Below are 83,492 nucleotides of genomic sequence, written 5' to 3'. Positions count from 1 at the left end.
AAGCCAGCTCCCACATTTGTTTGTGCGCTGTTCCCAAGACCGCGCACCAATTTGTTACCGAACGCCCCAGCGTGACGCAAAGCCACGCTGTCGTGACAAATCCTCTTTGCTGTAAAACGCCTCCGTAAGAAATTTCATCAAACCTCCAAGCCTTGATTATCAAGGCTTGCGCGCGCCTTCGGAAAAAATCTGCGAGGCTCATTTCAAAAGTTGGCCGCTCGATTGCATATGCTTGTACATACAAGTAAAGATGTGTGCGTAAGACTTCGCACCATCCATGTTCGCGCATCGATCGCCGAGGAGTCCTAGCTGTGACCAAGCCTACAAAATACCGTGACGTCGAAATCCGCGCCGCCCGCGGTAACAAGCTCACCGCCAAAAGCTGGCTGACCGAAGCGCCGCTGCGCATGCTGATGAACAACCTCGACCCACAAGTGGCCGAGAACCCCAAAGAACTGGTGGTGTACGGCGGTATCGGCCGTGCGGCGCGCAACTGGGAGTGCTACGACCAGATCGTCGAGAGCCTCACCAATCTGAACGACGACGAAACCCTGCTGGTGCAATCCGGTAAGCCGGTCGGCGTGTTCAAGACCCACAGCAACGCCCCGCGCGTGCTGATTGCCAACTCCAACCTGGTACCGCACTGGGCCAGTTGGGAGCATTTCAACGAACTGGATGCCAAGGGCCTGGCCATGTACGGCCAGATGACCGCCGGCAGCTGGATCTACATCGGCAGCCAGGGCATCGTTCAAGGCACCTACGAAACCTTCGTGGAAGCCGGCCGCCAGCATTACAACAGCGACCTGACCGGCCGTTGGGTGCTCACCGCCGGCCTCGGCGGCATGGGCGGCGCGCAGCCACTGGCCGCGACCCTGGCCGGCGCCTGCTCGCTGAACATCGAGTGCCAGCAAGTCAGCATCGACTTCCGCCTGAACAGCCGCTACGTCGACGAGCAGGCCACCGACCTCGACGACGCCCTGGCCCGTATCGCCAAGTACACCAAGGAAGGCAAGGCCATCTCCATCGCCCTGCTGGGCAACGCCGCAGAGATCCTGCCGGAACTGGTCAAGCGCGGCGTGCGCCCGGACATGGTCACCGACCAGACCAGCGCCCACGACCCACTCAACGGCTACCTGCCGGCCGGCTGGACCTGGGACGAATACCGCGCTCGCGCCAAGACCGAGCCGGCCGCCGTGATCAAGGCCGCCAAGCAGTCGATGGCCGTCCACGTCAAAGCCATGCTGGAATTCCAGAAGCAAGGCATCCCGACCTTCGACTACGGCAACAACATCCGCCAGATGGCCCAGGAAGAGGGCGTGGAAAACGCGTTCGACTTCCCAGGTTTCGTACCGGCTTACATCCGCCCACTGTTCTGCCGTGGCATCGGCCCGTTCCGTTGGGCGGCGCTGTCCGGCGACCCGCAAGACATCTACAAGACCGACGCCAAAGTCAAAGAACTGATCCCGGACGATGCCCACCTGCACAACTGGCTGGACATGGCCCGCGAGCGCATCAGCTTCCAGGGCCTGCCGGCACGTATCTGCTGGGTCGGCCTGGGCCAGCGTGCCAAGTTGGGCCTGGCGTTCAACGAAATGGTGCGCAGCGGCGAGCTGTCCGCGCCGGTCGTGATCGGCCGTGATCACCTGGACTCCGGCTCGGTCGCCAGCCCGAACCGCGAAACCGAAGCCATGCAGGACGGCTCCGACGCTGTGTCCGACTGGCCATTGCTCAACGCTTTGCTCAACACCGCGAGCGGCGCCACCTGGGTCTCGCTGCACCACGGTGGCGGCGTGGGCATGGGCTTCTCCCAGCACTCGGGGATGGTGATTGTTTGCGACGGTACTGACGAAGCGGCCGAGCGGATTGCCCGCGTGCTGCACAACGACCCGGCGACCGGGGTGATGCGTCATGCGGATGCGGGTTACCAGATCGCTGTCGACTGCGCCAAGGAACAAGGCCTGAACCTGCCGATGATCAAGTAACTCAATGTGGGGTGGGCTTGTGTGGCGAGCAAGCTTGCTTGCGCTGGGGTGCGAAGCAGCCCCAAAAAGCCGGCTCCAGCTTCGCTGTCGAACGGGAGCAAGCTCCCTCGCCACAGCAAGCCAGCTCCCACAGAAGAGCAAGATGCATACAAAACAATCCATCAGAGGTTGAACAACATGGCTGCAAACGACACCACCCCGTTGATCGAGAAACGTTCGATCGACTACATCCCGGAAGCGGAAAGACATGGTCGTCTATTCAGTCAATTCACCCTGTGGATGGGGGCCAACCTGCAGATCACTGCGATTGTCACCGGGGCGTTGGCCGTGGTGCTGGGCGGTGATGTGTTCTGGTCGTTGATCGGCTTGCTCATCGGTCAACTGATCGGCGGTGGCGTCATGGCGCTGCATGCGGCGCAAGGGCCCAAGCTTGGCCTGCCGCAGATGATCTCCAGCCGGGTGCAGTTCGGCGTGTATGGGGCGGCCATTCCGATTGTGCTGGTGTGCTTGATGTACCTGGGTTTCACCGCCACCGGTACCGTGCTGTCGGGCCAGGCGCTGGGCCAGTTGTTCGGGGTCAGCGACAGCGTCGGCATCCTGATCTTCGCCAGTGTCATCGTGCTGGTCACGGTGCTGGGTTACCGAGTGATCCACTTCATCGGCCGGGTTGCCAGCCTGATTGGCGTGGTTGCCTTTGTGTACCTGTTCAGCCGCCTGATGAGCCAGACCGACGTTGGCGCGCTCCTGCAGATCCGCCACTTCAGCTGGAGCAGTTTTCTGCTGGCCGTGTCGCTGGCGGCCTCCTGGCAGATTGCGTTCGGCCCTTACGTGGCGGATTACTCGCGTTACCTGCCGATCCACACGTCATCGGTTAAAACCTTTCTCGCTGCTGGCGCAGGTTCGGTCATCGGGGCCCAAGTGGCGATGGTCCTCGGCGTGTTTGCCGCGGCCATGTCCAACGGGCAGTTTGCCGGTCACGAGGTGGCGTACATCGTTGGCTTGAGCGGCACGGGGGCCACCGCTGCGTTGCTGTATTTCAGCATCGCGTTCGGCAAGGTCACCATCTCGACGCTCAATTCCTACGGCAGCTTCATGTGCATCGCCACTATCATCAGCGGCTTTCGTGGGCGTCTGGAGGTCACGCGTCTGCAGCGTCTGGTATTCGTGTTGATGATCGTCGGCACGGCCACGCTGATCGCGTTGCTCGGCCAGCATTCGTTCCTCGGTGCATTCAAGTCGTTCATCCTGTTCCTGTTGGCGTTCTTTACGCCTTGGAGCGCGATCAACCTGGTGGATTACTACTGCATCACCCGCGAGCGTTATGACGTGCCGGCGCTGGCCGATCCGAACGGTCGCTACGGCCGCTGGAACCTGCTGGGCATCAGCGTCTATGTGTTCGGCGTACTGGTGCAGTTGCCGTTCATCTCCACCAAGTTCTACACCGGCCCCCTGGTGGCCGCGCTGGGTGATGTGGATATCTCCTGGATCATCGGCCTGGTACTGCCGGCGGCCCTGTATTACGTGTGTGCGAAAAAATGGCACGGCACGGTACCCGATCACCTGATCCTGCCAAAAGAGCAGGGCGCTTCACCCATAACAAACGAGCTGGCTGCACAAGCCTGATGGGACGTGGACAGGGCAGGACGCCTACTGACTGCCGTAATCCATTTCAAGATTGGGAGCGTCACAACAATGACTATGAATAAGACCTTGCTGGCTACTTTGTTCGCGGCTGGCGTGCTGGCAAGTGCCGGCGCCCAGGCGGCCGGTTGGTGCGAGTCGGGTAAACCGGTGAAATTCGCCGGCCTGAATTGGGAAAGCGGCATGTTGCTCACCGACATCCTGCAAACCGTGCTGGAAAAAGGCTACGACTGCAAAACCGACAGCTTGCCGGGCAATTCCATCACCATGGAAAACGCCCTGGGCAGCAACGACATCCAAGTGTTCGCCGAGGAGTGGGTAGGCCGCAGCGAGGTCTGGAACAAAGCCGAGAAGGCCGGCAAAGTCGTGGGCGTCGGGGCTCCGGTAGTCGGCGCGGTCGAAGGTTGGTACGTGCCGCGCTATGTGATCGAAGGCGACGCCAAGCGCAAGCTGGAAGCCAAGGCCCCGGACCTGAAAAGCATCGCCGACCTGGCCAAATACGCCTCGGTGTTCAAGGACCAGGAAGAGCCGTCCAAAGGCCGCTTCTACAACTGCCCGGCCGGCTGGACCTGCGAGCTGGACAACAGCGAAATGCTCAAGAGCTACGGCCTGGAAAGCACCTACACCAACTTCCGCCCGGGCACCGGCCCGGCGCTGGATGCGGCGGTGCTGTCGAGCTACAAGCGCGGCGAGCCGATCCTGTTCTACTACTGGTCACCGACACCGCTGATGGGCCAGGTCGACCTGGTCAAGTTGGAAGAGAAGCCCGGCGTGGACAAAACCGTGAGCATCAAGGTCGGCCTCTCCAAGACTTTCCACGAACAAGCCCCGGAGCTGGTGGCCGTGCTGGAAAAGGTCAACCTGCCCATCGACCTGCTGAACCAGAACCTGGGCCGCATGGCCAAGGAGCGGATCGAGTCGCCGAAACTGGCGAAAATATTCCTCAAGGAACATCCTGAAGTCTGGCACGCCTGGGTGAGCGAAGACGCAGCCAAGAAAATCGACGCGGCCTTGTAGGTCAAGTGTGCACGGCTACCCTCAAGGGTGGCCGGGCGGCTGGCCACAACCCACTGGATCGAGAGCACGATATGTTTCCTGAGAGCTTTACCTTTTCCATCGCCGACTGGGTCAACGGTTGGGTGGACGCACTGGTCACCAACTACGGCGATGTGTTCCGGCACATCTCCGATACGCTGCTGTGGGCCATCGTCAACCTGGAAAGCCTGCTGCGCGCAGCGCCCTGGTGGCTGATGCTGGCCATCGTCGGGGGCATCGGCTGGCACGCCACACGCAAGGTGGTGACCACGGCGGTGATCGTCGGTTTGCTGTTCCTGGTGGGCGCCGTTGGCCTGTGGGACAAGCTGATGCAAACCCTGGCATTGATGATGGTGGCCACGGTGATTTCGGTGTTGATCGGCATCCCCCTGGGTATCTTGTCGGCGCGCAGTAATCGCCTGCGTTCGGTGCTGATGCCGCTGCTGGACATCATGCAAACCATGCCCAGCTTCGTGTACCTGATCCCGGTGCTGATGCTGTTCGGCCTGGGCAAGGTCCCGGCGATTTTCGCTACGGTGATCTACGCCGCGCCGCCGCTGATTCGCCTGACAGACCTGGGTATTCGCCAGGTCGATGGCGAGGTCATGGAAGCCATCAACGCCTTCGGCGCCAACCGCTGGCAGCAACTGTTCGGCGTGCAATTGCCGCTGGCGCTGCCAAGCATCATGGCCGGGATCAACCAGACCACCATGATGGCGCTGTCGATGGTGGTGATCGCCTCGATGATCGGTGCCCGTGGCTTGGGTGAAGACGTACTCGTCGGCATCCAGACCCTCAACGTCGGCCGCGGCCTTGAAGCCGGGCTGGCGATCGTGATTCTCGCAGTGGTCATCGACCGCATTACCCAGGCTTATGGCCGCCCACGGCATGAGGCGAGCAAATGACGACTGTCAGCAAAATCGAAGTCAAAAACGTCTTCAAGATTTTCGGCGCACGCGCCAAGGATGCGCTGGCCATGGTCGGCCAGGGCAAGACCAAGGACCAGGTACTGGCCGAGACCGGTTGCGTGGTCGGCGTCAATGACTTGTCCCTGAGCATCGGCACCGGTGAGATCTTTGTGATCATGGGCTTGTCGGGTTCGGGCAAATCCACCCTGGTGCGCCACTTCAACCGCCTGATCGACCCCACCAGCGGCGCGATCCTGGTGGACGGCGAAGACATCCTGCAACTGGACATGGAAGCCCTGCGCCAATTCCGTCGGCACAAGATCAGCATGGTGTTCCAGAGCTTCGGCCTGCTGCCGCACAAGAGCGTGCTCGACAACGTTGCCTACGGCCTCAAAGTGCGCGGCGAAACCAAGCAGGTGTGCGCCGAACGTGCGTTGCACTGGATCGAAACCGTGGGCCTCAAAGGCTACGAAAACAAATACCCGCACCAGCTGTCCGGTGGCATGCGCCAGCGCGTGGGCCTGGCCCGCGCCTTGGCGGCCGACACCGACATCATCCTGATGGACGAAGCCTTCAGCGCCCTCGACCCGTTGATCCGCGCCGAGATGCAGGATCAGTTGCTCGAGCTGCAAAAGACCCTGCACAAGACCATCGTGTTCATCACCCACGATCTCGACGAGGCCGTGCGCATCGGCAACCGCATTGCGATCCTCAAGGACGGCAAGCTGATCCAGGTCGGCACGCCGCGAGAGATTCTGCACTCGCCGGCGGATGAGTATGTGGACCGCTTTGTTCAGCGGCGGGCGGCGGTGGTCTGATCCGGGCTTGATCGTTCTCACGCTCCGCGTGGGAACGCATTTCGTGACGCTCCGCGTCACTTGGGGGGACGCAGAGCGTCCCAGGCGGCGTACCCACGCAGAGCGTGGGAACGATCAATGCTGCCTAAGAATTGAAGAAGGTATGAAGATGTCCCAGGCAACCAAAATCATCATCGCCGACACCCCCATGCGCTGGCAGAACGTCACCGCCGTCGCCCGCCACGGCGCCATGCTCGAACTGTCGGGCCACGCCTGGGCGCGTATCGACAATGCCCAGGCCATCGTGCAGCGCATCGTCACCAGCGGCGAGCGTGCCTATGGTGTCAACACCGGCCTGGGCGCGTTGTGCAACGTCTCGCTCAAGACCGAGCAACTGAGCCAACTGTCGCGCAATACGCTGTTGAGCCACGCCTGCGGCGTCGGCCCGGTGCTCAGCGATGAGCAAACCCGCGCGATTATCTGCGCAGCGATCATCAACTACAGCCACGGCAAATCCGGCCTGCATCCGCAGGTGGTACACGCGCTGCTGGCGCTGCTCAACCACGGCATCACCCCGCAAGTACCGTCCCAAGGCTCGGTGGGGTATCTGACCCACATGGCCCATATCGGCGTGGCCCTGCTGGGCGTTGGCAATGTGAGTTATCGCGGCCAGATCGTCACGGCGCAACACGCGTTGCAGGCTGAAGGCTTGCAGCCGGTGGTGCTCGGCGCCAAAGACGGCCTGTGCCTGGTCAATGGCACGCCGTGCATGACCGGCCTGAGCTGCCTGGCCCTGGCCGACGCGCATCACTTGCTGCAGTGGGCCGACGTGATCGGTGCCATGAGCTTCGAAGCCCAGCGCGGCCAGATTGACGCCTTTGACGAAGCCATCATCGCCCTCAAGCCGCACCCGGGCATGCAGCACGTAGGTATCAACCTGCGTGCCCTGCTCGACGGCAGTGAGGTGATTGCCAGCAGCAAAGGTATTCGCACCCAGGACGCCTTGAGCATTCGCTCGATTCCGCAGATTCACGGCGCGGCCCGCGACCAGGTAGAACACGCCACGCGCCAGATCGAGACCGAACTCAACAGCGCCACCGACAACCCGCTGGTGCTGGGCACGCCGGATAATTACCGCGTGGTGTCCCAGGCCAACCCTCACGGGCAGTCCGTCGCGTTGGCGGCCGACATGCTCGCCATCGCCATGGCCGAGATCGGTTCGGTGGCCGAGCGTCGCCTGGATCGCCTGGTCAACCCGCATGTCAGCGGCCTGCCAGCCTTCCTGGTGAGCAACCCGGGCGTCAACTCCGGAATGATGATCGTGCAGTACGTCGCCGCGTCCTTGTGCGGGCAGAACCGCCAGTTGGCGCAACCGGCGGTGCTCGACAATTTCGTCACCTCAGGCCTGCAGGAAGACCACTTGAGCATGGGCACCAACGCCGCGCTCAAGTTGCACCAGGTGCTGGCCAACGTCACCCAGATTCTTGCTATCGAGTACCTGCTGGCGGCCCAGGCTTTCGAGTTTCTCAAGGACCAGCGCTTCGGCGCCGGTACCGACCGCGCCTGGCGTTTGCTGCGCGAAGTGGTCCCTGCTTATGAACAGGACCGCTGGCTGGCGCCGGATATTGCCGCCGCTGCCCAATTGCTTAAAGACACTGCTTTACCGAATTTGCACTGAACACCTAAGAACAATTCACAAGGAGTATGAATGTGACTGCGCTAAACCTGATTCCAGGCCAACTGAGCCTCGCCCAACTGCGTGCCATCTACCAGCAGCCAGTAACCCTCAGCCTGGATGACAGCGCCTCGGCCCAGATCGAAGCCAGCGTTGCCTGCGTGGAGCAGATTCTCGCCGAGAACCGCACCGCCTATGGCATCAACACCGGTTTTGGCCTGTTGGCCTCGACCCGCATCGCCAGCGAAGACCTGGAAAACCTCCAGCGTTCCCTGGTCCTGTCCCACGCCGCCGGCGTCGGTGAGCCGATCAGCGATGCACTGGTGCGACTGGTCATGGTGCTCAAGGTCAACAGCCTGAGCCGTGGCTTCTCCGGGATTCGTCGCCAGGTGATCGACGCGCTGATCGCGCTGATCAACGCCGAGGTGTACCCGCACATTCCGCTCAAGGGGTCAGTGGGTGCTTCCGGTGACCTGGCGCCGCTGGCGCACATGTCCCTGGTACTGCTTGGCGAAGGCAAGGCGCGTTACAAGGGCGAATGGCTGGAAGCCACCGAGGCACTGAAAATCGCCGGCCTCACGCCGCTGACCCTGGCCGCCAAAGAAGGCCTGGCGCTGCTCAACGGCACCCAGGTGTCCACGGCCTATGCCCTGCGTGGCCTGTTCGAAGGCGAAGACCTGTTCGCCGCTGCCCTCGCTTGCGGCGGCCTCACTGTGGAAGCGGTACTGGGTTCGCGTTCGCCGTTCGATGCGCGTATTCATGCGGCGCGTGGCCAGCGTGGCCAGATCGACTCGGCAGCGGCCTATCGTGACCTGCTCGGTGAGAGCAGCCAGGTGTCCCAATCGCACCAGAACTGCGACAAGGTGCAAGACCCGTATTCCCTGCGTTGCCAGCCGCAGGTCATGGGTGCATGCCTGACTCAATTGCGCCAGGCCGCCGAGGTGCTGGTGGTAGAAGCCAACGCAGTGTCGGATAACCCGTTGGTCTTTGCCGCCGAAGGCGATGTGATTTCCGGTGGCAACTTCCACGCCGAACCCGTGGCCATGGCCGCCGATAACATGGCGCTGGCCATTGCCGAAATCGGCTCCCTGAGCGAGCGTCGGATCTCGTTGATGATGGACAAGCACATGTCGCAACTGCCGCCGTTTCTGGTGGGCAATGGCGGGGTGAACTCCGGCTTCATGATCGCCCAGGTGACCGCTGCCGCGCTCGCCAGCGAGAACAAGGCGCTGGCCCATCCCCATAGCGTCGACAGCTTGCCGACTTCGGCCAACCAGGAAGACCACGTGTCCATGGCACCGGCTGCGGGCAAGCGTTTGTGGGAAATGGCCGAAAACACCCGGGGCATCCTCGCGGTGGAATGGCTCGCGGCGTGCCAGGGCCTGGACCTGCGCGACGGCCTGAAGACCTCGCCCAAGCTGGAAAAAGCCCGTGGCATCCTGCGCGACAAGGTGGCGTTCTATGACAAGGACCGCTTCTTCGCCCCGGACATCAACGCCGCCAGCGAACTGCTCGCCAGCCGCTGCCTGAATGAGCTGGTGCCGGCCAAGTTGCTGCCAAGCCTCTGACCGCGACTCGGTCTGTGCCTGATCATTCCCACGCTCCGCGTGGGAATGCATCCTGTGACGCTCTGCGTCACCGCTCTAAAAGCGGACGCGGAGCGTCCAGGTCGGAGTTCCCACGCCGAGCGTGGGAACGATCTTCTCCTCATAAGAATAATTAGGGACGAGAAATGCACCAGCCAGAAAAAGGTTTGAAACGCGGGCTCAACGCCCGACATATTCGCTTCATGGCCCTCGGTTCCGCGATCGGCACCGGGCTGTTCTATGGCTCTGCCTCCGCCATCCAAATGGCCGGTCCTGCCGTGCTGCTGGCCTACCTGATCGGCGGCGCTGCTGTATTCATGGTGATGCGCGCCCTCGGTGAGATGGCCGTGCACAACCCGGTGTCTGGCTCATTCGGCCACTACGCCAGCACCTACCTGGGGCCCATGGCCGGGTTTATCCTCGGCTGGACCTACGCCTTTGAAATGATCATCGTCTGCCTCGCCGACGTCACCGCGTTCGGCATCTACATGGGCTTCTGGTTTCCCGAAGTGGCCCGTTGGGTCTGGGTGCTGGGCATCGTATTCCTGATCGGCGGCCTGAACCTGTGCAACGTCAAAGTCTTTGGCGAGATGGAGTTCTGGCTGTCGTTGCTCAAGGTCGGTGCCATTGTGGCGATGATCCTCGGCGGTTTTGGCATCATGCTGTTTGGTATTCACTCGGCAGGCGAAACCCAGGCCAGTGGCTTGAGCAATCTGTGGGCCCACGGCGGCTTCATGCCCAACGGCATCGGTGGGCTGATCGCCTCGTTTGCGGTGGTGATGTTTGCCTTTGGTGGCATCGAAATCATCGGCATCACCGCCGGTGAAGCCAAGGACCCACAGCGGGTGATCCCCAAGGCGATCAACGCTGTGCCGCTGCGTATCCTGCTGTTCTACGTGCTCACCCTATTCGTGTTGATGGCCATCTACCCGTGGCCGCAGATCGGCAGCCAGGGCAGCCCGTTCGTGCAGATCTTCAGCAACCTGGGGATTGGCTCGGCGGCGACCATCCTCAACATCGTGGTGATCTCGGCGGCGGTGTCGGCGATCAACAGCGACATTTTCGGCGCCGGGCGCATGATGTACGGCCTGGCTCAACAAGGGCAGGCGCCCAAGGGCTTCGCGCAATTGTCCAAACAAGGCGTGCCATGGATGACCGTGGTGGTCATGGGCGCCGCCTTGCTCGGCGGTGTGGTACTCAACTACCTGATCCCGGAAAACGTGTTCTTGCTGATCGCCTCGATTGCCACCTTCGCCACCGTGTGGGTATGGCTGATGATCCTGTTTACCCAGGTCGCCATGCGCCGCTCGATGACCAAGGCGCAGATCGCCGAACTGAAATTCCCGGTACCGTTCTGGCCTTATGCGCCGGCGGCGGCCATTGTGTTCATGCTGTTTGTGTTTGGTGTACTCGGTTACTTCCCGGATACCCAGGCGGCGTTGATGGTAGGCGCCGTGTGGATCGTGCTGCTGATCATCGCCTACTGGCTGTGGGTCAAGCCTGCCGCCGGGCAAACGGCCAAGGTCGATTACGACCCGGTTTTGTCTCATCGATAACTTAGGGAGGCGTTGATGAAAACGCTTTGGCAACACTGCCACGTCGCAACCATGGCCAACGGCAAATACTCGATCATCGAGGATGCCGCCATGGTGACTGCCGGCTCGCTCATCGAGTGGGTCGGCCCCCGCAGCCAGGCGCCAACCGCGGATTACGCCCAGGTGCATGACCTGCAAGGCGCGTGGGTCACTCCCGGGCTGATCGATTGCCACACCCATACGGTGTTCGGTGGCAATCGCAGCGGCGAATTCGAGCAGCGCCTCGAAGGTGTCAGCTACGCCGAGATCGCGGCCAAGGGCGGCGGCATTGCCAGCACTGTGCGCGCAACCCGTGCGGCGAGCGAAGATGAGCTGTTCTTGTGCGCTGAAAAGCGCCTGCGCAGTTTGCTGCGTGACGGCGTGACCACGGTGGAAATCAAGTCCGGCTACGGCCTGGACCTGGCCAACGAACGCAAGATGTTGCGCGTGGTCCGGCGCCTGGGTGAAGCGCTGCCGGTCAGCGTGCGCGCCACCTGCCTGGCCGCCCACGCGTTACCGCCGGAGTACAAGGACCGTGCCGACGATTACATCGAGCACATCTGCAGCCAGATGCTGCCGGCCCTGGCCGCCGAGGGGTTGGTGGATGCGGTCGATGCCTTCTGTGAATACCTGGCATTTTCCCCCGAGCAGGTTGAGCGGGTATTCAAGGTCGCCCAGCAACTTGGCTTGCCGGTGAAGCTGCACGCCGAGCAACTCTCGTCGTTGCATGGCTCAAGCCTGGCGGCGCGCTACCACGCGTTGTCGGCCGACCACCTGGAATTCATGACTGAAGAAGACGCCATCGCCATGGCTGCGGCCGGTACCGTCGCCGTGCTATTGCCGGGCGCGTTCTACTTCCTGCGTGAAACCCAGTTGCCGCCCATGGACGCCCTGCGCAAACACGGCGTGAAGATCGCCATCGCCAGCGACCTCAACCCCGGCACTTCACCGGCGCTGTCGGTGCGGCTGATGCTGAACATGGCCTGCACCCTGTTCCGCATGACCCCGGAAGAAGCCCTGGCCGGCGCCACGCAACACGCGGCCACCGCGTTGGGCCTGGGCGATACCCATGGTTCCCTGGAAGTGGGCAAGGTCGCGGATTTTGTCGCCTGGCAGATCGATCGCCCCGCCGACCTGGCCTACTGGCTGGGTGGCGAACTGGATAAACGCGTCGTGCGCCACGGCGTCGACGTCACTGTTTGAGAGGATGCAGTTGTGGATAAGGTTCTGACATTCAAACAAGGCCGCGTGCCGCTGCTGATCAGCATGCCCCACGCCGGCCTGCGGCTCACCCCTGCGGTGGAGGCCGGGTTGATAACCGAGGCGCAAAGCCTGCCGGATACCGATTGGCATATTCCGCTGTTGTATGACTTTGCCGAAGAACTGGGCGCCAGCACCCTGGCGGCGGAGTACTCGCGGTTTGTCATCGACCTCAACCGGCCCTCCGACAACACGCCGCTGTATGCCGGTGCTACTACCGGCCTGTACCCAGAGACGCTGTTCGATGGCGTGCCGTTGTTCCGTGAAGGGCAAACGCCCTCCGAGGAGGAGCGGGCCAGTTACCTGCAAAAAATCTGGGGTCCGTACCACCGTCAACTGCAGGAAGAACTGGCACGCCTCAAGGCCGAGTTCGGCTACGCGCTGCTGTTCGACGCGCACTCGATCCGCTCGGTGATCCCGCACCTGTTTGACGGCAAATTGCCGGACTTCAATTTGGGTACCTTCAACGGCGCTGCGTGCGACCCGCAGCTGGCCAGCCAGCTGGAAGCCATCTGCGCTCAGCATCCGCAATATACCCATGTGCTGAACGGGCGCTTCAAGGGCGGCCATATCACCCGTCACTACGGCAACCCGGCGCAGGATATTCATGCGGTGCAGCTGGAGTTGTGCCAGAGCACCTATATGGAGGAGTTCGAGCCGTTCCGTTATCGCCATGATTTGGCCGAGCCGACGCAGGTGGTGTTGAGGCAGTTACTGGAAGGGCTGTTGGCTTGGGGGCAGAAGCACTACCGGTAATTGTTGGTGCTGCTGCAATAGCTTTCGCGAGCAAGCCCGCTTGACCGCGCTCTATCATGAGAATGCGCTCGAAATGTGGGAGCTGGCTTGCCTGCGACAACGGGGGTTCAGCAACACTTTTATCAACTGACACACCGCCATCCCGGCAAAGGGCTGGCCCACGGTTGTTTGCGGGCACGCGGCCAGGTGCCGGAGGTGGATCGGCTGTATGACTATCTGCTTGGTTACCTGAGGCGCGAACTGCTGACACAGGTCTAATTGCTCAAGGACATGCTCATTGCACAATTCGGGTTTATGATGCCAGACGGCAAAATAATAGACGTCCCCCCAGGGATGAACCCGACACCCTACGGAGCACGCAATGCAGACTTGGTACCCGCAGATCAAACCCTACGCCCGGCACGATCTGGCTGTCGATGACACCCACACCCTGTACGTCGATGAAAGTGGCTCCCCCGAAGGCTTGCCTGTCGTGTTCATCCATGGAGGCCCCGGCTCCGGTTGCGACGCCCAGAGCCGCTGCTATTTCGACCCGAACCTCTACCATATTGTCACCTTCGACCAGCGTGGCTGCGGCCGCTCTACGCCAAGGGCCAGTCTCGAGAACAACACCACCTGGTATCTGGTCGCCGACCTTGAGCGCATCCGCGAGCACCTGGGCATCGACAAATGGGTGCTGTTCGGCGGTTCCTGGGGTTCGACCCTGGCCCTGGCCTACGCGCAAACCCACCCCGAGCGCGTGCATGGCCTGATCGTGCGCGGCATCTTCCTCGCCCGCCCGCAGGATATTCGCTGGTTCTACCAGGAGGGCGCGAGCCGCCTGTTCCCGGACTACTGGCAGGACTATGTGGCACCCATCCCGGTGGAAGAGCGCCACGATATGATTGCCGCTTACCACAAGCGCCTGACCGGCAACGACCAGATCGCCCAGATGCATGCGGCCAAAGCCTGGTCGGGCTGGGAAGGCCGTATGTTGGGCCTGTGCCCGAGCCCGCAGCATGTGGAACGGTTTTCCGAGCCGCAGCGCGCCTTGTCCATCGCACGTATCGAATGCCATTACTTCACCAACAACTCCTTCCTGGAACCCAACCAGCTGATTCGCGATATGCACAAGATCGCCCATCTGCCTGGCGTCATCATCCATGGCCGCTACGATATGATCTGCACGCTGGATAACGCTTGGGAGCTGCATCAGGCCTGGCCCAACAGCGAGTTGCAGGTGATCCGCGAAGCAGGGCACGCGGCGTCCGAGCCGGGCATCACCGACGCACTGGTGCGTGCGACCGGCGAAATGGCCCGGCGCCTGCTCGACCTGCCGCCTGAAGAAGCATGAAGGGCTTGTTGCAGCGGGTGCGTGGCGCCCGGGTTGAGGTCGCAGGGGAGGTGATAGGCTCGATTGACCAGGGTTTGCTGGTGCTGGTGGCCGTCGAGCCTTCAGATACGCCCGAAAGCGCCGACAAACTGCTGCACAAGCTGCTTAACTATCGGGTGTTCAGTGACGAGGAGGGCAAGATGAACCTGTCCCTCAAGGACATCGGCGGCGGTTTGCTGCTGGTGTCGCAGTTCACCCTGGCGGCGGATACCAAAAGCGGGCTACGGCCCAGCTTCTCCACAGCGGCTCCTCCGGCCCTGGGAGCGGCGCTTTTTGAGCACTTGTTGTTACAAGCGCAACAATTGCATGGCAAGGTGGCGTCGGGGCGTTTTGGCGCGGATATGCAGGTGCACTTGGTCAATGATGGCCCTGTGACCTTCCTCTTACAGACATGAATGTATGAAAAACGACGTTAATGCCTAAAAACGCAGGGTTTCGCTACAAATACTTCACTGTCCCTGATGCGTTGTCTCGCGGGCTACTAGATAATCGCGCGCTACGGGGATCAGCGTTGTTTGGTCCATTTTTGACTTAGGTAGAGCCTTGTCCGACAACCGCATGGGGAATCATTTCGCCCCAGAGGAGTCGGAACATTGCTCGCCAACCTGGCATATAGATAGCTGGCCGTTGGTTTTTTGATCTGTTTTCGGCGAGGGTTGCTCGTGATTGTTAGTCCCTGTAATGCACCAAAATTGTCTGCCAAACGGTTACGAAACGCACTGGTGACGGGCTCTGCCCTGTTTTGCCTGTTCGGCGCGGGTCAACTGTGGGCGTTCAGTCTGGATGATGTGTCGGCCAAGGCAAAAGAGCTGGCTGGGCAGAAATACGAAGCTCCGCGCAGCAATTTGCCGAACGAATTCCGCGAAATGAAATTCGCTGACTACCAGAAGATTCGTTTCCGCAATGAAAAAGCCGAGTGGGCCGATCAGAACACCCCGTTCAAGCTGTCCTTCTATCACCAGGGGATGCATTTCGACACCCCGGTGAAAATCAACGAAGTCACCGCCGACAGCGTGCATGAAATCAAGTACGACCCGACGCGTTTCGATTTCGGCGACGTGAAATTTGATCCTAAAGCCACCGAACAGCTGGGTTACGCCGGTTTCCGTGTGCTTTTCCCGATCAACAAGGCCGACAAGCAAGACGAAATCATGACCATGCTCGGCGCCAGCTATTTCCGCGTCGTGGGCAAGGATCAGGTGTACGGCTTGTCTGCCCGTGGCATGGCGATCGACACCGCGTTGCCGTCTGGCGAAGAATTCCCGCGTTTCACCGAGTTCTGGATCGAGCGTCCAAAGCCGGGTGACAAGCACCTGGTGATTTTCGCGCTGCTGGATTCGCCACGCGCCACTGGCGCTTATCGCCTGATCCTGCGTCCTGGCACCGACACCGTAGTGGACGTCAAATCCCAGATGTTCCTGCGTGACAAGGTCAGCAAGCTGGGCGTTGCGCCGTTGACCTCGATGTTCCTGTTCGGCGCCAACCAGCCGTCCAAGGTCCTCAACTACCGCCGCGAGCTCCACGATTCCAGCGGCCTGTCGATTCACGCCGGCAATGGCGAGTGGATCTGGCGTCCGCTGAACAACCCTAAACACCTGTCGGTCAGCAACTTCAGCGTCGAGAACCCGCGTGGGTTCGGCCTGCTGCAACGTGGCCGCAACTTCAGCCACTACGAAGACCTGGACGACAACTACGACAAGCGCCCAAGCGCCTGGATCGAGCCTGAAGGTGACTGGGGCAAAGGCTCTGTCGACCTGGTCGAGATCCCGACCGCCGATGAAACCAACGACAACATCGTGGCGTTCTGGAGCCCGGCCGAACTGCCGGAAGTCGGCAAGCCGCTGGACGTGGCCTACCGCCTGCACTGGACACTGGACGACGCGGCCTTCCATTCGCCGGACAGTGCCTGGGTCAAGCAGACCCTGCGCTCCACGGGTGATGTGAAGCAATCGAACCTGATCCGTCAGCCGGATGGCAGCGTGGCCTACCTGGTGGACTTCGAGGGCCCGTCCCTGAAGAAACTGCTGCCGGACGCCCCGGTGCGTAGCCAGGTGAGTGTGGGTGATAACGCTGAACTGGTTGAAAACAGCGTGCGCTACAACGAACACACCAAAGGCTGGCGCCTGACCCTGCGTATGAAGATCAAGGACGCAAGCAAGCCGACCGAAATGCGCGCGGCACTGGTGCAGGATATCGTGCAGCCTGAGGCTGAGTCGGTTTCCAACCATGTGCTCAAGGCCGATAAAGTCTTGGCCAAGCAGCATGAGAAACAGGCCAAGAAAGACGCCAAGGACAAGGAAGCCAAACAGCCTGAGGCTGCCCCAGCCACGCCGGAGCCGATCAAGACCGAGCAAGTCCTGACCGAAACCTGGAGCTATCAGTTGCCTGCCGATGAGTAATTCTCAAGTCAAGCCAGAGACTCTGTCCGAGTATCTGGCGCATCTACCCATGACGGCTGAGCAGCGCGCCGAGCTGGCGGGCTGCAAGTCCTTCAGCGAGCTGCACGAACGTCTGTCGTCCAAGACCTTCGACGCACCGACCGACGCTGCCCAAGCGTCGGTTGGCCGCCGCTTGACCCTCAACAGCGCCGAAGAGCTGCAAGACGCCGAGATGCTGGCGCTCGATGCCAGCGGTCGTGTGTGCCTAAAGGCCACGCCGCCGATCCGTCGGACCAAAGTGGTGCCCGAGCCTTGGCGCACCAACATCCTGGTGCGCGGTTGGCGCCGGATGACCGGGCGCACCAACCCGCCCAAGCCACCGAAAGACGAGCGGGTGCTGCCGGCTGCGCGCTGGCGTACCGTGGGCTCGATCCGTCGTTACATCCTGTTGGTGCTAATGCTGGGCCAGACCATCGTGGCCGGCTGGTACATGAAAGGCATCATGCCGTACCAGGGCTGGTCGCTGGTCGACTTCGACGAAATTCGCAACCAGACCCTGCTGCAAACCGCTACCCAGGTACTGCCTTACGCGCTGCAAACCAGCATCCTGATCATGTTCGGGATTCTGTTCTGCTGGGTGTCGGCCGGTTTCTGGACTGCGCTCATGGGCTTCCTGGAGCTGCTGACCGGTCACGATAAATACCGCATTTCCGGTAAAAGTGCCGGTGACGAGCCGATTCCGAAAGATGCGCGCACCGCCCTGGTGATGCCGATCTGTAACGAAGACGTGCCGCGTGTATTCGCCGGCTTGCGTGCAACGTTCGAATCGGTGGCCGCGACCGGTGACCTGGATCGCTTCGATTTCTTCGTGCTCAGCGACAGTAACGACGCCGACATCTGCATCGCCGAACAGCAAGCCTGGCTCGACGTATGCCGCGAAGCCGGTGGTTTCGGCAAGATCTTCTATCGCCGTCGTCGCCGTCGCGTAAAGCGCAAGAGCGGCAACCTCGACGACTTTTGCCGTCGTTGGGGCGGTGACTACAAGTACATGGTCGTTCTTGACGCTGACTCTGTGATGAGCGGCGAGTGCCTGACCAGCCTGGTGCGCCTGATGGAAGCCACGCCGGATGCCGGGATTATCCAGACCGCGCCGCGTGCGTCGGGCATGGACACCCTGTATGCGCGCATGCAGCAGTTCGCCACTCGCGTGTACGGCCCGCTGTTTACCGCCGGCCTGCACTTCTGGCAGTTGGGTGAATCCCACTACTGGGGCCACAACGCCATTATCCGTATGAAGCCGTTTATCGAGCACTGCGCCCTGGCGCCGCTGCCCGGTAAAGGCGCGTTTGCCGGTGCGATCCTCTCCCACGACTTCGTTGAAGCCGCGCTGATGCGCCGTGCCGGCTGGGGCGTGTGGATTGCCTACGACCTGCCGGGCAGCTACGAAGAACTGCCGCCGAACCTGCTGGACGAACTCAAGCGTGACCGTCGCTGGTGCCACGGTAACCTGATGAACTTCCGCCTGTTCCTGGTCAAAGGCATGCACCCGGTGCACCGTGCGGTGTTCCTGACCGGCGTGATGTCTTATCTGTCGGCGCCGTTGTGGTTCTTCTTCCTGGTGCTGTCCACGGCCTTGCTGGCGGTGAACACGCTGATGGAGCCGCAGTACTTCATGGCCCCGCGCCAGTTGTACCCGCTATGGCCACAATGGCACCCGGACAAGGCGGTGGCGCTGTTCTCCACCACCATCGTGCTGCTGTTCCTGCCTAAACTGCTCAGCATCATCTTGATCTGGGCCAAGGGCGCCAAAGAGTTCGGTGGCAAGTTCAAGGTAACCCTGTCGATGCTGCTGGAGATGTTGTTCTCCATGCTGCTGGCGCCGGTGCGGATGATTTTCCACACCCGTTTCGTCCTCGCCGCGTTCCTCGGTTGGGCCGCTACCTGGAACTCGCCGCAACGTGACGACGACTCCACGCCCTGGAGCGAAGCGGTCAAGCGCCACGGTCCGCAAACCGTGCTGGGCTTCCTGTGGGCGCTGCTGGTGGTGTGGCTGAACCCGAGCTTCCTGTGGTGGCTGGTGCCGATTGTCGGCTCGCTGATGCTGTCGATCCCGGTGTCGGTGATTTCCAGCCGGGTCAAGTTGGGCCTCAAGTCCCGCGACGAGAGCCTGTTCCTGATCCCTGAGGAATACAACCCGCCGCAGGCCCTGCTGTCGACCGAGAAGTACACCCACGAAAACCGTTGGCACGTCCTCAACGACGGCTTTGTGCGTTCGGTGGTAGACCCGCAGCAGAACGCTCTGGCCTGCGCCTTGGCGACCTCGCGGCACCGTGAGGCCGAGCCCATCGAGTACCTGCGCATGGAGCGTGTTCGCCACGCGTTGAAAGTCGGCCCGGCTGGCCTCAACAACAGCGAACGCCTGGCCCTGCTCAGTGACCCGGTGGCCCTGGCTCGCCTGCATGAGCAGGTGTGGAGCGAAGGTCATGCCGAGTGGCTCGGTGCCTGGCGTGCTTCGATCAAGGCTGATCCGCACGCGCCGTTGCTGCCTCTGCAACCACAGTCGCCCCAGGCCCAACCGGCCTGATTCAGGCACCCCCGAAGGCTCACTTCGGGGGTGTTTCAAACGTTGGTCCTACAGCGTTTTTCGCTTCTTCCTTTTTATCGCTAACTCCTTGTTATTTCGAAACAAAAGACCTTTGTTCGAAGCGTATTGCCGTGCCCGCGGCTGGGTTAGGATCGCCCCCCAAATTGGACTCGCCACGGGGCATTCATGATCAAAAGGTATTGTTTGGCATTGCTGATGGGCTTTTTCCTGGGGGGGCACGCAGGTTTGCTTTACGCGGGCGCGCTGGACAACGCTGTGCGCCGTGGCGTGCTTAAGGTCGGCACAACCCCCAATAACGTCCCTTTCGAAATGCTCGATAAGCAGGGGCGCATCGTCGGCTTTGAAATTGACTTGCTCCACACCATGAGCCGCGCACTTGGCGTAGAGCTTGAATTGGTGGCAGTGCCTTACACGGATCTGCTGCCGGGGCTGATGACGAACAAGTTTGATCTGATTGGCAGCGGCATGACGGTCACTCAAGAGCGCAACCTCAAACTCAACTTCAGTGACTCGTTTGTCGTGGTGGGCCAGACGGTGCTGCTGCACCCACGCATGGCCGGGAAGGTCTCCAGTATTGAAGAACTGGACGACGCCAGTTACCGCGTGGTTACCACCCAAGGCACCACCGGTGAAGCCGCAGCACAGCGCTTTCTTGTATCTGCGCGGCTCAGCAGTGTGCCCAACCCGGAAGAAGGCGTACGGCAGGTCGTTGAAGGCAAGGCCGATGCTTTTATCCATGATGCGCCCTACAACCTGATCGCGATGAGTCGGCCACAGAACAGTACATTGTTGGCACTTGAGCAACCCTTCACCTTTGAGCCCTTGGCGTTCGGCCTGAAAAAAGGCGATTACGACAGCCTCAATTGGATCAACCATTTTCTCAACCAGATCGCCCAGGACGGCACCTACGATCGCCTGCATGACAAGTGGTTCAGGGATACGGCCTGGATAGCCGAGATCGACTGATCGTCATAACTGCTTACACATCAATCCCTGATCGAGAGGCCGCGCTGAAGCGTCTGCGCCTGTGTTTGGCCGGGTCGCTGTCAGGGTTTTCCGACACACGCCGATAACATTTACCGGTGAAACCTTTGTGGCGGACAACGAGTGGGTTAGGATCGCACCCCGAAATGGCGCAGCCCTCTTGTGCGCCAACCTTATAAGAATCGTTCAGGGGTCTTGATGATGAAAAAGTATCTTTCGATGCTGATGCTCGGCGTCACCGCGCTGGTCGCTGCCACTGCGGCCCAGGCCGGCGCCATTGATGAGGCGGTCAAGCGCGGCACGTTGAAAGTTGGCATGGACCCCACCTACATGCCGTTCGAAATGACCGACAAGCGCGGTGAAATCATCGGTTTCGAAGTCGACATCCTCAAGGCTATGGCCAAGTCCATGGGCGTCAAGCTGGAGCTGGTGTCCACCGGTTACGACGGCATCATCCCGGCCTTCCTGACCGGCAAGTTCGATATGATCGGCAGCGGCATGACCCTGACCCAGGAACGCAACCTGCGCCTGAATTTCAGCGAACCCTTCATCGTGGTCGGCCAGACGTTGCTGATCCGCAAGGAGCTGGAAGGCACCATCAAGTCCTACAAAGACCTGAACGACGAGAAATACCGCCTGACCTCCAAGCTCGGCACCACCGGTGAGATGGTCGCCAAGAAGCTGATCTCCAAGGCCAAGTACCACGGCTACGACAACGAGCAGGAAGGCGTGCTCGACGTGGTCAACGGCAAGGCTGACGCGTTCGTCTACGACGCACCGTACAACGTGGTGGCCGAGAAGAAAGTCGGTAACGGCAAACTGGTGTTTCTGGAAGAACCCTTCACCTTTGAGCCCCTGGCGTTCGGTTTGAAGAAAGGCGATTACGACAGCATCAACTTCATCAACAACTTCCTGCACCAGATCCGTAACGACGGCACCTACGATCGCATCCATGACAAGTGGTTCAAGAGCTCCGAGTGGCTCAAGGACATGGAATAAGGCCCGACACCGAGTTGCCTGTATCGCAGGCAAGCCAGCTCCCACATTTGACTGTATTCACACATCAACCTGTGGGGGCGGGCTTGCCCGGGATGGCGGCCTATCAGGCGACACCTATGCGGAAAGTGAAATGAAACAGAAAAAAGCCCAATGGCCCTGGCACCTGCTGACGGTGGTCGTGCTGGTCGGCCTGGCGGGTGCCTTGTACTACGCTACGTCGTTGATGTCTTACGAATGGCGCTGGAATCGCGTCCCCCAATACTTCGCCTATCAAGCCGAGACCTCCCAGCGCGCCGCGGATATTTCCACCGTGGTCGAGTTGGTGCGCAAAGGCGATACGGCCGAAGTCACCCTGCGCAACGACGCCGGAGTCGAGCAAAAGCTCACAGTCGCCGATAACAGCCTGCAAGTGGCGCGCGGCGACGATGTGGCTGAAGGCGATGTGGTCGGCGTGACCCGGCAATGGGCATTGGGACCATTGATGTGGGGCTTGTGGACCACGCTGTGGCTGTCGGTGGTGTCCGGCATCCTGGGTTTGGCGATTGGCTTGGCGACCGGGCTGTGCAGGCTGTCGAAAAATCCCACCTTGCGCGATCTGTCGACAATCTATGTCGAGCTGGTGCGGGGCACGCCGCTGCTGGTGCAGATCTTCATTTTCTATTTCTTTATCGGCACGGTGCTCAACCTGTCCCGGGAGTTTGCCGGGATTGCCGCACTGTCGTTGTTCACGGGTGCCTACGTGGCAGAAATCGTGCGCGCCGGCGTGCAGTCCATCACCCGTGGCCAGGATGAAGCGGCGCGTTCCCTGGGCTTGAGCGCCAGCCAGTCGATGCGCCACGTGGTACTGCCGCAGGCCTTCAAGCGTGTGCTGCCGCCCCTGGCCGGGCAATTTATCAGCCTGGTCAAGGATACGTCTCTGGTGTCGGTGATCGCGATTACCGAGTTGCTCAAGAGCGGCCGCGAAGTGATCACCACCTCGTTCTCGCCGTTTGAAATCCTGTTTTGTGTGGCGGGCTTGTACCTGCTGATCAACCTGCCGCTGTCGAAGATGGCCAGCCGGCTTGAGCGGAGGCTTGCCCAAAGTGATTGAAGTACGCGATCTGGTAAAAGTCTTCGATACCCGTGGGCAACTGGTGCGCGCGGTGGATCACGTCACCACCCAAGTGGCCAAGGGCGAGGTGCTGGTGGTGATCGGACCTTCGGGTTCCGGCAAGTCCACCTTCTTGCGCTGCCTGAATGGGTTGGAGGCGTTCGATTCGGGTTCGGTGAGCATCGACGGCCTGCAACTGGCCGACCCTAAGACCGACGTGAATGCCTACCGCCGTGAAGTCGGCATGGTGTTCCAGCACTTCAACCTGTTCCCCCACATGACCGTGCTGGAAAACCTGTGCCTGGCGCAAAAGGTCGTGCGCAAGCGCGGCAAGCAAGAGCGCGAGGCCAAGGCCCTGGCGCTGTTGGAAAAGGTCGGTATTGCGCAGAAGGCCCACGAGTTTCCATCGCGCCTGTCTGGCGGCCAGCAGCAGCGAGTCGCCATTGCCCGAGCCCTGGCCATGGAGCCCAAGGTGATGCTGTTTGACGAGCCCACCTCGGCCCTCGACCCGGAAATGGTCGGTGAAGTGCTCGACGTGATGAAGACCCTGGCCCTGGAAGGCATGACCATGGTGTGCGTCACCCACGAGATGGGCTTTGCCCGGGAAGTGGCAGACCGGGTGTTGTTTTTCGATCACGGAAAACTGCTGGAAGACGCCGCCCCGGCCGAGTTCTTCAATGCGCCAAAAGACCCGCGTGCCCAGGCCTTCCTGCGCCAAGTCCTGTAGAAATATTTGCCTCTGTGGCGAGCGAGCTTGCTCGCGCTGGAGTGCGAAGCGCTCCCAAGATTTTGGGGCCGCTGTGCAGCCCAGCGGGAGCAAGCTCCCTCGCCACAGGTCAAAGCTTGAATTTGTCGACCAGCGTCTGCAAGTCCAGGCTCAACCTTGTCAACTGAACACTCGCGGCCGCCGTTTCCTCGCTGGCGGCGGCGGTTTGTTCCGACACGTCCCGCACCTTCAACACACTGCGGTTGATCTCCTCGGCCACAGCGCTTTGCTGTTCCGCTGCGGCGGCGATCTGCGGGTTCATTTCCTGGATGATCGACACCGTGCGGGCAATGGCGCTCAGGGCGTCGCCGGCGTCGCGGGTCAGGGCGACGCTGTTGTCGGTCAGGTTGCGGCTGCTGTCCATGATGTCTGCCACCTGCTGAGTGCCATTGTGCAGGCCGAGGATCAGCCCTTCGATCTCCTCGGCCGATTCCTGAGTGCGTTGGGCCAGGCTGCGCACTTCGTCGGCGACCACCGCAAAGCCTTGGCCGGCAGTGCCCGCACGTGCCGCTTCAATGGCGGCGTTCAGGGCCAGCAGGTTGGTCTGCTGAGAAACAGACTTGATCACGTCCAGCACACTGGCGATCTTCTGGCTCTCCTGTTGCAGCGCGAGCATCGCACGGCCTGACAGCGCCATTTCACTGGCCAGGTTGCCAATCTGCTCCACGGCCTGGGTGACCACCTGCTCACCGGCGCCGGCCTGATGGTCGGCTTCTTGGGCCGCCACCGAGGCGCGTTCGGCGTGGCGCGCCACTTCCTGGGCAGTGGCGAGCATTTCATTCATTGCCGTCGCCACCTGGTCGGTTTCATCTTTCTGCTCGTTGAGCCCGCTGCGGGTCTGCTCGGTGACGGTGGATAACTGCGTGGCCGCTCCGGCGATCTGCCGGGCGCTGTCACCGATACTGCTGATCAGGCTACGCAGGCTGCGGGTCATTTGCCCGATGCTTTGCTGCAACTGGCCGAGTTCGTCGCGACGGTCGACCGCCATGTCATGGCTGAGGTCGCCCTCGGCAACACGGTGGGCGGCGCCGAGAATTTCTCGCAGTGGCGCCGCAATCTGCCGGGCGATCCACCAGGCGGCCAGCGTGCCCAGTGCCAGGGCGGCCACTGTCACGCTGATCAGCAACGCACGGGTTTGGTCCGCCTCGTTGTTGCGCCTGGCATTCTGGCTCTGGCTCAGCAGATTGCTCTTGTCCCGCAGCTCGTTGAGTTGCTGTTCGAGGCTGTTTTGCACGGTTTCGGTATCGAGTTGGGCTTGCTCGAGCTTTAGCAGTTGTTCACGGTAGTTGGCCAAATCGGTCTTGAGCAGCGTCGAGTCCACCGGGAGCGCGGTGACGGAAGCCAGCGCGGCCTGCAGTTCATCAAGCGACTGGTCGAACGCATTGGCGTAGGCCTTTAAGGTAACGGCCGCCCAGGCGGGGCTCTGCGCCCGATCTTCGGCTTGCTCCATGGCCTGGCGCAGGTTCTCGATGGCGTCGAGGGCCTTCTCGTCATTTTGATCGGGCAAGTCACTGGCCAGTTGAGCGAGGGTGTCACTGGCCTGCAGGGCGGACTTCTTGAGCGCCGGACGGATCTGCTCGCGCGCGGCCAGCAACGGTGGCAACTGTACGAGCGCGGCTTTCGAGCCCGACACCAACAGAGCCGCTTCTTCCAGCCATTGTCGGTCGGTGGCGGCTCGCAAGCGGCTCGAAAGGCCGGTCAGATACTGGTCGATCTGTTCAATCCTTTGGTTCATCTTGTCCAGGCTGTTGCTGTCCATCAGCGTGCGGTACACGATGCGGTCGGCGCGCATGGCCTCGGCTTCGACAGCCAGATGGCCCAGGACCGTCAGGCTGTCGGATCGGTAAAGCACGGCGCTCAAGGCTTGCCAGCCCGTGGCTGCGATCAGGAAACTGAGGATCAGCACTTGGCCAAAACCCAGGGCTAGCTTGAGGCGGACGCTGGCATTGACCAGCACGCGGGTCAGCCGAAGAAACATGGTGAACCTCCGAATCAGAGAAAGCGTTTCGCGACACATGAAACGCTAATTCGATTCGGGACCGTGGAGGGCTGATAACTGTGTAGGAGATTTCACAAGTTGCGGCGGCTTTGGTAAGCCGCCGTGTAGGGTAATTCAGACTCGGAAGCGCCCGACGAGGGTCTGCAGGTAGATCCCCAGGCGCGCCAGTTCGGCACTGGAGGACGCAGTTTCTTCGCTGGCCGACGAGGTTTGCTCGGAGATGTCGCGCACATTCAGCACGCTGCGGTTGATCTCTTCAGCCACGGCGCTTTGCTGCTCGGCGGCGGTGGCGATCTGTGAGTTCATGGCCTGGATGGTCGAGACGGTACGGGTGATATTGCCCAGCGCGTGGCCGGCCCGGCGCGTCAGCTCAACACTGCTCTCGGTCAGCCCGCGGCTGTTGTCCATGATGGTTGCCACCTGCTGGGTACCACTTTGCAGGCCGACGATCAGCTCTTCGATCTCTTCAGTGGACTTCTGCGTGCGCTGGGCCAGGCTGCGCACCTCGTCGGCCACCACGGCAAAGCCGCGCCCGGCCTCACCGGCACGCGCCGCCTCAATGGCGGCGTTAAGGGCCAGCAGGTTGGTTTGCTGGGCCACGGATTTGATCACGTCGAGCACACTGCCGATCTTGTCGCTTTCGCGCTTGAGTTCACCCATGGCCACCGTGGAATTACCCACTTCGGTGGCCAAGCGCTCGATCTGGGCGATGGCTTCACCCACCACCTGGTCGCCTTCACGGGCTTGCTGGTCGGCAGCCACGGCGGCTTCCGAGGCCTCTTCGGCGTTGCGCGCCACTTCCTGCACGGTGGCCGCCATCTCGTTCATGGCGGTGGCCACCTGGTCGGTCTCGACCTTCTGGCTGTTGACCCCGGCGCTGGTTTGTTCGGTCACGGCTGACAACTGCTCAGCGGCGCTGGCGATCTGGGTGACCCCGTCGCTGATCCCGCCGATCAACTCGCGCAGGCCCACGGTCATGCTTTGCATGGCACGCTGCAATTGGCCCAGTTCGTCCTGGCGGCCCGATTCCAGGTTGTGGCTCAGATCGCCGGAGGCCACACGCTCGGCGACTTCGAGGGTCTGGTTCAGGGGGATGACGATCTGGCGGGTGATGGCCCAGGCCGCGAAGACGCCGACGATCAGCGCCAGTACGGTGGCAAGCAGCAACAGGTATTTGGCCTGCGCGGCATCTGCGTCACGCACGGCGGTCTGGGAGACGGTGAGTTTTTCACTGTGGCCCAGCAGGATGTCGCCCTGGGCGATCATGGTTTTCAGCGCTGCTGCGCTGGCGACCTGGGAATCGCGATACTGGCTGACGGCGGCGCGGTAGGCTTGCAGTGAAGCCCCGGCTTCTTGCAGGTTGGCCTGGTATTGCGCAGGCAACTGGCCTTGCAGTTCGGTGATTTTTTTCAGGGCGTTGTCGATGGCATCCAGGGCCGGTTGCTCGGCTTCGACCTTGCCGCTGTAGGTGTAGCCGCGTACCTGGAAGCGCGATTGCTGGATCAGCTTGCTCTGCTCGACCACGCTGTTGAACTGGGCGACGCTGTCACCTTGCAGCAGGGCTTTTTCGATTTCGTTGATCTTGGCGACGGCATTGTCGGCGGTGTCTCCGAGCTTGCTGCGGGCGCCCTCACGTTTGAGGCCCGCCTGGACCATGGCGGCGAAGGCCTTTTTGTATTGGTTCAAGGCTTCCTGCTGTTGCTCGACCAGGGCTTTGTCGTCAGGTTGCTCGATCAGCTCGGCGGCGGTCTTCAGGCCGCTGTCGAGGTGGGCGAGCAGGCCGTCGACCTTGTCCGTGCCTTGCTCGCCACGGCGCATATCGAAGTCCAGGCGCGCCAGGCGCAGGTCTTTGGTCAGGCCATTGAGGCTGGAAATGAAGCCCAGCTTGTCGCCGCGACTGATCACATCGCCCAGTCCGGTCCAGCCGGTAAAGGTGATCAACAGCGTCAGGAGCAACACCAGGCCAAAGCCCACGCTCAGCTTGCGGTTGACGCTTACATTCCCCAACTTCTCGGCTAACCAACGATACATGCTGCGAACTCCCCTGGAACAAGGCTTGGACTTATTCAAAGGCTATCGGCAACGCACGGGGATACTTGATCGTTCCCACGCTCTGGCGATCATTCCCACGCTCTGGTGATCGTTCCCACGCTCTGCGTGGGAATGAATGGCGTGACGCTCTGCGTCACAAGGGCGGACGCAGAGCGTCCTGAGCGGCATTCCCACGCAGAGCATGGGAACGATCAGTCGGGGGTTAGAACAGACGGGCGAGCAGGGCCGTTACGGCGGTTTCGACGCGTAAAATACGTGCACCCAGTTGCACCGGCTGTAAACCAGCCTTGGCCAGCAGGTCCACTTCATAGGGAATCCAGCCGCCTTCCGGGCCGATCGCGAGGGTCACCGGTTCCTCGAGGGCTCGGGGGCAGGCCGGGTAATCGCCCGGATGGCCGATCAGGCCCAAGGTGCCAGCCGCCATGGCCGGCAGACGATCTTCCACAAACGGCTTGAAGCGTTTCTCGATAATGATCTCGGGCAGCACCGTGTCCCGCGCTTGTTCCAGGCCGAGAATCAGTTGCTCGCGCACCGCTTCCGGCTCCAGGAACGGGGTTTGCCAGAAGCTTTTTTCCACGCGGTAGCTGTTGACCAGTACCACCTTGGGCACGCCCATGGCCGCCACGGTTTGCAGCACCCGGCGCAGCATCTTCGGGCGGGGCAGGGCCAGCAGCAAGGTCAGGGGTAGTTTGCTCGGTGGCGGTTGGTCGAAGCTCACTTGCAGTTCGGCTTCAGTGGCTTCCAGGCGCAGCAGTTGGGCATTGCCCATCAGCCCGCCAATGCGGCCCACACGCAGGGTGTCACCGACGGCGGCGCGGTGAACCTCCTGCATATGCACCAGGCGACGATCACGCAGCACTACGCGGTCGGCCGCGATAAAGTCGGCCTCTTCGAGCAGCAGCAGGTTCACGGCTGGGTCGCTGGCGGTTGGTCGTCGTCGGCAGGCGCGTCATCCGGGTGTTCGCCACGCTTGCTGATCAGGCCGCTGAACAGGATGCCCACCTCGAACAGCATCCACATCGGCACGGCCAGCAAGGTCTGGGAGAAGATGTCCGGTGGCGTGAGGATCATGCCGACCACGAAGCAGCCGATGATCACGTACGGGCGGATCTTTTTCAGGTACTTGACGTCGACCACGCCGATCCACACCAGCAACACTACCGCTACCGGAATTTCGAATGCCACGCCAAAGGCGAAGAACAGCGTCATCACGAAATCGAGGTAGCTGGTGATATCGGTCATCATCTCCACGCCGGCCGGGGTGGCGGCGGCGAAGAACTTGAAGATCAGCGGGAACACCAGGAAGTAGGCGAAGGCCATGCCGGTGTAGAAGAGCAGGATGCTCGACACCAACAATGGCACAGCGATGCGCTTCTCGTGCTTGTACAGGCCCGGCGCGATAAAGCCCCAGATCTGATGCAGGATCACCGGGATCGCCAGGAACAGCGAGACCATCATGGTCAGCTTCAAGGGGGTCAGGAACGGCGACGACACATCGGTGGCGATCATCGTCGCGCCGGCCGGCAGGTACTGGCGCAGGGGCGTCGAGACGAAGGTGTAGATCTGCTGGGTAAAGGCGAACAGCCCGGCAAAGATGATGAAGATCGCCGCCACGCAACGCAGCAGGCGGGTTCGCAACTCGGTGAGGTGCGAGACCAGCGGCATGTGCTGGTCGTTTTCCGGTTTATCAGCGCTCATGGGGCTCGCGGCGGCAATGTAGGGTCATGGGGCGCGGGCGACGCGACGGGCGTCGGCGCAGGCGTCGGTGGGGCGGGCGCTGCCGGTGTGGCGTCGGCCACAGGGGCTGGCGCGATGCTGTGCTCGGCCACCGGCGTTACCGGCTTGGCCGGCTCTTGCACCGGGGAAAGAATCTTGCGGGCTTCCTGCTCCAACGAGAGGATGTGCTCGTTGTGCAATTGCCGACGGATTTCGTCGGCACCGATTTCCCGTTCAACTTCCTGTTTGATCGCGTTGAAACTGCGCTTGAGGCGCCCGATCCACAAGCCGGCGGTGCGTGCGGCACCGGGCAGGCGTTCCGGCCCCAGTACCAGCAGGGCCACCAGGCCGACGAGCAGCAGTTCAGAGAAGCTGATACCAAACATTAGTCAGTGCTCACGAGTCTTTGCGGGTCGGCTCTTGGACCTTTTCAGCCTGCACGTCGAAGGTACGGCGCTCAGTGATCGGCTGGGTGGCCTGCGGGTGAACAGGCTGGGCCGGTGGCACCGGATTGGCGCTTGGCTCGGCCGGCTTTTCATCATCGTTCATGGCTTTGCGAAAGCCCTTGATCGACTCGCCCACATCGGTGCCCAGGTTCTTGAGCTTCTTGGTGCCGAACACCAATACCACTACCACCAGAATGACGATCCAGTGTTTCCAGTCAAAAATGCCCATGCTTCAAATCCTCAAGTCTCAGTTATTCAGGCGGACGGGCGCGAGGCCTTCTCGGCGTGCCCGGACAAGCCGAAGCGACGGTCCAGTTCATCCAGCACGGCCTGTGGGTGCTGCCCCAGTTGGGCGAGCATCACCAGGCTATGGAACCACAAGTCTGCGGTCTCATAGATTACATCGCTGTAATCACCGCTGATTTGCGCGTCCTTGGCCGCAATGATGGTCTCGACGGATTCTTCGCCGAGTTTTTCCAGAATCTTGTTCAGGCCCTTGTGGTACAGGCTGGCGACGTAGGAGCTGTCGGCATCCGCGCCTTTGCGGTCTTCCAGCACCTGGGCCACACGGTTCAGGGTATCGCTCATGTTCAGTGTCCTGCTGGGTAGATGGCGTGCGGGTCTTTGAGCACCGGCTCCACAACCTTCCATTCGCCATTCTCGAACACGCGATAGAAGCAACTGTGGCGGCCAGTGTGGCAGGCAATGCCGCCGATCTGCTCGACCTTGAGGATTACCACGTCGGCATCGCAGTCCAGGCGCAGCTCGTGCAGGGTCTGCACGTGCCCGGATTCTTCGCCCTTGCGCCACAGTTTGCCACGCGAACGTGACCAGTAGATGGCGCGCTGCTCGGCGGCGGTGAGGCTCAGGGCCTCGCGGTTCATCCAGGCCATCATCAGCACGCGCCCGGTCTTGTAGTCCTGGGCAATGGCCGGCACCAGGCCGTCACTGTCCCATTTGATCTCATCCAGCCAGTCTTTCATGTTCGGCTCCGGCAATTTGCGACAGTGTATAACCGGATGGGCTATCGACGCACGATCAGATAAACGCCCACGGCGACCATGATGCCCGCTGGCCAGTGGCCTAGTTGGTTCAATGGCCCACCAATCGCCAGCATCACGCCGCCCACCAGGTGCGCGGCGCCGAGCAGGCGCAGGAACCAGTCGTCCTTGCGCTTGCGCCACGGTGGCTCAGGGTCCTTGGCATGGGGCTGGGACATGCGCTCCAGCAGGTCGCGGGTCATGTTGGCCAGGTGCGGCAGTTGCTCGAACTGGCTGTGCAGGTTGCCCAGCATGGTTTTCGGGCTCATGCGCTCGCGCATCCAGCGTTCCAGGAAGGGTTGCGCAGTGTTCCACAAGTCGAGGTCCGGGTAGAGCTGGCGGCCCAGGCCTTCGATGTTCAGCAGGGTCTTCTGCAACAGCACCAGTTGCGGCTGCACTTCCATATTGAAGCGCCGCGCGGTCTGGAACAGGCGCATCAGCACTTGGCCGAACGAAATATCCTTTAACGGTTTTTCGAAGATCGGCTCGCACACGGTGCGGATCGCCGCTTCGAATTCGTTGAGTTTGGTTTCCGCTGGCACCCAACCCGAATCAATGTGCAACTGCGCCACACGGCGATAGTCGCGCTTGAAGAAGGCAAACAGGTTGCGCGCCAGGTAATCCTGGTCTTCCGGGGTGAGGCTGCCGACGATACCGCAGTCGATGGCGATGTACTGCGGGCTCCACGGGTTGACGGTGCTGACGAAGATGTTGCCCGGGTGCATGTCGGCGTGGAAGAAACTGTCGCGGAACACTTGGGTGAAGAAAATCTCCACACCGCGTTCTGCCAACATCTTCATGTCGGTGCGCTGGTCGGCCAGGGTCGCGAGGTCGGTAACCTGCACGCCGTAGATGCGCTCCATCACCAGCACTTTTGGCCGGCACCAGTCCCAATACACCTGCGGCACATACAGCAGTTGCGAGCCTTCGAAGTTGCGTCGCAATTGGCTGGCATTGGCCGCTTCGCGCAGCAGGTCGAGTTCGTCGTAGATGGTTTTTTCGTAGTCGGCGACCACGTCCACCGGGTGCAGCAGGCGCGCATCGGCGGAGAAGCGTTCGGCGGCGCGGGCGAGGATAAACAGCCATGCCAGGTCCTGGCCGATGATCGGCTTGAGGCCTGGGCGAATGACTTTCACCACCACTTCTTCGCCGGTCTTGAGCTGCGCGGCGTGAACCTGCGCGACCGAGGCCGAGGCCAGGGGCTCGACGTCGAAGCGGCTGAACACCTCGCTGATCTTCTGGCCCAGCTGTTCTTCGATCAGCGCCATCGACTGCTGCGAATCGAACGGCGGCACGCGGTCCTGCAGCAGCATCAGCTCGTCGGCGATGTCTTCGGGCAACAGGTCGCGGCGGGTGGAGAGGATCTGCCCGAACTTGATGAAGATAGGCCCCAAATCCTGCAACGCCAAGCGCAGGCTGGCGCCACGGCTCAACGGCGACGGCTTGCGGGGCAACCAGCGCCACGGCAGCACATAACGCACCGCCAGCAGGAACCACGGCAAGGGCAGGGCAAACAGCAGGTCATCGAGACGGTAGCGGATTACGACGCGCTGGATACGAAACAAACGGCGGACGGCGAGCAGCTTCATGCGTTATCGCTTGGATCAAGGGAACGGCTCAAGCGCTCGAAGCGGGCCTCGAGGCGTTCCAGGTCGATTTTGGCCTTGTCGAGCTCGCGAAAGCGCGCTTGCGCTTCCCGTTGCCCGACCAGGGTGCGCGATTCTTCGCTCAGGTATTCTGCAAGGTTCTGGTTGAGGCTGGCGAACCCTTGCTGGTACCAGCGCGAGCGGCTGCGCAGGTGCCCGCTGATCAACTGGGTGGCGACGGGGCCAATCCAGCGCGACAGTTCGTATTCCCAGTCCAGCTCCAGGTCTTGCAGCACGGCGGCCAGGTCCATCAGCACCGCACTGTCGCCTTCCAGTTCCACCTCGGGGCTGTGGAGGATGGCGGTCTTGTTGCGGCTCAGTGCCAGGTGCAACAGGCTTGAGGCTGGTGCACGCAGGGTGCAATCGGCCTCAGCGGCCCATTGAGTGGCGAGCAGCAGGCCTTCATCGCTGGGCAGGATAAACAGCTGCAAGGCGGGGCTTCGGCAGTCGACGGCAATGACTTTGCCGGTCAGGTGCGCGAGCCGCGCCAGGGCGGTGCTGTCCAGGCGCAGTACACGGTTGAGGCCGTGCTCGACGCTGGCGAGAAGACCTTGCAGCAGCATCAGGGCTTGATGCCGCGGTGCAGGGCGACGATGCCGGACGTCATGTTGTGGTAGGTCACGCGGTCGAAACCGGCCTCCACCATCATCGACTTCAGGGTTTCCTGGTCCGGGTGCATGCGGATCGACTCGGCCAGGTAGCGGTAGCTCTCGGCGTCGTTGGTGATCAGCTTGCCCATCAGTGGCATGAAGGCGAACGAATAGGTGTCGTAGACCTTGGACATCAGCGCGTTGGTCGGCTTGGAGAATTCCAGCACCAGCAGGCGGCCACCCGGCTTGAGTACGCGCAGCATCGAGCGGATCGCGTCTTCCTTGTGAGTCACGTTACGCAGGCCGAACGCGATGGTCACGCAGTCGAAATGGTTGTCGGGGAACGGCAGCTTCTCGGCATCGGCCTGGACGAACTCGATATTGCCGGCCACGCCTTTGTCGAGCAGTCGGTCGCGGCCAACCTTGAGCATCGAGCCGTTGATATCGGCCAATACCACCTGGCCGGTGGGGCCAACCAGCTTGGAGAACTTGGCCGCCAGGTCGCCTGTGCCACCGGCGATGTCCAGCACCCGGTTGCCGGTGCGTACGCCCGACAACTCGATGGTGAAGCGCTTCCACAGGCGGTGCATGCCGCCGGAGAGCACGTCGTTCATCAGGTCGTACTTGGCTGCCACGGAGTGGAACACCTCAGCGACTTTTTCCGCCTTTTGGCTTTCCGGGACGTTCTTGAAGCCGAAGTGAGTGGTGGGTTCGGCATCGCTGCCTTTGCGCTGATCAGTCATATCGCTGTCACCAAAAGAGAATGCGGGACATGATAATCCCCAAGGCCTGCTTTGTCTTGGCAAGGCTGCAGGTAAGATAGACGCTCATCGAGACCTTTTGCCGCATGGCGGGTGTTCTGAGTCGTTATAAAGAGGAGTCATTGCAATGGCCCGTATTACCGTTGAGCGTGAACATACCCTGGGAAAAGAACAGGCGCGGGCCAAGGCGGAGCAATTGGCGCGCAAACTCGAGGATAAATATGGGGTGGAGTCTTCGTGGGCTGGCGACACCCTGAAGCTCAAGCGCTCCGGGGTTAAAGGCACGGTATTGGTGGCCGATGATTCGCTGCGCATTGATGTGGAACTTGGCCTGCTGATGTCGGCCATGAGTGGCACGATCAAGTCCGAAATCGAAAAGGCCCTGGATAAGGCCCTGGCTTGATACGGCTGTGCTTAGGGTGCCGATTCTAATTTTAAACCTTACTTTGTGCCCAAGCCCTCAACTCTTGCGGGCCGTCCGCCACCCAATTCTGTGTGAGGTGCACCATGGCCAAAGTTATTTTGAAGAAAAAAATCGACGTTCAGACCACCCCCCTGAGTGAGGTTAAAAGCTACGCCCGCAAGATCTGGCTGGCGGGTCTTGGCGCCTATGCCAAGGTCGGCAGCGAAGGCGGCGAGTACTTCAAAGAACTCGTTAGAAGCGGTCAACGTGTTGAAAGTAAAGGTAAAAAAGTTGTAGTTGAACAACTTGATGCCGCCAACAGTCAGATTGACCAAGTAAAGAGTAACGTCTCCGGTGTCAAAGGCCTGGTCGAACTTCAACTGGATAAAGTTGAAAAAGCTTTTGATACTCGTGTCGGCAGTGCCTTGAATCGGATCGGCATTGCGTCTAAACATGACGTGGAGACACTCTCTGCTAAGCTCGAAGAGCTGACGGCATTGCTCGAACGTGTCGCGCGTAAACACTAAGGAGACATCGGGATGGCTGTTAAAAAGACTACTCAGAAAGAAGGCAGCTCGTGGGTCGGGAAAGTTGAAGAATATTCCCGCAAAATCTGGCTCGCTGGTTTAGGCGTGTACTCGAAGATCGACAGTGACGGCAGCAAACTCTTCGAGACCTTGGTCAAAGACGGCGAGAAGGCCGAGAAGTTGACCAAGAGCACGGTCGGTAAAAAAGTCGACGCTGCCAAGGCGAGTGCGGGTTCCGCCAAATCGAGTATTTCGGATACTTGGGGCAAGTTGGAAGAAACGTTCGACAAGCGCCTCAACAGTGCTATTTCGCGACTGGGCGTACCGAGCAAGGCTGAGTTGAAGGCGCTGCATAGCAAGGTTGATACCTTGACCAAGCAAATCGAAAAACTCACCGGCGCCAAAGCGGCTCCCGCCAAGACCGCCGCGGCCAAGCCTGCAGCAAAACCGGCGGCCAAACCTGCGGCTAAAACCGCCGCTGCAAAACCCACCGCCAAAACTGCCGCCAAGCCTCTGGTTAAAGCCGCCGCCAAGCCAGCTGCCAAACCCGCTGCCAAAGCGCCGGCCAAAGCCGCGGCGAAACCTGCGGCCAAGCCAGCGGCTAAAACTGCTGCCGCCAAACCGGCTACCAAGCCTGCCGCTAAGCCAGTGGCCGCTAAAGCCGCCGCGAAACCTGCGGCTAAACCGGCTGCCAAACCTGCGGCTAAAACCGCTGCCGCTAAACCTGCTGCCAAGCCCGCCGCTGCGAAACCAGCTGCCAAGCCTGCAGCGGCCAAAAAGCCTGCGGTAGCGAAAAAACCGGCAGCCGCAAAGCCAGCCACGGCACCAGCACCGGCCGCTTCTACCGCCAATTCGGTGTCCGCGCCGACGCATGCGGCTGCTACCCCGACTGCAACGCCGGTTACCCCGACGCCATCCAGTCAGTCCTGATTTTTACGGGACACATAAAACGCCCGGTCTGCGAAGATTGGGCGTTTTTTATGCAAGCCTCAAAAACGCCGCATTCCCCATTTTGTAGGAGCGAGCTTGCTCGCGAAAAACTCAAAGACGCCGCGTTCATTCAGGAGGCACTCGTTATCGTTGACGTTTTTCGCGAGCAAGCTCGCTCCTACATGTTTAATCGGTGTCATCCAGGTACTTCAAGGCGAACCGCTCGGTCGCCTGCCGCGCCGTTGGCAGCAGATGCGGCGCCACCAGCATCATGATCTGGTACACCACCACCCGTACCTCACCTTCACGGTCCAGAATCCGTTGGTAATCCAACGAAAACAGCAATGTCAGGGTGATCTGCTCCACCAGTTGCCCCAACGCCTGGGTATCGCTAACCAGTTGCCCTGCCGCCTTCAGCCGCGCAAGCAATGACGCCAAGGTGCGCTTGAGCGCCGTGAGCAGGTGACGGATCCCCTTGGCCAGCTTGGGCAAGCGCCCCGCCAGGTTCGACAAGTCCTGGAACAGGAACCGATAGTGGGCCATGCGCTCGACAATCAGGTGCAAAAACAGCCAGTAGTCCTCAGCTTCCAGTTGCGCATCCGCAGGAGGGTCCAGCAGTGGCGCCAGCTCACACTGAAAGCGCTCGAACAGCCCCAGCACCAACGGCTCCTTGCCATGGAAGTGGTAGTAGAGGTTGCCGGGGCTGATCCCCATCTCATTGGCCACCTCCATGGTCGATACGTTCGGTTCGCCCTTGTGGTTGAACAACTGCAGGGCGCATTCAAGGATACGGTCGCGGGTCTTCATCCAGTCTTCTTAAAGTTGATTGCTGAGCTCAGCGCACGCGCACGTAAGTACCCGGCGCCGCTTCCATCGGTGGGTAATTCTGGTTGCCCAGGGCGGTGAGGGTTTCGCGTTGTACGCCGGAGCGTTTTTGTACCCACTCCAGCCATTGTGGCCACCAACTGCCTTCGACGTGCTGGGCGTCGTAATACCAGGCGCGCGGGTCGCTGCTCAGCTTGAGGTTCTCGACGTAGTTGGCCTTGGGGTTGCCCGGTGGGTTGAGGATGCTCTGGATATGCCCGCTGTTGGAGAGCACAAAGCGCCGCTCGCCACCCAGCAGTTGCGTGGAGCGGTACACCGCGTCCCACGGCGTGATGTGGTCATTGATGCCGGCCACGCTGAAGCTGTCCACCGAGACCTTGCGCAAGTCGATGGGCGTGCCGCATACCTCCAGGCCACCGGGATGGCTCAGGGGGTTGTGCTTGAAGAAGTCCAGCAGGTCGCCGTGCAGGGCGGCGGGCAGACGCGTGTTGTCATTGTTCCAGTACAGGATGTCGAACGCCGGCGGTTCCTTGCCCAGCAGGTAATTATTGATCCAGTAATTCCAGATCAGGTCGTTGGGGCGCATCCAGGCAAATATCTTGGCCATGTCGCGGCCATCCAGCACGCCTTGCTGGTAGGAGCGGCGTTTGGCGGCTTCCAGGGTCTGTTCATCGGCGAACAATGTAGCGGGGCTGTCGATCTGGCTGTCCAGCAGGCTCACCAGGTAACTGGCGCTGGAGATGCGCCGCAACTGGCGCTTGGCTTGCAGGTGGCCTTGCAGGGCGGCGATGGTCAGGCCGCCGGCGCAGGCGCCCATCAGGTTGACCTCGCGGGCGCCAGTGATGGCCCGGCATACGTTGAGCGCTTCTTCCAGCGCCGCGACGTAGGTGGACAGGCCCCATTCGCGATGCCGCACGTCCGGGTTGCGCCAGCTGACCATAAAGGTCTGCAGGCCGTTTTTCAGTGCGTATTGCACAAAGCTGTTGGCCGGGCTCAGGTCGAAGATGTAGTACTTGTTGATTTGCGGCGGCACTACCAGCAGCGGCTTGGCGTATTGTTTTTCGCTCATGGGCTTGTACTGGATCAGCTCCAGCAGTTCGTTGCGAAACACCACCGAACCGGGCGTGGTCGCCACGGTCTTGCCCACTTCAAAGGCGTGCTTGCTGACCTGGCGCGGCAAACCGTTGTTGTGCAGCAGGTCTTCGAACAAGTTGCTCACGCCGCGCACCACGCTGTTGCCGCCAGAGTTGAGCAGCTCCTTGATCGCCAGCGGGTTGAGCAGGGTGTTGGAAGGGGAGACAGCATCGTTGAGTAGGGCGAAGGCGAACTGCGCGCGGGCGCGATCATCGTCACTGAGGGTGCTGTCGTCGATCCACTGCCGTGTCTGTTTTTGCCAGCTCAGATAGGCTTGCAAGCTGCGCCGGTACAGTGGGTTGAGCTTCCAGGTGGGGTCGCTGAAGCGATGGTCCCTGGGGTTGGGTTCGTGCACGGTCTCACCCAGCAGCACGCGGCCCAGCTGGCCGCCCAGGGCCAGGGCGTGGCGGGCGGTGTGCACCGGGTTGCGCAGGCCGTGCGCGGCGACGGTACGCAGGGTCGACAGCAAGTCCCGGCCGCGCAGGCCGGTGATCGCATTTTGCGCGTTGATGAACGCAGCGGGGGTGGGCGCCGGGTTCGTCACGGGTCTTTCTCGCATGAGCCAACACTCCTTCGTCAAGTCATCAAGCAGGCACGCCAATCCAGAACCATAGTAGGTTCCTGGCAAGTTGCGCGGTGGTGTGTTCCTTCACACCGCCGGTCGCGGATGTATCACGGCGCGCAGGCGCTCCTCCTCCAGAAACTTCATGATGATCGGCGCCACGGCTTCGGCCCGGGTGATCAGGAACAGGTGGCCGTCATCGATGATGTGCAACTGTGCATTGGGGATGCGCCAGGCGAGCATGCGCATGTTGACCAGCGGGATCAGCGGGTCATCGTCCCCGGCCAGCACCAGGGTGGGCTGGCGGATCTTGTGCAGCCAATGAATGCTGGTCCAGCCCAGCCCGGCAAACAGTTGCCAGTAGTAGCCCAGCTTGCCGGCCGAGCGCACTTTGCTGGCGTGCTCGGCGGCCAGTTTGGAATCACGGCGGAACGAACCGCCATAAATCATCGGTGCAATGCGCACCACGTGGGACGGCTGGATATAACGCCTGGGGCTTGCCATCAGCCACAACACCTTGGGCTTGCCCGGCACCATAAAGGCCCCGGCCGCGGTGGCCGCGAGGATCAATTTCTTGCAGCGCTCGGGGTAGTCATACGCAAATTGCTGGGCCAACGCTCCGCCCCAGGACACGCCCACGGCATTCACTTGGCCGTAGTCGAGGTAATCGAGCATACGCGCGGTGAGCTTGGCCAGGCCGGGGAAGCGATAGGGTCGGTTCGGCGTCGAGGAACCGCCCACGCCGGGCACGTCGAAGGCGATCACTTCCAGGTCCGGGTCCAGGGCCTGGACGAACGGAAACACCAGCTCAAGGTTGGCGCCGATGCCGTTGAAGATCAGCAGCGGGGTCAAGTGCGGCTTGCCCGGGCGTACCGCCGTGCGGATGGTCTGGCCATCCAGGTCGATGGTACGGAAGATGAACGGTTGCGCCATGCTCAAGCCCTGTGAAGTGGTGCTATTGGTCTGTAGGAACTCGGTCAGTGTGGGAGCTGGCTTGCCTGCGATGGCATTCTTTCAGGCCACGATTAGTGAGCAGGCCCATCGCTATNAAGCCAGCTCCCACATCTGATCTCATTTCAATCACAAGAATGCCTAGCGTTCATGTACATAGGTACCCGGCGCCGCTTCAGCGGCTGCATAGGTTTTATTGCCTAATGTCGTCGGGGCTTTTTTCAGTTTTCCCGCCCGCTCCGCCTGCCACACCTGCCAATGCAGCCACCACGAATCGGTATGCTTGGTCGCATTCTCCTGCCACTCCAACGCACTTCCGGCCAGGCCCTCACTGGTCTGGTAGCGTGCCTTGGGGTTGCCCGGCGGGTTGAGGATGCTCTGGATATGCCCACTGCTGGACAGCACAAACTCGACCTTGCCGCCGAACAACTGCGCTGACTTGTAGCAGGACTGCCACGGCGTGATGTGGTCGTTGGTGCCGGCCAGGGAGTAGATATCGGCGGTGACCTGCTTGAGGTCGATGGGCGTGCCGCACACTTCCAGGGCGTTGGCGCGTACCAGTGGGTTGTTTTTGAACAGTTCGATCAGGTCGCCATGGAACGCGGCCGGCAAGCGTGTGGTGTCGTTGTTCCAGAACAGGATGTCGAACACCGGCGGCTCGTTGCCCAGCAGGTAGTTGTTGACCCAATAGTTCCAGATCAGATCGTTGGGGCGCATCCAGGCGAAGACCTTGGCCATGTCGCGGCCTTCCAGCACGCCGGCCTGATAGGAGTGGCGCTTGGCCGCTTCCAGAGTCTGTTCATCCACAAACAGCGCCACCTGGGTGTCCAGGGTGGTATCCAGCACGCTCACTAGCAGCGTCAGGGCGTTGACCTTCTTCTCGCCCAGCGCCGCGTAGTGGCCCAACAGTGCGGTGCAGGTGATGCCGCCGGAGCAGGCACCGAGCATATTCACATCCTTGCTGCCCGTAATCGCCGTGACCACATCCACTGCTTCCTTGAGCGCCTCGATATAAGTCGACAGGCCCCATTCGCGTTGGGCCTTGGTGGGGTTGCGCCAACTGACGATAAAGGTCTGCTGGCCATTGCGCAGGCAGAAGCGCGCCAGGCTCTTATCCGGGCACAGGTCGAAGACATAGAATTTGTTGATCTGCGGCGGTACCACCAGCAGCGGGCGTTCGTGTACCTGTTCGGTGATGGGCTTGTATTGGATCAACTCCAGTACATCGTTGCGAAACACCACCGCGCCTTCGCTGGTGCCCAGGGTCTTGCCGACTTCAAAGGCGCCCATGTTGACCTGGCTGGGCATACCGCCGTTGTGCACCATGTCCTTGGCCAGGTGGGAAAGGCCGTCGAGCAGGCTTTTGCCGCCGGTTTCAAAGAAGCGTTTGACCGCCGCCGGGTTGGCCGCGCTGTTGGTGGGGGCCATGGCTTCGGTCATCAGGTTGATCACGAAGTGGCCGCGGCTGATGTCTTGTGCCGACAGGTTGCTGTCGTCGATCCAGTCGTGAAGCTCCTTGCGCCACGCCAGGTAAGTCTGCAAATAACGTTTGTAGAGCGGGTTCTGGCTCCAGGCTGGGTCGTTGAAGCGACGGTCGTCGCCCTCGGGCACCAGCGCGGATTTGCCGAACATCACATTCTTCAATTCAACGCCAAAGTGGGCGACGTGCTTGACGCTGTGCAACGGTTGCTTGATGGCTTGGGTCAGCACCATCTTGGCCGAGGCCAATAAATCCTTTTTGCGTAACGCGATGATCGGGTTCAACCCCAGGGTGTTTTCCGAGGCCTGGCGTTTCAAGTCATCGTTATTCTTGTTACTCATCTACGACGCTCCATTGTCCGAAAGACGAGTACCGGCGATTGCTGCGCACCCAATTTCGATACACGACACCAGCCTGGTACTGCGACTCGGGTGACCGTTGATACCGCATCGTCAAATGCAGGGAACTTGCCAGCTCCATTGGTTACCCGAGTTTATTTTTTTTCGCAAGCGGGCCAATCGTTGGCCACGCGACAGGGCATTCAAGCAGATGAAATTAGAAAATGCGCTCTAAACAGCAAGACCCCTGTGCTAGAGCATCAGCCGCACGACCGACTCACTCGGATCGCGGGTTTTTCCAGCGGCTTTGAGCTCGTCCAGGTAGTCGGCCCATAGAGCGTCCTGACGTACGGCCAGCTGATAGAGATAGTCCCAGGTGAACAGTCCGCTGTCATGACCGTCGTCGAAGGTCAATTTCAGTGCGTACTGGCCGGCGGGTTCCAGCTTGATCAACCGGACGTTGAGCTTGCCGAATTGCAGGATGGGTTTGCCGTGGCCCTGGACCTCGGCAGAAGGGGAGTGCACCCGCAGGAATTCGGCGGGCAACTGGTAGGTTTCGTCCGGCCCGTAGGTCAGGCCGAGGGTGTTGGAGGTTTTGTGCAGGTTTACTGCGGTAGGAAATTTCGACATTGGAGATAACCCTGAAGGAACCGGCCCAAAATGTGGAAGGGACCAACGTGGGAGCCGGGCTTGCCCGCGATGCAGGCACCTCGGTGTTTCAGGAACACTGAAGTGATGCTATCGCAGGCAAGCCAGCTCCCACACAAGCCACTCCCACATTGAGTGAGGCTTACAGGATATAACGAGACAAGTCTTCGTTCTGCGCCAATTCGCCCAAGTGGCTGTTGACGTAGTCAGCATCGATCTTGATCGCTTCGCCATTCTGCGCACCGGCCATGTCGCCGGCGCTGAACGACACTTCCTCAAGCAGGCGCTCAAGCAAGGTATGCAGGCGACGGGCACCGATGTTCTCGGTCTTCTCGTTGACCTGCCAGGCGATCTCCGCCAGGCGCTTGATACCGTCAGCCTGGAATTCGATACCCAGCCCTTCGGTTTTCAGCAGCTCGCGGTACTGCTCGGTGAGCGAGGCATGCGGTTCGCTGAGGATGCGCTCGAAGTCGCCCGGCGTCAGTGCCTTGAGCTCCACCCGAATCGGCAGGCGGCCTTGCAGCTCGGGCACCAGGTCGCTGGGCTTGCTCAGGTGGAAGGCACCGGAGGCGATAAACAGGATGTGGTCAGTCTTGACCATGCCCAGCTTGGTGTTGACCGTGCACCCTTCGATCAGCGGCAGCAGATCGCGCTGCACGCCTTCGCGGGAGACATCCACGCCGCCGGAGTTGCCACGCTTGGCCACCTTGTCGATCTCATCGATAAACACAATGCCATGTTGCTCGACCGCTTCCAGGGCCTTGGCCTTGAGTTCTTCCTCATTGACCAGGCGCCCGGCTTCTTCGTCGCGCACCAGCTTGAGCGCATCCTTGACCTTGAGCTTGCGGCTTTTCTTCTTGCCCTTGCCCATGTTGGCGAACAGGTTTTGCAACTGGCTGGTCATTTCTTCCATGCCAGGCGGGGCAGAGATATCCACGCCGGACACTTCGGCCACTTCGATCTCGATTTCCTTGTCATCCAACTGGCCTTCACGCAGGCGCTTGCGGAACAGCTGACGGGTGTTGGAATCCGACGAAGGTGCGGCGTCTTCGTTGAAACCCATGCGTGCCGGTGGCAGCAGGGCGTCGAGGATGCGCTCTTCAGCGGCGTCTTCCGCGCGATGGCTGACCTTGGTCACTTCCTGTTCGCGCAGCATCTTCAGGGCGGCGTCAGCCAGGTCGCGAATGATCGACTCGACATCGCGGCCCACATAACCGACTTCGGTGAATTTGGTCGCTTCGACCTTGATGAACGGTGCATTGGCCAATTTGGCCAGGCGTCGGGCGATCTCGGTTTTGCCGACGCCGGTAGGGCCGATCATCAGGATGTTCTTGGGCGTTACTTCAACGCGCAGTTCTTCCGGCAGTTGCATCCGGCGCCAGCGGTTACGCAGCGCAATGGCAACGGCGCGCTTGGCATCGTCCTGGCCGATGATATGGCGGTTGAGTTCATGGACGATTTCGCGGGGAGTCATGGACATAGTGTTTGGCGGCCTCAAGCCTGAATAAGCCCAGGGCTTATTCGGCGAGGTCCTGCTCCTCAATGGTCTGATTGTGGTTGGTGAACACGCAGATATCGCCAGCGATACCCAGGGCGGTCTCGACGATTTCACGGGCCGACAGGTCGGTTTTCTTCAGCAGCGCGCTGGCCGCAGCCTGGGCGTAGCCGCCACCTGAACCCATGGCGATCAGGCCATGCTCGGGTTCAACCACGTCGCCGTTGCCGGTGATGATCAGGGAAGCGTCTTTGTTCGCAACCGCGAGCATGGCCTCCAGGCGGCTGAGGGAGCGGTCGGTGCGCCATTCTTTGGCAAGTTCCACAGCGGCGCGCACCAGGTGGCCCTGGTGTTTCTCAAGCTGGCCTTCGAAACGCTCGAACAGGGTAAAGGCGTCGGCGGTTGCGCCTGCGAAGCCGGCAAGCACCTGGCCGTGGTACAGGCGGCGCACTTTCTTGGCGTTGCCTTTCATCACGGTGTTGCCCAGGGAAACCTGGCCGTCGCCGCCCATGACAACTTTGCCGTGGCGACGTACTGAAACGATGGTGGTCAAGGGGAGAGTCTCCACGCAGCGGGGCGAAAATGCCCTGATGGAAACTCATATGGGGGTGGCGAGGGGGATTTCAACCGTAGGAAGGCAGGGCAGACGAGTGGTGATCGTTCCCACGCTCCGCGTGGTAATGCCGCCTTGACGCTCTGCGCCTGCTCTGTGACGCAGAGCGTCAAGGGACACGTTCCCACGCGGAGCGTGGGAACGATCAGTGAGTATGAGTCAGCGGCTCTGGCGTTGTTGTAACAACAGGTTGCTAAACCCGGCGCCGGCCAATTGCTTTTGCGCCACGGTCAGCTGTTCGCGGTTGCTGAACGGCCCCACCAATACGCGATACCAGGTCGCATCCTTCACCGTGCCGGACTCAACCGATACCGATTGGCCCAACAGAATGATCTGTGCGCGTACACGGTCCGCATCCGCCTGTTTCGGGAACGAGCCCGCTTGCAGGAAGAACTTGGTCACCGGCGCAGCCTTGGTGGCTGCCACTGGCGGTGCTGGCGGCGGCGTGATACCGGCCAGCGCGGCCTGGGCGCGCGCCGTGTCGATTTTTGCCGCTTCCGCTGGGGTTACCGGCGTGGTCGGCACTTGTGGCGTCGGCAGGGTTTTTTCCGGCACGGCGTCAGGCGGCACGATCACTTCCGATTCCGGCAGCAGCGTGTAGAAGTCGTACTTGGGCTTTACCGGTGCGGTCGGGCTTGGCGCGGTCTTGTTGGCTTCGGCGATTTTCGTGGCCTTTTGCTGCTCCTGTTTGACGCGCTTGACGTCATCGCCCTGGCCGGGCTCCAGCTTCATCAGAAACACGATAAATGCGCCGACCGTAAGGCCGATGGCCATCCACAACCAACCCGGAATCGGTTGCTTCGCCGGGGCCTGGTAGCGGCTGGCGCCGCGCTTGGGTGCAGGTTTTTTCTTGGCAGCCAACTTACATACGCTCCAGAGTTTCCAGGCCCAAGAGTTCCAGGCCTTGCTTGAGGGTGCGTCCAGCCAAGGCGGCAAGGCGCAGGCGACTTTGTTTCTGGGCTTCGTCGTCGGCGGTCAGGATCGGGCAGTTCTCGTAGAAGCTGGAGAACAGGCCGGCCACTTCGTACAAATAGGTGCACAAGATGTGCGGCGTGCCTTTTTCGCCAACGCTGTTGAGCACTTCGCCAAATTGCGCGAGCTTGGCCGCCAGTTCCTGTTCGTGGGCGGCGTCCAGCGCGATCTGGCCTTCGACTTCGCTGAAGTCCTTGCCCAGCTTGCGGAATACCCCAGCCACGCGAGTGTAGGCGTACAGCAGGTACGGCGCGGTGTTGCCTTCGAAGTTGAGCATCAGGTCGAAGTTGAAGCTGTAGTCGCTGGTGCGGTGCTTGGACAGATCGGCGTATTTCACCGCGCCAATGCCCACCACGCGGGCGATGTTGCGCAGGTCGGCCTCGGCCAGCTCCGGGTTCTTTTCCTTCACCAGGTTGTAGGCACGTTCCTGGGCTTCGGTCAGCAGGTCGATCAGCTTCACGGTGCCGCCATCGCGGGTCTTGAAGGGGCGGCCATCGGCGCCGTTCATGGTGCCAAAGCCCATGTGCTCCATGTGCATCGGGTGGGTGACGAAACCGGCGCGACGCGCCACTTCGAACACCTGCTGGAAGTGCAGGGCCTGGCGCTGGTCGACGAAGTACAGCGCACGGTCAGCCTTGAGCACGCCACTGCGGTAACGCACGGCGGCCAGGTCGGTGGTGGCGTAGAGGTAGCCGCCATCGGCCTTGACGATGATCACCGGCAGCGGCTCGCCGTCGGCGGTCTTGAATTCTTCGAGGAACACGCACTGGGCGCCGTTGCTTTCGACCAGCAGGCCCTTGGCCTTGAGGTCGTTGACCACGTTGATCAGGTCGTCGTTGTAGGCGCTTTCGCCCATCACGTCGGCCATGGTCAGTTTCACATTGAGCAGCTCGTAGATTTCCTGGCAATGAGACAGGGAAATTTCACGGAAGCGGTTCCACAGCGCCAGGCATTCTTCGTCGCCGGCTTGCAGCTTGACCACCAGGCCGCGGGCGCGGTCAGCGAACTCTTCGGATTCATCGAAACGCTTTTTGGCAGCACGGTAGAAATTTTCCAGGTCGGCCAGCTCGTTGCTGGTGATCGGGTTTTCCTGCAGATAGGCCATCAGCATGCCGAACTGGGTACCCCAGTCGCCCACGTGGTTCTGGCGGATCACGGTGTCGCCGAGGAATTCCAGCACGCGTGCCACGCCATCGCCAATGATAGTGGAGCGCAGGTGGCCCACGTGCATTTCCTTGGCCAGGTTCGGTGCCGACAGGTCGATGACCACGCGCTGGCTGTCGCCGGCCTTGCGTGCACCGATGCGCGCATCGGCCAGGGCGGCATCCAGGCGTGACGCCAGGGCCTGGGTGTTCTGGAAGAAGTTGATAAAGCCTGGGCCGGCGATTTCGGCCTTGGTGACACTGGCGTCAGCCGGCAGGGCTGCGATGATTTTTTCTGCCAGGTCACGCGGCTTCATGCCGGCCGGCTTGGACAGCATCATCGCGATGTTGCTGGCGAAGTCGCCATGGGTCTTGTCGCGGGTGTTCTCCACCTGGATCGCCGGCGACAGGCCTTCAGGCAACACACCTTCGTTGACGAGTTGGGTGAGGGCTTGTTGGATCAGCTGGCGAATGGTGTCTTTCATGGTGTTCTCTTTCGACCGCAAGCGGCGGCGCGCGATGCGCAGGTGGAAAAACTGGGCATTATCCGTGGCGAGGGCGGGCTTGCCAACCGTTCAGACTATATGGCGGACCTGCGGGCCTCTTCGCGGGCAAGCCCGCTCCCACATTTAAGGGTATTCACATTTCATAATGTGCGAGCTGGCTTGCCTGCGATGACGTAATTACCCTCAATACAAATCTACCGGGTCTACATCCAACGACCATCGCACCTGCCGACCGCTGGGCAGTTGCTCCAGCTCAAGCATCCAGCGACTTAATAGCCGATGCAGCGGGGCGCGGGAGGTTGCCTGCAAGAGTAGCTGAGCGCGATAACGTCCGGCGCGCCGCTCCATGGGCGCTGGCACCGGGCCGAGTAGTTCGATGCCACTGAGGGTCAGTTCGCCCAATAAACGTTCGGCGGCGCTGCAGGCCTCATCAAGAAAGCCTTCGGCCTGCCCGGGTTTGTGGGCTTCGGCACGCAGCAGCGCCAGGTGCGCAAAGGGCGGGAGGCCGGCGGCGCGGCGTTCGCTCAAGGCCTGTTCGGCGAAGGCAAAGTAGCCTTGTTCCGTCAGTTGAATCAGCAGCGGGTGGTCGGCCAGGTGCGTCTGGATAATCACCCTGCCTGGCTCTTCGGCCCGACCGGCGCGTCCTGCCACCTGCACGATCAACTGCGCCATGCGTTCGCTGGCGCGAAAATCCCCGGAGAACAACCCGCCATCGGCATCCAGGATCGACACCAGGGTCACCCGTGGGAAGTGATGCCCCTTGGCAAGCATCTGCGTGCCCACCAGGATGCACGGTTGGCCTTTGTGGATGGTGGCGAACAGTTGGTTCATGGCGTCTTTGCGCGACGTGCTGTCGCGGTCCACCCGTAGCACCGGGTAGTCCGGGAACAGAATGCCGAGGCGTTCTTCGGCGCGCTCGGTGCCGGCGCCCACGGGCCGCAGGTCCACCTTGCCGCACTGCGGGCAATGGCGCGGTACCCGTTCCACATGGCCGCAGTGATGGCAGCGTAACTCGCCGTGGCGCTGATGCACCGTCATGCGCGCATCGCAGCGCTCGCAGCCGGACATCCAGCCGCAGTCATGGCACAGCAGCGTCGGGGCAAAGCCGCGGCGGTTGAGAAATACCAATACTTGCTGGCCGGCGGCGAGGGTCTGGCCAATCGCCTGTTGCATCGGCCCGGAAATCCCGCTGTCCAGCGGGCGGCTTTTCACGTCCAGGCGCAGGAAACGCGGTTGTTTGGCGCCGCCAGCACGCTCGTTCAGGCGCAGCAGCCCGTAACGGCCGGTGTAGGCGTTGTGCAGGCTTTCCAAGGAAGGCGTGGCCGAGCCCAGCACAATCGGGATATCTTCCTGGCGGGCGCGCACCAGCGCGAGGTCGCGGGCGTGGTAGCGCAAACCTTCCTGCTGTTTATAGGAGCCATCGTGCTCCTCGTCGACGATGATCAGCCCGGGGTTTTTCATCGGCGTGAACAGTGCTGAGCGCGTGCCGATAATAATGTCGGCCTCGCCGTCCCGCGCCGCTAGCCACGACTCCAGGCGTTCACGGTCATTGACCGCTGAGTGCACCAGGGCGATCCGGGCATTGAAGCGTTGCTCGAAACGCGCCACGGTCTGCGGGCCCAGGTTTATCTCGGGGATCAGCACCAGTGCCTGCTTGCCCGCCTGCAGGGTTTCGCGGATCAGCTGCAAATAGACCTCGGTCTTGCCGCTGCCAGTGACGCCGGCCAGCAGGAACGCGTGGAAACTGTCGAAACCGGCGCGAATCGCCTCATACGCGGCGCGTTGCTCGGGGTTCAGCGGCAACTCCGGCTGGGCCAGCCAGTGTTCGTGGCGCGGGTCCGGGGCGTGTTTGCGGATTTCCACCTGCACCAGGCCCTTGGCCAGCAGCAGGTCGAGGCTGTCTTTGCTCAGCATCAGCTTGCTTAATAGCTGATGGGCCACGCCGTGTGGGTGTTGTGCCAAGGTGGCCAGGGCCTCACGCTGGCGCGGAGCGCGGGCGATGCGCGGGTCGTCGAGGCGTGCGCCGGGCACCATCGACCAGAAACGCTCCTGGCGCGCTTCGGCCAGTTCGCCCTGGCGCAGCAGCACCGGCAGCGCCCAGCTCAAGGTATCGCCCAGGCTGTGTTGGTAATACTGCGCGGTCCACAGGCACAGCTTGAACAGCGCGGGCGGCAGCGGTGGTGTGGCGTCGAGCAGGGCAATTGCCGGCTTGAGCTTTTCGGCAGGCACTTCGCTGTGGTCGGTGACTTCCACCAGAATGCCGATCATTTCCCGGCGCCCGAACGGCACGCGCACGCGCATGCCCGGTTGCAACTGCGCACGCGACACGCCGGGCGGGGCCCGGTAATCGAACAGGCGGCGCAGGGGCGAGGGCAGGGCTAGGCGCAAAATGGCGTCGGGCACGCGAGGATTCTCATCAATAAAGGCAAGCGGTGGCGCAGGGGCGCGAGCCTAGCAGACCGGGGGTGTCCCGTCTCCAGTACTGGAATCGGATCTTGTGGGAGCTGGCTTGCCTGCGAAAGCGCTAGTGCAGTAACAGATGCAGTGACTGACACACCGCCTTCGCGGGCAAGCCCGGCTCCCACATTGACGGCGGTGTGTGAGGAATATCTGATGAAAGGAAGTTTTCGACCATTCCCGCCGCTTGCGTGATTAAAAAGGTCTGGTAGAATCCGCGGCCTAATTACGTGCGGTATTCGACAATAGTGTCGAGTGGCGGCACGCTAGCCCGAGGAAGTGCCATGAAAGCCGATATCCATCCAGCGTACGAAACCATCGAAGTCACCTGCAGCTGCGGCAACAAGTTCGAAACTCGTTCGAACCTGTGCAAGCCACTGGGTACTGACGTATGCAACGAGTGCCACCCGTTCTACACCGGTAAGCAGAAAACTCTGGACACCGGCGGCCGCGTACAGCGCTTCGCAGATCGCTTTGGTGCTTTCGGCAAGAAGCCTGCTGCTACTCCAGCAGAGTAAGGTTCAAGAGCCTTATGGGCTTTTACCTGCTGTTGAAAAAGGCGTCCCTTGTGGGCGCCTTTTTTGTGCCTGGGATTTGGCTGGCGACCGCTCAGGCCAACCCCTTCTGCCCCGCCCCGGCGGCCGTCGTGCGTGTGGAGGTACAGCGTGTGGTGGATGGCGACACGGTACGCCTCAAGGACGGTCGCAGCGTGCGCATGATCGGCCTCAACGCGCCGGAAACCGGCAAGAAGGGCCGCCCTGACGAGCCATTCGCTGTCGCCGCCCGCCAGCGCCTGCAGGCGTTGGTCAAGGCCAGCGATGGGCGTGTCGGCCTGGTGCCGGGGCGCGAACCCAAAGACCATTACGGGCGCACCCTGGCTCACCTCTACGGCGCCAATGGCGAGAATCTGGAGGCGCAACTGCTGGCCGAGGGCCTGGGGTACCAAGTGGGCGTGGCGCCGAATGTGGACCTGGTTGCCTGCCAGCAGGCGGCCGAAAACAGCGCCCGCCAGGCACGGCTTGGCCTGTGGCGCCAATCGCCGGTGCACAGCGTGGCGAATCTCAAGCGCTCCGGGTTTGCGCTGGTGGCCGGTCGGGTCAGCAAGATCGAGCGTAATCGCGGTGGAATCTGGATTGAGCTGCAGGGCTCACTGGTATTGCGTATTGCGCCCGAGCTGATCAGCCAGTTCGATACGGCCATGCTCGATGGTCTGCAAGGCCGCACCATTGAGGCGCGCGGTTGGGTGCAGGATCGAGCCCGCCGTGGCGGCCTGAAAAAAGGCCAAGCGCGCTGGCTGTTGCCAATAACCGACCCCGGCATGCTGAAATCGGCGCTTTGAATAAAAAATTGTAGACATTTTTTATTTCGATTGTGAACAGTTGAGCCCTTGTATCCCGTGGCTCTTGGCCAAAAGTCGTAGCGCAGGGCCCTTGACACCTGTGACTGCCCAGTCTTGTAGGGACTTTACGACACGCGTATCCTCGGCGGTCCGTCGACCAACAGTAAAAGCGGAATGCCGATATGTCTGATTTGAAAACTGCCGCTCTCGAATACCATGCCCATCCTCGTCCAGGAAAGCTGAGTGTAGAGCTCACCAAAGCCACTGCCACTGCCCGCGACCTGTCGCTGGCCTACAGCCCTGGTGTTGCCGAACCCGTACGTGAAATCGCCCGTGACCCAGAGCTGGCGTACAAGTACACCGGCAAAGGCAACCTGGTTGCAGTGATTTCCGATGGCACCGCGATTCTGGGCCTGGGTAACCTCGGCCCATTGGCTTCCAAGCCAGTCATGGAAGGCAAGGGCGTGCTGTTCAAGCGCTTTGCCGGCATCGACGTTTTCGACATCGAAGTCGATTCCGAAAGCCCGCAGGCGTTCATCGACACCGTCAAGCGCATTTCCATCACGTTCGGTGGCATCAACCTGGAAGACATCAAGGCGCCTGAGTGCTTCGAGATCGAAAAGGCCCTGATCGAGCAGTGCGACATTCCGGTATTCCACGATGACCAACACGGCACCGCGATCGTTACCGCAGCCGGCATGATCAACGCCCTGGAAATTGCTGGCAAAACCCTGGGCGAGGCGAAAATCGTCTGCCTGGGCGCCGGTGCCGCGGCCATTTCCTGCATGAAGCTGATCATCAGCATGGGCGCCAAGCTGGAAAACATCTACATGGTCGACAGCAAGGGCGTGATTCAGTCCGAGCGCACCGACCTGAACCAGTACAAGGCGATGTTTGCCCATCCGTCCTCCAAGCGCACCCTGGCTGACGCCCTCGACGGTGCCGACGTGTTCGTTGGCCTGTCCGGCCCGAACCTGCTGAGCGCTGAAGGCCTCAAATCCATGGCGCCGAACCCTATCGTGTTCGCCTGCTCCAACCCGGATCCGGAAATCTCTCCAGAACTGGCCCACGCCACTCGCAGCGACGTGATCATGGCCACCGGCCGTTCGGACTACCCGAACCAGGTCAACAACGTATTGGGCTTCCCGTTCATCTTCCGTGGTGCCCTGGACGTTCGCGCCAAGCGCATCAACGAAGAAATGAAAGTGGCCGCTGCCAACGCCCTGCGTGAACTGGCCAAGCTGCCGGTACCTCAGGATGTGTGTGACGCCTACGGTGGCGCCAAGCTGGAATTCGGTCGTGAGTACATCATTCCGAAACCAATGGACAAGCGCCTGATCACCCTGATCTCCGATGCCGTGGCCAAGGCCGCTATCGAGACTGGTGTGGCTACCCTGCCGTATCCAAAGAACTACCCGCTGCAAAGCGTGGATGATGTGTTCAACGGCTAAGCCGTTGTAGACACACCCGCAAAAAAAGCCCCGCCTGAGTGATCAGTCGGGGCTTTTTTGTGGCTGATGTCCCGTGGCTGATCTTTCCCACGCTCTGCGTGGGAATGCCCACCTGGACGCTCCGCGTCTGCTTTTAAGATCGTGACGCAGAGCGTCACGGGATGCATTCCCACGCGGAGCGTGGGAACGATCGGCCGATCAGCGTGATCAGGTCAGAACAAATCGATCGGCGCGCCTTCATCCGCCGGCAGCGGGCTGCCCGGCACTGCGCCGTTGCCCAGTTCGTTGACCGATGGCGGTGTGTCTTCGCTCTTGAACAGCTCGAAGTACGCATTCGGCGTGCTCGGTGAAGCTGCGCGGCCACTGATCGGGTCGATGCGCAGGCTGAGGATGCCTTCTGGCTCTGGCTGGGTGTGCAGCGGCTTGTCCTTGAGCGCTGCGCCCATGTAGCTCATCCAGATCGGCAGGGCGACGGTGCCACCAAACTCGCGGCGGCCCAGGCTTTCAGGCTGGTCATAGCCGGTCCACACGGTGGTCACGTAGTCGCCGTTGTAGCCGGAGAACCACGCGTCCTTGGACTCGTTGGTGGTACCGGTCTTGCCAGCGATATCCGCACGGCCCAGAGCCAGTGCGCGGCGGCCGGTGCCCTTCTTGATCACGTCTTGCAGGATGCTGTTGAGGATGTAGGTAGTGCGGCCGTCCACGATGCGCTCGGCAACCGCTGGCGCTTGCGGTTCGGCCGGTGCGCCGGCGTTTGCGGCCGACGGTGTGCCTGGCGTCGCCTCGATGGTGATACCGCCGTTGCTCGGTACCGCAAGCCCGTCGGTCGCGGCCACACCATTGACCACATCGCCGGGTACCCGTGGCGGGTTGGCGGTGAACAGGGTGTCGCCATTGCGGCTTTCGATCTTGTCGATCAGGTACGGCGCGATCTTGTAGCCGCCGTTGGCAAAGGTGCTCCAGCCGGTGGCGATTTCCATCGGCGTGAGGGTCGCGGTACCCAAGGCCAGGGACAGGTTTGGCGGCAGGTCCGACTTGGCGAAGCCAAAGCGCGTCATGTAGTCGATGGTCTTGCCTACGCCCATCGCCTGCAACAGGCGGATCGACACCAGGTTGCGTGACTTGTACAGCGCCTCGCGGATACGGATCGGGCCGAGGAACGTGTTGGTGTCATTCTTCGGACGCCAGACCTTGTCCAGATATTCATCGACAAACACGATTGGCGCGTCGTTGACCAGGCTGGCGGCGGTGTAGCCGTTGTCCAGCGCGGCACTGTAGACAAACGGCTTGAAACTGGAGCCCGGCTGGCGCTTGGCCTGGGTAGCGCGGTTGTAGTTGCTCTGCTCGAAGGCAAAGCCGCCGACCAGTGCGCGGATCGCACCGTTCTGCGGGTCCAGGGACACCAGGGCGCCCTGGGCGAGCGGCACCTGGCTGAATTTGAGGCTGTCATCCTTTTGGCGTTGCACGCGGATCAAATCACCCACCTGGGCCACGTCGGATGGCTGCTTGGGCATCGGGCCCATGCTGTTGGTGTTCAGGAACGGGCGTGCCCACTTCATGCTGTCCCAGGCTACATGGGCTTCGCCAGAGCGGGTCAGCACTTGGATGCCGTCCTTGGTTACCTGGGTGACGATGGCCGGGTCCAGGCCGCTGATCGAACGCTGTTTGCCCAATTCGGTGGTCCAGGCACTCAGGGTCTTGCCCGGCAGGCGCGACTCGGGGCCACGGTAGCCGTGACGCTGGTCATAAGTGATCAGGCCTTCATGTACCGAATGGTTGGCGATTTCCTGCAAGTTGCTCGGCACCGTCGTGGTGACGCGGAAACCTTCGGTGTAGGCCTCGCTGCCATAACGGCCAACCATCTCGGCGCGGGCCATTTCGGCGATATAGGGTGCATTCACTTCTGGGGTCGGCACGTGATAGCTGGCGTTCAGCGGCTCGGCTACGGCACTTTCATAAGCGGCCTGGTCGATCTTGCCCAGTTTGTACATGCGGCCCAGGATCCAGTCACGGCGTTCTTTACTGCGCGCCGGGTTGGCCAGCGGGTTGAAGCGCGACGGTGCCTTGGGCAGGCCGGCGATCATCGCCATTTGCGCCAGGCTGGCGTCACGAATCGACTTGCCATAGTAGACCTGGGACGCGGCCTCGATGCCGTAGGCGCGGTTGCCCAAGTAGATCTTGTTGACGTACAGCTCGAGGATTTCATCCTTGGTCAACTGGCGTTCGATCTGCAGCGCCAGCAGGATTTCGGTGGCCTTGCGGGAAAAGCTGCGTTCGCTGGTGAGGAAGAAGTTCTTCGCCACCTGCATGGTGATGGTGCTGCCACCCGATTGAATGTGTCCACTTTTTACCAATTGCGTGGCTGCACGCACCAGGCTGCTGGGGTCTACGCCGTAGTGGTTGGCGAAATTATCGTCTTCGGCAGACAGCAAAGCGCTGATGAAATTGGGTGGAATGTCGGCGAAACGGATCGGTGTGCGGCGCATTTCGCCGAACTCCGCGATCAGTTTTTCATCGCTGCTGTAGACCCGCAAAGGAATCTGCAACTGGATACTTCTGAGGGCCTCTACGGAGGGCAAACCCGGACTAAGGTAGAGGTAGGCCCCGCTGAGTACGAGCAGCAGCCCGCAAACGATGGCGACAATGGAGTACCCGAAAAACTTCAGCAGACGAATCAAGGCTTTTGGATTTCCAGAGAAAAGAATGAGTTACGCGTCGGGGATGCATGGCAAACGATGGATCGACCCGGGCAGCAGATAAAAAGCGGGAAAAAACGCTGGGCATTAAAGCATTTTTCAGCTTGGGGCGTCATTCGCGAGCCTTGAACAAGCCGACCGAATGCAAGGTGCCTGGCAGCAATCAGGCGAGATGACAGCCGGTATGACAGGGAAAGTTTTGGGGAGTTTTATGGGAAAGGGATTTTTCAGGCGAAAAGTCGACACGGTGTTGGGGGTCGATATCAATGACAGCGGCATCAAGCTGATCGAACTGGGCCGTTCATCAGGCGGTTTCAGCGTCCAGGGCTACGTTATGCAAATGCTGCCGCCCCAGGCGGTGGTGGACGGTACCTTGCTGGACCTTGAGGGTGTGGGCCGTATGCTGCAACAGGCACTGTCGCGCCTGGGTACCTCGGCCCGGTACGCCGCCGTGGCGGTTGCGGGCCCGTCGGTAATTACCCGGCTGATTGACATGGACGCCGGCCTCAGTGATGAGGAAATGGCCTGGAAGATCCAGATGGAAGCCGACCAGTTCATCCCCTATCCATTGGACGAGGTGTCCATCGACTTTCAGGTTCAAGGGCCATCGGCTCAAGGCCCGCAGTGGGTAGAGGTGATGCTGGCGGCGTGCCTGCGTGAGCAGGTCGAAGCGCGCGAGGCGGTTTTGGCCCTGGCGGGGCTGGTGCCGCGGGTGGTCGATGTAGAAGGGTTTGCATTGGAGCGCGCTTGCCTTCAGGATTTTGCCAGCTTCACGCCGGGTCATAGAGTCGATGGTGCACAATGGGCCTTGGATGCCCAAGGGATGGGAGTGGCTTGCGGGCTGGCCCTTAGGAGTTTCGCTGGATGACACGAATCAATCTTTTGCCTTGGCGCCAGGCCCTCGCGGAGCGCAGGCGCAAATACCTGTTGGTGCTATTGCTGGCGTTTGCCTGCGTGGCGCTCGCGGCACTGTGGTTGGCTGATCAAGTGATCGACCAGGCGATAGACCGGCAGGTAAGCCGCAACAGCCGCCTGGAAGAGCACATCGCTACCCAGGACTCGCGGATCAGGACTATCGACGACTTGCAGGCGCGAAGCCAGCAACTGGCCGAACGCATGAAGGTGGTTCAGGACCTGCACGATGCCCGCTCTTCCGGTGCCCGATTGTTCGAGCAATTGGCTCGCTCGGTGCCTGAAGGTGTCCATCTGCATGAGGTGGTTGCGAACGGCGACACCATCAGCATTCGCGGCACGGCAGAAAGCAACCAGGATATCGCCCGTTTGATGCAGCAACTCAAGCCAATCCACGGCTCCAGTTCGACCCGTCTGCAGCGCGTGCAAGCCGAAGGTGCACGCGGCGAAAGTGAATTCCAGCTGATGGTGCGCCAGGGAGAGTCCAGCGAGGCGCAACCATGAGCCTGCCCAGGCTCGATTTTTCCACGCTCTCTTACAACGCTGCCAAATGGTCCCTGCCGGGCAAGGTGCTGCTTGGCTGTGCGCTGGCCGGCATGGTGTTAGTGCTAGGCGAGGTTTCGCATGGGGGGCCGCAGCGGGAGCGATTGCACGGGCTTGAGGCGCGGGAGCAGGCGCTGCAGCAGCAACTCAGAGAAAAGACCGGCCTGGCCGCGAGCCTTGAGGTGCGCACCCGGCAAGTCCGGAGCATGGAAGACAATCTTGCCAGCCTTCTAGGGCAATTGCCCGGCGAGTCCGAGGTGCCTGCCGTGCTGGAAGACATCGCCCGGCTGGCGGCTGTTCATGGGGTGTGGGTCGAAGGCATCACCGTGCTGGATGAAGCGCCTCGGCAGCTTTATATCGAACAACCCATGCAGATAAGCGCGTCCGGGGTTTACCACGACCTGGCGACGTTTGTCAGTGCCTTGGGTGGGTTGCCACGGGTCGTTACCGTGCAGGATATTGCGCTCCGGCATCAGGGCGCCTTGTTGCGTCTGAACATGCTCGCCAAGACCTATCGCAGCACCCTGCAAAACGGCAAGGCCCGTCAGGTGCTCGACCCAGGGCCGCAATTTGTCTACGAACCCTCGTCCTTGCGCGACCCGTTCACGCCGCCCGCCTTGCAGGCGCCGCACGTTCCGGGCCGCCCGGCCTTTGCCCCGGATTTCACCCGGCGACGGGGACTGTTGGAGGGTATGCGCCTCGATCAGTTCGAAATGGTCGGTACGTTGTCCCGTGGTGCGCAGGCCTTTGCCTTGTTGCGGGCTGGGGCCAGGGTGTATCGGCTGGCGGTGGGTGATTACCTGGGGCCGGACCATGGCCAGGTCACGGCCATTCAAGACGCTGCTGTCGAGCTGGTGGAGCTGTTTCCCGATGGACAGGGCGCCTGGCTGGAACGCCCGCGAACCCTTGTGCTGAACGTCAACTCATAACGGAATCAAACAATGAAAAGGACCTTCTCGTCCTTCGGTGTGGCGCTATGGATAGCGTTGACGGCACCGATGGCTGCTGCTGTGCCCAATCGCCTGGACCTTATCCAACTGCCGCCGCCCGACAGTGCCCAGCCGTTCAGCTATACAGGCGCCAAGCTGACCCTGAATTTCCAGGACATCGACCTGCGCGCGGTCTTGCAGCAAATTGCCGATGTCGCCGGGCTCAACCTGGTGACCAGCGATGATGTGCAGGGCTCGATCACCCTGCGGCTCAAGGATGTGCCCTGGGACCAGGCTCTGGACCTGGTACTGCAAACCAAGGGCTTGGACAAGCGAGTCAAGGCGGGCGTGTTGCTGGTGGCGCCCGCCGATGAATTGGCTGCTCGCGAGCTGTTGATGCTGGAGTCGCGCAAGCAGATGGCCGAGCTGGCGCCCTTGCGTCGGGAGCTGCTGCAGGTCAATTACGCCAAGGCCGCCGACCTGGCCAAGCTGTTTCAGTCGGTGACCGGCTTTGAGGGCGCCACCGATGAGCGCGGTTCGGTGGCGGTGGATGACCGCACCAACAACATCATCGCCTACCAGACTGGCGAGCGGCTCGAAGAGCTGCGGCGCATCGTGGCGCAACTGGATATCCCGGTACGCCAGGTCATGATCGAGGCGCGGATTGTGGAGGCCAATGTCGACTACGACAAAAGCCTGGGTGTGCGCTGGGGTGGGCGGCTCACCCGCGGCAACAGCGGCGTTGGCGGTATTGGCAAGCCGCTGGCGGAGGGTGCCGAGCCGCCGCAAAACCCACCCAGTTCACCCTTTGTCGACTTGGGGTCGCTGGCCGGAACCTCGGGCCTGGGGATCGCCTATATCACCGACAACCTGTTGCTGGACCTTGAGCTGACCGCCATGGAAAAAACCGGCAACGGTGAGATCGTCTCGCAGCCCAAGGTCGTCACCTCCGACAAAGAGACTGCACGCATCCTCAAAGGCACCGAGATTCCTTATCAGGAATCCACCTCCCAGGGTGCCACCTCGGTGTCGTTCAAAGAGGCCTCGCTGTCGCTTGAAGTCACGCCGCAAATCACTCCCGACGACCATGTGATCATGGCGGTCAAGGTCACCAAGGATGAGCCCGACTACCTGAACCGACTCAATGACGTGCCGCCGATCAAGAAAAACGAGGTCAACGCCAAGGTTCTGGTCAGGGATGGCGAGACCATCGTCATTGGCGGGGTTTTCTCCAACACCCAAAGCAAAGTGGTAGATAAAGTGCCATTTTTGGGCGATGTGCCGTATCTTGGCCGCCTTTTCCGGCGCGATGTGCTGGCGGAGAAAAAATCCGAGCTGCTGGTGTTCCTGACTCCGCGTATCATGAATAACCAGGCGATTGCTGTGAGTCGTTGATTCTGTGCGAAATTTGATTCTTGTAGGGCCGATGGGGGCTGGAAAAAGCACCATCGGCCGTTTGCTGGCCAAAGAGCTGCGCCTGCCGTTCAAAGATTCCGACAAGGAAATTGAATTGCGCACGGGTGCCAATATCCCATGGATCTTCGATAAAGAAGGCGAGCTGGGCTTTCGTGACCGCGAGCAGGCGATGATTGCCGAGCTGTGCGGCTGCGATGGCGTGGTATTGGCGACTGGCGGTGGCGCCGTCATGCGCGATGAAAACCGTCGGGCGCTGCATGCCGGTGGTCGGGTGGTGTATTTGCACGCGTCGGTCGAACAGCAGGTGGGCCGTACCGCCCGTGATCGCAATCGCCCGTTGCTGCGCACCGCCGACCCGGCGAAAACCCTGCGGGACCTGCTGGCGCTGCGCGATCCGCTGTATCGGGAAATCGCCGATCTGGTGGTGGAAACCGATGAGCGGCCACCTCGGATGGTCGTACTTGACATCCTTGAGCGCCTGCAACGGTTGCCACCCCGTTAAAGCCTGGCCCGAAATGCGCTATTCTCGGCGGCGCGCCATGACCTTATAAGGTATGGCGTAGAGCCACCAGGCGGTGTCGAGAGGTCGACAGTGCCGGTCGTTAATACATCTTCAACGCGGGGACACATGCAGACACTTAAGGTCGATCTAGGCGAGCGCAGCTACCCGATCCACATTGGCGCAGGTCTGTTGGACCAGCCCGAACTGCTTGCGCCGCATATTGCCGGCCGACAGGTGGCGATCATCTCCAACGAAACGGTCGCGCCGCTGTATCTTGAGCGTCTGAGCCGCAGCCTGGCGGCGTACTCGGTGATCTCCGTGGTGTTGCCTGACGGCGAAGCCCACAAAAACTGGGAAACCCTGCAACTGATCTTTGATGGCCTGCTGACTGCGCGCCATGACCGTCGAACCACTGTGGTCGCCCTGGGCGGCGGTGTGATTGGCGACATGGCCGGGTTTGCCGCGGCCTGCTACCAGCGCGGCGTGGATTTCATCCAGGTGCCGACCACCTTGCTGTCCCAGGTCGATTCGTCGGTGGGTGGCAAGACCGGTATCAACCACCCGTTGGGCAAGAACATGGTCGGCGCGTTCTACCAGCCTCAGGCTGTGCTGATCGACACCGCTACCCTCAACACCTTGCCGCCGCGCGAGCTGTCGGCGGGGCTGGCGGAAGTCATCAAGTACGGCCTGATTTGCGATAAGCCGTTCCTGACCTGGCTGGAAGAACACATGGACGCCTTGCGCGCCCTCGATCAGGTAGCCCTGACCGAAGCGATCTCCCGCTCTTGCGCGGCCAAGGCGCTGGTGGTCAATGCCGACGAGCGCGAGTCCGGCGTGCGGGCCACGCTGAACCTGGGCCACACCTTCGGCCATGCGATCGAAACGCACATGGGCTATGGTGTGTGGCTGCATGGGGAGGCCGTGGCGGCTGGTACGGTGATGGCATTGGATATGTCGCAGCGCCTGGGCTGGATCAGCGCCCAAGAGCGCGATCGCGGTATCCGCCTGTTCCAGCGTGCCGGTTTGCCGGTCGTTCCGCCCACGGAGATGACCGAGGCGGATTTCCTTGAACATATGGCGATAGACAAGAAAGTGATCGACGGTCGACTTCGACTGGTACTGCTGCGCCACATCGGCGAAGCCGTGGTGACCGACGATTATCCAAAAGAGATTCTACAGGCCACGCTGGGAGCGGATTACCGCGCCCTGGCCCAGCTCAAAGGTTAATAAGACCCGATGACTAGTTTGCATGCCGACGAGGCGTTCCTCGGCCATTATCACTTGAGCCACGACCCCTTCGCTCCACGGGTGCCGGGTTTCAAGTTCTTCCCCGCCCAGCGCAAGCCGGTACTGGGGCAGTTGCATCACCTCGCGCGCTACAGCCAGTTGCTGCTGGTGGTGACCGGCCCTCTGGGCAGCGGCAAGACCTTGCTGCGCCAGGCGCTTGTGGCCAGCACCAACAAACAATCGGTGCAGAGCGTGGTGGTATCGGCCCGCGGTGCCGGTGATGCGGCTGGCGTACTGCGCGAGGTGGCGCAAGCGTTGAACGTCTCCAACGCCGAGCCGAACGCGATTCTCAAGCAGGTGGTGCAATTGGGCCTGACCGGCCAGGAAGTCTACCTGTTGGTAGACGACGCCGAGCAGCTCGACGAATCGGCCCTGGAAGCCTTGCTGGCGCTGGCAGCGGGTACGCCGGAAGGTCGCCCGCATGTGTTCCTGTTCGGTGAGTCGTCGTTGATCGCCGATCTGGAGCAGATCAGCGGTGAGCAGGAGCTGTTTCACGTCATCGAGTTGCAGCCGTACGAAGAGGAAGAAACCCGCGAATACCTTGCACAACGTCTTGAAGGCGCAGGGGCGGGTATCGAACTTTTCACCGCTGCGCAGATCTCTGATATTCACGAAAGCTCCGATGGCTGGCCTGGAAATATCAACCAGGTTGCCCGCGATGCCATGATCGAAGCCATGATTGCCAGCCGCTCTGCGGTCAAGCGTCCAAAGATGGGGTTCACTATGCCTAAGAAGCACGTATTGGCTATTTCCGCCGTTGTCGTGGTCGCTGTTGCCGCCGCCTGGTTGATCCCGGGCCGCAACAAAGCACCGACAACCACTGGCGCGCCAACCGAACAGGCGCAGTTGCCACTGGGCAAGCCCACGCCAAACGTCGAATTTGCCAACTCCGGCCAACCGACCAACCTGCCGATGGTCGGCCAACCTGTGATGCGCGGCCCTCTGGCAGAAGAAGCCGGTGGCATCTCCGAAGGCGACGACGGTGTGCCGGTGGAAGGCTCCAGCGCCACGCCGCCGACCGTGACCACCACCGCGCCACCTGCAGGCGTACCGGCCGGTGTGCCAGCGACGCCGGTTGCTCCGGTCGCCAAGCCGACTCCGACGCCGGCGCCCACCGTTGCTACCGCCAAGCCTGCTCCGGTGACCAAGCCTGTCGCACCAGCGCCAGCCGCCAAACCAGCCCCTGCCGCCAAGCCAGCGGAAAAACCAGCCGCCACCGTTGCCAAGGCCGGCGCTGCTGGCAGCAGCTGGTACAGCAGCCAGCCTACCGGTAACTTTGTGGTGCAAATCCTCGGCACCAGCTCCGAAGCCAATGCCCAGGCATTCGTCAAAGAGCAGGGCGGCCAGTACCGTTATTTCAAGAAAGTGCTCAACGGCAAGCCTCTCTATGTGATCACCTACGGCAGCTTCCCAAGCCGCGCCGCAGCCGATTCTGCCATCAAGGCCTTGCCAGCGAAGGTTCAGGCTGGTAAACCTTGGCCTCGCACTGTTGCCAGCGTTCAACAAGAACTGGCAGCAACTCGCTGAAGATCCGGCGGCCTTACCCAGGCCGCCCTCCCGGCACCTCAAAAAAATCCGCAAGTGCGTGCAGTCTCCCGAGACCGCGCGCTTTGTGGTGTCTGCGTCACAGTGGCTTTTGAGTCGTAGCGGTCAGAATTAAAAAAGTTTTGACTAGCACAGCATATCGCTTTAAACCTTTCATAAATGCGACATAGATTTGCGACATTTCGTCGCTAAATTTGTGAGCGTCTGTGTCGGTGTGTACAATGACCTCCCTTTTGCCCCCGCTAAGCCGGCGTACGTTCGGCGTGGAAGGTAACCGGTTGAATTGAAAAGAAATTTGCCTCGGTAAAAGAGGCAGCCTGGTGAGAAAGTGTCTATGAAAGCAGGTCTGTACCAACCCGATGAATTCAAGGATAACTGCGGTTTCGGCCTGATAGCCCACATGCAGGGCGAACCCAGTCATACCCTTTTGCAAACGGCCATCGAGGCCCTGACCTGCATGACCCACCGCGGTGGGATCAACGCCGACGGCAAGACCGGTGACGGCTGTGGCTTGCTGATTCAAAAGCCCGACCAGTTCCTGCGCGCTGTCGCCAAAGAGCAATTCGCGGTCGAACTGCCCAAGCAGTACGCCGTGGGCATGGTGTTTTTCAACCAGGACCCGGTAAAAGCCGAAGCCGCCCGCGAGAACATGAACCGCGAGATCGCCGCCGCCGGCCTGCAAATTGTCGGATGGCGCAAAGTGCCCATCGACACCAGCGTACTCGGCCGCCTGGCCCTGGAGCGCCTGCCGCAGATCGAACAAGTGTTCATCGCCGGCGATGGCCTGAGCGACCAGGACATGGCGATCAAGCTGTTCACGTCCCGTCGTCGTTCGTCGGTGCTCAACGCCGCCGACACCGACCATTACATCTGCAGCTTTTCCCACAAGACCATCATTTATAAAGGCCTGATGATGCCGGCGGACCTCACCGCCTTCTATCCAGACCTTAGCGATGAGCGCCTGCAAACCGCAATCTGCGTGTTCCACCAGCGCTTTTCCACCAATACCCTGCCGAAATGGCCGCTGGCCCAGCCATTTCGCTTCCTCGCCCACAACGGCGAGATCAATACCATCACTGGCAACCGCAACTGGGCCCAGGCCCGTCGCACCAAGTTCGCCAACGATTTGATGGACCTCGAAGAGCTCGGCCCGCTGGTCAATCGCGTGGGTTCCGACTCCTCCAGCATGGACAACATGCTCGAACTGATGGTCACCGGCGGCATCGACCTGTTCCGTGGCGTGCGCATGATCATTCCGCCAGCGTGGCAGAACGTCGAGACGATGGACCCGGACCTGCGTGCGTTCTACGAGTACAACTCGATGCACATGGAACCGTGGGACGGCCCGGCCGGCGTGGTCATGACCGACGGCCGCTATGCGGTGTGCCTGCTCGACCGTAACGGCCTGCGCCCGGCGCGTTGGGTGACCACCACCAACGGTTTCATCACCCTCGCCTCGGAAATCGGCGTGTGGGACTACAAGCCTGAAGACGTGATCGCCAAAGGCCGTGTGGGCCCTGGCCAGATCCTGGCCGTGGACACCGAGACCGGGCAGATCCTCGACACCGACGCCATCGACAACCGCTTGAAGTCCCGTCACCCGTACAAGCAATGGCTGCGCAAGAACGCCCTGCGCATCCAGGCGACCATGGAAGACAACGACCACGGTTCGGCTTTCTATGACGTCGACCAGCTCAAGCAGTACATGAAGATGTACCAGGTCACGTTCGAAGAGCGCGACCAGGTGCTGCGTCCGCTCGGTGAGCAAGGCTACGAGGCCGTCGGCTCCATGGGCGATGACACGCCAATGGCGGTGCTGTCCCAGCGCGTACGCACGCCGTACGACTACTTCCGCCAGCAGTTCGCCCAGGTGACCAACCCGCCGATCGACCCGCTGCGTGAAGCCATCGTGATGTCCTTGGAAGTGTGCCTCGGCGCCGAGCGCAACATCTTCCAGGAATCGCCTGAGCATGCCTCCCGCGTGATCCTCAGCTCGCCGGTCATTTCCCCGGCCAAATGGCGCTCGCTGATGACCCTGGAGCGTCCGGGCTTCGATCGTCAGATCATCGACCTGAACTACGACGAGAGCCTGGGCCTTGAAGCCGCAGTGCGTAACGTTGCTGACCAGGCTGAAGAAGCCGTGCGTGCCGGTCGTACCCAGATCGTACTGACCGACCGCCACATTGCGCCTGGCAAGTTGCCGATCCACGCGTCCCTGGCGACCGGTGCGGTGCACCACCGCCTGACCGAAAAAGGCCTGCGCTGCGACTCCAACATCCTCGTGGAAACCGCCACTGCCCGCGACCCGCATCACTTTGCGGTGCTGATCGGTTTCGGCGCTTCGGCGGTGTACCCGTTCCTCGCGTACGAAGTGCTGGGTGACCTGATCCGTACCGGTGAAGTGCTGGGAGACCTCTATGAGGTGTTCAAGAACTACCGCAAGGGCATCACCAAGGGCCTGCTGAAGATCCTGTCGAAGATGGGTATCTCCACCGTCACCTCCTACCGTGGCGCGCAGTTGTTCGAAGCCATCGGTCTGTCCGAAGAAGTCTGCGAGCTGAGTTTCCGTGGCGTACCGAGCCGCATCAAGGGTGCGCGTTTCGTCGACATCGAAGCCGAGCAAAAAGCCCTGGCCGCCGAAGCCTGGAGCGCGCGCAAGCCGATCCAGCAAGGTGGCCTGCTCAAGTTCGTGCACGGTGGCGAATACCATGCCTACAACCCGGACGTGGTCAACACCCTGCAAGCCGCTGTGCAGCAGGGCGACTACGCCAAGTTCAAGGAATACACGAGCCTGGTGGATAACCGCCCGGTGTCGATGATCCGCGACCTGTTCAAAGTGAAGACCCTGGACACGCCGATGGACATCAGCCAGGTCGAGCCGCTGGAGTCGATCCTCAAGCGCTTCGACTCCGCCGGTATTTCCCTGGGCGCCCTGTCGCCCGAGGCTCACGAAGCCCTGGCCGAAGCCATGAACCGCCTGGGTGCGCGTTCCAACTCCGGCGAAGGCGGTGAAGACCCGGCGCGCTACGGCACGCTCAAAAGCTCGAAGATCAAGCAGGTGGCCACCGGCCGTTTCGGGGTGACCCCGGAGTACCTGGTGAATGCCGAGGTGCTGCAGATCAAGGTGGCCCAAGGCGCCAAGCCGGGTGAGGGTGGTCAATTGCCAGGCGGTAAGGTAAACGGTTTGATCGCCAAGCTGCGCTATGCGGTGCCGGGCGTGACGTTGATCTCGCCACCGCCGCACCACGACATTTACTCGATTGAAGACTTGTCGCAGCTGATTTTCGACTTGAAACAAGTCAACCCCCAGGCCCTGGTCTCGGTGAAACTGGTGGCAGAAGCCGGCGTCGGCACCATCGCCGCCGGTGTGGCCAAGGCCTATGCCGACCTGATCACCATCTCCGGCTACGACGGCGGCACCGGCGCTTCGCCGCTGACCTCGATCAAGTACGCCGGTGCACCGTGGGAGCTCGGCCTGGCCGAAACCCACCAGACCCTGCGCGGCAACGACCTGCGCGGCAAGGTGCGAGTACAGACCGACGGCGGCCTGAAAACCGGCCTCGATGTGATCAAGGCCGCGATCCTCGGCGCCGAAAGTTTCGGCTTCGGTACTGCGCCCATGATCGCCCTGGGCTGCAAATACCTGCGCATCTGCCACCTGAACAACTGCGCCACCGGCGTGGCGACTCAGAACGAGAAACTGCGCAAGGATCACTACATCGGCACCGTCGACATGGTGGTGAATTTCTTCACCTACGTCGCCGAAGAAACCCGTGAGTGGCTGGCCAAATTGGGCGTGCGTTCGCTGGAAGAGCTGATCGGTCGCACCGACCTGTTGGACATCCTCGAAGGCCAGACCGCCAAGCAACAATATCTGGACCTCACGCCGCTGTTGGGCAGCGATCACATCCCGGCAGACAAGCCACAATTCTGCCAGGTGGACCGCAACCCACCGTTCGACAAAGGCCTGCTGGCCGAGAAAATGGTCGAAATGGCCGGCTCCTCGATCAACGACGCCAGCGGTGGCGAATTCGCCCTGGATATTTGCAACTGCGACCGTTCCATCGGCGCACGCATCTCCGGCGAAATCGCACGCAAGCACGGCAACCAGGGCATGGCGAAAGCGCCGATCACCTTCCGCTTCAAGGGCACTGCGGGCCAGAGCTTCGGCGTGTGGAACGCCGGCGGCCTGCACATGTACCTGGAAGGCGACGCCAACGACTACGTGGGCAAGGGCATGACTGGCGGCAAACTGGTCATCGTTCCGCCGGCTGGCAGTGTGTACAAGACCCAGGACAGTGCCATCATCGGCAACACCTGCCTGTACGGCGCCACCGGTGGCAAGCTGTTTGCCGCAGGTACTGCCGGTGAGCGTTTCGCCGTGCGTAACTCCGGTGCTCACACCGTGGTGGAAGGCACTGGCGATCACTGCTGCGAGTACATGACCGGAGGCTTTGTCGCGGTACTGGGCAAGACCGGTTACAACTTCGGTTCGGGCATGACCGGCGGTTTCGCCTACGTGCTCGACCAGGACAACACCTTCGTCGACAAGGTCAACCACGAGTTGGTCGAGATCCAGCGCATCAGCGGCGAAGCCATGGAATCCTACCGGAACCACTTGCAGCACGTGCTGGACGAGTACGTCGAGGAAACCGGCAGCGAATGGGGTCGCAACCTCGCCGAAAACCTCGATGATTACCTGCGTCGTTTCTGGCTGGTCAAGCCCAAGGCTGCCAACCTGAAATCGTTGCTTTCCAGCATCCGTGCCAACCCGCAGTGATATGCGCCTGAACAGTTTGATGAGGTTTTAACATGGCTGAACGTCTGAATAACGACTTCCAGTTCATCGATGTCGGGCGCAAAGATCCGAAGAAGAAACTGTTGCGTCAACGCAAGAAAGAGTTCGTGGAAATCTACGAACCCTTCAAGCCCCAGCACTCGGCCGACCAGGCCCACCGCTGCCTGGGATGCGGTAACCCGTATTGCGAATGGAAGTGCCCGGTGCACAACTTCATTCCCAACTGGCTCAAACTGGTGGCCGAGGGCAACATCCTCGCCGCCGCCGAGCTGTCGCACCAGACCAACACCCTGCCGGAAGTCTGCGGCCGGGTGTGCCCGCAAGACCGTCTGTGTGAAGGTGCCTGCACCCTCAACGACGGCTTCGGCGCGGTGACCATCGGTTCGGTGGAGAAGTACATCACCGATACGGCGTTCGCCATGGGCTGGCGCCCGGACATGTCCAAGGTCAAGCCAACCGGCAAGCGCGTCGCGATCATCGGCGCGGGCCCTGCTGGCCTGGGGTGTGCCGACGTGCTGGTGCGTGGCGGCGTGACTCCGGTGGTGTTCGACAAGAACCCGGAAATCGGTGGCCTGCTGACCTTCGGTATCCCTGAATTCAAGCTGGAAAAAACCGTACTGAGCCACCGTCGTGAAGTGTTCACTGGCATGGGTATCGAGTTCCGCCTCAATACCGAAATCGGCAAAGACATCACCATGGAGCAACTGCTCGCCGAATACGATGCGGTGTTCATGGGCATGGGCACCTACACCTACATGAAGGGCGGCTTTGCCGGTGAGGACTTGCCCGGCGTGTATGACGCGCTCGACTTCCTGATCGCCAACGTCAACCGCAACCTGGGCTTTGAAAAGTCGCCGGAAGATTTCGTCGACATGAAGGGCAAGAAGGTCGTGGTGCTGGGCGGTGGCGACACCGCGATGGATTGCAACCGCACCTCGATCCGCCAGGGCGCCAAGTCGGTGACCTGCGCTTATCGCCGTGACGAAGCCAACATGCCCGGCTCGCGCAAAGAGGTGAAGAACGCCAAGGAAGAAGGCGTGAAATTCCTCTACAACCGCCAGCCGATCGCCATCGTCGGTGAAGACCGTGTGGAAGGTGTGAAGGTGGTCGAGACCCGTCTCGGCGAACCGGACGCCCGTGGCCGTCGCAGCCCCGAGCCGATCCCGGGTTCCGAAGAAATCATCCCGGCCGACGCCGTGGTCATCGCCTTCGGTTTCCGCCCAAGCCCGGCGTCGTGGTTCGAGCAGTTCGAAATCCAGACCGACAGCCAGGGCCGCGTCGTGGCCCCGGAACAAGGCCAGTACAAGCACCAGACCAGCAACCCGAAGATCTTCGCCGGTGGCGACATGGTGCGTGGGTCGGACCTTGTGGTCACCGCGATCTTCGAAGGCCGTAACGCCGCCGAAGGCATCCTGGACTACCTGCAAGTCTGATGATCGTTCCCACGCTCTGCGTGGGAATGCCGCCAGGACGCTCCGCGTCCCGAACAGCATGACGCGGAGCGTGGGAGCGATCCTGCGGCGGCATTGCCGCGACAAATTGACCCGATAGACAAAAGGCACGGTGCATTCCGTGCCTTTTGCGTCGCGCTCTGAGAAAATGCCCGCACTTTTTTTGCGGATGCCGACATGACTGCCCTCAAGAACGACCGTTTCCTTCGTGCCCTGCTCAAGCAACCCGTAGACGTCACCCCGGTGTGGATGATGCGTCAAGCCGGTCGCTATCTGCCGGAATACCGCGCCAGTCGCGCCAACGCCGGTGATTTCATGAGCCTGTGCATGAACCCGGAGTTCGCCTGCGAAGTCACGATGCAGCCGCTGGACCGCTACCCACAACTGGATGCGGCCATCCTCTTCTCCGATATCCTCACCATCCCGGACGCCATGGGCCAAGGCCTGTACTTCGAAACCGGCGAAGGCCCGCGCTTCAAGAAAGTCGTCAGCACCCTGGCCGATATCGAAGCCCTGCCGATCCCTGACCCACACAAAGACCTGGGCTACGTGATGGATGCTGTGAGCACCATCCGCCGCGAGCTCAACGGCCGCGTGCCGCTGATCGGTTTCTCCGGCAGCCCCTGGACCCTGGCCACCTACATGGTTGAAGGCGGCTCGTCGAAAGACTTCCGCAAGACCAAAGCCATGCTCTACGACAACCCGCAAGCCATGCACCTGTTGCTGGACAAGCTGGCGCAGTCGGTCACGTCCTACCTCAACGGCCAGATCATGGCGGGTGCCCAAGTGGTACAGATTTTCGACACCTGGGGTGGCAACCTGTCGGCGGCGGCGTACCAGGAGTTCTCCCTGGCCTACATGCGCAAGATCGTCAGCGGCCTGATCCGTGAGCACGAAGGCCGCAAGGTTCCGGTGATCATGTTCACCAAAGGCGGCGGCCTGTGGCTGGAAAGCATCGCTGACGCGGGCGCCGATGCATTGGGCCTGGACTGGACCTGCGACCTCGGCGAAGCGCGCCGTCGCGTCGGCAACCAGGTTGCCCTGCAAGGCAACATGGACCCGACCGTGCTGTACGCCAAGCCAGAAGCGATCCGCGCCGAAGTCGGACGCATCCTGGCCAGCTATGGCAAGGGCAGTGGCCACGTGTTCAACCTTGGCCACGGCATCACACCGGAAGTGAACCCGGAGCACGCGGGTGCGTTCTTGCGCGCAGTGCACGAACTATCGGCGCAATACCACGAGTAAAACGCAAAACAAAATGTGGGATCTGGCTTGTCGGGTCGCCGCATCGCTGCGATGGCGGCGGCGAATTCAACACCGCTATCGCAGGCAAGCCAGCTCCCACATAAAGCCAGTCGCCTCAGGCTTTCACATGGCCCAGTGGCGGCAACTTCGCCAGCTTCAACGCCACCAGCAACGCGCCAATCAGCAGCGCGACGATAAACCCGCCAATCCCGTTCCACCCGGCAAAGTGCCAGAAAAACCCACCCGCAGTCCCGGCAATGCTCGACCCCACGTAATAGCAGAACAGGTACAGCGACGACGCCTGCCCCTTGGCTTTCACTGCGCGGCGGCCGATCCAGCTGCTGGCGACCGAGTGGGCGCCGAAGAAGCCGAAGGTGAACACCAGCATGCCCGGTACCACCAGCCACAAAGGCGTGAACAGCGTCAGGGCCATGCCGGCGAGCATCAGCACAATGGTGCCCCATAGTACGCGGCGGCGGCCGAGGCGGTCGGCCAGGGAGCCGATTTTCGCCGAGCTGTAGATGCCCGAGAGGTACACCACTGACAGCAAACCGACCACCGCCTGGCTCAGCTCGTAGGGGGAGGCCAGCAGGCGATAGCCGATGTAGTTGAACATCGTCACGAACGCGCCCATCAGCAGGAAGGCTTCAAGGAACAGCCACGGCAGGCCGGCGTCCTTGAAGTGCATGACAAAGCCGTCCACCAGGCTGCGTGGCTTGAGGCTGCTGGCGCGGAAGTTGCGCGATTCGGGGAGGATCTTCCAGAACACCGTGGCAGCGATCAACGCCAGGGCGCCGATGATCAGCATTGCGGTGTGCCAGCTGACGAAGTCGATCAACACGCCGATGATCAGGCGCCCGCTCATGCCCCCAATCGCGTTGCCGCCGATGTACAGGCCCATGGCCAGGCCGATGTGCTGCGGGTGGATCTCTTCGCTGAGGTAGGTCATGGCCACGGCGGCCAGGCCGCTCAAGGACAAGCCCACCAGTGCACGCATCAACAGGATGCCCTCCCAGCTCGGCATCAAGCCGCTGGCGATGGTGGCCAGCGCCGCACAGAACAACGCAGCGACCATCACCGGCTTGCGCCCCAGCCTGTCGGATATCGGCCCGGTGATCAGCAGGCCGCAGGCGAGCATGGCGGTCGCGACGGACAAAATCAGGCTGCTTTGCGCCGCATTGATGGAAAACTCGTGGGACAGCGCCGGCATCATCGGCTGCACGCAATACAACAGCGCAAAGGTGGCGAAGCCGCCGGAGAACAGCGCCAGCACGGTGCGCATGAACATCGGCGTGCCTTTTTCGATGTACGCGTCGTTGAGCTGCGCCACCACGTCATCAAGGGCTGAGGGCGGGGTGTGTTGGGCAAGTGGAGCAACAGCAGGATTCACGAGGGACCTCGGGGAGGAAAGTCTGCCAGGACTGACAATACGAAAAAGCATATAGCTGGCTAATGATTCTTTCCAATATATTGTTCGACCTGTTTGATAGCTTTTACGACCTAATGAGGCTTGCATGGAATTTCGCCATTTGCGCTACTTCATCGCCGTTGCCGAAGAACTGCACTTCGGCCGCGCCGCGCAGGTGCTGGGCATCTCGCAGCCGCCCCTGAGCCAGCAGATCCAGGCGCTGGAACACGAGCTGGGCGCACGCTTGTTCGAGCGTACCAATCGTCGGGTCGAGCTGAGCGAGGCCGGGCGTTTGTTCTTGCAAGAGGCACGGTTGGTGCTGGCCCAGGTCGACAAGGCGGCAGATGTGGCGCGGCGTGCGCAGTTGGGGGAACTGGGTGAATTGAAGATCGGCTTCACCTCGTCTGCGCCGTTCAACGCCAGCATTCCCCAGGCGATCTTCGCCTTCCGCCAGGCATTCCCGGCGGTGCATCTGAACCTGCAAGAAATGAGCAGCACCCAAGTAGCCGAGTCGCTGGTGGACGAGTCGATTCAGGTTGGGTTGATGCGGCCTTTGCCCTTGCCCGACTCACTGAACGTGATCGAGTTGATGCGCGAACCCTTGGTCGCGGTATTGAGCGCCGGCCACCCGTTGGCGCAAGGCAGTGAGCGCGGCTTGCATCTGGAGCAATTGGCCGAGGAGCCTTTCGTATTCTTCCCGCGCAGTTACGGCAGCGGCTTGTACGCGCAGTTGCTCAACCTCGCTCGCGACGCCGGGTTCAGCCCGCACTTTGCTCAGGAAGCAGGGGAAGCAATGACCATCATCGGCCTTGTGGCGGCGGGGTTGGGGGTGTCGGTGCTGCCGGCGTCTTACCAGCGCATCCGCATTGATGGCGTGGTCTATCGCACCTTGCTCGACCCGCAGGCAGTGACGGCGGTGTGGCTGGTGCAGCGCAAGGGCGCGCAAACGCCAATGGCGAAAGGGTTTGTGGAGTTGTTGACGCGTAAGGCCGCTCAATAACCTGTGGCGAGGGAGCTTGCTCCCGCTGGGTCGCGTAGCGGCCCTAAAAAATGGGCCTGCTGCGCAGTCCAGCGGGAGCAAGCTCCCTCGCCACAAGGGGGTCAGTTTTGGGGCGAAGTATTTGCTTCATTCACGCTGTAAGTACGCAACCCCGCCAGAATATCCCGATCCAGCATGCTCACCCAACGGTTGTAGTTGCGATGGATCTTACCGTCCTTGTAGCCCAGGTCGCGGCTGTCGCGGTAGGTGATGGCGTAGCTGTTGCGGGTGTAGCGGATGTCGATTGCGGCGTAGAACTGGCCGCGCACGGTGATCTCGGCCTGCACCAGTTGCGGGCTCAGGCGTTGTACCGTCCACTCGCGTTTTTGCAGGGCGGCGACGATCACCTGTTTCATTTTTTCTTCGCTGACCTGGCTCGTGGCCGGCAACTCGTGCTGGGTGTTGAGCACCGGTTTGCTGGTGCAGCCAGCCGTGGTCAGCAGGGCCAGCGTGATCAGGGTAGCGCGTAGCAGGGAAGACATTCCGTTTTCTCCAGTCGATTAAAAAGTCAGCTCCAGCGGCGGAAGATCAACGAGGTGTTGACGCCGCCGAAGGCAAAGTTGTTGTTCATCACGTAGTCGTTGTGCATCTGGCGAAAGCCACCTTGCAGGTAGTCCAGCTCGCCGCATTGCGGGTCGACCGCGTCCAGGTTGAAGGTGTGCACGTACTGGTCGCGGTTCATCATCTCGATGCTGAACCACGATTCCAGCGCGCCGCAGGCACCCAGGGTGTGGCCGAGGAAACTCTTCTGTGAACTGATCGGCATGCGGCTGCCAAACAGGCTGCTGGTGGCCAGGGTTTCAGCGATGTCGCCCTGATCGGTAGCCGTGCCGTGGCCGTTCACGTAGCCAATGGCGGACGGTTCAAGACCTGCGTCTTCCAGGGCCAGCTCCATGGCGCGGCGCATGGTTTTCTGTTCCGGGCGGGTGGTGTGCTGGCCGTCGGCGTTGCTGCCGAAGCCGACCAGCTCCGCATGAATATGCGCGCCTCGCGCGAGTGCGTGTTCCAACTCTTCGAGCACCAACATGCCGCCACCTTCACCGATCACCAGGCCATCGCGGCCGCTGTCGTAGGGGCGCGGGCTGGTTTGCGGCGCATCGTTTTTCAGGCTGGTGGCGTACAACGCATCGAACACCATGGCTTCGGTGGGGCACAGTTCTTCTGCGCCGCCCGCGAGCATCAACGGCAGGCGCCCGAACTTGATTGCCTCATAGGCGTAGCCGATGCCCTGGCTGCCGCTGGTGCAGGCGCTGGAGGTAGGAATCAGCCGGCCCGTGAGGCCAAAGAAGATACTGATATTTGCCGCCGTGGTGTGGGGCATCATGCGTACATAGGAATTGGCATTGAGCCCCTCGGCCACCGAATTGAGCAGCATATTGCCGAACGCCTTGATCTCATCGGTGCTGCCGGTGGACGAGCCACAGGCCACGCCCATGCGTCCGTCCTTGATCGACTCGTCACCGAGCAGGCCGGCGTCTTGCAAGGCCTGCTCCGCCGCCCACACGGCCAGGCGCGAGACGCGGCCCATGCTGCGCAGTTGTTTGCGCGTCCAGTGAGCGGGCACGACGAAATCGTCGATAGGGCCGGCCAGGCGCGTGTTCAGTTCGGTGAAACGGTCCCACTCATCCATGCGCCGAATGCCGCTGCGGTTGGCGCGAAAATTGGCGGCGATGGTGTCCCAGTCGCTGCCCAGGGAGGTCACGCCGGCCATGCCGGTGACGACAACGCGCTTCATCAGCACAGGCCCCCGTTCACGGCCAGCACCTGGCGCGTGATATAGCCGGCTTCGGCCGACATCAGGAAGTTCACGGCGCCGGCGACTTCTTCCGGCGTGCCCATGCGTTGGGCCGGGATCATTTTCATCAGTTCTTCTACCGGCACGTTTTCATCCAGCATCGCGGTGTCGATCAGGCCCGGCGCCACGCAGTTGACGGTGATCTTGCGCTTGCCCAATTCGATGGCCAGCGCCTTGGCCGCGCCGATCAAGCCGGCTTTGGAGGCGCTGTAGTTGACCTGGCCGCGGTTGCCGATCAATCCGGACACCGAGGTAATGCACACGATACGCCCGGCGGCGCGGCGCCGAATCATCGGCATCATCACCGGGTGCAGCACGTTGTAGAAGCCATCCAGGTTGGTGCGCATCACCACATCCCAATCGTCTTCCGACAGCGCAGGAAAGGCGCCGTCGCGGGTCAGGCCGGCATTGAGCACCACGCCGTAGTAGGCGCCATGCTGCTCCACATCGGCCTCAAGGATCTCTTTGCACGCAGCGCGATCGGCCACGTCGAACTGCAGCACGCGTGCCTCGCGCCCCAGGGCTTGGACCTCGAGCTGTACCGCGTCGGCTTCGGCACGACCGCTGCGGCAATGCAGCACAATGTCATGGCCGGCCTGGGCCAGGCGCAGGGCAATGGCGCGGCCGATACCACGGCTGGAGCCGGTGACCAGTACGGATTCAGTCATGGCGTATCGTCCTTCGATTCATCTAAATAGTTGGCCGCCTGGGGCGGTCGAAATACGTTTAGGCGCGCGCTGGCCTGGATACCGTCGCCGGTGAGGTGGCATTCGAACACACCCATGCCGTTGTCGTCTTCCAGGGAGCGCAGGCCGTGGATATTCAGCTCGGCACCGGCCGGGAAGTGCTCCACGTTGCACTCGAACTTACGTGTGCCCAACAGGAAACCGAGTTCCACGGCCTTGCCTTGCTGGCGTGCATGGCAACCGGCATAGGCGGCTACGCTTTGCGCCATCAGCTCGATGCCGACCCAGGCTGGCAGGCTACCGTCAGCACGGTTGAACAGGCCGCCGGGCTTGACGGTGACGCGGGTGTGGATCTGCTCTTCATCGAACGACAGCACCTGGTCGATCAGGATCATGTCGCCCGCATGGGGCAGCAGTTCGGCGAGTGGCCAATCGATCATGGGGCCTCTGCGATTATCAGGCTGACATTGTTACCGCCGAAGGCAAACGAGTTGCTCATCAGGCAGGGTTTTTTCAAGCTGTCGCCGCTGCGCACCCATTGCAAGGCGGGCAGCGCCGGGTCGGGATGGCCGTCCCATACGTGGGGTGGCAGCAGGCGATGGGTCAGGCTCAGCCAGCAGAACGCGGCTTCCAGTGCCCCGGCAGCGCCGAGGGTGTGGCCGGTCATGGGCTTGGTCGATGAGCAGGCGACGCCGCCGGGAAACAGGCTGGCGACCGCCAGGCTTTCCATGGCGTCGTTGTGTTGGGTCGCGGTGCCGTGCAGGTTCAGGTAGCCGATCTGCTCGGGCGAAAGCTTTGCACTGGCCAGGGCCTTGCGCATGGCCAGCAACGCGCCCTTGCCGCTGGGCTCGGGCGCAGAGATATGGTGCGCGTCGCAACTGGCGCCGCTGCCCAGCAAGGCGATGGGGGCCGGCTCGCGGCTCATCAGGAACAGCACCGCCGCTTCACCGATATTGATGCCGTTGCGGTTCACCGAGAACGGATTACAGCGCTCGGCAGACACCGCTTCCAGCGCGGTAAACCCGTTCAGCGTCAGCTTGCACAGGCTGTCCACGCCGCCGCAAATCACCGCATCGCACACCCCCAGGTCCAACAGGCGCTGGGCACTCATCAATGCACGGGCGCTGGAGGTGCAGGCGGTGGAAATCACATAGGCCGGGCCGCTTACTTTCAACCAGTCGGCGAGGAAGTTGGCCGGAGCGCTGAGTTCCTGTTGCTGGTAATCGTAGTCAGCGGGGAACTGCGTGTTCTGCAGGTAATGGGCAATGCCACGGCTGGCTTCGTCAATGCCCGAGGTGCTGGTGCCCAGCACAACCCCGACCCGGTCAGCGCCGTAGGTTTGGATGGCCTGACGAATCTGATCTTCGATCTGCAGCGCCGCTTCCAGCAGCAACTGGTTATTGCGACTGCTTTGCTGGGCCAGTTCCGGGGGCAGGCTCGCCAGTTCGCCGTGTACGGCGGCCACCGGCACTACGCGTTCCGGCACCCAGCCGCTTTCGGCACGCATGCCCGAACAGTCGCCGGCAAACAGCTTGCGGCTGACTTGCGCCTGGCCACGGCCAAGGGCGCAGATCACGCCAAGGGCGTTGAGGTAGGCGGTCATCGGCTCACACCCAGCGGGCTGATGCGGTAACTCAGCGGCGGGTCGGCCATGTTCACGCTGAACACCTCGGAAGACTGATAGACGATCTGCCAGTGGCCCGGCAGCGTGCGCGTCAGGTCCATGGCCTGGGCAGTGGGATACAACGCCGGTACGTCACCGGGCGCGGTCAGGGCAAACAGCAGCGCGGCAAATAGCGTGCGCGCCTGGGGGTTGGGCGGCAGCAAGCCGTCTGCCTGCCACTGCCCATCAAGCAGTTTTTGCCGGGCCAGGGGAATGCCCAGCGGGTCCATCATCGACCAGCGAATCGCGCGGCCTTCGCGCTGGATCACCAGCAGCCAGTCCTGGCTCTGGCCGTCTGCCAGGCGCTGCACATGCAATTGCATCGGCAAGGCCAGGGCCGGCATTTTTTCCGGCAGCGGCGCCTGGCTGGCACAGGCGCTGAGCAGCAACAGGCAACTTATCAACAGCAGGCGCATCATGGGGCCGCATTCTCCACAGGTTTACGGGCCACGCAGTTGACCAGGGTTTCCTCGCGCTGGCCCACGGGCGGTGCCTTGCGCAGGCCCCAACGTTCCAGCAGGCCGAAGTCACTGGAACGGCTCCACCACAAGTAAGGGTACGAAATGTTCTGAGCAGCGAACTCAAAGCCCTGCTCGCGCAGCATCTCCAAGTACTCGTCGGCGCTCTTTTGCACATGCATCGGGTGACGGAACAGCCAGCGAATCACCCAGGTGTCGATGTAGGCTTCGGTGGATTCGGCAAACAGCAGATAGCCGCCCGGCTTGAGCACCCGATAGAACTCCTTGAGTGCGCGATGTTGTTCCACCAGATGATGGAAGGTCTGGTGGCAGAACAGGATATCGACGCTGGCATCCGCTAGGTTGAGGGTCGCGCAGTCGCTGCCGATCAGCTCGACGTCCAGGCCCAGGCGCGCGGCTTCTTCGCGGCTCAGTGCCAGGCTGTGAGGGTCGGCATCCAGGCCGATCAGGCGCGAAGGCGCGAACACCTGATGCAGCAACTGGAAGGATTTGCCCTGGCCGCAACCGGCATCCAGCAACACCGGCGCCACCGGCAGCGGCTCGCTGAACAAGCTGCGCAGGTCATTGATCGCCACGCGCAATACGTGATGCTGCCAGGTATGGCTGCGCAGGAACCAGAAGCCGAACTTGGTTTCTTCGACGTAGTTTTGACTCAGGTAGTTTTTTTCAACGCCAGGGCTGCTCATACCGCTTCACTCGCACAAATATCCGACAACATCCGCAAGCGCCGTTTCGGCTCGCTGACAAACGGGTTGCGTTCATCCCAGGCGTAACCGGCCAGGATAGAGCTGATCATGCGGCGAATCTCCGGTGAACTGCCAGGATGGAAAATCACGTCCTGGAACGTGCCCGCGTACCAGCCCTCGACGTAGCAACGGAAGGTATCGACACCGCGCTTGAGCGGTTCGGCGAACTCGGTTTGCCAGTCCACCGTTTCGCCGCTCAATTGGCGGTGCAGTACTCCTGCGGCCATGCTGGCCGAACGCATGGCAATGGTCACGCCGGAAGAGAACACCGGGTCGAGGAATTCCGCCGCATTGCCCAGTAGCGCAAAGCCTGGGCCGTGCAGGGTTTTGACGTTGGCCGAGTAGCCGCCGATGGTGCGCGCCGGGGTATCCCAGACGGCGTTTTGCAGCACGCCGGACAGGCTTGGGGTTTGCTCGACAAAGCCGCGCAGGCAGGCGTCGAGGTCGCTGTCGGCACCCTCGAAATGCTCTTTGGCTGCGACCACGCCTACCGAGCAACGGCCGTTACTGAACGGGATGGTCCAGAACCAGATATCGCGCTTGGTCGGGTGAGTGGTCACCAGGATTTTGCTGCGGTCAAAGCCTGGGTGTTCGATACGGTCTTCGACGTGGGTGAATACGGCCTGGCGCAGCGGGAAATTCGACGGTGCTTCCAGGTCAAGCAGGCGTGGCAACACACGGCCGTAGCCGCTGGCATCGAGCACGAACCTGGCCTTGAGGTGGTACTCGCTGCCATTCTGGCGGCGCACATGCAAATACCGGCTCTCGGCAGAAAAATCCACGCCGACAATGGTTTGGCCGTAGCGGATTTCCACGCCTTGCAACGCCGCCTGGTCGGCCAGCAATTTGTCGAACTCGCCGCGCTGCACCTGAAAGGTGGTGGGCTTGCCGTTGCTGAAGGTGTCGCTGAAATCAAAGGCACTGTAGCGCTCGCCCCAGGCGAAGGCCGCGCCGGTTTTTACCTGGAAGCCTGCAGCTTGCACAGCGTCGAGCATGCCGGCTTCTTCGATAAAGTCGATGCAGTGCGACAGCAGGCTTTCGCCAATCGAGAAACGCGGGAAATGCTCGCGCTCGATGATCAATACATCATGCCCTTTGCGCTTTAACAGCGCGGCCGCGATGGCACCGGAAGGCCCGGCACCGATCACCACCACCTGGCGACGTTCCATTTCAACTGTGGGCACGAGGGCTCCTTGCCGCATGGGCGCTAATCACATTCATAAGGCGTGTTTCTGGCGGCTGGCCCAGGGTGCCAGCATAAAGCTGAACGCCAGGCCCAGGCTGACCGACAAGCCGAAATTGCTCACGGCCGGTGTACTGGAGACCGCCAGCAGGCCGAACGACAACCAAGTCGTCAGTGCCGCCAGCAGTGTTCCCAACAGGCTGACGGCAGGGCCGCCGATCTGCTCGCGCATCAAAATCGCATAGTCGACGCTGATGGCCGTGACCAGCAGCAGGCCAAACAGGCTGAACAAAGTCAGCGGCTGGCCCAGCCAACCGAGGCTGGCCAGGCTGCACAACGCAGCCAGCAGCGGCAGGGCGACGATACGCAAGGCGCCGCCAAAGCCGAAGGGCGCAATCAGCAATAGCACGATCAGCACGCAAGACAGCAACTTCAATTCGGCAGCACTGATCTGCGTGTCGGCAAACACCCGGTTCAAGTCACCCAAGCGGTCCACCAACTGCACGCCGGGCAAGTTCAGCGCCTGCACCCGCAGCAGCGCCGGGTTGTTCAAGCCTTGCAGGCTGACCATGGCCACCACGCCGCCATCCACCGGGCCCAGCCACAGCGTGCGCCAAGGCTCGGCCAGCGGGCCTTGCATTGCGGCGTCGATGTCTGCGGTGGGCAGCGCCTGCAACTGCGCCACTTCGGCTTGCAGGGCGCTGAGGGGCACGCCGAGGTCCAGTAGCGGTTTCCAGTGTGGCGCCAGGTTGTTCAGCGCCTCGCGCAGCTGTTGTTGCTCGCCGGGAAGGTTGACCAGTTGATTGAGCGCCAGGTAGCCCTGGAGCTTGTCCATCTGCACCAACTGGTCCAAGCGTTTGCCCAAGGCGGCCTGGCGCTCCAGCAACTGCTGCTGATTGTCCGCTCGCACCAGGAAAAACTGGCTGGTGGGCTGGAACCCGGTGATGCGCGCCACGGCCTGGGCTTCCTGCAGCAACTGCGGCGGCGCACCGATCCATTGGCGGATATCGTTTTTAGTGTTCAGTTGCCACAGGCCCGCAGCGCAGAACAGCAGCACCCACACCAGCAGTACCGAACTGGGTACGCGTTTGAGCAGTGCCGTGCGCAGTTGCCATAGGCTTTGGGCGACACGCAGCGGCCATTGCGCCGGGCGCAGTTCCACGCCCTTGAGCAGCGCGGGCAACAGGCACACGGCGCACAAATAGGCACCGACCAAACCGGCAGCCGAGAACACCGCAATCTGGGTCAGCGCCGGGAAAGGCGTCCAGGCCAGCGCCAGGTAGCCGATAGCGCTGGTGGCCAGGCTCAGGCTTAGCCCTGGCAGGGTCAGGCGCAACGCCGGCCAACTGCGCCACGGCTGCAGGCTCCAGCTTTTGGACAGGTAATGCAGCGGGTAATCCACTGCCACGCCGATCAGGCTGGAACCCAGCACCAGGGTCATCACATGCATATGCCCAAACAGCGCCACACATGCCACCGCGCCAAACAGCATGCCCACCAGTACCGGCACGAATGCCAGCAACACCCGCCAGCGTCGGAACGCCAGCAGCAGTAATAACAGGATGCCCAGGGTGGCGCCGCCGCCGACCCAGGTCATTTCCCGAGTGGCCTGCTGTTGCCCGTTGGCCGCATAGAGCAAACCGCTGGCGGCGAGCAGCTGCGCGCCGTGTGCGCTGGCTTGCTCGCGGCTGGCCTTCAGCAAGTCCGCCACTTGCAGCGGCAACTTCATGTCGAAGGCGTTGCCGGTAGTGCGGGCCCGCAGCAGCACCCAGCTTTTGCCGTCGGCATCGGCGATCAAGGCGCCGCTGCCGATGTCCATTTGCACCGCACCGTGTTGCGGTTGGCTGTTCTGGATGCGCCCGGTGAGGCCGAGCCAATCGTCCTGGCTTGGCACCAGGCTGAAACCGGTGAAGGGGTCGAACAGCGATTGCACGCGTTGCTGGATGAACGCCTCAGGCTGCTGGATCAGTTGTTCGCGGTCCTTGGACGAGAGCATCGACAAACGCCCACGCAGCAGTTGTTCGCGCAACGCTGGCAAGTCGGCTTGCAGGTTCCACTGCACCTTTTCAAACAGGCCGCTGGCCTGCCAACGCTCACCCAGTTGCTGCGCCACGGCCACCGCTTGCTGGCGGTCGGCATGCCCCACCAGTACCAGCATTTCGCGGTTGAGCGGCTCTTGCATGCGCTGTTCGGCTTGCAGTTCCAAGGCGTCCGGCGTGCTGCCGGGCACCAGTTCCATCAGGTTGGCCGACAACGGCGCGCCGTCACGCCACTGCCAGCCTGCCAGGGCCAGCACGGCCACCAGCAAGGTCAGGAACAGGCGCGGCAGCAGGCGCTCACTGGGCAAAGTCGTGTTGCTCCGCATTGCTCAACGGCTGGTCGGCGGTACTGTCCTGCATGCGCAACAGCGTGCTGTCGCCTTGGGTTTCCAGCAGTTCAATGGTGCGCACCAGTGCGCCACCGTCGATATTGATCTGGGTGAACACTTGCTTGAGCAGCAGCGAACGCGGGGTCAGCGTGAGCTTCCATTGTTGGGCCTCGCCTTGCAGTTGCAGGTCGAAGTCGCGCTGCAGGCCACTGCTGTCGCCCTGCAGTACCGCCAGGAACAAACGATTCTGTTCGGCGCCGGCACTCTTGTTTGGCAGTAGTTGCCAGCCATTGGCGTCACGGCGGGCAATGCCTCGGGAGGTGATGCGGTAGTCCTGTTGCAGCGGAGTTTTCAACAGCCACAGCAGGCCGTGATCCTTGGCGAGCACGAAGGTGCCTTTGCTCACCAATGGCTGGGGCAGGGCGCGCAGGTGCTTTTCCTGGGTGAAGTTGCCGTGGATCACTAAGGGTTTGGCAAGCTGATCGCTCAACTGCTGCAAGTCAAAAGCCTGGGCGCTGAAGCTCAGCAACAACGCAGCCACCGTAGGAGCGAGCTTGCTCGCGAAAAACCTGAGGGCCCCACGGGGTGTCAGGCGCCCCGCGTTATCGTTGGCGATCTTCGCGAGCAAGCTCGCTCCTACAGGGGGTCTCATTCCAGGGCTCTCTCTACGGCGTCGGTAAAGACTTTGGGCGAGGCCAGCTGCATCTCGCGGCTGGCGATTTGCACCGCCACTTGCACGGTGCTGGCGCGGGTCAAACGCTCGCCGCTGGCCAGGTCGGTGATCAAATAATTGACCTTCAAACGGTTCTCCCATTCCACCAGGCTGGCGCGCACGTTGATGGTCTGGCCGAAGGTCGCGCCGCGTACATAGCGTAGCTGCATGTCGATCACCGGCCAGGCGTAGCCGGCTTCGAGCATCGCCGTATAGTTATGGCCGATCTTGTCCAGCAACGCACAGCGCGCCACTTCCAGGTACTTCACGTAATGCCCGTGCCACACCACGTTCATGGTGTCGATGTCGAAAAAAGGCACAAGGATTTCAGTGTCGCTGTGCAACACGCCGGGGCTACGCATGCAGCCTCCAGTGTTGCGCGGCGATACGTTGCAGGCACAGGCGCAGTTCGCCTTCCAGGGCGCGGTCTTCGATGACCGGCGCAAAGTCCTGGGCCAGTTCGGCGTGCATCGCGGCCAGTGCTGGTGGCAGTGGGCGGGCATCCTCGGCCCGGGCGCGCAGCCACACGCCCTGGTGGGCGGCGAGCAGGGTCGCGGCGGCGACCTGTTCGGTCAACTCCAGCACGCGGATCGCATCGCGGGCAGCGATGGTGCCCATGCTCACCTTGTCCTGGTTGTGGCACTCGGTGGAGCGCGAGAACACGCTGGCCGGCATGGTGTTTTTCAGCGCTTCGGCGGTCCAGGCGCTGGTGCCGATCTGCACGGCCTTGAAGCCGTGGTTGATCATGGCGCGGTCAGTCGGGGCGCCTGAGAGGTTGCTCGGCAGGCCATGGTTGTAGCGCACGTCCACCAACAGTGCGAGCTGGCGGTCGAGCAGGTCGGCAACGTTGGCGACCAGGGTCTTGAGGCTGTCCATGGCGAAGGCGATATGCCCGCCGTAGAAGTGCCCGCCATGCAGCACACGTTCTTCTTCGGCGTCGATGATCGGGTTGTCGTTGGCGCTGTTCAGTTCGATCTCGATGAACGAGCGCAGCCAGTTCAGGCTGTCCGCCAATACGCCGAGCACGTGGGGCGCGCAGCGCAACGAATAACGGTCTTGCAGGCGATGCAGGGGGGCGGTGGGCGCGTCGATGGCCAGGTCCTTGCGCAGCCACGCGGCGACTTGCATCTGCCCAGGGTGCGGCTTGGCGGCGAACAGGCGCTCGTCGAAGTGTTCCGGGTTGCCTTGCAGCGCCACCACATTGAGTGCGGTGATGCGCGTGGCCAGTTGCAACAGATAGTCGGCGCGGGCAAAGGCCAGGCAGGCCAGGCCGGTCATCACCGCGGTGCCATTCATCAGTGCCAGGGCTTCCTTGGGCCGCAGTACCAGCGGCTCCCAACCCAGCTCGCGGTGCACGTCGGCCGCCGGGCGGCGTTCGCCACGGAATAGCACTTCACGTTCGCCGGACAAGGTCGCAGCCACATAGGACAGCGGCGTCAGATCACCACTGGCGCCGACCGAGCCTTCTTCCGGGATCAGTGGCAACACATCGTTTTCGAGGAAGGCATGCAGGCGTTCCAGCAGTTCCACACGCACCCCGGACACGCCATGGCACAGCGACTGCAAACGCGCCGCCAGTACGGCGCGAGTAGCCTGGGCATCAAGCAATTTGCCCAGGCCGCAACCGTGAAAGGTGTACAGATGACGCGGCAAGGCTTCGACGTGCTCCAGCGGCACCGCCACTACGCAGGAGTCGCCGTAGCCGGTGGTCACGCCGTAGATCACGCCTTCCTTGTCCAGCAGCGAGTGGAGGAACTGCGCGCCCTTGGCGATGCGTTGGCGGTACGCGGCATCGTCCTGCAGGCGAGTGGGCACCTGGCGGTTGGCCAGGGCCAGCACGTCTTCGATGCGCAGGGGGCGTTCACCAAAGGTGATGGGCTCAAGAGGCGTCGTCATCGGTCTTCCAGAAAGGGTAAAAGTTGAACCATTGTTGGGGCGCTTGCAGGCAGAACTGGCCCAGGCGTGCGGCGTAGCGGGTGGTCCATTCGGCAATGACTTGCTCACGGGTGCTGCGCTTCCATTCGATCAAATCGGCAAAGGGCTCGATAGTCAGGCGATAGCGACCCTGGTGCTTGAGACACATCAGCAGATTGACCGGGCACTTGAGCAAGCCCGCCAGCAGCCATGGGCCTTGGGGAAATGCCGCCGTGTGTCCGAGGAAGTCCACGCGCACCGTGCGCCCGCCGTGCAGCGGGATGCGGTCGCCGGCAATCGCCAGCCACTCGCCATCGTCCAGGCGCTGGCTGAGCAGCAGCATGGTGGCCGGGTCCAATTCGCTGACCTGGATCAGGCGCAAATGGGTCGCGCCGGCCTCGCCCAGCAGACGGTTGAAACGCTCGGCGTGCTTGGTGTGCACCAGCACATTCATGGTGACCTGTTCACCAATCTCCGCGAGGGCGCGGCACACTTCCAGGTTACCCAGGTGCGCACCCACCAACATCTGCCCGCGCTCGCCACGCAGTTGACTGCGCAACTGCGCCGGGTCGTTGATCTCGATTTGCTCCAGGCGCAGCTTGCCGTTCCACACGTCCAGCTTGTCGAGCAGCGAATCGGCGAAGGCCATGAACTGGGCAAAGACTGTGCGGTGGCTCGGCAGCAAGTCATTGCGCCCGCTCCATTGCGCCAGCCGCTGCTGGTATTGCCAGGCGCTGTGGCGTG

69 protein-coding genes and 4 pseudogenes (1 of these 73 cut by a window edge) are annotated in these 83,492 nt (G+C 61.6%); 36 read left to right on the top strand and 37 right to left on the bottom strand.

Annotation, left to right across the window (positions count from 1 at the left end; all coding sequences use genetic code 11):
* The first annotated feature begins 311 nt into the window (after positions 1-311).
* The 19 genes and pseudogenes from hutU (at position 312) to ACTJLA_RS08705 (ending at position 23,369) form a co-directional block, all read left to right on the top strand.
* The gene (hutU, locus tag ACTJLA_RS08795; protein WP_034125546.1) at positions 312-1,982 is read left to right on the top strand and encodes a urocanate hydratase; all 1,671 of its coding nucleotides are present in this window, start codon (positions 312-314) and stop codon (positions 1,980-1,982) included.
* A gap of 177 nt (positions 1,983-2,159) precedes the next feature.
* Positions 2,160-3,605 (top strand): purine-cytosine permease family protein, encoded by a 1,446-nt coding sequence (locus ACTJLA_RS08790; RefSeq protein WP_440841009.1) that lies wholly within the window; start codon positions 2,160-2,162, stop codon positions 3,603-3,605.
* Positions 3,606-3,674: 69 nt separating this feature from the next.
* Positions 3,675-4,640, top strand: a complete 966-nt coding sequence (locus ACTJLA_RS08785; protein WP_032893997.1) for an ABC transporter substrate-binding protein — start codon at positions 3,675-3,677, stop codon at positions 4,638-4,640.
* A 71-nt stretch (positions 4,641-4,711) separates the two neighbouring features.
* On the top strand, positions 4,712-5,563 hold the full coding sequence (locus ACTJLA_RS08780) for a proline/glycine betaine ABC transporter permease (RefSeq protein ID WP_314545712.1): 852 nt from the start codon (positions 4,712-4,714) through the stop codon (positions 5,561-5,563).
* Entirely contained in the window at positions 5,560-6,384 is an 825-nt protein-coding gene (locus ACTJLA_RS08775) for a quaternary amine ABC transporter ATP-binding protein (protein WP_014716537.1), read from the top strand. Before ACTJLA_RS08780 ends, ACTJLA_RS08775 begins: the two co-directional genes overlap by 4 nt.
* Before the next feature lie 148 nt (positions 6,385-6,532).
* Positions 6,533-8,041 carry a histidine ammonia-lyase gene (gene hutH, locus ACTJLA_RS08770; RefSeq protein WP_314545716.1) on the top strand — a complete coding sequence of 503 codons (1,509 nt, stop codon included), beginning with the start codon at positions 6,533-6,535 and terminating at the stop codon, positions 8,039-8,041.
* Positions 8,042-8,067: 26 nt separating this feature from the next.
* Positions 8,068-9,606, top strand: a complete 1,539-nt coding sequence (hutH, locus tag ACTJLA_RS08765) for a histidine ammonia-lyase (protein ID WP_089042090.1) — start codon at positions 8,068-8,070, stop codon at positions 9,604-9,606.
* Between the two features lie 164 nt (positions 9,607-9,770).
* Positions 9,771-11,180 (top strand): amino acid permease, encoded by a 1,410-nt coding sequence (locus tag ACTJLA_RS08760; RefSeq protein ID WP_034125549.1) that lies wholly within the window; start codon positions 9,771-9,773, stop codon positions 11,178-11,180.
* Between the two features lie 15 nt (positions 11,181-11,195).
* Entirely contained in the window at positions 11,196-12,401 is a 1,206-nt protein-coding gene (hutI, locus tag ACTJLA_RS08755; RefSeq protein WP_072445800.1) for an imidazolonepropionase, read from the top strand.
* Positions 12,402-12,413: 12 nt separating this feature from the next.
* The gene (gene hutG, locus ACTJLA_RS08750) at positions 12,414-13,214 is read left to right on the top strand and encodes an N-formylglutamate deformylase (protein ID WP_314545727.1); all 801 of its coding nucleotides are present in this window, start codon (positions 12,414-12,416) and stop codon (positions 13,212-13,214) included.
* A gap of 144 nt (positions 13,215-13,358) precedes the next feature.
* A pseudogene (locus ACTJLA_RS08745) lies at positions 13,359-13,472 on the top strand (alpha/beta hydrolase); the annotation flags it as partial.
* Between the two features lie 103 nt (positions 13,473-13,575).
* On the top strand, positions 13,576-14,547 hold the full coding sequence (pip, locus tag ACTJLA_RS08740; protein ID WP_314545730.1) for a prolyl aminopeptidase: 972 nt from the start codon (positions 13,576-13,578) through the stop codon (positions 14,545-14,547).
* Complete coding sequence (dtd, locus tag ACTJLA_RS08735) at positions 14,544-14,981, top strand: D-aminoacyl-tRNA deacylase (RefSeq protein ID WP_034125553.1); 438 nt, start codon at positions 14,544-14,546, stop codon at positions 14,979-14,981. The genes pip and dtd overlap by 4 nt, the downstream gene beginning before the upstream one ends.
* Before the next feature lie 267 nt (positions 14,982-15,248).
* Complete coding sequence (locus ACTJLA_RS08730) at positions 15,249-16,985, top strand: glucan biosynthesis protein G (protein WP_034125862.1); 1,737 nt, start codon at positions 15,249-15,251, stop codon at positions 16,983-16,985.
* Positions 16,978-19,556 (top strand): annotated as a pseudogene (gene mdoH / locus ACTJLA_RS08725) (glucans biosynthesis glucosyltransferase MdoH); the annotation flags it as partial. The gene ACTJLA_RS08730 and the pseudogene mdoH, both read left to right, overlap by 8 nt.
* Positions 19,557-19,734: 178 nt before the next feature.
* Complete coding sequence (locus tag ACTJLA_RS08720; protein WP_072445802.1) at positions 19,735-20,535, top strand: transporter substrate-binding domain-containing protein; 801 nt, start codon at positions 19,735-19,737, stop codon at positions 20,533-20,535.
* 219 nt (positions 20,536-20,754) lie between these two features.
* Entirely contained in the window at positions 20,755-21,552 is a 798-nt protein-coding gene (locus tag ACTJLA_RS08715) for a transporter substrate-binding domain-containing protein (protein ID WP_032901820.1), read from the top strand.
* A gap of 130 nt (positions 21,553-21,682) precedes the next feature.
* On the top strand, positions 21,683-22,642 hold the full coding sequence (locus ACTJLA_RS08710; RefSeq protein WP_032893984.1) for an amino acid ABC transporter permease: 960 nt from the start codon (positions 21,683-21,685) through the stop codon (positions 22,640-22,642).
* Positions 22,635-23,369, top strand: coding sequence for an amino acid ABC transporter ATP-binding protein (locus ACTJLA_RS08705; protein WP_034125863.1), 735 nt, complete (start codon positions 22,635-22,637; stop codon positions 23,367-23,369). The genes ACTJLA_RS08710 and ACTJLA_RS08705 overlap by 8 nt, the downstream gene beginning before the upstream one ends.
* Before the next feature lie 109 nt (positions 23,370-23,478).
* Here ACTJLA_RS08705 and ACTJLA_RS08700 read toward each other — a convergent pair whose 3' ends face one another.
* The 12 genes and pseudogenes from ACTJLA_RS08700 to ubiE all read right to left on the bottom strand — a co-directional run bounded on the left by ACTJLA_RS08700 (position 23,479) and on the right by ubiE (position 33,640).
* Positions 23,479-25,386 carry a methyl-accepting chemotaxis protein gene (locus ACTJLA_RS08700; RefSeq protein WP_054897531.1) on the bottom strand — a complete coding sequence of 636 codons (1,908 nt, stop codon included), beginning with the start codon at positions 25,384-25,386 and terminating at the stop codon, positions 23,479-23,481.
* Between the two features lie 135 nt (positions 25,387-25,521).
* Positions 25,522-26,235: a methyl-accepting chemotaxis protein gene (locus tag ACTJLA_RS08695; RefSeq protein WP_370712509.1), complete on the bottom strand. Its 714-nt coding sequence runs from the start codon at positions 26,233-26,235 to the stop codon at positions 25,522-25,524.
* 144 nt (positions 26,236-26,379) lie between these two features.
* A pseudogene (locus tag ACTJLA_RS08690) lies at positions 26,380-27,438 on the bottom strand (methyl-accepting chemotaxis protein); the annotation flags it as partial.
* A 223-nt stretch (positions 27,439-27,661) separates the two neighbouring features.
* Positions 27,662-28,369, bottom strand: coding sequence for a 16S rRNA (uracil(1498)-N(3))-methyltransferase (locus ACTJLA_RS08685; RefSeq protein WP_054897530.1), 708 nt, complete (start codon positions 28,367-28,369; stop codon positions 27,662-27,664).
* Positions 28,366-29,157, bottom strand: coding sequence for a twin-arginine translocase subunit TatC (gene tatC, locus ACTJLA_RS08680; RefSeq protein ID WP_034125559.1), 792 nt, complete (start codon positions 29,155-29,157; stop codon positions 28,366-28,368). The genes ACTJLA_RS08685 and tatC overlap by 4 nt, the downstream gene beginning before the upstream one ends.
* A complete protein-coding gene (gene tatB, locus ACTJLA_RS08675) occupies positions 29,154-29,561 on the bottom strand; it encodes a Sec-independent protein translocase protein TatB (RefSeq protein WP_054897529.1) in 408 nt (135 codons plus the stop codon). The genes tatC and tatB overlap by 4 nt, the downstream gene beginning before the upstream one ends.
* Before the next feature lie 10 nt (positions 29,562-29,571).
* On the bottom strand, positions 29,572-29,850 hold the full coding sequence (locus ACTJLA_RS08670; RefSeq protein WP_003187877.1) for a twin-arginine translocase TatA/TatE family subunit: 279 nt from the start codon (positions 29,848-29,850) through the stop codon (positions 29,572-29,574).
* A gap of 26 nt (positions 29,851-29,876) precedes the next feature.
* A complete protein-coding gene (locus ACTJLA_RS08665) occupies positions 29,877-30,209 on the bottom strand; it encodes a phosphoribosyl-ATP diphosphatase (protein WP_003187881.1) in 333 nt (110 codons plus the stop codon).
* Positions 30,210-30,211: 2 nt separating this feature from the next.
* Positions 30,212-30,604, bottom strand: coding sequence for a phosphoribosyl-AMP cyclohydrolase (gene hisI, locus ACTJLA_RS08660; protein WP_003187884.1), 393 nt, complete (start codon positions 30,602-30,604; stop codon positions 30,212-30,214).
* 41 nt (positions 30,605-30,645) lie between these two features.
* Positions 30,646-32,250 (bottom strand): ubiquinone biosynthesis regulatory protein kinase UbiB, encoded by a 1,605-nt coding sequence (gene ubiB / locus ACTJLA_RS08655; protein WP_019820016.1) that lies wholly within the window; start codon positions 32,248-32,250, stop codon positions 30,646-30,648.
* Positions 32,247-32,870, bottom strand: a complete 624-nt coding sequence (locus ACTJLA_RS08650) for a ubiquinone biosynthesis accessory factor UbiJ (protein WP_019820017.1) — start codon at positions 32,868-32,870, stop codon at positions 32,247-32,249. Before ACTJLA_RS08650 ends, ubiB begins: the two co-directional genes overlap by 4 nt.
* Positions 32,870-33,640, bottom strand: coding sequence for a bifunctional demethylmenaquinone methyltransferase/2-methoxy-6-polyprenyl-1,4-benzoquinol methylase UbiE (ubiE, locus tag ACTJLA_RS08645; protein WP_003171186.1), 771 nt, complete (start codon positions 33,638-33,640; stop codon positions 32,870-32,872). The genes ACTJLA_RS08650 and ubiE overlap by 1 nt, the downstream gene beginning before the upstream one ends.
* A 145-nt stretch (positions 33,641-33,785) precedes the next feature.
* On the opposite strand from ubiE, the gene ACTJLA_RS08640 reads away from it, so the two are divergent.
* The 3 genes from ACTJLA_RS08640 (at position 33,786) to ACTJLA_RS08630 (ending at position 35,518) form a co-directional block, all read left to right on the top strand.
* Positions 33,786-34,061, top strand: coding sequence for a polyhydroxyalkanoic acid system family protein (locus tag ACTJLA_RS08640; RefSeq protein ID WP_034125562.1), 276 nt, complete (start codon positions 33,786-33,788; stop codon positions 34,059-34,061).
* A 104-nt stretch (positions 34,062-34,165) separates the two neighbouring features.
* Positions 34,166-34,588 (top strand): phasin family protein, encoded by a 423-nt coding sequence (locus ACTJLA_RS08635; RefSeq protein WP_060764876.1) that lies wholly within the window; start codon positions 34,166-34,168, stop codon positions 34,586-34,588.
* A gap of 12 nt (positions 34,589-34,600) precedes the next feature.
* Positions 34,601-35,518, top strand: a complete 918-nt coding sequence (locus tag ACTJLA_RS08630) for a phasin family protein (protein ID WP_034125564.1) — start codon at positions 34,601-34,603, stop codon at positions 35,516-35,518.
* Positions 35,519-35,704: 186 nt separating this feature from the next.
* On the opposite strand, the gene ACTJLA_RS08625 is transcribed toward ACTJLA_RS08630, so the two are convergent.
* The 10 genes from ACTJLA_RS08625 to ACTJLA_RS08580 all read right to left on the bottom strand — a co-directional run bounded on the left by ACTJLA_RS08625 (position 35,705) and on the right by ACTJLA_RS08580 (position 48,587).
* Positions 35,705-36,325: a TetR/AcrR family transcriptional regulator gene (locus ACTJLA_RS08625; protein WP_054919462.1), complete on the bottom strand. Its 621-nt coding sequence runs from the start codon at positions 36,323-36,325 to the stop codon at positions 35,705-35,707.
* A gap of 28 nt (positions 36,326-36,353) precedes the next feature.
* Entirely contained in the window at positions 36,354-38,036 is a 1,683-nt protein-coding gene (gene phaC, locus ACTJLA_RS08620) for a class II poly(R)-hydroxyalkanoic acid synthase (protein ID WP_181124063.1), read from the bottom strand.
* 90 nt (positions 38,037-38,126) lie between these two features.
* Complete coding sequence (gene phaZ, locus ACTJLA_RS08615) at positions 38,127-38,972, bottom strand: poly(3-hydroxyalkanoate) depolymerase (protein ID WP_019820034.1); 846 nt, start codon at positions 38,970-38,972, stop codon at positions 38,127-38,129.
* A gap of 159 nt (positions 38,973-39,131) precedes the next feature.
* Complete coding sequence (gene phaC, locus ACTJLA_RS08610; RefSeq protein WP_054896198.1) at positions 39,132-40,811, bottom strand: class II poly(R)-hydroxyalkanoic acid synthase; 1,680 nt, start codon at positions 40,809-40,811, stop codon at positions 39,132-39,134.
* Between the two features lie 249 nt (positions 40,812-41,060).
* Positions 41,061-41,438, bottom strand: a complete 378-nt coding sequence (locus tag ACTJLA_RS08605; protein ID WP_054919456.1) for a gamma-butyrobetaine hydroxylase-like domain-containing protein — start codon at positions 41,436-41,438, stop codon at positions 41,061-41,063.
* Positions 41,439-41,598: 160 nt separating this feature from the next.
* Positions 41,599-42,936: an ATP-dependent protease ATPase subunit HslU gene (gene hslU / locus ACTJLA_RS08600; protein ID WP_044270712.1), complete on the bottom strand. Its 1,338-nt coding sequence runs from the start codon at positions 42,934-42,936 to the stop codon at positions 41,599-41,601.
* Positions 42,937-42,973: 37 nt separating this feature from the next.
* Positions 42,974-43,504: an ATP-dependent protease subunit HslV gene (gene hslV / locus ACTJLA_RS08595; protein ID WP_003171209.1), complete on the bottom strand. Its 531-nt coding sequence runs from the start codon at positions 43,502-43,504 to the stop codon at positions 42,974-42,976.
* A 219-nt stretch (positions 43,505-43,723) separates the two neighbouring features.
* The gene (locus ACTJLA_RS08590) at positions 43,724-44,425 is read right to left on the bottom strand and encodes an SPOR domain-containing protein (RefSeq protein WP_003187899.1); all 702 of its coding nucleotides are present in this window, start codon (positions 44,423-44,425) and stop codon (positions 43,724-43,726) included.
* A 1-nt stretch (position 44,426) separates the two neighbouring features.
* Complete coding sequence (gene argS / locus ACTJLA_RS08585; RefSeq protein WP_019817938.1) at positions 44,427-46,163, bottom strand: arginine--tRNA ligase; 1,737 nt, start codon at positions 46,161-46,163, stop codon at positions 44,427-44,429.
* 204 nt (positions 46,164-46,367) lie between these two features.
* Entirely contained in the window at positions 46,368-48,587 is a 2,220-nt protein-coding gene (locus tag ACTJLA_RS08580; RefSeq protein WP_127880492.1) for a primosomal protein N', read from the bottom strand.
* A 338-nt stretch (positions 48,588-48,925) separates the two neighbouring features.
* Here ACTJLA_RS08580 and rpmE point away from each other — a divergent pair, with 338 nt between their 5' ends.
* From rpmE to ACTJLA_RS08565, 3 genes are all read left to right on the top strand, one after another.
* Positions 48,926-49,159, top strand: a complete 234-nt coding sequence (gene rpmE / locus ACTJLA_RS08575; RefSeq protein WP_005784030.1) for a 50S ribosomal protein L31 — start codon at positions 48,926-48,928, stop codon at positions 49,157-49,159.
* Positions 49,160-49,173: 14 nt separating this feature from the next.
* On the top strand, positions 49,174-49,980 hold the full coding sequence (locus ACTJLA_RS08570) for a thermonuclease family protein (RefSeq protein WP_198790478.1): 807 nt from the start codon (positions 49,174-49,176) through the stop codon (positions 49,978-49,980).
* Positions 49,981-50,162: 182 nt separating this feature from the next.
* Positions 50,163-51,431, top strand: coding sequence for a malic enzyme-like NAD(P)-binding protein (locus tag ACTJLA_RS08565; protein WP_005784034.1), 1,269 nt, complete (start codon positions 50,163-50,165; stop codon positions 51,429-51,431).
* 212 nt (positions 51,432-51,643) lie between these two features.
* Here the strand turns inward: ACTJLA_RS08565 and ACTJLA_RS08560 are convergent, their stop codons facing one another.
* A complete protein-coding gene (locus ACTJLA_RS08560) occupies positions 51,644-54,106 on the bottom strand; it encodes a penicillin-binding protein 1A (protein ID WP_371262626.1) in 2,463 nt (820 codons plus the stop codon).
* Between the two features lie 232 nt (positions 54,107-54,338).
* On the opposite strand from ACTJLA_RS08560, the gene pilM reads away from it, so the two are divergent.
* The 10 genes and pseudogenes from pilM to hemE all read left to right on the top strand — a co-directional run bounded on the left by pilM (position 54,339) and on the right by hemE (position 68,755).
* Positions 54,339-54,995, top strand: coding sequence for a type IV pilus assembly protein PilM (pilM, locus tag ACTJLA_RS08555; RefSeq protein ID WP_440840995.1), 657 nt, complete (start codon positions 54,339-54,341; stop codon positions 54,993-54,995).
* Positions 54,992-55,543 (top strand): PilN domain-containing protein, encoded by a 552-nt coding sequence (locus ACTJLA_RS08550; RefSeq protein ID WP_106117975.1) that lies wholly within the window; start codon positions 54,992-54,994, stop codon positions 55,541-55,543. Before pilM ends, ACTJLA_RS08550 begins: the two co-directional genes overlap by 4 nt.
* A complete protein-coding gene (locus ACTJLA_RS08545) occupies positions 55,540-56,511 on the top strand; it encodes a pilus assembly protein PilP (protein ID WP_440840993.1) in 972 nt (323 codons plus the stop codon). Before ACTJLA_RS08550 ends, ACTJLA_RS08545 begins: the two co-directional genes overlap by 4 nt.
* 135 nt (positions 56,512-56,646) lie before the next feature.
* Positions 56,647-57,906 (top strand): annotated as a pseudogene (locus ACTJLA_RS08540) (type IV pilus secretin PilQ); the annotation flags it as partial.
* A gap of 4 nt (positions 57,907-57,910) precedes the next feature.
* Positions 57,911-58,429 (top strand): shikimate kinase AroK, encoded by a 519-nt coding sequence (aroK, locus tag ACTJLA_RS08535; protein ID WP_003187914.1) that lies wholly within the window; start codon positions 57,911-57,913, stop codon positions 58,427-58,429.
* 126 nt (positions 58,430-58,555) lie between these two features.
* The gene (gene aroB / locus ACTJLA_RS08530) at positions 58,556-59,656 is read left to right on the top strand and encodes a 3-dehydroquinate synthase (RefSeq protein WP_440840991.1); all 1,101 of its coding nucleotides are present in this window, start codon (positions 58,556-58,558) and stop codon (positions 59,654-59,656) included.
* A 9-nt stretch (positions 59,657-59,665) separates the two neighbouring features.
* Positions 59,666-61,243, top strand: coding sequence for an SPOR domain-containing protein (locus ACTJLA_RS08525; RefSeq protein ID WP_054896205.1), 1,578 nt, complete (start codon positions 59,666-59,668; stop codon positions 61,241-61,243).
* A 352-nt stretch (positions 61,244-61,595) separates the two neighbouring features.
* Positions 61,596-66,041 (top strand): glutamate synthase large subunit, encoded by a 4,446-nt coding sequence (gene gltB / locus ACTJLA_RS08520; protein ID WP_440840990.1) that lies wholly within the window; start codon positions 61,596-61,598, stop codon positions 66,039-66,041.
* 32 nt (positions 66,042-66,073) lie between these two features.
* A complete protein-coding gene (locus tag ACTJLA_RS08515) occupies positions 66,074-67,492 on the top strand; it encodes an FAD-dependent oxidoreductase (protein WP_046070563.1) in 1,419 nt (472 codons plus the stop codon).
* Positions 67,493-67,687: 195 nt separating this feature from the next.
* Positions 67,688-68,755, top strand: coding sequence for a uroporphyrinogen decarboxylase (hemE, locus tag ACTJLA_RS08510; RefSeq protein ID WP_314545801.1), 1,068 nt, complete (start codon positions 67,688-67,690; stop codon positions 68,753-68,755).
* Positions 68,756-68,870: 115 nt separating this feature from the next.
* On the opposite strand, the gene ACTJLA_RS08505 is transcribed toward hemE, so the two are convergent.
* Entirely contained in the window at positions 68,871-70,145 is a 1,275-nt protein-coding gene (locus ACTJLA_RS08505) for an MFS transporter (RefSeq protein ID WP_314545804.1), read from the bottom strand.
* A 124-nt stretch (positions 70,146-70,269) separates the two neighbouring features.
* Here ACTJLA_RS08505 and ACTJLA_RS08500 point away from each other — a divergent pair, with 124 nt between their 5' ends.
* On the top strand, positions 70,270-71,163 hold the full coding sequence (locus ACTJLA_RS08500) for a LysR family transcriptional regulator (RefSeq protein ID WP_034125583.1): 894 nt from the start codon (positions 70,270-70,272) through the stop codon (positions 71,161-71,163).
* Between the two features lie 101 nt (positions 71,164-71,264).
* On the opposite strand, the gene ACTJLA_RS08495 is transcribed toward ACTJLA_RS08500, so the two are convergent.
* The 13 genes in view from ACTJLA_RS08495 to ACTJLA_RS08435 are tightly spaced (at most 33 nt apart) and all read right to left on the bottom strand, a layout consistent with a single transcriptional unit that may run on beyond the window.
* The gene (locus ACTJLA_RS08495; RefSeq protein WP_003187927.1) at positions 71,265-71,684 is read right to left on the bottom strand and encodes a hypothetical protein; all 420 of its coding nucleotides are present in this window, start codon (positions 71,682-71,684) and stop codon (positions 71,265-71,267) included.
* Positions 71,685-71,710: 26 nt separating this feature from the next.
* Entirely contained in the window at positions 71,711-72,937 is a 1,227-nt protein-coding gene (locus ACTJLA_RS08490) for a beta-ketoacyl-ACP synthase (RefSeq protein WP_032893933.1), read from the bottom strand.
* Positions 72,937-73,665, bottom strand: a complete 729-nt coding sequence (gene fabG / locus ACTJLA_RS08485; RefSeq protein WP_014716589.1) for a 3-oxoacyl-ACP reductase FabG — start codon at positions 73,663-73,665, stop codon at positions 72,937-72,939. Before fabG ends, ACTJLA_RS08490 begins: the two co-directional genes overlap by 1 nt.
* Positions 73,662-74,123 carry a hotdog family protein gene (locus ACTJLA_RS08480; RefSeq protein ID WP_054919435.1) on the bottom strand — a complete coding sequence of 154 codons (462 nt, stop codon included), beginning with the start codon at positions 74,121-74,123 and terminating at the stop codon, positions 73,662-73,664. The genes fabG and ACTJLA_RS08480 overlap by 4 nt, the downstream gene beginning before the upstream one ends.
* Positions 74,120-75,286 (bottom strand): beta-ketoacyl-[acyl-carrier-protein] synthase family protein, encoded by a 1,167-nt coding sequence (locus tag ACTJLA_RS08475; RefSeq protein WP_314545815.1) that lies wholly within the window; start codon positions 75,284-75,286, stop codon positions 74,120-74,122. The genes ACTJLA_RS08480 and ACTJLA_RS08475 overlap by 4 nt, the downstream gene beginning before the upstream one ends.
* The gene (locus tag ACTJLA_RS08470) at positions 75,283-75,765 is read right to left on the bottom strand and encodes a hypothetical protein (RefSeq protein ID WP_054896213.1); all 483 of its coding nucleotides are present in this window, start codon (positions 75,763-75,765) and stop codon (positions 75,283-75,285) included. Before ACTJLA_RS08470 ends, ACTJLA_RS08475 begins: the two co-directional genes overlap by 4 nt.
* Positions 75,762-76,511 carry a class I SAM-dependent methyltransferase gene (locus ACTJLA_RS08465; RefSeq protein ID WP_019818328.1) on the bottom strand — a complete coding sequence of 250 codons (750 nt, stop codon included), beginning with the start codon at positions 76,509-76,511 and terminating at the stop codon, positions 75,762-75,764. The genes ACTJLA_RS08470 and ACTJLA_RS08465 overlap by 4 nt, the downstream gene beginning before the upstream one ends.
* Positions 76,508-77,755, bottom strand: coding sequence for an NAD(P)/FAD-dependent oxidoreductase (locus ACTJLA_RS08460; protein ID WP_198833918.1), 1,248 nt, complete (start codon positions 77,753-77,755; stop codon positions 76,508-76,510). Before ACTJLA_RS08460 ends, ACTJLA_RS08465 begins: the two co-directional genes overlap by 4 nt.
* Positions 77,756-77,788: 33 nt before the next feature.
* Positions 77,789-80,119, bottom strand: a complete 2,331-nt coding sequence (locus ACTJLA_RS08455; protein WP_089042098.1) for an MMPL family transporter — start codon at positions 80,117-80,119, stop codon at positions 77,789-77,791.
* The gene (locus ACTJLA_RS08450) at positions 80,091-80,774 is read right to left on the bottom strand and encodes an outer membrane lipoprotein carrier protein LolA (protein ID WP_314545827.1); all 684 of its coding nucleotides are present in this window, start codon (positions 80,772-80,774) and stop codon (positions 80,091-80,093) included. The genes ACTJLA_RS08455 and ACTJLA_RS08450 overlap by 29 nt, the downstream gene beginning before the upstream one ends.
* Positions 80,771-81,196: an acyl-CoA thioesterase gene (locus tag ACTJLA_RS08445; protein ID WP_034125591.1), complete on the bottom strand. Its 426-nt coding sequence runs from the start codon at positions 81,194-81,196 to the stop codon at positions 80,771-80,773. Before ACTJLA_RS08445 ends, ACTJLA_RS08450 begins: the two co-directional genes overlap by 4 nt.
* Positions 81,189-82,730: an HAL/PAL/TAL family ammonia-lyase gene (locus tag ACTJLA_RS08440; RefSeq protein ID WP_440840984.1), complete on the bottom strand. Its 1,542-nt coding sequence runs from the start codon at positions 82,728-82,730 to the stop codon at positions 81,189-81,191. Before ACTJLA_RS08440 ends, ACTJLA_RS08445 begins: the two co-directional genes overlap by 8 nt.
* Positions 82,714-83,492 carry the 3' portion of an LpxL/LpxP family acyltransferase gene (locus ACTJLA_RS08435; protein WP_054896220.1) on the bottom strand. 157 nt of this gene lie beyond the right edge of the window, so 779 of the gene's 936 nt are visible here — the last part of the coding sequence; the start codon falls outside the window, past its right edge; the stop codon is at positions 82,714-82,716. The genes ACTJLA_RS08440 and ACTJLA_RS08435 overlap by 17 nt, the downstream gene beginning before the upstream one ends.

This window comes from Pseudomonas sp. 22072, from assembly GCF_052046095.1.
In the GTDB taxonomy this organism is placed as follows: Bacteria; Pseudomonadota; Gammaproteobacteria; order Pseudomonadales; family Pseudomonadaceae; genus Aquipseudomonas; species Aquipseudomonas paracarnis.
This window is presented reverse-complemented; position numbering and strand designations above follow the sequence as displayed.

Bases quoted from the DNA above. Each gene is read 5' to 3' on its own strand.
- ubiE (WP_003171186.1), bottom strand. From the start codon at position 33,640: ATGACTGATCAGCGCAAAGGCAGCGATGCCGAACCCACCACTCACTTC.
- ACTJLA_RS08450 (WP_314545827.1), bottom strand. From the start codon at position 80,774: ATGAGACCCCCTGTAGGAGCGAGCTTGCTCGCGAAGATCGCCAACGAT.
- argS (WP_019817938.1), bottom strand. From the start codon at position 46,163: ATGAAAGACACCATTCGCCAGCTGATCCAACAAGCCCTCACCCAACTC.
- dtd (WP_034125553.1), top strand. From the start codon at position 14,544: ATGAAGGGCTTGTTGCAGCGGGTGCGTGGCGCCCGGGTTGAGGTCGCA.
- phaZ (WP_019820034.1), bottom strand. From the start codon at position 38,972: ATGGCGCAACCGTTCATCTTCCGTACCATCGACCTGGATGGCCAGACC.
- ACTJLA_RS08670 (WP_003187877.1), bottom strand. From the start codon at position 29,850: ATGGGCATTTTTGACTGGAAACACTGGATCGTCATTCTGGTGGTAGTG.
- hutI (WP_072445800.1), top strand. From the start codon at position 11,196: ATGAAAACGCTTTGGCAACACTGCCACGTCGCAACCATGGCCAACGGC.
- phaC (WP_181124063.1), bottom strand. From the start codon at position 38,036: ATGCGAGAAAGACCCGTGACGAACCCGGCGCCCACCCCCGCTGCGTTC.
- pip (WP_314545730.1), top strand. From the start codon at position 13,576: ATGCAGACTTGGTACCCGCAGATCAAACCCTACGCCCGGCACGATCTG.
- ACTJLA_RS08710 (WP_032893984.1), top strand. From the start codon at position 21,683: ATGAAACAGAAAAAAGCCCAATGGCCCTGGCACCTGCTGACGGTGGTC.
- ACTJLA_RS08465 (WP_019818328.1), bottom strand. From the start codon at position 76,511: ATGAGCAGCCCTGGCGTTGAAAAAAACTACCTGAGTCAAAACTACGTC.
- tatC (WP_034125559.1), bottom strand. From the start codon at position 29,157: ATGAGCGCTGATAAACCGGAAAACGACCAGCACATGCCGCTGGTCTCG.
- ACTJLA_RS08470 (WP_054896213.1), bottom strand. From the start codon at position 75,765: ATGATGCGCCTGCTGTTGATAAGTTGCCTGTTGCTGCTCAGCGCCTGT.
- ACTJLA_RS08630 (WP_034125564.1), top strand. From the start codon at position 34,601: ATGGCTGTTAAAAAGACTACTCAGAAAGAAGGCAGCTCGTGGGTCGGG.
- ACTJLA_RS08775 (WP_014716537.1), top strand. From the start codon at position 5,560: ATGACGACTGTCAGCAAAATCGAAGTCAAAAACGTCTTCAAGATTTTC.
- ACTJLA_RS08760 (WP_034125549.1), top strand. From the start codon at position 9,771: ATGCACCAGCCAGAAAAAGGTTTGAAACGCGGGCTCAACGCCCGACAT.
- hutH (WP_089042090.1), top strand. From the start codon at position 8,068: ATGAATGTGACTGCGCTAAACCTGATTCCAGGCCAACTGAGCCTCGCC.
- ACTJLA_RS08500 (WP_034125583.1), top strand. From the start codon at position 70,270: ATGGAATTTCGCCATTTGCGCTACTTCATCGCCGTTGCCGAAGAACTG.
- ACTJLA_RS08700 (WP_054897531.1), bottom strand. From the start codon at position 25,386: ATGTTTCTTCGGCTGACCCGCGTGCTGGTCAATGCCAGCGTCCGCCTC.
- ACTJLA_RS08715 (WP_032901820.1), top strand. From the start codon at position 20,755: ATGAAAAAGTATCTTTCGATGCTGATGCTCGGCGTCACCGCGCTGGTC.
- tatB (WP_054897529.1), bottom strand. From the start codon at position 29,561: ATGTTTGGTATCAGCTTCTCTGAACTGCTGCTCGTCGGCCTGGTGGCC.
- ACTJLA_RS08635 (WP_060764876.1), top strand. From the start codon at position 34,166: ATGGCCAAAGTTATTTTGAAGAAAAAAATCGACGTTCAGACCACCCCC.
- ACTJLA_RS08790 (WP_440841009.1), top strand. From the start codon at position 2,160: ATGGCTGCAAACGACACCACCCCGTTGATCGAGAAACGTTCGATCGAC.
- ACTJLA_RS08440 (WP_440840984.1), bottom strand. From the start codon at position 82,730: ATGACGACGCCTCTTGAGCCCATCACCTTTGGTGAACGCCCCCTGCGC.
- phaC (WP_054896198.1), bottom strand. From the start codon at position 40,811: ATGAGTAACAAGAATAACGATGACTTGAAACGCCAGGCCTCGGAAAAC.
- gltB (WP_440840990.1), top strand. From the start codon at position 61,596: ATGAAAGCAGGTCTGTACCAACCCGATGAATTCAAGGATAACTGCGGT.
- ACTJLA_RS08515 (WP_046070563.1), top strand. From the start codon at position 66,074: ATGGCTGAACGTCTGAATAACGACTTCCAGTTCATCGATGTCGGGCGC.
- ACTJLA_RS08625 (WP_054919462.1), bottom strand. From the start codon at position 36,325: ATGAAGACCCGCGACCGTATCCTTGAATGCGCCCTGCAGTTGTTCAAC.
- ACTJLA_RS08640 (WP_034125562.1), top strand. From the start codon at position 33,786: ATGGCCCGTATTACCGTTGAGCGTGAACATACCCTGGGAAAAGAACAG.
- ACTJLA_RS08570 (WP_198790478.1), top strand. From the start codon at position 49,174: ATGGGCTTTTACCTGCTGTTGAAAAAGGCGTCCCTTGTGGGCGCCTTT.
- ACTJLA_RS08445 (WP_034125591.1), bottom strand. From the start codon at position 81,196: ATGCGTAGCCCCGGCGTGTTGCACAGCGACACTGAAATCCTTGTGCCT.
- ACTJLA_RS08780 (WP_314545712.1), top strand. From the start codon at position 4,712: ATGTTTCCTGAGAGCTTTACCTTTTCCATCGCCGACTGGGTCAACGGT.
- ACTJLA_RS08785 (WP_032893997.1), top strand. From the start codon at position 3,675: ATGACTATGAATAAGACCTTGCTGGCTACTTTGTTCGCGGCTGGCGTG.
- hslU (WP_044270712.1), bottom strand. From the start codon at position 42,936: ATGTCCATGACTCCCCGCGAAATCGTCCATGAACTCAACCGCCATATC.
- ACTJLA_RS08495 (WP_003187927.1), bottom strand. From the start codon at position 71,684: ATGTCTTCCCTGCTACGCGCTACCCTGATCACGCTGGCCCTGCTGACC.
- ACTJLA_RS08455 (WP_089042098.1), bottom strand. From the start codon at position 80,119: ATGCGGAGCAACACGACTTTGCCCAGTGAGCGCCTGCTGCCGCGCCTG.
- fabG (WP_014716589.1), bottom strand. From the start codon at position 73,665: ATGACTGAATCCGTACTGGTCACCGGCTCCAGCCGTGGTATCGGCCGC.
- rpmE (WP_005784030.1), top strand. From the start codon at position 48,926: ATGAAAGCCGATATCCATCCAGCGTACGAAACCATCGAAGTCACCTGC.
- ubiB (WP_019820016.1), bottom strand. From the start codon at position 32,250: ATGAAGCTGCTCGCCGTCCGCCGTTTGTTTCGTATCCAGCGCGTCGTA.
- hutH (WP_314545716.1), top strand. From the start codon at position 6,533: ATGTCCCAGGCAACCAAAATCATCATCGCCGACACCCCCATGCGCTGG.
- ACTJLA_RS08650 (WP_019820017.1), bottom strand. From the start codon at position 32,870: ATGCTGCTGCAAGGTCTTCTCGCCAGCGTCGAGCACGGCCTCAACCGT.
- ACTJLA_RS08550 (WP_106117975.1), top strand. From the start codon at position 54,992: ATGACACGAATCAATCTTTTGCCTTGGCGCCAGGCCCTCGCGGAGCGC.
- ACTJLA_RS08565 (WP_005784034.1), top strand. From the start codon at position 50,163: ATGTCTGATTTGAAAACTGCCGCTCTCGAATACCATGCCCATCCTCGT.
- ACTJLA_RS08480 (WP_054919435.1), bottom strand. From the start codon at position 74,123: ATGATCGATTGGCCACTCGCCGAACTGCTGCCCCATGCGGGCGACATG.
- hemE (WP_314545801.1), top strand. From the start codon at position 67,688: ATGACTGCCCTCAAGAACGACCGTTTCCTTCGTGCCCTGCTCAAGCAA.
- ACTJLA_RS08475 (WP_314545815.1), bottom strand. From the start codon at position 75,286: ATGACCGCCTACCTCAACGCCCTTGGCGTGATCTGCGCCCTTGGCCGT.
- ACTJLA_RS08490 (WP_032893933.1), bottom strand. From the start codon at position 72,937: ATGAAGCGCGTTGTCGTCACCGGCATGGCCGGCGTGACCTCCCTGGGC.
- ACTJLA_RS08545 (WP_440840993.1), top strand. From the start codon at position 55,540: ATGAGCCTGCCCAGGCTCGATTTTTCCACGCTCTCTTACAACGCTGCC.
- ACTJLA_RS08665 (WP_003187881.1), bottom strand. From the start codon at position 30,209: ATGAGCGATACCCTGAACCGTGTGGCCCAGGTGCTGGAAGACCGCAAA.
- ACTJLA_RS08720 (WP_072445802.1), top strand. From the start codon at position 19,735: ATGATCAAAAGGTATTGTTTGGCATTGCTGATGGGCTTTTTCCTGGGG.
- ACTJLA_RS08525 (WP_054896205.1), top strand. From the start codon at position 59,666: ATGACTAGTTTGCATGCCGACGAGGCGTTCCTCGGCCATTATCACTTG.
- aroB (WP_440840991.1), top strand. From the start codon at position 58,556: ATGCAGACACTTAAGGTCGATCTAGGCGAGCGCAGCTACCCGATCCAC.
- ACTJLA_RS08695 (WP_370712509.1), bottom strand. From the start codon at position 26,235: ATGAACGAGATGGCGGCCACCGTGCAGGAAGTGGCGCGCAACGCCGAA.
- ACTJLA_RS08605 (WP_054919456.1), bottom strand. From the start codon at position 41,438: ATGTCGAAATTTCCTACCGCAGTAAACCTGCACAAAACCTCCAACACC.
- hisI (WP_003187884.1), bottom strand. From the start codon at position 30,604: ATGAAAGACTGGCTGGATGAGATCAAATGGGACAGTGACGGCCTGGTG.
- pilM (WP_440840995.1), top strand. From the start codon at position 54,339: ATGGGAAAGGGATTTTTCAGGCGAAAAGTCGACACGGTGTTGGGGGTC.